Raw genomic sequence first — 98280 nt, 5'->3', positions numbered from 1 at the left:
TGGATTCGAAAAACATCGTGATTTAGTCGGTGCTATGAACATTCGATATGCACCTGTGATTGATGGTAACAGTCAATCAGCCTAAGATGCTATATGCACTGTCTTAGGAGGGGCAATGAGATGCCCTTATCTTGAAGGCTGTTCAAAACAGAAATGGACTGCGAACGCTTAGTCATTCAAGAATCCCACCCGTACACCGCAAGGTGGAAGGCTTGCGGCTTTAGCCGTGGGAGTCTCAATCAACCGATCTTTTTCCAAACAAAATTTGATCGAGTCCAAACTTCGAGCTGCCGCTAATGCTGAGCGCGAGCAGGATGGCGAACAGCGCAAGCTCCAGCTCATAGCCAGCGCCGCTTTCTCCACCCATGAAGCCGGCTGCCAGCTTTGCTTTGGCAACGGCACCAATCATGACGACAGCCAGCGCGGCGGAAAAGACGCGAGTGCCAAGTCCGGCGATCAGGGCGATCCCGCCGACAACCTCCAGGAAAGCAACCAGATAGGCGATAAAAGCAGGCAGTCCCAGCGTGCCAAAGAATCCGGCCACGTTTTCGAGTCCCATCTGAAATTTGGCGACGCCGTGGATGGCAAACGTAAGGCCAACGACGATGCGCAAAACAAGAGCGCTCCATTCAAAACGATTTTCCATGTATGATTACCTCCGAATCAGTTTATATCAGTAACATAGTTACTTTTCGTTAGTAAGTATATATTAATTATTGTATATGTCAATACGTTATGGAAAATTTACAAATGCTGGAAAGTGCGAATTATTAGGCACAAAGTAATCATTCATTTTGATGGATTGAAGAAAGAGCGGTATACTGAAAGGAGAATGAGGTGATACGAATGAAACAGTCTTCCCTCTGTCCGAAGTTTGAAAAAGGCATGCAACTGCTGGGAAAACGATGGACAGGGTTAATCTTGTACCAGTTGCTTTCTGGACCACAGCGTTTCTGTGCGTTGGAAGGGGCCCTGCCGGTAAGCGGAAGGCTACTTTCTGAACGGCTGAAAGACCTCGAAAAAGAAGGGCTTGTGCATCGGCAAGTGTTTACAGACTCGGCGCCTGTACGGGTAGAATATTCTTTGACAGAGATGGGGAAGGCTCTGGAGCCAGTAATCAAGGGGATCGAATCATGGGCCCAGAGCTGGATTGAGCTGGACCAGACGACAGCGCAGAGTAAAGCAGAACATACATGAAAAAAAGGCTTCGCCGGGCTGTTGACGGAGCCTGTGTTGTACGTATTTCATTCCACGCAAAAACCCCTGTGGCCCAGGGGTTTTCTAATGCCTATACCATTTGAACGCGATGACGAAGCGCTTCAGCGTCCGTTTGCCCCTCCACGATCAGGTTGGAGAGAGGTTTTCACGGTTCTCTAGTTGTCTTCTTGCGACCCGTTCTGTCTCGATTTCCATTTTACAAATTCGATATGCCGCTTGATTTCGGTAAGTTCCTCTTCCGTTAACCCGTCTATGTCCAAGAAGGGAATAGGTGTTTCCCGCACAGATGCTTGCCGCCAAAATGGCGTGGGGTTATCTGTTCTTCCATGAAGGTAATCGGTCGATACGTCAAACAGGTCGGCGACTTTGGAGATCAACTGGGAATCTACGCCTTTCTTTTCGCCCGATTCAATTCGCGACAAAACTGTGTTGTGAATGCCAAGCTTTTCAGCTAATTGGATTTGTGACCACTGCTTTTGCTCGCGCAGCCATTTTATCCTTTGACCGACTATGGACATCGTGAAACCACCTTTTTCGTTTTGGCAATATCATTCTAACAATTTTCCATAACGGAAAAAACAAGATTGCTAAAACGACAAATAATGTGTTGACTTTGCTGAAATTGAAACGATATCATGTAACTATAAATATTTGCCATTTCTGCAAAGGAAGAGGGAAACTGAATATGGAACGTCTAAACCTCCCATTTATCGCAAAACGTAGGAGTGAGTGCAAGCTCACGCTGCAGGAAATGGCGGAGTCACTCGGTTTTCGCAATGCTTCCACATACTTGAAGTACGAGAAGGGAGAGTACGATTTCAAGGCAAACCATCTGCCGATTTTAGCAAAGAAGCTGAAATGTAGCCTGAATGAACTTTTTATGAGTTTGTTTTTGTTGTTTTAGCAAAGGTATATCAGATAAGGGGTGGGTGGAATTGGAAGCATGGGAGGCGAATAGGAGACAGCTTGAATTATGGAAAAAAACATTATCCTACGAAATCGAGATGATGGCGCCATACAGCGAATCGGCATGCGCAGGATTTTTGGATCGGCTCATGCGGTTTGAAACCGAGTTGGAGCAAAAGGAGCTGTTCCCGTCAGAACGGGCGCTTGTTGGCTCCAATGCCCGGCATTTTTAGAGAAGCTGCGTCATTTTTTCCGGGTTCATGAGGCAGGCAAAACCAAGCATCTCATTCGAACGAGGGGACTCTATGCCAATACGAAAAATCCCGGTACGGCTGCTGCCAATACCGGGCATATTTATTGGGGAAAAGCAAAGCCTACAGCTTTTTGATTTCGTCCTTCAACAGCTCGGACTGCGTCCCGAAGACGACCTGCACGCTGCCCTGGCCGAGCTTCATGACTCCTGCTGCCCCCAGGTCTTTCAACCCTTTTTCATTGACGATCTTGTCGTTTTTCAGCACGAGGCGCAGGCGGGTAATGCACGCGTCGACGCTGACGATGTTTTCTTTTCCGCCGATGAGGGCGAGCACTTTTAGCGCCTTTTCCTGCGTGGAGTTGCTGCCGGAAGCTGCGCTTTCCACTACTTCATCGTCTTCGCGCCCCGGCGTTTTGATGTTGAACTTGACGATCAGGATACGGAACAGGAAGTAGTAAACGACGGCAAACGCCAGACCGATCGGAATGATCCACCATGCGTTTGTGGAGAGCGGGAAGTTCAGTCCGTAGTCAATCAGACCCGCGGAGAAGCCAAATCCGTGCTTGATGCCCATCGCGGTCACGATATACCCGGAAACCCCGGTCAAAATCGCATGCAGCACATACAGCATCGGAGCGGCGAACATGAACGCGAACTCCAACGGCTCGGTAATCCCGGTCAGGAAGGAAGCGAGCGCGGTACCGATGAACACAGAAGCGATTGCTTGGCGCTTTTCCGGCTTGGCTGAGTGAATGATGGCAAAGGCGGCCGCTGGCAACGCGAACATCATGATCGGGAAGAAGCCTGTCATGAACATGCCTGCTGATTTGTCGCCAGCGAAGAAGCGGTGCAGGTCGCCGTGTACGACTTTCCCGGTCGTGTCGGTAAAATCGCCAATCTGGAACCAGGCAATTGCGTTGAGCACGTGGTGCAGGCCGAATGGAATGAGCAAACGGTTAAAGAAGCCGAACAGACCTGCTCCAAGAGCGCCAAGGCTGACAATCCAGTTCCCCATATTGTTGAGCGCGTCCTGGATCGGACCCCAGATGATCCCGAACAACAGACCGATGATAACCATGCTAAGCGAAGTGATGATCGGTACGAATCGTTTGCCGCCGAAAAATCCGAGCCACTCCGGTAGCTTGATGTTATGGTAGCGGTTGTAGCAGTAGGAAGCGACTCCGCCCGCCAAAATACCGCCAAGCACTCCCATGTTCAGCTTGACGTCGTCCGCGATAAACGGCATGGCAGCGGGAACTTTGGAAAGCACCGAGGTTAACACCATGTAGGCGATCACGGCAGCCAGTGCGGCGACGGCATCCCCGGCAAGCCCGATCGCGACACCGACGGCGAAAATCAGCGGCAGGTTGTCAAAGATGGCCGATCCGCCTGCGAACAAAAAGGGCGCGATGTACTGATTCAAAAAACCGCCAACAGATTCGCCGAGACGAAATTCAGTCACGTAGTTGATGGCGCCAAAGCGGAGCAAAAGCGCCGCTGCTGGCAAGGTGGCGACGGGAAGCATGAGTGCTTTCCCAATCCGTTGCAAAAAGGCAAGCATAAGTAAAACCTCCTTGGAATGAGATGTCTATCAAAAAAGCTGCTCTCCGGATGAGTACAAGAGATGAGGACATAACAAACAGGCCGGAGAGAAACTGTTTTGATCGGAAAAAGAACGGTGAAATCGCTTACAAACAATGAGGGACAAAACCATTTATTCGGTTTTGTCTCGCAAAAACTGCACGACCTCTTCCACGGTCGAAAGCGTCAGAGCGTACTCTGCGAGTCGCTTCGCTTTTTCCATGCTTGTGGCACGAATGCGCTCCTTGACCTTTGGCATTACCGAGGCCGCACCGCTGAACTCGTCGAGGCCCAGGCCAAGCAAAAGCTCGGTCGCGAGCGAATCGCCCGCCATCTCTCCGCATAGCCCGGTCCATATTCCCGCGCGGTGAGAGGCTTCGATGACGTGCGAGATGAGGCGCAGCACCGCAGGGTGGTAGTAGCTGTAGAGGCTGGCTACCTTCGCGTTCATTCGGTCTACGGCGAGCGTGTATTGCACGAGATCGTTGGTCCCGATGCTGAAGAAGTCTACCTCTTTGGCAAAGGCGTCCGCTTGCAGGCAAGCGCCCGGAATCTCCATCATCATGCCGACTGCGATCTGTTCGTCAAAAGCGATCCCTTTTTCCCGCAGCTCCGCTTTTGCCTGTTCGAACAATTGCTTGGCTTGCCGCAACTGCTCCAGGTGGGAAATCATCGGGAACATGATGAGCAGGCGTCCAAAGGCACTGGCGCGCAATAGCGCCCGTAACTGAACGAGGAACAGCTCTGGCCGGGCCAGGGAAATGCGCATCGCCCGAAAGCCGAGGAACGGATTATCTTCCTGCGGCAGTTCGAGAGCCGGCAAATGCTTGTCGCCGCCGACGTCGAGCGTGCGAATGATGACAGGTTTTTCGCCAAAGGCTGTAGCGACCTGCTTGTAGGCCGCAAACTGTTCTTCCTCGTCTGGCAGCGTGCTGCGGTCCATGAACAAAAACTCGGAGCGGAACAAACCGATTCCTTCTACGCCGGAAGCGACTAGCGCTGCTGCCTCTTCGGGAACCGCCATGTTGGCCATTAAATGAACGCGATGGCCGTCGATCGTTTCGGCGGGCAATTCCTTCAATACCGCGTAGGCTGCACGCTCAGCGGCTTCCTTGGCGGCTTTTTCCTCGTAGCGTGCCAATGTTTTCGCGTCTGGCGCTGCGATCAGCTCGCCTGTAGCGCCATCGAGAATCAGCAAGCTGCCAGCAGCTACTTTTTCCAGCAGTTGTTCCCCGGCGCCCATGACAGCCGGAATCCCCAGAGAACGGGCCAAAATCGCTGCGTGCGAGGTCGCGCCGCCTTTTGCCGTGACAATGCCCCGCACAAATGCGAGCGGAAGCTGCAGCGTTTCCGAAGGAGTGACATCCCACGCGGCCAAAATAAACGGTTCTTCCGGGAAGACTGCCTCCTGTCCTGTGCCGGAGAGGTTGCGAATCAGGCGGCGGCTCACATCGCGAATATCGTCCGCCCGTTCTTTCATATAGGCGTCGTCCATGCTTTCAAACAGGACGACAAACTGGTCGGACACTTGATGTACGGCAGCAGCAGCGGCCACCTGCCTGTTTTCGATCAGAGAGGTCATTTCCCCGACAAAAGCAGGGTCCTCCAGAAAAGCGATATGCGCGGAGAGAATCGCTGCTTTTTCTGCGCCTAATTGCTCCTCTGTTTGCTCTCTCAACTTTTCCAACTGTTCGCGCGACTGCTCCACGCTTCTGGCGAGCAGCTCCAGCTCTTTGCTTGTGTCTGCCGGCGCGCCTTGCGCGGTCACAGCCGGAGCAGCCGGAGCATCGTGTGCCAAAATGACGACAGGGGCGATCGCGATGCCAGAAGAAACCGGGATTCCTTTCAACATGCCTGTTTCACCTTCTTTCACCGCTCATTCGCTCTCAAAAGACTGTTCAAAAAATTGCTGGAGCGAGGAAGCTACTTTTTCCTCATCTTCTCCCTCCACCGAGACGATCAGCTTGTCGCCTTGGGTCACGCCCAAGGTCATGATCCCCAAAATGCTGCGGCCGTCCGCTTGCTTGTCACCTTTGCTCAAGGTGATTTTCGCTTGGGATTGCGCCGAGCGATTTACCAAAAGAGCGGCCGGGCGAGCGTGCAGCCCGCCTTCAACCGTGACCGTTACTTCGAATTGAATCATGGTGTACCTCCCCCAACAGGTGCTTCTTCTATTTCAGGACGACAGTCATCAGCGGCTCCTGGCCTGCCGCGACATTGCCTTGTGCTACCACGTTTTTTTCCGCGACGACATCGCCGTTGGTAATGACGATCGGGGTGACGATCGGGCATCCTGCCTCCTGCAAGACGGCGATATCGAACTGAATCAGCTTGTCGCCTGCTTTCACCTTGTCACCTACCGAGACGAACGGGGTAAAGCCTTTGCCCTGCAATTTCACGGTATCAATCCCGATATGCATGAGCAGCTCCACGCCGCTGTCTGTCGACAAGCCAATGGCGTGATGGGTAGGGAACAGATGAGTGACCTTTGCGTCGACAGGAGCGTACAGGACGCCCTCCGCAGGCAGGATCGCAGCGCCGTCGCCTACGACCTTCCCGGCAAAGACGGGATCGGGCACTTCCGACAAAGGAACAACGCTCCCGGTCAAAGGAGCGAGGAAAGTGATTTCTTGTTGTTGTTTTTTACGGGAAAACAGACTGCGTAGCATAAGTTCCTCCTTTTGCGTCTGAACGAAAATAGGCATGAGACGGTCTGATCCATACGACGACATACTTACTATGTCCGTATGATCTCACCGCTCATGCCTAGTCGAACTAGTAACACGCAGGATTATCATCAATTTGAATTTGTGGGATTACGGTTGTTGCTGCAACAAGCGATAAACATGCAAGGCCATGTAGCCGACCTCGTCTTCCGGGACAGTGACCTCCAGCCGGTTGGAAATATAGGCAGCCAGCTCGGACGCCAGCTCGTAGGCTTCCGGAATCGTCGTTTTGACCCGGTCGAGAAGCGGGTTGTGAATGGTCTTTTGCTGGCGGATGCGCTCCACAGCAAAACGCAGATGGGTAATGAGCCGGACGTAGTCGACGGTGCTTCGTTCGATGGTTCTGTCTGTCCGCTGCTCGATCATGCTGACCAATTCGCTGATGACGTTCGTAAACTGTACCGCCTTTTTGACAGGCAAGTAACTGATCGCCGAGTGAATGTGCAAGGCGAGAAAACCGATTTCGCTATCTGGAATATCCAGATCGAATGCCTTTTTAATCATGTCCGCTGCCCGTTTTGCCAGCGTGTACTCTTTTGTGTAGAGCGTCTGGATTTCAAACAGGAACGGATTCACGATCTCCATGCCGTTGCGCAAGCGGTAAATCGCGAACTGGATATGGTCGGGCAGAGCGACGTGGACGTGTTCGTTGAGCTGCGGTGTAATTTCACTGGCGATGAGCGCGATAATTTCTTCCGCGATCCCTACCACAGCAGGATCGACCTGACTGAGTATGGTTTGGTACTGTTTTTGGTGGCTTTCATTTTCCAGCCTGAAGCGCTTCTCCACACGAGGGTCATGGGCGGGGATCGTGTTCCCAGGCTTTGCGCCAAAACCGATTCCTTTTCCGAACAGCACAATTTCCAGCTTGGTGCCGGGTTCTTCCACCAGTACGACGTTATGGTTCAACACACGCGTAATCGCATATGTTTTTTCCTGTTCACGGGACACGTAATTCCACCACCTTTAGACAAAAAAGAGCCGAAAAAACCTTTTTCAAGAAAAAGATCTTCTCGGCTCATGCCTGCATTACCAGTAACACGCCTTGTGAAAACGCTTCAATTAATGCTTATAATAGCTTACATGCCCGAGCGTTGTCAATCACCCTGTTTTATACAGGATGTGTACCAAAAAACAGTCTATGTATCCGATTATGGACCTGGCAGAAGGATTTTCGCCTGCTTGTCCAGAAGTACGTGACCCGATGAGCGAAGAATCCAAACAAAGCGGGCGGATGCGTCCAACAGCAATCCGCCTGCACGCTTTGTTCAAGGAAGAATGGATGCTCTTCATTACTTCGTGAACTTGTCAGCAATCGTAGACGCACAGAAGGAGTTTGGTTTGATTTCCGCCCGGAAGTGGTTGGTTTCTGCTAGGCTCAGAAGCGACTGGATAAACTTACGGGTAGGGCCATTCCTGCCGATGTCAAAGTGCAAGCGGATGGGGGCATCGAGCTGATGATCGCGCAAATATTGCCGAACCTCCGTAGCCAGACCTACCGCGTACATGGCCTCTTGAAAAATCCGCTGCTGCAAGGATGAATAGCGCCGTTCCTGAAACTTGTGATAAAAGAAGGTCCCACCATGTCCGGGGCGAATCACCGTAATGACCAAGGCGAAAAACGTTCCGCGACTTTTCAACTGGGAATCGGCTCCCACAATAATCTCAAACGGTCCATTCATTGAAGAGAGAGTTTGTTCAATGTGGGAAAACACGTCTTCTTTGGCCAGTTGCCCTCTCGTCGGACTGTGAAAACGATCAAACAAAGTGCTTGCAGAGGTTAAGCCCACTCGCATCCCTCCAGATAGAGGCTATCTGTGAATTACAAACATCTTCCGTACATCATTAATGTATGTAATCTCGCAGAGAGTATGTGAGCAGGTATGGACAAAAACTTCGCGATGCCACAATTTGCCCGGATTGCTGCTGATTTATGCGGGGATTGGCTGGTCATGTGAAGCGTTCTTAGCGCTTCAAGTGATCGAATGCCATGCTGCCGGCAAGCGCATACAAGCGCACAATCGACCGGGAAAAGGCAGGCTGTTCTCTGACCGTAATTTGAAAATGTCTATAAAGGAGTTTTAACCATCGTGATGGAAGCAAACAAACACGAAGCATACATGCGAGCCGCCATGGAAGAGGCGCAAAAGGCGGCGGCGCTCGGCGAGGTGCCGATTGGCGCTGTCATCGTCCGCGACGGGGTAATTGTCGGGCGCGGCTACAATTTGCGGGAAACGCAAAAAGACCCTACGCTGCACGCGGAAATGATCGCGATCCGCGAGGCCAGCGAACGGCTGGGCGGCTGGCGGCTGATCGGCTGCACGCTGTACGTCACACTAGAGCCTTGTCCGATGTGCGCCGGGGCGATCGTGCAAAGCCGCATCGAGCAGGTAGTGTACGGAGCGGGCGATCCAAAGGCAGGGTGTGCCGGGACATTGATGAATCTGCTGGCCGAGCCGCGCTTCAATCACCAGGTGCCTGTTTTGGCGGGCGTTTTGGCGGAGGAATGTGCCCAGATGCTCAAAGACTTTTTCCGCGGTTTGCGCAAAAAAAGACAGTCGGAAAAGTGCTGATCCGACTGTCGCGGGCGCCGTCCGGCTCGCTTGCAGGCAGCATGCCGGGCATCTGGCGCCTAATTATTTGTTTACGTTTTGCAGCAGGTGCAGCTCTTCCTCGGTCAGCTCGCGGTATTCACCGGGAGCGAGTGCCGGGTCGAGGTGGAGCGGGCCCATGCGGATGCGTTGGAGGTAGGTGACATGCAGACCGAAGGCGGCAAACATCCGTTTTACCTGGTGGAACTTTCCTTCCATAATCGTCACGCGTACCTCGGAAGTTTCTCCCGAAGACAAAATCTCCAGCTTTGCAGGCAGCGTGGTGAAATCCTCCAGTTCCACCCCTTTGGCGAACTCTTGTACATGCCGCTCTGTGACCGGGCCGTCGATGCGGGCAAAATACTCCTTGTCCACTTTCTTTTTCGGGGACAGCAGGCTGTGTGAAAGCTGGCCGTCGTTGGTCAAAAGCAGCAGCCCTTCTGTGTCGATGTCCAGCCTGCCTACCGGGTGCACCTTGACCGCCCATTCATAAGGAAGCAGGTCGACTACGGTTTGATGCACATTGTCTTCGGTCGCGGAAACTACCCCAGGGGGTTTGTTTAACAGGACGTAAACCCAGCGCTTGAAGTTGAGCGGCTCCCCGTCTACGGTGATATCCTGCTCTTCGGCAATGACGTGCATGCCCGGATCGGTCGCGACCACGCCGTCCACGACGACCAGTCCTTGCTTCACCAGCGCCTTCACTTCCTTGCGTGTGCCGAACGCCATATTTGCCAGCACCTTGTCCAAACGTTCTCGTTTCATGTATGTTCCTCGCTTTTCTTCTGGTCAAAAATCCCCATACTAGGTGTTGTTATTAGTTTGGCCTAATGCGGCGAGCAAATCAAGGGGAAGCACAGAAGTTAGCTCTTGCACTTTTTTCTCGGATTTGCTATAGTTAGTGATGTTTCTGACAAACAAATATGGAGAGATACCCAAGTGGTCATAAGGGGACGCACTCGAAATGCGTTAGGCGTCGTGAGGCGTGCGTGGGTTCGAATCCCACTCTCTCCGCTTACAAAGTGGCTCAACGGATAAATCCGTTGGGTCATTTTTTGTTGCAAAAAAGCCGAAGGAAATGCTGGGATATTTGCGTGAACACCTGACTATATTGAAAATAGAAGGTTGCAGTTATGTTGCAGTTTATCTTGTAGTTGACTTGCAGTTTGGATAGAATAGGAGGTGAGTGAGGTGAGGTATATGGCCATAAGTGAGGCCGAGCGTAAAACATTTGAGCGGGTCATTGCTGAGGTAGGGAGTGATCCGGAAAAGGCCGAAGCGACTTTTAAGGTGTTATTCAATGTCATTAGAAAAACAACTTCCCTGTCAAGCGAGCTTCAGAGTGAAGTGAAGAAAATTCTCGAGCAATATCCTAATCAAGAAATGCATGCCGAATTACAGAAAGAACTGCAAAAGCTTGGTTCGATTTTGATGCATGTTGCACAAGAAGAAGAGTTTGGAAGAACATATTCAACAGGGCAGCTAGCGAAATTTTTCGGAGTGAGCATTACGACGATTAATAACTGGATTTACGCTGGCCGCTTTATTGGAGTAGAGCGCTCCCGGAGAAACAAGCAAGCGCGAATATGTGAAAATACGTTGTGGATCTCACCGACAGAAGAAAGAATCCCGGTTCGTGAAATAGTTGAAATCTATGAACAAAAAGAGAAAATGGGGGAATTGTCTTCTCCTTCTCATGGCGGGAATTTAAGTCGTATCCGCTTCATAGTAGAGACGATAAATTACTTTGAAAAACGCTATGCGAAGCCATATCAAGAGGTCGTAAGCGAAAAAGGAAATCCGGATGACTCCGAGGATTGGATTTGGGCGAGGGAAGGAAAGGAATGGAAATCCCTTCTTAAAGAGATTGGTGATTTATGATCGGCAACCCTGCCACAAATTTGGAGGTTTTGAAAAAGACTTTTGGACATGCGATACAATTTATACATGACACGGACGGCACAGGCATGCGAAGCTCGATATTCGCCCAACGAGCAACCATTGTCTTTTCCGACAACTCCAGATTATATGTAACGGAAAAGCTTAATAAACAGCATCAAACCCGATTCCCTAATTATTATTACAATGACTTGTTCTCCATTGTCGAGGGCATATTTTTGTTTTACTTATTGCCGAACAAATCCAGCATCAAATGAATGTCAAAAGGACAGTGAACGAAAGCTGTCTTTTTTGTTTCCTCACCTCCTGCAAAAATAAGGCCCACACCATCCCGCCTCATGCGTCCGCACATACGTTCACGCAAACTGTTTGTCTACCACGTACACATCCGTTTCCTCCGCAGACAAATCAACAAAATGCCGGAATGGACGGATTCGTGACAGCCGCCAGCAACAGCCCGCCAGCCGTCACCTGTCACCCTTGCACCGGACAACACCCCCTTGCCAAAAACAAAGCGAATCCCTGTTGACAAAGAAAACCTCTGCACATATTATAATACCCATAGGGGTATATGTATAAAACAGACGCTGTAAACCGAAACCTGTCTTTCAACCAAAAACCCCATTCAAAACGCAAGGAGGAAACACAGCATGTCTGCACAAGCACGACCGAATTTTTCTGTCGATAAGGTTTTGGACTGCAAAGGGCTGGCTTGCCCGATGCCTGTCGTCCGCACCAAAAAAGCGATGGAACAAATCGCTCCAGGCCAGGTCATTGAGGTGCAAGCTACTGACAAAGGTTCGCTCGCTGACATGAAGGGCTGGGCAAACAATACCGGGCACCACTATTTAGGCTCGATCCAGGAGGGTGATGTTATGAGGCATTTTCTCAGAAAAGCCAGTCCCCAGGAGACGAAGGCAGAGACGAAATACCCGCACACGATCACGAACGAAGAGCTGCAAGCCAGGCTGCAATCCCCGGAACCGTTTCTGCTGATAGACGTGCGTGAACCTGCCGAATACGCGTTCCAACGGATTCCTGCGGCCAAATCAATACCCCTAGGGGTATTGGAGCAGCATCTCGATGAGCTGCCGACGGACCGCGACATGTTTGTCATCTGCCGTTCTGGCAACCGCAGCGATCTGGCGTGCCAGTTGCTTGCGGGCAAAGGCTTTTCCCGTGTCAAAAACGTCGTTCCGGGCATGGACGGTTGGGGTGGCCCGGTAGAAAACCAGTGAGGGGAAGATTGGCATGAGCAACCTGCAACACCAACAAACCAAAGGGAAAAAAATGACCGCGCACGAATTGACCCGGCTGCTTTTTGCGCAGGAGGAGCTATTCATTCTCGACGTGCGCAACAGAGAGGATTATGAAAACTGGCGCATCGAAGGCCACCGGGTCGAGAGCATCAATGCCCCGTATTTCGAGCTGATGGACGGAGTGGAAGAGATCGTCGGCAAGCTCCCGGTGAATCAAAAAATACTCGTGGTCTGCGCCAAGGAAGGCTCGTCCGTTTTCGTGGCGGAGCAACTGGCGGAAGCGGGACTGGACGACGTGTACTACCTGCAAGGCGGGATGAAGGAGTGGAGCGAGCATCTGGAGCCTGTCAAAGTGGGCGACTTGCGCGATGGCGGGGAGATTTATCAATTTGTCCGCATCGGAAAAGGGTGCCTGTCCTATATGATCGTCTCCGGCCAGGAAGCAGCCATTGTCGATTCGGTGCGCATGACAGACGTCTATAAAGCGTTTGCCAAAGAGCGCAACCTGACCATCACCCATACGATTGACACGCATTTGCACGCCGACCATATATCAGGCGGCAGGAAGCTCGCTACAAGCACAGGCGCAACCTACTGGCTCCCGGAAAAAGACGCGGAAGAAGTCACCTTTTCCTATGAAAAGCTGGAGGAAGGAAAAATCATTCAGGTCGGCACGACCAGCATTTCGATTTTGCCGATCTATTCCCCGGGACATACAATCGGCAGCACGTCCTTGCTTGTAGACGACACGTACTTTCTCACAGGCGACATTTTGTTCGTGGCATCCATCGGGCGGCCCGATTTGGCTGGCAAAGCGCAAGATTGGGTAGGAGACCTGCGCGACACCTTGTATAATCGTTATCAAGAGCTGTCCAAAGAGCTGCTGGTTTTGCCCGCTCATTTTGGCAGCTATGTCGAGCTGGGGCCGGATGGAGTCGTATCAGCGCGCTTGGGCGATTTGTACCGAGACAATCCAGGCTTGAACATTGCGAATGAAGCCGAGTTCCGGCGCGTCGTTACCGAGCAGTTGCCGCCGCAGCCTAACGCCTATCAGGAAATCCGTCAAGTCAACATGGGCAGATTGCAGCCGGACGAAGAAGAGCAGCGCGAGATGGAAACGGGGCCGAATCGTTGCGCCGTTCACGATAAATAAGGGGGAAAACAGACATGGCAGATATCGTTGTAGATACAAAAGGTCTCGCTTGCCCAATGCCGATTGTGAGAGCGAAAAAGGCGCTCGATACGCTGAAGCCGGGGCAAACCATGGAAGTGCTTTCGACGGACAAAGGATCTCTCCAGGACTTTACCGCATGGGTGAAGCAGACCAATAACGAGCTGGTGGCTCATGAAGTAGAGAACGGGGTGTACAAGTTTTTGGTGAAAAAGCTGTAAGCGAAAAGACTAAGCGGGCACGCGCAAGAAGTGTTCGCTTAGTCCTTATTTTCATAGACAATGCGAACGCCGAGGTGAGGGTAGACTTCCTCGCGAAAATGGCCGTTGGGGCAAATTTTTTCGCAAAGCAGGTTGTTGCGCTGGGAGCGCAGCGGTTCTTTGCAAGTGGGGCAGCGATGCTGAAAAATGGTTTTTAAATAACGGACCATTTATATCACCTTAATCACAGTTATTTACTTGGTTTTATTTTACCTGACGAGTGAGCATTTGAAAAGTGGCTAGGGCATTCCCGTGTCATTTTTGCGTGGAATGCGGGGAGGACTTATGGACATCTTGCTGTTTTTACTCATGATTACTCTTGGCTTTGTCGGTTCCTTTTTCTCCGGGATGCTGGGGATTGGCGGAGCGATCATCAACTATCCATTGCTTCTGTTCGTTCCGGCAGGGCTTGGACTCGCTCATTTCTCCGCGCAGGAGGTATCGTCCATCTCGATGTTCCAGGTGTTTTTCGCGTCCCTGTCCGGGGTTATTGCTTTTCGCAAGCGCAACGGCAAAGGCTCGCCTCTGGTGCACAAAGGACTTGTCAGAGACATGGGAATCAGCATTTTGGTCGGAAGCCTCCTGGGCGGCCTGACTTCCAAGTACATGTCAGGCGACAGTATCAACCTGGTGTACGGGATTTTGGCTGTCGTCGCCGTCATTTTGATGCTGAAAAAGAACAAGGGGACGCAGGAACAAGCGGATGAGATCGAATACAATCGCGCCGTAGCGATTCCGGCAGCCTTCGTCGTGGGAATTGTCTCCGGAATTGTGGGAGCGGGCGGCGCCTTCATCCTCATTCCGATCATGCTGACGGTTCTCAAGATTCCTACACGCGTCACCATCGCTTCGTCACTGGCTATCGTATTCATTTCTGCCATCGGTGGTGTCGCAGGCAAGCTGTACGCGGGGCACATCCCGTTGCTTCCGGTGTTGTTCACGGTCATTGGCAGCATCCTCGGAGCGCCGCTTGGCAGTATGGTCAGCGCCAATATGGACGTCAAATATTTGCGCTATGGCTTGATCGTGCTGATTGCTGCGACGGCCATCAAGGTTTGGAGCGATATTTTGTAACGCGAAGAAGAGGTCTTTCTTTTTAAGGAAGCTTCTTTTTGTCCGCTTGAATACCTATAGGAGTAATAGTATAAGGGAGGGTTCTGCAATGATGGAAAACCAAAACCAGAAAGAAAAAACGACGATTGTTCTGTTCAGCGGCGATTTGGACAAAGCGATCGCAGCGTTTATCATCGCAAACGGGGCAGCCGCCTACGACCACGACGTGACGATTTTCTTTACCTTCTGGGGCTTGAACACGATGCGCAAGAACGAGATCGTCAAGGTCAAAAAGGGCTTTTTGGAGAAAATGTTTGGCTGGATGATGCCGAGAGGGGCGAAGAAGCTGGGGCTGTCCAAAATGAATATGCTCGGGATGGGCCCGGAAATGATTAAGCATGTCATGAAAAAGCACAACGCCCTGACGCTGCCCCAGCTCATTGAGCTTGCACAGGAGCAAGGAGTCAAGCTGGTCGCCTGCACGATGACGATGGACCTGTTGGGGTTGAAGCAGGAGGAGCTGATCGACGGGATGGAGTACGCGGGCGTGGCAGCCTACCTGGGCGATGCGACACAGGCAAAAGTCAATCTGTTTATTTGAACGGACAATTCGAAGGGACAAAGCATGCGCGCTCGCTTGACAAAGCCTGCTTTTCGCATAAGATACCTGTATATGTATCCGCGATCCTAAAAACAGGAGGAGGACTTCACATGGATTACAACTACGGTGACGATATCAAAAGACGTTTGCGCAAAATTGAAGGACAAATCCGCGGCGTGTTGAAAATGATGGACGAGCAGAAAAGCTGCAAGGAAGTAGTCGCTCAGTTGTCTGCAGTCCGCAACGCGTCTGACAAGGCCATCGCGCAGATCGTAGCAGAGAATTTGCAGCGCTGTCTGCTGGAGGAGCAGGCGAACGGCGGCGACACGAGCAAGATGGTAAAAGAAGCGGTTGAGCTTTTGGTGAAAAGTCGCTAATTCATTAGGAAGGATGTTCACATGGACTTCACGACGATTTTGCTTATTATCGCGTATGCTTTGACAACCTGGTATTTGATCTCCCGCTTCATGCCCGTCAAGGGGCTGGAAAATTTGCGGGCAGAGCAATTCAAGGAACGGGTAAACCAAAAAAGCAGAGTAATGCTGATTGATGTGCGCGAGCCGCATGAATTTAAAAACGGGCACATCCCTACGGCTGTTAATATTCCCCTCTCCCAGTTGAACAACAGAGTGAAGGAGATTTCTCCGAAAAACGACATTCTCCTCTACTGCCGCAGCGGGCTGCGCAGCAAGCAGGCGGCAAAAATTTTGAAGAAACACGGCTTTACGCAAATGGCGCACCTCCAGGGCGGGCTGATTACCTGGCAGGGGCCGACAAAACAAAAGTGACGCTACGAATCAGGGCATCTGCCGCATCCGGGCAAAAAGTGAGGCTGTAAGCAACATTCAGCAGCCGCATTTCCGGGTAAAGCAGATGCTTTTGCATACAGGCGGGAAAAAACAGTATTGACAGATGATTTTGTTGTAACTAAAATGATTACAACAAGACGAGCAAGTCCAGGCCGCAAATTTTTTTGTGCATGCTGTAACTGTTTTAGTTACAACAAAAAGCGGCCAATCGCTTATATTCGCACGCATGACCACTCATTCTATTTCGATGGAGGGAACAACACGATGAAAATTGCAATTGTAGGCGCAAGCGGTAAAGCTGGTAAGCTGATTATGAAGGAAGCATTGGATCGCGGGCATGAAGTAACGGCGATCGTCCGTGACGCGTCCAAAATCGACGAGCCAAAAGCAGCCGTTGTGGAAAAAGATATTTTCGCGCTGACAGCAGCAGACTTGAAGGACTTTGACGCAGTGGTGAACGCGTTCGGCGCTCCTGCTGGCAAAGAACATCTGCATGTCGAGGCTGGCAACGTTTTGATCGAAGCGATGAAGGGCGCTCCGGCGACTCGCTTGCTCGTAGTTGGCGGCGCAGGCAGCTTGTTCGTCGACGAAGCGAAAACGACGCGCGTGATGGAAGCGCCTGATTTTCCAGAGGCGTACCTGGCGACTGCGCAAAATCAGGGAGAGAACCTTCGCATCCTGCAAGCAACGGAAGGGATTCAATGGACCTTCATCAGTCCTTCCGCCTTCTTCGATCCTGAGGGCGAGCGAACAGGCACGTACCAGCTCGGAAAAGACCACCTGCTGGTCAACAGCAGCGGACAAAGCTATGTGAGCTACGCGGACTACGCGATTGCGGTACTCGATGAAATCGAAAATCCGCAGCATCTGAACCAACGTTTCACAGTCGGTTCCAAATAATAAAAGACAAGCAGGCAGCACAGCAAAAAGACCAGCGACCCTAAAACGGGCGCTGGCATTTTTGCGTTTGACACGGACTAGGCTTACCCCACGATCGAACCGATGACCGGGTAACGGAACGGTCGGCCTTGCAACGAATAGATGATCCCTTTGATCGGGTAGTAAATCGCCATCAAGCCAAACACGATCAAAAACGGAATCCCGATCAGCACGAAGGAGAGAACCCAGGAAATGCTGATGAGAATACTCATGAACAGATGGAACAGCAAGGCTTGGAGAGCCATATTTTTCGCGTCGCGTTCTTGCATGAGCAGCCAGACGACGATGGGCACCAGAAACGGTGCGAAAAATGCGCTGGCGTGAGTGATTGCTTTTACCCCTCTATAATCCATGGAATAGTCCTCCTCGTCTTGTGTGACGAATGATCTTGTTGACCTTATTGTAACGCACATGTCGATCCCATCGTAACCATCAAAAGCGTGATCTGTAACTCCGACCCCAGACGGAGGCGTTTTGATTTCCAAACGTTTACTGTTATAGTATTAAGAAAATCTTTCGTTTTTGGAAAGATAATTCTAAATGTTTTCTGGATATGATGAGAGGTAAGGAAACGACGAAGGGAGCGTCTTACATGATGATCGATTGTCATCATCCGGTTAGCATCAAGGACCGGCTGATGTTTTTCTATAATTTTTTACAGTCACCCGGGCAAGTAGGTAGCATTACACCTAGCTCCCGAGCGTTGGCAAAGCAGATGATGCAGCCGATTGACTGGAGCCAGGCCCATACGATTGTAGAGCTGGGCGCGGGTACAGGGATTTTTACTACCTGGATCGAGCAGATGAAGCGGCCGGAGGCGACACTGGTTTCCTTTGAAAAAGAAAACAAAATGCGCGAAAAGCTAGAGCAGCAATTCCCCAACGTGCTTTTTCATGAAGATGCAGTCGATTTGACCCGCGTGCTGGGTGAAGCGGGTTTGGACAAGGCCGACTGTATTGTGTCGGGGCTACCGTTTGCCAACTTCCCGCAGGAGTTGCGCGATCAAATTATGGATGAAGTATATGCTGCGTTGAAGCCGGGCGGGGTATTTGTCACCTTTCAATATTCGCTCCAGATGAAAAAGCAACTGTCCACCGTGTTTGAAAACATGACCGTGAAGCTCGTTCCGCTCAATCTGCCGCCGGCATTTGTCTACGTCTGCCGCAAAGGGCACGAGTAGCAGCCCGATAGGAGGACAAAGCGATGATTGTGGAGATGCTGACCGAATCGGTTGGTCAGTTTGGCTATTTTGCCCTTTTTTTCATGTTATGGCTAGGGATTGTCGGAATGCCGATTCCGGATGAAGTGATTGTGCTGTCGGCGGGCGTATTGACCTCGCTCGGAATCTTGAATGTGTTTCCGGCTTTTGTAGCGACCTATCTGGGGGTTGTCTCCGGTCTGTCGCTCGGATACGTGCTGGGGAGATGGCTCGGCGCTCCGGCGCTGAACTGGATCGGCAAGAAAAAAGGGATGCACAAGTACGTGGACCGGGCGCAGGTGCTGCTGGACCGTTACGGCAGCTACGCCTTGTGCATCAGCTACTTTTTGCCTGTCGTCCGGCATGTGGTGCCGTATTTGGTGGGCATCGGAAAAATGACGTTCCGCCGTTACGCCCTGTTTTCCTACACGACGGGACTTGTCTGGACGCTGGTTTTGTTTTTCGCCGGCAACCTGATGGGCAACAACGTCGGGCATCTCAACGCATTTGTGGGCATGTTCAATCAAACGATGATCGTGGCAGCGGCAGGTCTGTTTATTTTGGCTGCCATCAGCTATTACGGATATACGCTATGGAAAAGACAAAGGAGCCAGGCTCCAGGTGCGGCCTCGCTGACGGTAAAACGCGAAGGAACCGAATAAAGAAACCCATCCCGCGCAGATTTTTCTGCACAGGATGGGTTTTTTGCGTATTCAGCGGAGGGAGGAACTGCGCTGTTTTTGCCTTTGGCGCTGGCGCAGCCACTCCGGGAGCACGATTCCGAGCAGGATGACGGCGACGCCTGCCACCTGCAGCGCCGATACGGACTCATGCAGGATGATGTACGAAGAAAATACTGCCATAGGCAGCTCGGCCGCACCGAGGATCGCAGCCATCCCCGGTCCGGTATGCGGAATGCCGAAGTTGAAGCAGACTGTCGGAATGAAGATGCCGAAAAGGGCCAGTAAAAATACGTACGGAAACAATCCGTCCAAAAGCGAGCCGTTCCAGAGAAACACAGGCGTGTAGACGAGCGCCGCCAGCAAAAACGACCCGGTAGACATGCTCGCGCTGCGCACCCACGGATTGACGCTGACCGCAGCTTTGCCGCTGAACAGCAAAAACAGCGTGTAGGAGACGCCAGACAGCAGTCCGAGCACCACACCCATGATGTGAAATTGGGCGATTCCGCCTGTTTCCCATACTCCGCCGGCAAGCAATGTTCCGAACAGCAGCAGGACAAGCGAAAACAGCGTGGGCTTATCCGGAATCCGCTTGGTCAAAATCGCCTCGGCCAGCACTCCCATCCAGGTGAACTGAAACAGCAGGACGATCGCAATCGAGGCCGGAATGAAGCGCAAGGCATTGTAGTACAAAATGCCCGTGGAGCCGACAGCCAAGCCGACGCCGACCAGAAGCAGCAGTTGTTTTTTTCCCGGTTTTGTCCGCAGGAAAAAGAGAGCGGGTATCCAGGTGAGGACGAAGCCGAAGAACATCTGGCCGCCGATGACTTCTGCCGGGGAATACCCTTGACCGTAGGCAAGCTTGACGATTGTCGACAAAATGCCGTAGCTGCATGCCCCCAGAAAAACAAGAAAAATATATCGCATGGGATGGATCTCCTTACTATTAGACAGTAATTCTTAGCTAGGATAATATGCATGAGACAGCTTTGTCTATTTGTGTGAAGAAAAGAAGCCAAATCTGGTAAATTAAAGGTTTACGTTTCGTGCTAACGCGGTAATAGGGATAAGGACACAAAATAAGCATACCCAACAGCAGAAGGTATAGCTTTGTGAGCGCGATCAACCAGAAGAAAAAGGGGGAGGCTTGTGTTATTGAAGTTGAAAGACCGATTATTTGCAACCTTTTTATTGCTGAGCCTGTTCCCCATCCTGCTCATCTGTTTTCTCTTCTACAAGGAAGCCCAGAAGGCAGTTTTTGAGCAATACGAAACGAGCATCGGGGGGCATCTCGATTCTGTTGACAGGCGGCTGAACACGATTTTTCAGACGATCCAACACGACACGAATCAGTTGGCAAACGATCCGGTCTTGCGAATGTCAATACCCAAGTCTCAGGAGAATCGACTGGAGGACCCTCTCGCCGCAAGCGATCGGGAAGCTCAACGAAGCAAGGTACGGGATGCCTTCGAAAATTTTACATACTTTCGCAATCTGATCCGCAACGTACATTTTGTGCGCGATGATAAGCAAGTCATTTCCTTGCAGCCGGAGGATGGCTGGGAGGAGAAGCGACAGCCGTCGGAGTTGAAAAAAGAGGCGTGGGGGACCGGAGAGAGCCAGATTTGGCTGCTCAGCCGCACAGATGAACAAGGGAACCCGAAATCGCTGTTTGTTTCGCAGCGCGTGGAAGGCCACAGCGAAGAGGTGTCAGGACTCTTGTTCGTTGAGATCAAGCTAGACGAGCTGGCCAGTTGGGTGAACAACAGCCCGATCGCCAAGTACAACAACCTGATGGTGCTGATGCCTTCCGGGAAAATATTGGTTCACCCGGATATGGAGCTGATCGGGAAAAACGTTTCCGTAGCGCCCGAGTACGGAAGCCTGAGCAAGCACTTGCTCGAATCCGAGGAGAAAAAAGTGTTTGCTGTCCACCTTCGCAACGAGAGTGTGTACGCGTACCATCAGACGTCGCCAACGAGCGGGATCACCTATGTGGAATGGCTGCCCGACCAGGATATCGCCAATCGGCTGGAACGGATGAAATTCATTTTGTGGTTCACGATCTGTCTCGTGGTCATCTTCTCCGGTTATGTGGCCCACCGCATTTCCCGCTGGATTAGCAAGCCGATCTACACGCTGGTTGACGCAACCGATGCTTTGTTAAAGGGCGACTTTTCCATACGCGTACCGATTGAAGGCATGCGCGAGATCACGTTTTTGGAAAAGAAGTTCAACATGATGGCGGCCCAGATACAGTCGCTGATCGAACGGGAGCGGGAATACTCCCAAAAAGGGCTCGATCAGATTGTCCGCAGCTTTTACTTGGCGGTGGAGATGAAGGACCCTTATACAGCCGGGCACACAGAGAGGGTGACCCAGTACGCACTCATTATTTACGATCAAATGCTGGACAAGGAGCAGCTTGGATTTACCCGTGATGATTTGCGCTATGCCGGTCTGATGCACGATATTGGCAAAGTGGCGATTCCCGATCACGTGCTGCTGAAAACGGGCAAGCTCACCTACGAGGAATACGAATTTATGAAGCGGCATCCGTCGATTGGGGCCGATATCGTGGAGCAGATAGAGAGCCTGGCTCATGTCAGTCCGGGCATCAGGCACCATCATGAGCGCTGGGACGGAAAAGGCTATCCGTACCAGTTGAAGGGAGAAAATATTCCCCTGATCGGCCGAATACTGGCAGTCGCCGATACGTTTGATGCCATGACCTCCACCCGTTCCTACCGCAATGCCATGTCGGGAAAAGAGGCGTACGAGGAAATCATGCGCTGCAAAGGAACCCAGTTTGATCCGGAGATCGTCGCCATTTTTCAAAGGGCGTATTTGAGCGGCGCCATTCAGGTGCCACAGCCGACCGAAAACAGTGACAGTATTGTCAAGGAAAAAGCCGCTACCTAGTATTGGATGGCTTTTCACCTTGCTATCGGCTCGTATCTTTGGTATTCTAATCGTACCGTGCTAGACGGGGAGGTTGCGGTGCCCTGTAACCTGCAATCCGCAATAGCAGGGTTGAATTCCTATCCTAGGTTTTCTTATGTGAGGCTGCCTTATGGCGGCGGTGTTGAGGAGCGGGTCCTGTGCAACGCGAACCCATGAACCTGGTCAGGTCCGGAAGGAAGCAGCCATAAGTGGATCATCGCGTGTGCCGCAGGGTAGCCTGCTCTGAGCTGCTACCATGAGTAACGCTTGGATAAGAATTATCGAAGATAGGTGCACGGTACCTATACGAACGTTCAATAGCATGTTTCCTGCGGGAAGCATGCTATTTTTATTTGCCGATCCATATATTTTTTGTTGGAATTTGACGATAACTAGCGAAACATTTCTCTGGAGAGGTTTGCCTTGGAGGGCAGGTGTTGAGCTTTTTTTCACGAAGTTTCATAATAGTTGAGAAATGACGTGGGTTTCTTTGCTCATGAAGTACGTCATAGGCCAGGAGGGACAAGCTGTGAGTGCACCTTTTTCGTTACATCTCGTTGGCTCGTCCGGACGATTGCAGCGGTTCATGCATCAACTGCCTACTGCCGTTTTATTGGTGAATCAATCGGGTAGTATCGTGGAAGTAAACGAACAACTGCTTCGTGTTACCGGATATTCACGCGATCAGCTTATCAAGCAACCCGTAGCGACCATCCTCCCTTATCAGGGCTCCATGGAGCAGATGTACGAGGAGCTTTTGCAAAGAGAAGAGGAGAGGGGAGCGAATGTGGAAGTAGAATGGCGTGACAAACAGGGGAAAAGCAGGAAAACGCCTGTGATGATACTGGTTCAGCAAGCAGAGAATCCCTTGTACTTGGTTCATTTTTACCAATTGGCTAAAGAAACCGATCAGGTCTTGTCTCAGCGGCTCATGACCAAGCTGACCTACGATACGAGCATAGGGCTGTTTATTCTCGATGAGCGTTCGCGCATTGTCGAGGCCAGTCAGACAGCCTGCAAGCTTTTGGGCATGGAGCGGCTCAATGTCATCAACAAGCACGTGGATGAAGTATTCAGCGGGATTCCGGAGCCGCATCGGCTGATTAAAAAAGAGCTTCTGGAAGGCGTGAAGCTGCAAAACGTCGCGACGTCCTGGACGAATGACAATCAGCGCTATGAGCTGATCGTCGACGCCAATACGCTGCAGGACGAGTCGGGCAAAACGGTCGGAGCTTTTATCCTGTTTAAAGACATTACCAACCTGCGTTCTTTTGAGCAAAAAATCGAGCGGAACGAGCGGTTGGCGATGATCGGGCAGATTGCCGCTGGCACGGCCCATGAAATTCGCAATCCGCTGACCTCCATCAAAGGGTTTTTGCAGATGTTTCTCAAGTCTTTTACCGACAGCGGCATGGATCGGGAAAAGACTTATACGGAAATCATGCTGACGGAAATCAATCGGATCAATTCGCTGGTCAGCGAGTTTTTGCTCCTGAGCAAGCCGCGTGATATTCAATATGCCATGGTCGACCTTAATACGGTTTTTGATGAAATCATGCCGATTGTCGAATCGCAGGCACTCCTGTACGGAATCGAAGTTCGGTTCACCTCTCGCGGCAAGCTTCCGATGGTAGTGGGCGATACCGAGCTGCTGAAGCAAGTATTCATCAACATATGCAAAAACGGAATCGAAGCGATGGGCGAGCAGGGAACTTTGCAAATTTCCCATCATCTCGACCAGGACGGAGACAAGATGAGCATCGACATCCACGATACAGGGCCGGGTATTCCGCTCTACATTATCGACAAGATTTTCGATCCGTTTTTTACGACAAAAGAAGAAGGGACAGGGCTTGGCTTGTCTGTCTGTCAAAAAATCATCCACGACATCGGCGGCCAGATTCGCGTGTCGTCCAAAGGGTACGGGACGACCTTCCACATCATGCTGCCGTATCTGTAAAGGTCCAGTCTCGACAAAAGCGTCCCGCACACTTGTGAACGGGGCGTTTTCTTTGTATGAACGGTACCAATCGTGTATAATGAATAGGATATGGAAGAGGACTGTGCAGATGGGGAGTGTCACACGAACATGGCTTATACCGCGCTATACCGCGTATACCGGCCGCAGACGTTTCAGGATGTAGTCGGACAAGAACATGTGACGATAACCTTGCGTAATGCTTTACGCGAAAATAGGCTTTCTCATGCTTATTTGTTCAACGGTCCCCGAGGTACGGGAAAGACAAGTGCGGCCAAAATTATGGCCAAGGCAGTGAACTGCGAGCAGCCGATTGATGGCGAGCCGTGCAATCAATGTGAGACATGCAAAGCGATTTCCAATGGTTCGGTAACTGATGTGCTGGAGATCGACGCCGCCTCCAACCGCGGGGTCGAGGAAATCCGGGACATTCGCGATAAGGTGAAGTTTGCTCCGAGCGACGTCAAGTACAAGGTGTACATCATTGACGAGGTGCATATGCTGACGACAGAGGCATTCAACGCCCTGTTGAAAACGCTGGAGGAGCCGCCTTCCCACGTCATCTTTATTTTGGCCACGACAGAGCCGCACAAGCTGCCGGCAACGATTATCTCCCGTTGCCAGCGCTTCGATTTTCACCGGATTCCGTTAAAGGTGATGGTCAATCTGCTGCAGCGGATTTGTCAGTCGCAAGGAGTGCAGGTCGAAGAACAGGCCTTGCAGCTCGTGGCGAAGATGGCGGAGGGCGGGGCGCGTGACGCGCTGAGCTTGCTGGACCAGGCGATCAGCTACAGCAAGGATCAGGTGCGCGCCAGCGATATCATGCAGATCACGGGTACGGTGGCCCAATCGTATTTTTCCGTCCTCGCGAGATATATTGCCCAAAACGATGTCGCGCAGGTGATGGAACAATTCGATCGGGTAATGGTGCAAGGAAAAGACCCGGAGCAGTTCTTGCACGATTTTCTCTACTATTACCGCGACATGCTGTTGCTGAAAACAGCGCCGCAACTGGAGGAGATTGTGGAGCGAACCATGATCGACGACCAGTTCCAGGAGGTTGCCAAGCTGTATTCTTTGCCAGCCCTGTATGCGACGATCGAGACGTGCAACCAGGCGCTGTCCCAGTTGAAATGGTCGACGTATGCGCGGGTGCTGGTGGAGCTGACACTGGTGAAGCTGTGCCAGCCAAACGCCCAGGTAGCGGCGGCGACAAGCGGAACGGCGCCAGCGGTCGGCAACGAGGAACTGACCGTTATGGCGACACGGCTCAGTACTTTGGAGCAGCGGCTGAATCAGGTGCTGCAAGGCCAAGTCAGCTTGCCCGGCCAGCAAAAGTCCGAGGAGCCGCGCAAAAGCGAGCCGAGACGCGTGGTAGCAGCCGCAGGCGGCGGTTCGCGAACACCGCTCAATCGCGTCAGGGAAGTAGCCAAGGCGCTGGATGAGAATTTGACCAGACAGGTTCGGGGGCAGTGGAGCCAGATTTTAACCGAGCTGAAAAAGATCAAAATCCAGTATCAGGCGTGGCTGGTCAACGGTCAGCCTGTAGCCGCCGGGAACGATGCGGTGATCGTCACTTTTTCCAGCGCGATCCATTGTGATAAAACCATGGAGCCTGAACTGAAGGGCGTCGTGGAGCGAGTCATGTCTACTGTGCTGGGAAGGCCGTTGCAACTGTTGTCCGTCATGGAGGAAGAATGGCAAGGCATCGACCAGCAGGCGGCAGCGCAAAAAGACGGCCCGGCCACAGAGCAGGAAGATCCGTTTCTGGCAGAAGCGATCAAGCTTGTAGGGGAAGGACTCATAGAAGTAAAAGACTAGCCAGTCCAAACAATCGACAATCATAGGGAGGATACCTGAATGAAAAACATGCAGCAAATGCAACAGATGATGAAGCAAGTGAAGAAAATGCAGGAAGAAATGCAAAAAACGCAGGAAGCGCTGAAAGACAAAATCGTCGAAGGCTCTGCGGGCGGCGGCGCGGTAATCGTCAAAGCCGATGGACACAAGCAAGTCAGAGACATCGTCATCAAGCCGGAAGTCGTTGATCCGGAAGATGTGGAAATGCTGCAAGACCTGGTGCTGACAGCCGTGAATGACGCGCTGCGCAAAGCGGATGAAATGATGGGCAAAGAAATGGGCAAATTCACCGGAGGCATGAACATCCCGGGCCTGTTCTAAAATCGGGCAGGAAAAGAGGTTATTCGCGATGTTCTATCCAGAGCCGGTCTCCAAGCTGATCGAAGGCTTTATGAAACTGCCCGGCATCGGTCCCAAAACCGCTGGGCGGCTTGCTTTTTTTGTGCTGAACATGAAAGAAGACGACGTGCTTGATCTGGCAAAGGCGTTGGTCAACGCCAAGCGCCAGCTTCACTATTGCTCGGTCTGCAACAACATTACTGATCTTGATCCGTGCCACATTTGCCGGGACAAACGCAGAGATGGCTCGATCATTTGCGTCGTCCAGGAACCGCGCGATGTCGTGGCGATGGAAAAGACGAAAGAGTTCGAGGGCTACTATCACGTGCTGCACGGCGCGATTTCTCCGATGGACGGCATCGGGCCGGAGGACATCCGCATTCCTGATCTGCTGAAGCGACTCGGCGACGAACAGGTGAAGGAAGTGATCCTCGCCACCAATCCGAACATCGAAGGCGAAGCCACGGCGATGTACATATCGCGGCTCATCAAGCCGTTCGGAATCCGCGTGACGCGAATCGCGCACGGATTGCCAGTGGGTGGAGACCTGGAATACGCGGACGAGGTTACCTTGAGCAAAGCGTTGGAAGGCAGGCGCGATCTATAAGAGTGAAAAAGAAGACGGGGGAACTGCCTGTCTTTTTTTCGTTTAGGCGACAAGGAGGGGCACGATGCCTGTTATTCGCATGGAGTTTACGATTCAGGCGCCGCAGCAGATTTGCTTTGATGCGGCGCGCAGCATTGACTTGCACATGGAGTCTACCGCCAGTACGCGGGAAAAGGCGATCGGCGGGGTCACCAGCGGATTAATCAACCTGGGCGAGACGGTTACGTGGGAAGCGGTCCATTTTGGAATCAAGCAGCATTTGACTGCCAAGATTACGGAAATGGAAGCGCCCCGTTATTTTGTCGATGAAATGGTCTCCGGCGCGTTCAAGCGTTTCCACCACACGCATGAGTTCGTGCCGCTGGGCGAGAACGAAACGAAAATGCTGGACACTTTTGACTATTCCTCTCCTTTTGGCATCTTGGGAAAGCTGTTTGACTGGCTGGTGCTTGAGGCGTACATGACCCGTTTTTTGCGCACGCGAAACGAGTACATCAAGCAGGCAGCCGAAGCAAAGGCCCGGGCTTTGCAGCAGGAAAGCAAGAAATCGTGAGAAGACGGCGGACTTTTTTTCGTGGACGAGACATAGAGTTGAAGTAGGAGCGTGAGGAAATGCTGACAGGACCAGGACCGTCGCTTGCGAGTTGGGCTGGGCGACAAAAGTCCACGCCGTGGGCGATCATGCTGTTTATCGGGTATTGGCTGATGTTTGCGGCCGAGTTTTCCATGATTCGCTTTCGTCTCGGAGAGGACGGCAAGTGGATTGCTTCTACGGCAGACCAACCACAGGCATGGGTAGGGCTGCTTGTTTTTGGGGTCGCGGTGCTTAGCGTCATCGCAGCCGTCGGCTTCATTTACGGCCTCGCGCGTGAAAGCAGGCAGACCTTGTGGCTATGGGGAAATCGCGAGCTGACAGGCAACGACGTGGTGCACATCGTGGCGTGGATGCACGTGTTTCAGACGGCGGTGCTGATCTTGTACGGTTTCGTGCTGGAAGACTCGCTATTTGCTGTCGGAACGGTTGCGGGCACATTGGAGTCGGCTGTCTTTCAATTGTTTCTGCTCATCCTGATTCCGCTGTGGTTTCGCGGACGGCTAGGGGAAATCGGGGTGTGCCGACCCGTTCGGATCAAGCAAATGCTCGTCTTGCTGCTGGTGCTGTTCCTGCTGATTGTGCTTTTGCTGGACGTGCTGGTGACCAATCCGATAGCCGACTGGCTTGGGCTGTCGCTGTCTTCGGAGCGAGAGCAGCAGATTGAAAAGGAGATTGTTTCGGCGAAGGATACCGATTTGCTGGCGGCGCTGGCATCGCTTGCGGTCATAGGGATCATGGTGCCGATCGCAGAGGAAATTTTGTTTCGCGGTGTGATTCAGACTTATCTGGTTCGGCGCGTAGGAGCAGTGGCAGGCATTGTGCTCAGTAGCTTCTGGTTTGCTCTTTTGCACATTGACGTGGCGTTGTTTGCGCCGCTGTTTGTCATCGGGCTTTTGCTGGGCTTTGTCCGGCACCGCTACCAGTCGATCTGGGGAGCTGTGCTGCTGCACGCGGTGAACAACATGACGGGGGTTTTGTATTACTTTAACTAAAGGAGGGTCTGCAGGTTGAGCAGGTGGGGCAAAAAAGAGCGGGTTGTCATTGACTGGGATGCCGAAAGTCTGGATGTAGCCGTGAATCAGGCCCGTGAGGATTGGCAGCATGCCCGCCATCTCGTCGAGGTCAGCGAGCCGGATGGCGGTTTGGAGGATGTCATCTACTATTTGCACGTAACGGAAAAGCGGTATATGTACTTGCTGGCACAGGCAAAACGCGAGCGGCATCGCAAGCACGCGTAGGAGGGGGCAATCATGGCTACGGGGTGGATCATCGCTCTGATTATTGTCGGGATTTTGCTTTTGACAGCGGCAAGCAAGTCTGTGACTACGCCGATCAGGTGGATCGGCTTTGGAGTCATGCAGGTTGTCATTGGCGCCATTTTGTTGTTTTTCACCAATCTGGTTGGCGAGTTGGCCAGCTTCCACATTCCGATCAACCCGGTCACCGCGCTGGTCGCCGGATTTCTCCGCCTGCCAGGACTCGCCGCCCTGATCGTCATCAAGCTGTGGATCATGTCCTGACGATTTTTAACCATCTGTTTTCAAAAAGGCAATGCCGCGGTTCTCGTATTTGACCCGGCTTTCGCTGGGTTGGCGAAAAGAAGCGAGCAGGGCAATCAAGCGAGGCAACGCCACGATCACGACACCGCCGAGCAAAGTAAGCCCGTAGTCGGCCGAAAGCCAGACGTACGCTCCGGCCGCAATGAAGACGCTGCCGAACAGCACCGTGCACTCGCTGGCCCGATAAACGGACAGCGGCACGGGAAGCAGGTACCCGGCCCCCCACCATGGAGAGACGAGCATGTCGGCGGTTGTCCGTGGCTTTTGCGAGCGCAGGCGGGCGTAGAGCCGAAAAATGAACAGGTGGCAGATCGGCACAACGGGCAGGATCGCCAGCGTGACGACGAGCGAGGCGACAGGCACCTGCAACAGCATGGAGCTGCCGATCAGGGACAGGCCGATCAGCACGAGCTGAAGCAAATACCCGATCAGCCCCCAGCGAAAACGGTAGAGCAGCTTGTAGCTGTAAATCGTATGTTGGTGGGCATGTCCCTTCATAAAAAGTCACTTCCTTTGCGGTCTGGTTGTCGAGACTGGCATGTATGTACGACAGCGATCACGCTGTTGCTGTTCTTTTCCCCATTATCGCACAGTCGCAAATCTTGAGAAAGCCAGTACCTGATGCTGACAAGCCGTTGGTCCTTTGCCGGACTGGCGGCTTTTTTGTACAGATAAGTGCAACTAAGGCTGCGCCAAGCCATTGGCGCAGCCAAGTTTTCTAACCGTTTGCGGCCTGGAAAACAGTACGCTTCCGGCAGGCAAACGAAGCCGCTGATGTGATGGGCAAGCGGTTTATGGGTACGCTAAAAAGGAATGAATTGGGATTGGCCGTGATTGGGCACGAAAGATGCGGCGAAACATGCCGCCAAGCCAGAGGAGAGGAGGAGGACATTTGCGCCATCAGCGTATGAAGTTATGGGTCGCTGCTGAGCAAACCTTACACAAGTGGGGCGAGTCGCTAAAAGAATGTGGAATTGATCTGCTCGTCGCGCAAAAAAAGGAACCCGCCGAAGAGGTGGACGGGCTTTTGCTGACGAGGCTGGGCGATTACAGCCGCCTGCAGGAACTTGGCGGAAACAGCTTGCGCCAGGAAAACAGCCCCGTTTTGCTGCTTGTATTTGGAGACGAAGCGCCGTATGGCTGGGCTGATGAGCTGGCGGCAGCGTGCGAGGCCAGCCAAAAGCCGTATGAAGTGGTGCGGATGAGCCTGTGGTCAGGAAAGGAACGGGTGCTGCTCGGGGGCGGTCCGGTCGGACAACAGATGCGCCGCCTCTGTCGGCTGCTCGCTGACCACGGCAAATTGTCCATGGTATGCGGACGGCGGGAGGTAGATGAAGCGATTCGCCAGCTCCCCCGCTATTTGGCGTGGAAGGAACGATTTTATTGGGAGATGGGCGAGGCGTGTGACGACAACGGCGTATCGCTCAAGCAGGTGTCCCGGGCGTTGGGGCTGGACACGCGAGTCGGGCAAGGCTGGTTAGACCCCGTGCACCAGGATCATTCGCTTGTCTGCGCGTGGCTCGTGCGGGAATGCCAACATGTCCTGCAAAAAACGAAAATCGAGCGAATCGCGCTGATTGGCCCGGCAGACTTGTGGAACAAAATGCCCCAAGGCTGGCTTGCCGATAAGGCGGTCGCTGTGTACACGGGGACGGACGAGCCATTTCCGAACGAGGCACGTCCGGGGTGGGTCCGTTGCGATTCCTGGAAGGCCGCTGTGCAGGAAGCCGATTTGCTTGTGATCGGTGACGGGCTGGAGGTGGCCGCCGAGCTGTCCTTGCAAGAGCTGGCCCACACGATGCGACAATCGCTGGTCGTTGATGCAGCCTCCTGTTTTCCTGCCCAAGAAGCCCAGCTCTTTTGCAAAGGTTACCGAGCTGTCGGCGAAAAGACGAACGTTTGGGAATGATGCCGATTATAATGGGGTATAATGGTTGGTAGATTGAGGAAAAGGGCAGGCGTTTTACTATGGAAAAAGTTGCTCAGCGATGTATCGTCTGTGAACAGGAGCAAAATGACGGAATCGCCATTTGCGAGCAGTTTATTTGCCAGAAATGCGAACAGGAAATGGTAAATACCGACGTCCAGGACGAAAAGTATCCGTTTTTTATCCACCAGATGAGACGTATTTGGCTGCGAAAAGATGCGTGACGGAAAAAGGCATCGGCATTCCCGGTGTCTTTTTTCGTTTGCCAAAAAGCTTGGCAAAATTCCGTTATTCCCTTGTCAAATCATGCTAAAATAATGGGTAATTCATTCATGACAAAGGACGTGAGTCGCGCGTGCTTACGAGAGATGCTGAATTTCGGGAGCGGCAAAAGCGTGCGCCCCTGTATGAACATCTGGAACGGCACGCGAGGCATCGCCCGCATCCGTTTCATGTGCCAGGACACAAGATGGGCCACAGCTTTGACAGCCACGCCAAGCAGCGGTTTCAATCCATACTGGAGCTGGATTTGACAGAAATCACCGGAACCGATGACCTGCACCAGCCCCAGGGCGTGATTGCAGAAGCCCAGGCGTTGGCTGCGGAGGCTTTTTCAGCCGAAGAGACGAGATTTTTGATTGGCGGCAGTACAGTCGGAAACATCGCCCTCATCATGACGGTATGCCGGCCTGGAGATAAAATTTTGGTACAACGCAACTGCCATAAATCTGTTTTTCACGGAATCATCCTGGCGCGGGCGACGCCTGTATTTTTGGTGCCGGCCGTAGATTTGGCAACAGGCGTGGCTGCGGGAGTCAGACGCGAGGATGTGGAGCGTGCCCTGCAAGCACACCCGGATGCCAAGGCTGTTTTTTTGACGAATCCAACCTACTACGGGATGGGGATCGACTTGGCAAAAATGGCGGCAATCGTGCATCGGTACGACATTCCGCTGTTGATCGACGAAGCGCATGGAGCGCACTTTGGCTTCCATCCGGCTTTTCCTCTCTCGGCGATGCAGTCGGGGGCGGATGCGGCCGTGCAGTCCACGCATAAAATGGCTTCGGCCATGACGATGTCCTCCATGCTGCATTTGCAGGGCGAACGAATAGACCGGGAACGGCTGTATCGGCAGCTTGCCATGCTACAGTCTTCCAGCCCGTCGTATGTTTTGATGGCTTCGCTCGACCTGGCCAGACGCCATCTGGCGTTGGAGGCTCACGAGGAATGGGAGCGGCTGCTGCCGCTTTTGGACAAGCTGCAGGAGCGAACAGCCCAGATGGAGTGGCTGGAGTGGCCGCAGCCGTGCGCAAGCCGGGTGTACACGACATTTGATCCGTTGAAGCTGTTTTTGCATTTGCGAACCGGACAGATGAGCGGGCTTGCCCTGCAGGAATTGATGGAAAGGCACGGACTTTTTCCCGAGCTGGCCGACGAGTCGCACGTGCTGTTGGCCGCGTCAGCGGGAACCTCTCTGCGGGATCTGGAGGCGCTCCTTCGCTTGCTGGAATCCATCTCGCCGGAGGTAGAGCTGGAAGAGGAGCGGATTTTGCTGCATGGCGTAGTCTCCTCGCATTACTTGCGCAAGCAGGCTGTGCCGATGCACGAGGCTGTCGACCGTCCGCGGGAGACGATTCCGCTGGAGCGGGCGTTGGGACGGGTAGTTGCGGAGATGGTCATCCCTTATCCGCCAGGCATTCCGGTGTTGGTGCCGGGAGAGCGCATGGACGAGGAAGGCTTGGCGATGCTTGCCGAGCTGCGGAGGGGACATACCCGTTTTCACGGGGTACAGGATGATCGGCTGCAAACGATTCAAGTATTGCGTTAATTTATAGCTGGCAAGCATGCGGCCTGTGACAGCAGGTACGGAAGGAGTATGGAAGTGACAACAGGACAAAAAGGCCGATTTTTTACAATCGAAGGCGGCGAAGGAGCGGGGAAATCGACCGTGATCGCCAAGCTGTACGAGGAGCTGAGCGCGCGCGGAGTGGACGTGCTGTTGACGCGCGAGCCGGGCGGTATTGATATTGCGGAGAAAATCAGGGAAATCATCCTCAATCCGGCGCATACACAGATGGACGAGCGGACGGAAGCGCTGCTGTACGCTGCGGCGAGACGCCAACATTTGGCGGAAAAAGTGCTGCCGGCTCTGGCGGCTGGCAAGCTCGTGCTGTGCGACCGTTTCATCGACAGCAGCCTTGCTTACCAAGGCCATGCGCGGGGACTTGGCATTGATGCAGTGTACGAGATCAACCGCTTTGCCGTCGGGGATTGCATGCCGGAGCTGACGCTGTTTTTTGACGTGAAGCCCGAGACGGGGCTTGCGCGGATCAACAAAGCGCGCGGCCGGGAGGTCAATCGCCTCGATCTGGAAGACATCCGCTTTCACCATCTGGTCAGGGAAGGGTACCGACTGGTGATGGAAAGAGAGCCGGAGCGCTTTGTCGTCATTGATGCCGAGCAACCGATGGAGCAGGTGTACGAGTCGGCACTGCGCGCATTGCTTGCCAGATTGTAAGGTTCGCAGTACCGCATGTACAGGTACATACTGTATAATATGTTTAGGCGAAATATCGTACCAAGCCTACGTGTTTTTCATACAATGAAGCAAACCATGCGGGATTGATTCTTGCGGAAAGGGTGATAGCCGATGAAAATGGTAGTTGCGGTCGTCCAGGACAAAGATAGTGGTCGTCTGTCTCAACAACTGGTGAAGAAAGGGTTTCGCGCGACGAAGCTCGCCAGTACCGGAAGCTTTTTGCGAGCTGGCAACACAACGTTTTTGATCGGTACGTCTGACGAAAGCGTGCCGGAAGTAATCGACATCATTGCGCACCACTGCAAATCCCGCAAGCAAATGGTCACTCCCGTTTCCCCTCTCAGCAATGCGGTAGATTCGTTCATGCCGTACCCGTTGGAAGTGCAAGTGGGCGGAGCCGCTGTGTTTGTGCTCGACGTCGGAGAGTTCCACTCGTTTTGACGCAATGCGACCCGGCGCAACTGCAATCTGCAATGAATCCTTCTTCCAATCTACAGGTTCCTGCTCTCTTTTTTCGCCGCTTTCGTTTATACTTGATCTAACGGGGAAAAAATCCTCTACTGATCGGTTCTGTGGGGTGGCGTGATGAAAATCGGCGACGGGCCAAGACCTAAGCTGGACATGATAAAAACCGCGGATTCGCGGAGAAATCCTCAGCTCGAAAAGCTGAATTTTGGCACGATGATGCAAGGAGAAGACGAGCGCATGTCCCAGGAGCTGCTCAACCGGCTGCTCGGCGACATTGACAGGATGGGGCAAATTCTCGCCAGATCCCGCTCGGTTCGCGACTTCTATTCCTATAAAAACCTCGTCAAACAGTTCATGGAGGAAGCCGTCAAGTACGGCGTCGCCCTGGATGACCGGCGAGGAATGAATCGGCGAGGCCGTAGCAGGCTTTACAAAATCGTCAAACAGGTCGATGCCGAGCTGTTGCGTCTGACAGACGAGTTGCTTAGCGATCAGGCACCGACGATTGATTTGTTGGCCCGGATTGGTGAAATCCGCGGCATGCTGATTAATTTGTATTTTTAGTGGGTGTGAAACCATTATGACATGGACCCGTTTTTCCCAGCAGCCACGCGCTTCGGAGCTGCTGTACCATAGCCTGCTCAACAACAGACTGGCGCACGCTTATTTGCTCGCCGGTCCGAAGGGAGCAGGCAAAAAGCAGATGGCCCTGCATCTGGCGAAGTCCCTTTTTTGTCCGGAAAGGGAAGCGGACGCCTGCGGGGCCTGTGTTACATGCAGGCGGATTGAAGGGGGAAACCACCCCGATGTGCTGTTTATTACACCGGACGGGGCCTCAATAAAAATCGACCAGATTCGCGCGCTGCAAAAAGAAATGGCGATGCGTGCGGTAGAGTCCGGGCACAAGGTGTACATCGTTGAACACGTCGACAAAATGACGACCCAGGCCTCCAACAGCCTGCTGAAGTTTTTGGAGGAGCCGCCCGCTGGCGTGCTTGCCTTGCTGTTGACGGAACACAGCCACTCGATCCTCCCGACGATTTTATCCCGATGCCAAATCGTTCAATTCTCGCCACTTTCTGCCGAAGCGATCGCCGAACAACTCCGGGCAGACGGCATTACAGCCGGGATGGCGCAGGTTGCCTCCCACATTACGACAAATGTGGAAGAGGCCAAGGCACTCAGCCAATCAGAATCGTTTGCACAGCTAAGAAATCTAGTGATACAATTGAGCCATGAGTGCAAACAGCGTAATTCGTCTGCGCTCTTCACCATCCATGATATGTTGCAAAAGAGCGACAAAATCAAAGAGGAACTACCCCTCTTTTTAGATTTGCTCATCCTTTGGCTGCGCGATATCCTGTATGTGCAAGTAGGCAGGCATGCCCATCTCATTAACAGCGACCAACAGGATGTGCTGCAAGGACAAGCACTGGTATGGACAAAAGCTGAGCTCTTGCATGGGATAGATTTGGTCATGGATACGAAAAATCGGATAGAGCGAAACGCCAACGCACAGTTGGCTCTTGAGCGGTTGGTTCTTCAATTCCAGGAGGGATAACCCTTGTATGAGGTTGTTGGGGTCCGTTTTAAAAAAGCGGGCAAAATATATTACTTCGACCCTGACCGACTGCCGATAGAGAAAGATTGCACCGTAATCGTCGAAACGGCGAGAGGGGTCGAATATGGCAAGGTCGTCATCGGCAAAAAAGAAGTCGCTGAGTCCGATGTGGTGTTACCGCTCAAAAAGGTCATTCGTATGGCTGACGAAAAAGACGCAAAGCAGGTTGATGAAAACAAGCAAGCTGCCAAGAATGCCTTTGCCGTGTGCCAGACGAAGATCAAGGAGCACAAGCTCGATATGAAGCTGGTCGATGTGGAGTACACATTTGACCGCAACAAGATCATTTTTTATTTTACCGCGGACGGCAGGGTTGATTTCCGCGAGCTGGTAAAAGACCTCGCTTCCGTGTTCCGCACTCGCATTGAGCTGCGTCAGATTGGCGTGCGTGACGAAGCGAAGATGCTGGGCGGCATTGGCCCCTGTGGCAGGCTGCTTTGCTGTTCGACTTTCCTCGGCGATTTCGAGCCTGTTTCGATTAAAATGGCCAAGGATCAAAACCTTTCGTTGAATCCAGCAAAAATCTCCGGTCTGTGCGGTCGGTTGATGTGCTGTTTAAAATACGAGAATGACAACTACGAAAGCACGCGTGATGAAATGCCGGATGTCGGCAAAATGGTCACTACCCCGATGGGAAATGGACGAGTCGTTTCCGTTAACGTACTGGATCAGTCCGTTCAGGTGGAGCTTTCGATCGACAAACGCATCACAGAGTTTGGTTTAGATGAGATTGCGATAGGGCTCCCCACCTATGAATAAAGTGTGGGGGTAGGGGAGAGGTGAGCTAGTGGACAAACGGGAAATCTTCGTCAAGATGGCGAGCATTGAAGAACGAATTGGGGACCTGTACAAAGAGATCGGTGAGTTGAAAGACGTCATCGTCGTTTTGATGGAGGAAAACGCCCAATTACTCGTTGAAAACCAGCATCTTCGCAACCGACTGGAAAAGAAAAAGACTGGCTCTCCGGCAAAACAAAAGGGAGCAAACCCTGTCGCCAAGGAGAAAGCGAAAAAAGCCGTGGTCGGGGAAGGGTACGACAACCTTGCCCGCCTGTATGCAGAAGGGTTTCACATCTGCAACGTGCATTTCGGCAGTCTGCGCAAAGAAGGGGATTGTCTGTTCTGTCTCTCGTTTTTGAGCGGAGGACCTCAAAAATAAAAGGTGACGAGCGATCACCACATGGAGAAAGCGACCTGTGCCACGTGTCAGGTCGCTTTTTCCAAGACAAGGAAAAAAGGAGTAGGGAACAAAGGATGGAACCAGTCATTAACGTGCCGCTCTATGATGCGGAGCGCATTGACGATTTATTGACTCACGAAATGAAAATTATCCAGAGCCACGAGGTGTTCTGTTTTTCGATGGACGCCGTGCTGCTGGCGCGGTTTGCGTCCGTTCCCAAGCGCGGGAGAGTGCTCGACATGTGCACGGGCAACGGAGCGATCCCGCTTATCATGACCACGCGCACACCGGAAGCGCGTTTTGATGGCATCGAAATTCAGCAGCGGCTGTTCGACATGGCGAGCCGCAACGTGACGCTCAACGGACTGACGGAGCGGATCGAGATGCACCACGGAGATGTCAAGGACGCGGTATCGCTTTTCGGGCACGGGAAATTCGATCTGATTACGTGCAATCCGCCTTATATGCCTGCGACGAGCGGGGAGAAAAATGTAAGCGAGCATTTTGCAATCGCCCGTCATGAGATTTTGCTCTCGCTGGAAGACGTCATTCGCGTGGGCAGCCAGTTGTTGAAAAACGGCGGCAAGCTTGCTCTCGTTCACCGCTCGACGCGGTTGATCGACATTATTTCCTTGATGCGCCAGTACGGAATCGAGCCGAAGCGGATGCGTCTGGTTTACCCGCGCAAGGAAGCCGAGCCGAATATGGTGCTGATCGAAGGAATCAGGGGTGGCAAGCCGGAGCTGAGGATTCAGCCGCCGCTGATTGTCTATGAGAATGGTGAGGAATACTGTGAAGAACTGCAAGAAATTTACTTCGGCAGACGAGATTCCCTCGCATAAAAGCCATTTTGTCTACATTCTCGCCTGCGCGGACGGCTCCTTGTACACCGGCTATACGACGGAGTTGCTGCGCCGCCTGGCGATGCACAATGAAGGCAAAGGGGCGAAATACACCAGAGGGCGCGGGCCGCTTGCGCTTGTCTTTTGGGAAGAAGGGCCTGACCGTTCGTGGGGCTTGAAGCGCGAGGAAGGAATCAAACGGCTGAATCGCAAGCAAAAAGAACAGTTGATTGGAGGGACGCCGCGATGAATATACAGCGCAGCTTTGCGCAGGAAGAAACAGGTGTCCTGTATCTGGTCGCTACGCCAATCGGCAATCTCGATGATATGACGGTCCGTTGCCTGGAAACGCTGCGGGCGGTTGATGTGATTGCCTGCGAGGATACGCGTCAAACAAGGAAGCTGTTGAACCATTTTCAAATCGAAAAGCGCACCGTGAGCTATCACGAACATAATAAGGAAGCGAGCGGTCAGGGGCTGCTGCAATGGCTGGCCGAAGGAAAACAGATCGCGCTGGTGAGCGACGCCGGACTTCCGGCGATATCCGATCCGGGCGCTGATCTCGTGCGCGATGCGGTCGCTGCCGGATACCCTGTCGTTCCGGTGCCAGGAGCCAACGCAGGGCTGACGGCGTTGATCGCTTCGGGGCTGCCGACAGACCGCTTTGTCTTTTGCGGCTTTATCGGCCGGGAAAACAAGGAGCGGCGCGAAGAGCTGGAACGACTCAAGCGCTACCCGGAGACGCTGATTTTTTATGAAGCGCCGCACCGCATCGAGAAGACGATTGCGGCCATGCGGGAAGCGTGGGGGAATCGGCGGGCCGTGCTGGCGCGCGAGCTGACCAAGCGCTACGAAGAGTTCGTGCGCGGCACTTTTGATGAGCTGCTGGAATGGCTGGGCAATGGCGAAGTGCGCGGCGAGTTTTGCGTGATTGTCGAAGGCTTTACAGGCACAACCGCTGCTGAAGCAGACGAGGAAAACATCTGGTGGCAGCAGTTGAGCATTGTCCAGCATGTCGAGCATTACTGCGAGCAAGGCTTGAGCAAAAAAGAGGCGATCAAACAGGCGGCAGACGATCGCGGTTTGCCCAAGCGCGACGTCTACAACGAATACCACCGCGACCAGGAAGACGAGTAAGATGAGCAGGAAGCTGACCGAACGGGTCGGCTTTTTCTTTTCGTCCGATCAACCAGCGCAGCAGCGACGCAGGCAGTACAAATAGCCTCCGCGAAGCTTGTCCCTTTGCGAAGGCATATCGTATGTAAATCAAGTACGTATGGAAATGAGTGTTTAGCGTTTAACAACAGGCATCTCGGTCAGGCAATCCTGGCACACGATTTTACCTTTAAAATGAGATACTTTATCAGCGTTTCCACAGAAGATGCAAGCAGGCTCGTATTTTTTCAGGATGATGCGCTCGCCATCTACGTAAATTTCCAAAGCGTCTTTTTCCGCGATGCCCAGTGTGCGGCGCAATTCGATCGGAATAACGACACGACCCAGTTCATCTACTTTACGAACAATCCCTGTTGATTTCATCATAGTAAATTCTCCTCTCAAGTCTTCATATGTCGATGTATTGGTAAACGCTCATCATTAATCGTCAATATTCGACATTATCTGTTGGGATTATCATACCAGCGATTCCCAAAGGTGTCAACATCATTTTGACAAATCTTTGAAAAGCAAAGTTTTTTTTGAAAACAGGAAAGCTGATATATCAGCGTTTCGTAGAAAAGTGGAAACGGTATGGAAAATTTTATGGATAAAATTAACTGGGAGAAATGCGTGTCGAATCGGTCACTTTATGTCGAATAAAGCCGCGCCCATTCGACAAAAAAGCCTTGTCTTCTCTTTTTTGCCTTTTCCTGTCATGTATAAAATAAATCGTAGCCGTTCGGCCCTCCTGGATGTTTACAAAACAAGTCGGTCGTGTACAATAGAGGGTAAATGAGGGAATTGATAGCAAAACGACTATGATGGGAAGAGTAAGCCGATCCTCCTTATCCCAGAGAGCCGGGGTAGCTGAAAACCGGCATAAGCGAGCAGGCTGAACATGGCCCCAGAGTCTTGCAGATGAACAGCCACGGAAATGACCGTGCCCAGTAGTTTGTGACGTCGGCCCACGTTACGGGCAGAGTCTGTTTCAGACTCACCAAGTCCGTTGTCCGCGAGGGGAACGGAGCATTTGGGTGGTACCGCGAGTTAGAGCTCGCCCCAATTTTTGGGGTGGGCTTTTCTATTTTTCTAAACGTTATCAGGAGGGGCTAGGTTGCATGAAACCAACATATTACATCACCACACCGATTTACTATCCAAGCAACAAGCTGCACATCGGCAATGCCTACACGACAATTGCTTGTGATGCTCTGGCGCGCTACAAACGTTTGCGCGGCTATGACGTCTACTACCTGACAGGTACGGACGAGCATGGACAAAAGCTTCAGGAGCGCGCAGCCGAAGACGGCAAACAGCCGCTGGAGTTCATCGATCCGGTTGTTGACTGGATTCGCGACCTGTGGCAAAAACTGGACATCTCCTACGACGATTTCATCCGCACCACGCAGCCGCGTCATAAGGAAGTCGTGCAAAAAGTGTTCCAGCGTCTGCTCGATCAGGGCGACATTTACTTGGGCGAGTATGAGGGATACTACTGTGTGCCGGACGAGGCTTTCTGGACCGAGACACAATGTAAGACCGACAAAGGCTACATTTGCCCGGATTGCGGCCGCGAAGTGAAAAAAGTGAAGGAGAAAAACTACTTCTTCCGCTTGTCCAAATACCAGGACAGATTGCTCGCGCACATCGAGGCGAACCCTGACTTCATCCAACCGGAGAGCCGCCGCAACGAGATGATTAACAACTTCCTCAAGCCGGGCCTCCAGGATTTGTCCGTATCCCGCAGCACGTTTGACTGGGGGATCAAAGTGCCGAGCGATCCTGAGCACGTCATTTACGTCTGGATCGACGCGTTGACCAACTACATTTCCGCGCTCGGCTACTTGTCTGACGACGACAGCAAATACCGCCGTTTCTGGCCTGCGAATGTGCATATGGTGGGAAAAGACATTTTGCGCTTCCATACGATCTACTGGCCGATTTTGCTGATGGCGCTCGATGTGCCGCTGCCAAAACAAGTTTTCGGTCATGGCTGGCTGCTGATGCCGGACGGAAAAATGTCCAAATCCAAAGGCAACGTCATTGATCCGAAGCTGCTGATTGATCGCTATGGCTCCGATGGCGTGCGCTACTTCCTGCTGCGCGAGATCAACTTCGGCCAGGATGGCATTTTCACACCGGAATCGTTTATCCAGCGTCTGAACTACGATCTGGCAAACGACATCGGCAACCTGCTGAGCCGTACCACTACGATGATCGAAAAATATTTCGATGGCATCGTGCCAGCCGCACAAGATGCCGGAGAGCCGGATGACAGCCTGATCGGCCTGGCGATGAAAACAAAGGCGCTGGTCGAGGAGCATATGGAAGAAATGCGTTTCTCCAACGCGCTTGCCCACATCTGGGAGCTGGTAGGACGCACCAACAAATACATCGACGAAACGATGCCGTGGAATCTGGCAAAATCGGAAGAAACCAAGGGACGTCTGGCAACGGTCATGTACAATCTTGCGGAGAGCATCCGCATCACCTCCATTTTGATTCAGCCGTTCATGACCAAAGCTCCGGCGAAAATCTGGGACCAACTCGGAATCCTGGGCAACGAGCAGGCAACAAGCTGGGAATCTGCCGGCGTCTGGGGCGGATTGCCTGCCGGAAGCACTGTCAGCCGCAAAGAGCTGCTGTTCCCGCGCCTGGACGTGCAGGCTGAGCTGGCCTTCATCGACGAATCGACAGCAGAAGCGCGCCGCCAAGCAGAGGAAAACAAGAAAAAGCAAGACGCATTGAAAGGGGAAGCACCTGTGAACGAAACGACTGCCAACCAAGCTGAAGTGACAGAAAAACCAGCGGATGCCAAAGAAGAGATCGGCATTGACGACTTTGGCAAAGTAGAGCTGCGCGTCGCGCAAGTAGTGGAGTGCGCGAAGCATCCGAATGCCGACAAGCTGCTGATTTTGCAGCTCGATCTCGGCTATGAGAAGCGCCAGGTTGTCTCCGGTATCGCCAAATACTACACTCCGGAAGAAATGGTCGGCAAAAAAGTAATCCTCGTCGCCAATCTGAAGCCAGTCAAGCTGCGTGGCGAGCTGTCGCAGGGCATGATCCTGGCAGCATCCGCAGGCGACCAACTGACGCTGGCGACAGTCGATCCGAGCATGCCAAACGGAGCGATTGTGAAGTAACGAGGGCTAGGAAAGGAAGGACCTATTTTGCTATTCGAAACGCACGCGCATCTGAACGCGAAGGAATTCGACGAGGATCGCGAGGAGGTCATTGCCCGCGCGCGGGAAAACGGCGTCAGCACGATCGTGAACATCGGGTTTAACGCGGAAACCATCCCGACCTGCATGGAGCTGGCGAAAACCTATGATTTTATTTACGCAGTCGTAGGATGGCACCCTCAGGACGCAAAAGATATGACAGACGAGCATCTGGAATGGATCGAGGAGCTGAGTCGTGATCCGAAAGTAGTGGGGCTGGGCGAAATGGGCCTCGACTACTACTGGGATACGTCGCCAAAAGACGTGCAGGCCGAAGTGTTCCGCAAGCAGATTCGTCTGGCGCGAAAACTCGACATGCCGATCATCATCCACAACCGGGACGCTCACCAGGATGTTTTGACGATCCTCAAAGAAGAGAAGGCAGCAGAAGTCGGGGGAATCATGCACTGCTTCTCGGGTAGCTGGGAGACAGCGAAGCAGGCGCTGGACATGAATTTTTACATCTCGTTCGGCGGCCCGCTGACTTTCAAAAACGCGAAGCAGCCAAAAGAAGTAGCGGCAAAAGTACCGCTCGACAAGCTGTTGATAGAAACAGACTGCCCGTACCTCACCCCGCACCCGTTCCGCGGCAAGCGAAATGAGAGTGGCTACGTGCGCTACGTTTGCGAGGAAATGGCGAACATTCGCGGTCTGTCTTACGAAGAAATGGCCCAAATCACTACGGAAAACGCAAGGCGTTTGTTCCGCCTTCAGCCGTAAAAAACGGCAAGCAAAAACGGGAAATCACGACATATCACGTGATTTCCCGTTTTTTTGTTCCTCGATCTTGTTGTTCTACTCGTTTTTGGTGGCGCATACCTTGAACAATGTGTCGAACGATTATTGTCCATCCGACACGGCTCCTCGACAGGAATCTGCTACCATTCGCCATCTGTTTTTTGCTAGTCTGTTAGCATTATCGCTTCGGCCAAGGGAGGGTAAATTTGACAAAGCCGGGAAAGTGACATACAATCAAAGCCGACCTTGCTAAGTACTGGCCACTTCCAGAATATTAGTGCAATTACATCGACCCTTACCTGGCTAGACAGGAGAAGCCTCGTGCTTTTCTAGGAAAAGGAGTGTGGGAAATGGAGTTACGCGCGATATGGGAAAGGTATAAGAATCGGGGACTTGTTCTTTTTGGCGTCCTCTCTCTTGTTCTCATTCCCATGATTGGCTATTTCTCTGCCCAGGCTACCCAGCCAAAACAGGTCACTTTTTCGTTGGACGGAGAAAGCCAGACGGTAGCTACCAAAGCGAGTACCGTTGAGCAGTTCTTGACCGAGCGAAACATTACGGTAACGGAAAAGGATTCCCTTCAACCAACACCTGAGACGAAGCTATCAGACGGAGCAATGATTACTTTACATACAGCCTGGTCCATTCCGGTCCAGGTTGACGGGCAGACAAAAACGATACAGACACTTAGCCGCGATGTTGCTGGCGCGTTGAAGGACAGCGGCATTGCGCTAGGTGAAAAGGACCGGGTGGAGCCGGCCTTGAGCGCCTCGCTGACCAAAGACTCGACAATCACGATCAAGCGCGTCGTCGAGCAGATGGTAAAAGTCGAGGAGCGAGTTACTTTCCAGGAAATACGCAAAAACGATCCAGCGTTAGAGAAAGGCAAGTCCCGTGTATTGCAAAACGGGCAAGAGGGTAAGGCTATTGCACACTACAAGCTGGTTATGGAAGACGGGAAGGAGGTCTCCCGTGAACTGGTGACAAGAGACGTGCTTGTGCCGAAGAAAGACCAGATCGTGGCGGTGGGAACGGCAGTTCCTGCGCTGCAAAACAACGATCCGTCGCAACGGGTCTTGGTCGCTTCAGCAACGGGTATGGTCTCGCGTGGTGGAAAAGTATTTAGGCCGAAAAAAGTACTGAACGGGGTTACCTTGACCGCCTATTCTCCTGCGGGGGGAGGCAAACACCCTAGCTCGCCAGGCTACGGCCGCACGGCGACGGGCGTGAAGGCCAAGGCAGGTCATACCATCGCTGTAGATCCAAAAGTGATTCCGTATGGCTGGTGGGTTTACATCGAGGGCGTTGGGTATCGCCGGGCAGAAGACACGGGCGGAGCGATGCGTGGCGGCAAAATTGACGTGTTTGTAAGCACGGAGGCAGAGGCTGTTCAATTTGGCCGCAAGCGCAACAAAACCGTCTATATAATCGGGCCGCAGAAACCGTAAGACAGGGGCGAACAGCTCCTGTCTTTTGTCTTTGGCGTTTTGGGAATAGTCGTGATAAGCTGTTTGATAGTTAGACGGTTCAAAGCGCAGAAACGTTTCGCGAAACAAGGGCTTTTTGCCTGATTTTTTTGGAACACTATGACCAAAAGCGACATCGTACGAAAGTGGGAGTACATGATGAAGATAAAAGAAGTGATTGTGGTGGAGGGGAGAGACGATACCGCTGCGATCAAGCGGGCAGTTAACGCGGACACGATTGAGACAGGCGGCTCTGCCATCCACGCCAGAACGATCGAAAAAATCCGGCTGGCACAGCAAAAGCGCGGCGTCATTATTTTTACCGACCCGGATTACCAGGGGGAGCGCATCCGCAAAATTATCAGCCGATCGGTGCCGGGCTGCAAGCACGCCTTTATCACGCAAGAGGACGGCACGAAAAAGGGCGATATCGGGGTAGAGAACGCTTCTCCTGACGTGATTGTTCGCGCGCTCTCGGAAGTCCGCACAGAGATGGCGGAAACGGTCGGGGAGATTACGGCTGACGATCTTCTGAAAAACGGATTGACGTCAGGCGGCGACGCCAAGGAGCGGAGAATCAAGCTGGGCGAAGCATTGGGCATCGGATACGCCAACGCCAAGCAAATGCTGCAACGGCTCAATGCCTTTCAGATCAGTCGCGCGGAATTTGAGGCGGCGATAGAAGCCATCAACAAAGAGAGGGAGTAAGCGATGACGCAAGCAACAGGCAAGGATATTGCCACACCTACGCGAACGAAGGAAATTTTGGAGAAGTACGGCTTCTCCTTTAAAAAGAGCCTGGGACAAAACTTCTTGGTGGACACCAACATTTTGCATAACATTGTCGCCGAAGCCGATCTGACGAAGGACAAAGGCGCAATCGAAATCGGGCCAGGCATCGGCGCTTTGACCGAGCAATTGGGACGAGCAGCAGGCAAGGTCATGGCGATTGAGATTGACCAGCGGCTTCTGCCTATTTTGCAGGATACGCTGTCGCCCTATGAAAATATCGAAGTCGTGCATGGAGACGTGCTGGAGCTTGATCTGAAAGCGCTGATTGCCGAGAAGCTCTCCGGGGTAGAGAAGCTGAGCGTCGTAGCCAATCTGCCCTATTATGTGACGACGCCGATTTTGATGAAGCTCCTGGAAGAAAGGCTGCCGCTTGAGAACATCGTCGTGATGATCCAAAAGGAAGTGGCTGAGAGAATCGCGGCCAAGCCCGGAACGAAAGACTACGGCTCTCTCTCGGTAGCGGCGCAGTTTTATGCGGAAACAGAAGTCGCGATGATCGTCCCGGCCAGTGTGTTTATTCCTCGTCCGAACGTCGATTCTGCGGTGATCCGGCTCAAGGTCAGAGATCGTCCGCCTGTCGATGTGGACGACCAGGACGTGTTTTTCCGCGTGGTGCGCAGCTCGTTCGCCCAGCGCCGGAAAACGTTGTTGAACAACCTGATGAACGGTCTGTTTCTCAAAACACAAAAGGATGAAGTAATACAGATGCTCGCCGACATCGGCATCGAACCGACCAGACGCGGCGAAACCCTCAGCATCGAAGAGTTCGCCCGCCTAGCCAACGAAGGCTTGCGGCGCGGCCTGATTGGGCAATAAGACAAACTTGGCCTCCGTTTTTGTACTGAAAAAGCCAAAAACGGAGGTTTTTTTGTCGATTTTGGCGTAAAAAAAAGCTTCGCAGCGGGCAAGCTATCACCGGAAAGCGTTGCGGGAGCAAGGTTTTGCAAAAGCCTGCACATACTATGCAGAAGTGGTGACAAATATCTACTTTTTTTATGAAAAAAACCCCGTTGACAAAATATCTACAGGGTTGCTATAATTTTTTATTTCTTTGACAAAATATATGTGAGCTGTTATAATAGATGTAAGCGAGGTGGATGGAACAATGGCAAGAAACGCGTTACTTGACATTAAACGCAGTTTAGACGGGCACATTGGTGAGCGCATCCTTCTGAAAGCCAATGGAGGTCGCCGAAAAACCGTCGAACGAAGTGGCATCCTCGAAGAAACATACCCATCTGTGTTTGTGGTAAAGCTTGATGACGATCAACTCTTTGAGCGGGTCTCTTACAGCTACGCTGACATCTTGACGGAAACAGTAGAGTTGACGGTGTGCCGCGAAAACGAGCACATCCGCATCACATTTGTACAACAGTAGAGCCCTTTTGGGTTCTACTGTTTTATTTTTGCTATCAAAAGGTTGTAAATATTTGGGTGACAAGATGAAAAGTCTGGACTTGGAGCACACTATACCTGTCAACGGGAAGGGAGGATGCTATGGGTCGCAGACGAGGAATGATGTCGGAGCAGTTCAAGATGGAACTCGCCAAGGAGCTTGGCTTTTACGACAAGGTACAAGCAGAAGGTTGGGGAGGCATCACGACGCGTGACGCGGGAAACATGGTGAAGCGGGCTGTACAGCTTGCTGAAGAGGCGCTGGCCGCAAGACGGTCATAGCCCGGTGTTGGACGCAGGCGGACACATCCAATCTCACGGAGAATACCATACAGACTCGTTGACAGGGCCGGGGCTTCCCGGCTTTTTTGCTGCCGAAAACACTGCTGAATTTTCGAAATAACCATAATGATCTCGATCCTGTTCTTTTTGGGGGGTTCAAGTGGCAGGAGAGAGATTGGCTATGCTACAATAAGAGACTAGGAAATTTAGTAAAGTAGGCAGAGGTGAACAACGTGCGTATCTCGGTCAAAGCTCCGGCCAAAATCAACCTGACCCTCGATGTGCTTGCCAAACGGCCGGACGGTTATCACGAAGTAGAAATGGTGATGACTACCGTCGACTTGGCAGATCGTGTAGACCTGACTCTGCGCGAAGATGGTGAGATTACGCTGGACTGCTCTGCCAGCTTCGTACCGGATGATATCCGCAATCATGCTTATAAAGCGGCAGTGCTTTTAAAAGAACGCTATCAAGTGCGCCAAGGCGTACGATTGTATATCGACAAACAGATCCCGGTCGCAGCCGGACTGGCGGGCGGCAGCAGTGATGCGGCAGCGACGCTGCGCGGTTTGAACCAGTTGTGGAATCTCGGCTTGACCGTGGACGAGCTTGCGGAAATCGGCGCAGAAATCGGTTCTGACGTCCCTTTTTGCGTCTATGGAGGAACCGCGCTGGCAAAAGGGCGCGGCGAGCAAATCACGCATCTGGAAACGCCCGCTCCTTGCTGGGTCATCCTGGCGAAGCCGCCAATCGGCGTGTCCACTCCTGATGTATATGGAAACTTGCGTGTCGACAAAATCGACAATCATCCCGATACAAAACAAATGCTCCGGGCTGTTTCCGAGCAAGATTTTTCCCTGATGTGCCAGTCGCTCGGAAACGTGCTGGAAAACGTAACGCTCTCGCTCTATCCGCAAGTGCGGCAAATCAAGGAGCTGATGATCGCTTCCGGAGCCGACGGAGTATTGATGTCCGGCAGCGGACCGACAGTATTTGCCCTTGTGCAAAAGGAAGCGAAAGTGCATCGGATCTACAATGCGCTCAGAGGATTTGTCAAAGATGTGTTTGTTGTCCGAATGTTAGGCTCCCAAGAAGGGGAAATACTTGCATGAACACGTATAAAAATGATACATTAGCAGCATAATATTCGGTTTTGGAGGAAGAGCCATGAAGAAATTGCGCAGAAGTGCACGTCTGGTAGACATGACGCAGCACTTGCTCGCCCATCCCCATACGCTGACTCCTCTCACTCTGTTTGCGGAACAGTACGGCGCGGCGAAATCATCCATCAGTGAAGACCTGTCGATCATCAAGGAAGCGTTTGAGGTTCAGGGTGTCGGCTTGTTGAAAACGGTGGCGGGAGCGGCAGGCGGAGTGAAGTATATTCCCCAGGTAAAAACGGAAGAGGCTCTTCACTTCATGCGCGAACTGATCGAGCAATTGGCCAATCCGGAAAGACTTTTGCCAGGCGGATATTTGTACATGTCCGACATTCTCGGCAATCCAGCGACTATGGCGAAGATCGGCAAGCTGTTTGCCACCGCTTATGCGGACAAAAACGTCGATGTCGTCATGACGGTGGAGACGAAGGGGATTCCGCTCGCTTATGCGACCGCCATGTTTTTGAACGTGCCCGTTGTCATCGTGCGTCGTGACAACAAAGTAACGGAAGGTTCTGTGGTTAGCATCAATTACGTATCAGGTTCGAGCAAGCGGATTCAGACGATGTCTCTTGCTCGCCGCGGATTGGCCGAGCAGTCCCGCGTCCTGATCGTGGACGACTTCATGAAGGCGGGCGGCACGCTGCGCGGCATGATTGATCTGCTCCAGGAGTTCCGGGCGACTGTCGTAGGCTGCGGAGTGCTGGTAGAGACGACCGCAGATGTTTCCGAGCGTTTGATTGATGAATACGTGTCTCTTGCCAAGCTGCAGGATGTCGACTTCAAGGGCAAGCAGATTGAAATTGAGCTAGGCAGTTTTTTTGAAAATAGAGGGGAGTAGATAAGAATGGCAATCTCTTTTGTTTCAACTGACAAAGCTCCGGCAGCAATCGGCCCGTACAGCCAGGCTGCAAAAGTTGGTCCGTTTCTGTTTGCATCCGGTCAAATTCCGCTGCGTGCAGACGGCACTCTGGTAGAAGGCGACATCGTGGAACAAACCCACCAAGTATTTTCCAATATCCAAGCCGTCCTGGCGGAAGCAGGAGGAACCCTCTCCAACGTGGTGAAGGCGACTGTTTTCATCAAGGACATGAACGACTTTGCGCAGTTGAACGAAGTGTACGGCCAATATTTTGGCGACCACAAGCCAGCTCGCTCCACCGTAGAAGTGGCACGCCTGCCGCGCGACGTAAAGGTCGAGATCGAAATCGTCGCTTATATCGAGGCGTAAACATAACCCGGTCCAATCAATGAAGCATGAAACGGCCTGATGCAGTTGCGTCAGGCTGTTTTTGCGTTGGATATACCATTAGTAATACGAAGAAGCATGTGTAAAGCGGTGATGTTATGAACATATTTATATATTTTTTTAAAAATTGCATAACATCAGCAGGAATATTTACCCAGAGGGTGGAAATACTCCTAAACGCGTTTCATAGATAAAGGGAGTGAACTAGATGGAAGTTACAGACGTAAGACTGCGCCGAGTGAATACGGATGGTAGGATGAAAGCGATTGCATCCATTACAATTGACCATGAGTTCGTGGTTCATGATATCCGTGTCATTGACGGAAACAACGGTATGTTTGTTGCAATGCCGAGCAAACGTACACCTGACGGAGAATTCCGCGATATCGCCCATCCGATTTCTTCGACTACCCGTGAAAAGATCCAAGCTGCTGTCTTGACCGAGTATGAACGCGTGGGTCAAGAAGAAGAGAGCACGATCGAAGCGGGTGCGTAAATAGTACCCCCATACAAAAGCACCCTGTCATTACTGGCAGGGTGCTTCGGCGTCTGGTTAGGCGTAACATTTGGATAAATTGTTTTTTATTTCCTCCTGATCCATTCCTTCCCCAATAAACACGGCGACCATTTTCGGCCCGAAGTTCTCAAATGGAAAGAACAGTACCTGATTGTCCGTGTGCTGGAAGGAGATCAGTTCTTTTTTTCCGTGGAAGAGCACGTACCCCTTTGCCCGATACACGTTTTTGGGCAGATCGTAGAGGAAGTCCTCGAATTTTTTCTCGTCTACTGGACCTGTGAAGGTGTAGGAAAAAGTTTCAATACTATTGTACAGGGAAGGCGTGCTTGTTTTCAGGCCGAGCGATTGTTTGAGCCTGTCCATGGTCGACATGCGGCCGATTGTTTTTTGCACAGGAACAGTGGGTACTGCTTCGGCATCGCGCACATGCTCGAATCGCTTGAGCGATTGCAGCCGGTTGAGGTCGATATTCGCCTGAACGGCTGTGTGGATCGGCGCCTGCGGGTTCAGCTCGATGAGCTTCTGTTTGACGCGCTGGAGCTGTTCATCGCTGACCATATCCGTTTTGTTCAGGAGAATGAGGTCGGCGTACTTCACCTGGTTGCGTACCGTTTTGACCAGCGAGCCTGTGGAGGAAAAGCGCGAGTTGAGGTCCAAAAAGCGGGACGCGTCCACGACGCTGATCGTGCCCTTCAGCTCGATGCGATCGTACAGCTCCGGATGGGTCAGCGTGTCGATCACGTCGATCGGGTCTGCGACTCCCGTCGTTTCGATCAGGATGCGATCCGGCTGCAACGAGTTCAAAATTTCGCGCAAGCCTTCTGTCAGCTCCCCTTTGATCGAGCAGCATATGCAGCCGTCGAGCAGCTTTTTGACAGGGAAACCAAAGCCTTGCAACTGTTCGCCGTCGATATCTTCCTCGCCCATCTCATTCATCAGGACGACTACGTTTTCGTTCTGGACGCGTAGATGAGTCAGCCATTTTTGCAAAAGGGTCGTTTTTCCGCTGCCCAAATATCCGGTCAGCAAGTAGACATCTGCTGGCATTCCTTCCTGCCTCCTTTTCAAAACCTCTTTCGCCCATCAATATATCATTTTTTATCAGATTATTAAATGTTGTCTGTTAGATGAACAACTTTCGGGCAATGTCAGGGAAACGGCGATAATCCTGCATCGATTGTCTTGAAATCCACATATGATTAAGATATAGTCATTGTGGAACTTCTACGATGGAGGGTTGACATGTCTAAGATCCATGCCGTGGTTCTGGCCGCTGGTCAGGGTACGCGGATGAAATCGAAGCTGTACAAGGTCCTGCACCCTGTTTGCGGGAAGCCAATGGTCCAGCATGTTGTGGATACGCTTGGCTCCATGCAGGTTGAGGACATCGTTGTCGTCGTAGGTCATGGTGCTGACGCGGTCCGCGCCAAACTAGGCGAGGGCGTCACTTACGCACTGCAAGAAGAACAGTTGGGAACGGCACATGCCGTTTCGCAGGCAGCGCCGTTTTTACAAGATAAAGAAGGCACTACGTTTCTTTTGTACGGAGACGTCCCTCTCTTGTCTGCACAGACGTTGTCCGCCTTGCTGACCTATCACGAAGAGCAGCAAGCGGCTGCGACTGTATTGACCGCCGTGCTCCCCGATCCGACAGGCTACGGGCGCATCGTGCGCAACGAGGCGGGCGAAGTATTGCGAATCGTGGAACATAAGGATGCGACCGAAGCGGAACGGGCGGTCCGCGAAATTAACACAGGCATATACTGTTATGACAATCGCAAATTATGGAAAGCCTTGGCGGAAGTGAAAAATGACAACGCGCAAGGCGAATACTATGTCACAGACGTTGTCGGCATTTTGCGAGAGGCAGGCGAAAAGGTAGTGGCGTACGAAGCCGTTGACCCTGACGAGACGATGGGCGTCAATGATCGTGTGCAGCTATCGGAAGCGGAAGCGTACATGCGGAAGCGGATTGCCACCAGACATATGCGCAATGGAGTCACCATTATTGACCCGGCCTCTACGTATATTGAAGCCGATGTTGTCATCGAGGCAGATACGGTAATCCAACCGGGAACGATTCTGCGCGGGCGGACAACCATTGGTGCCGATTGCGTGATTGGGCCGCAGGCTGACTTGACGGATGTGCAGGTTGGCTCTGGCGTTACCATTTCTTATGCGGTCATGGTAGAGGCAAGTGTGGAAGCGGAATCAACCGTTGGGCCATTTGCCTATATTCGTCCGGGAACACAGATCGGCCGCAAAGCCAAGATCGGAGACTTCGTCGAGTTGAAAAACGCCAAAATCGGCGAAGGCTCAAAAGTACCTCACCTCAGCTATATTGGTGACGCGGAGATTGGCGATGGTGTGAACATCGGCTGTGGAACGATTACCGTCAACTACGACGGGGCCGTCAAGCATAAAACGACCGTCCAGGACGGGGCGTTCATCGGCTGCAACACCAATCTGGTAGCTCCGGTTACCGTTGGACAAAATGCGTATGTAGCAGCAGGCTCGACCATTAATCAGGATGTGCCAGACAATGCGCTTGCGATCGCACGCGAGCGTCAAGTGAATAAACCAGATTACGCTAGCAGAATGCCTCGCAAGGGCAAAAAGCAATCATAACGGGAGGTTCTAAGAGAAGATCATGGCTAATTACCGCGACCCCAAACTGAAGGTATTTACGTGCAACGCAAACCCTGAATTGGCAAAAGAAATCGCTGAACACATCGGCGTGCCGCTCGGTAACGCGCAAGCTGTGCGTTTTAGTGATGGCGAGTGCCAAATTAAATTGAACGAAAGCGTTCGCGGTTGTGACGTATTTGTTATTCAGCCAACGTCTGCTCCCGTTAATGAGCATTTGATGGAGCTTTTGGTAATGGTCGACGCATTGAAACGCGCTTCCGCAAAAAGCATCAACGTTGTCATCCCTTACTACGGCTATGCCCGACAAGATCGCAAGGCGCGCGCACGCGACCCGATCACGGCGAAACTGGTTGCCAACCTGATCGAAACCGCAGGAGCGCAGCGCGTGATTACCATGGATCTGCATGCGACGCAAATTCAGGGATTCTTCGACATCCCTGTCGATCATCTGCTGGGTGTGCCGATTTTGGGCAAACACTTCTCCGAAAAAGGCTTGAAGGATATCGTCGTAGTGTCGCCTGACCACGGCGGGGTTACGCGTGCCCGCAAGCTGGCCGAACGTCTGGAAGCGCCGATTGCCATTATCGACAAGCGCCGTCCTGAACCAAACGTAGCGGAAGTCATGAACATTGTCGGTAACATCGAAGGCAAGACAGCGATCATTATTGACGATATCATTGATACAGCGGGAACGATCACGCTGGCAGCCAATGCGCTCGTGGAAGCAGGTGCGCGTGAAGTTTACGCATGTTGCACGCATCCGGTGCTGTCTGGTCCTGCGATTGAGCGGATTGCCAACTCGAAGATCAAAGAGCTGATCGTCACCAACTCGATTCCGCTCACCAAAGAGCAACTGATTGACAAAATCACCGTTCTGTCCGTGGCGCCGATCATTGGCGAAGCGATCATTCGCGTACACGAAGAGCTGTCTGTCAGCAAGCTGTTCGATTAAGGCAAGCATCCCCTTTTTGGGGGATTGAAATAAACCTCCTTTGGACAAGCTAGAAAGGAAACTTTTACTAGCGGCCCAAGGAGGTTTTTTTGTGGAAGCGATTCAGGCTCAAGTACGAAATCAGACGACAGGCAATTCTGTGAGGATGCTGCGTCGAGAAGGCTGGGTGCCAGGTGTTGTGTACGGAAGTGACGTGACCAGTCAGTCGATTCAAATCAATGGCCGTGAGCTGGATGCCGCCCTGCGTCAGCAGACGACAAACAAGCCGTTCCGACTGGTTGTGGATGGGACCACTCATGATGTGATGGTGAACGAATTGCAGCGTCATCCAGTCATGGGCAATATTTTGCACGCTGATTTCAAGAAGATCAATATGAATGAAAAAATACACACCTCTGTGCCTGTGCTCATGACAGGCGACCCGGAGCTTGGCGTAGCGACGCTCGTGCGCCACAACGTCGACGTCCACTGCTTGCCTGGCAACATCCCGGAGTCTTTTTTGGTGAATGTCGACGGCTTCAACATTGGAGACGTCGTACTGGCAGCGGATCTGGAAGTTCCGGCGGGCGTAGAGCTTTTGGTTGAGCCTACGGAAGTGCTGATTAGCGTCCTGCCAGTGAAAGCCAAGTCCGAAGAGTCCATCGAAGCCGAGCAAGAGGCTGAGGCTGTAGCAGAAAAAGCGGCAGCTACCGAATAAGGCAAAAGTCGAATCACGGCGAAAGGGTCCGGGTATTTTACTGCCGGGTCCTTTTTCTTTTGTTCGCGATACCATTCTAGTACAATGGGGGAGAGAGTAGGAGGGAATGAACGTGAAAGTAATCATCGGATTGGGCAATCCAGGCAAAAAATATGAAGACACAAGACATAATGCGGGCTTTATGGCCATAGATAAGATTAGCGACAAATGGGGCATTCCCGTTGCGCAAAACAAGTTTCGCGCGCTTGTCGGAGAAGGCAGGGTGGAAGGCGAAAAGGTGCTGCTCGTCAAACCGCAGACGTACATGAATCTTTCCGGGGAATCAGTCGCTGAAGTCCTGAAGTTTTACAAGCTGACTCCAGATGAGCTGGTCGTCATTTTCGATGACCTCGACCTGCCAACGGGGCAGTTGCGCTTGCGGGAAAAAGGCAGCGCAGGCGGCCACAACGGCATCAAGTCGATGATTCAGCATTTGGGAACACAGGAATTTAAGCGCATCAAAGTCGGGATCGGGCGTCCGGAGCCGGGGCGAAGCGTGAGTGATTACGTGCTCCAGTCGTTCCCAGCGGCGGAAAGACCGCAGATTCAGGAAGCGGTGGGGCATGCTGCCGATGCGGCGGCCATGTGGACAAGAGAGCCTTTTATCAAGGTCATGAACCATTTCAACAGCTTGCAAAAATAAGCGGGGCGTTGCAGCAGCCAGGATGGCGCGGATGTATTGCGCTAGTATGATTTTCCACCCAACCGACCATACTAAGCGATATGAAAGGTATGGGGGTGGCATATACATGAGCATACGCTACACGTGTCGTTGCTGCGGCATGAAGATCGCGGAATTTGACGAATCGCAGGTGACAGAAGCGCGGCTCGGGTTTGATTTCTTGACCCCGGAGGAACGTGCTCTTATAATATCGAGAGAACAAAGTGGAGATACGGTCGTCAGCATCACGTGCGACTACTGCCGTGAAGCGCTGATTCAGCATCCAGAGCTTTCGCTAGTCGGAAATCCACTTCAATAAACAGGAGTGGATACTCGTTAGGAAGGCTTGCACTGACAAGGCCTTAGCTTGGGGAGCTAAGGCTTCTTTTCGCATGGTCGACCTGCGGCAAAAATCGCACGTCCAGTCAGGCTCTGGCTGCAGATGACAGAAGAATTAGAGAGGGGATTAGTGAATGCAAGTCATCATTAACCCGATGAAACAAGACTCGAACGTCGGGACAATTGTGGCTGGTTTGGAGAAAGGTCTGCACGAGCAGCTCGTCTCCGGTCTGGCAGGTTCGGCCCGGCAGGCACTGATGGCGGCACTGAAGCAAATAACCGGACGCCCGGTCTGTGTCGTCACGCATAACATGTACCAAGCGCAAAAAGTTTACGAGGACCTGATTGAGCTGGTTCCCTCCGATCAAGTGCTGCTCTATCCCGGAAACGAGCTGATCGGCTCCGAGCTTGCCATCGCCAGTCCGGAGATGCTGGCGCAGCGCATTCATGTATTCAACCGTCTGGCCCAAGGCTTTACGGGTTTTTTGGTTGCGCCGTTTGCAGGGTTGCGCCGTCTGGTCGTCCCGCCGGAGGTGTGGAAAGAAGCGCAGATTACGCTGTCAGTCGGTGACGAGCTGGATGTTGAATCGTTTTTGTCCCGTTGTATCGAGCTTGGCTACGAGCGCGTCGATATGGTCGAGCGAAAAGGCGAGCTGAGTGTCCGCGGCGGCATTATCGACTTGTATCCGATCGATTCGGAGTGGCCTGTGCGCATCGAGCTGTTCGATGTAGAAATTGACTCGATCCGCACGTTTGACATGCTTTCCCAGCGCTCGCTGGAATCCGTCCAGACCTATATTTTGGGCCCGGCAAAAGAAATGATCGCGTCTACGCAACTGCTGATGGAATCGGCTGTCCGCTTAGAGCAGAAGCTCGGTGAAACCGTTGCCAAGCTGAAAGATAGCGCAGCCAAGGAAAAAGTAGTGGAGCGCATCGGTACCGATATTGAACGGATGAAGGAAGGGCAACGCTTTTCCCAGTTGTACTCGTACATCTCGGTGATCTATCCGTCGCAGGACACGCTTTTGTCCTACATGCCGTCCGAGACTCTGCTGATTATGGATGAGCCTTCCCGCGTCCTGGATACGGCTGCCCAGTTGCAAAAAGAAGAGGCGGAGTGGCTGACGGGACGAATCATCCAGGGCGAGTACATGGCTAACCTCAGCTTGTCCCGCACGTATGAAGAGATTGTCTCCCACAAAAAACGGCAGATTGTCCACCTGTCTCTGTTCCTCCGGCAGTCGCCGAAAACCCAGCCGCAAAACATCGTCAACCTGACCTGTCGCACCATGCAAAACTTCCACGGACAGATGAACGTGCTGAAGACAGAGCTGGCCCGCTGGAAAAAGTCCCAGGATCAGATTGTGTTCGTCGCCGCCGATCTGGAGCGCGCAAAGCGTCTGGAACGCGTCCTGCACGATTATGAGATGGAGGCGGACGTGTTGACGGAAGCGGTCGAGGTAGTGCCGCCAGGGCGGCCTACGATCATTCTGGGGAACCTCCAGACAGGCTTCGAGCTGCCGTTAAACAAGCTGGTCGTTATTACGGAAGGCGAAGTATTTACTGCGAAGCAGCGCAAGGCGCGCAAAGTGCAGCAGACGATGAACAACGCCGAGCGGATCAAAAATTATTTGGAGCTCAAGCCCGGCGATTTCGTGGTGCACGTGAATCACGGAATTGGAAAATACCTCGGAATTGAAACCAAGGAAATACTCGGAATTCATAAAGATTACCTTCACATTCAATATGCGGCAGGCGACAGCCTGTTTGTCCCGATCGACCAGATCGACCACGTGCAAAAATACGTGGCGAGCGAGGAAGCGCAGCCGAAAATCTACAGCCTGGGCGGTACCGAATGGAAACGGGTCAAAAACAAAGTCCAGTCTTCCGTCAAGGACATTGCCGAAGACTTAATCAAGCTGTACGCCGCGCGCGAAGCAGCCGTTGGCCACGCTTTTTCTCCCGATACGACCGAGCAGCGGGAATTTGAAGCGATGTTCCCGTATCAGGAGACGCCGGACCAGCTTCGGGCAATTGCAGAGGTCAAAGCGGATATGGAACGCAGACGGCCGATGGATCGTCTAGTATGTGGGGACGTAGGCTACGGAAAGACCGAGGTCGCGATTCGCGCAGCGTTCAAGGCTGTCATGGACGGCAAGCAGGTGGCGGTGCTGGTGCCGACGACGATTTTGGCCCAGCAGCATTACGAGACGTTCCGCGAGCGTTTTGCCGAGTATCCGATTCGCGTCGAGGTGCTCAGCCGTTTCCGTTCGCGCAAGGAACAGAACGCGACGCTAAAAGGATTGAAGGAAGGCACGGTCGATGTCGTCATCGGGACGCACCGCCTGCTCTCCAAAGACTTGATGTTCCGCGAACTGGGACTGCTCATCGTCGACGAGGAGCAGCGCTTCGGTGTGAGCCACAAGGAAAAGCTGAAGCAAATCAAGACAAACGTCGACGTCATTACGCTGACAGCGACGCCAATTCCGCGTACGTTGCACATGTCGATGCTCGGCGTGCGCGATCTGTCCGTCATCGAAACGCCGCCGGAAAACCGCTTCCCGGTACAGACCTACGTCATGGAATACAGCCCTGCGCTGGTGCGCGAAGCGATCGAACGCGAGCTGGCGCGCGACGGCCAAGTCTTTTTCCTCTACAACCAGGTACAGGGCATTGAGCAGATGGCGGAGCAAATTTCCATGCTCGTCCCTGATGCGCGCATTGCGGTTGCGCACGGGCAGATGAACGAAAGCGAGCTGGAGGGCGTCATTCTCGACTTCCTCGAAGGCAATTTTGACGTGCTCGTCAGCACGACGATCATCGAGACAGGGGTCGACATCCCGAATGTCAATACGCTCATCATCTACAATGCTGACAAAATGGGCTTGTCCCAGTTGTATCAGCTTCGCGGACGGGTTGGCCGTTCGAACCGGATTGCCTATGCCTATTTCACGTATCAACGGGACAAGGTGCTGACAGAGGTCGCGGAAAAACGTCTGCAAGCTATCAAGGAGTTTACGGAGCTTGGCTCCGGCTTCAAGATCGCGATGCGCGACTTGTCCATTCGCGGTGCGGGGAACCTGTTGGGCGCGGAGCAGCACGGGTTTATCAACACGGTCGGTTTTGACCTGTACAGCCAGATGCTCAAGGAAGCGATTGACGAGCTGAAGGGCGAGGTCAAGCAGGAAGCGGTGACGCCTGTGGAGATCAATCTGCAGCTCGATGCATACATTCCTTCCATGTACATTACCGACAGCCGGCAAAAAATCGAGATGTACAAAAAGTTCGTCGCCGTATCCACGCTGGAAGATGTCGACGATCTGGCTGAGGAATTGCTTGACCGTTTCGGCCCTGTTCCGAAGCCGGTCGACAACCTGCTGACCATTTCCCGTTTGCGGGTCTACGCCCTGCAGCACCACATCACCGAGATCAGCCAAAAAAATCCGGACGAAATCAAGCTCGTTTTGCATCCTAGCCAAAACAACAACATTGACGGCGGCGCTCTGTTCGCGCTTGCCAGTAGTTGGAGTCGCAGGCTGGGGCTCTCGGGTGGACAACAGATCACCATTACTGTTAAAGTAAAGGGGTTAAGAGAAGACGAGGGCGTACAGCTTGTTGAAAAACTGCTGCGCCAATTTCATCAGGTGCGTAAAGACACCGGTACGGAAAGCCCTGTGTCCTAAGGGACAGGGGGGCTTGCCGGGAAGGGAGATTCCTACTATGAAACGTTCTGTAGCGATTTTATCTTCTGCTGTTCTGGTCGTGGCGCTCATGACCGGCTGCGGAAAGGCAGAAGATAATGCGCAGCCGAATCAAAACGCAGCCAGTCAGACAGACGGAAATAAACAAGGAAACGAAGCTGCCGATGCCAACGATCCACTCACACAGTTCCCCAAGCTGACCCTGCCATATACAGGAGATGCGAAGGCTGCTTTTGTCGAGTATCAGGGCGGCACGGTGACAGGCCAGGAGTTCGAAGAGTTCCTGCGCGTCATCAACTTCATGAATCCGCAGCAAGGCACCATGATCGAGGCAGCCGACAACGAAGCGCTGAAAGCTTTTGCGCGCGAGTACACGGCGACCAAAATTTTGGCGAGCCGCTCCGACGATGCCATGAAGAAGGAAGCCAAAGACTTGGCGGATAAAACCTTTGAGAAAATCAAAGGCCAGTACATGGGCTTCTTGGGCAAGGACGAGGCCAAGTTCAACAAGCTGATGGAAGGCCAGGGCGTAACCAAAGAAATGGTGACCAACCAGATGGCGCTCATCAACGAATCCATTACGGTGCTGAAAAAGAACATCAGTGACGATACATTGAAGCAGAAGTATGACCAAATGGACAAAGCGTCCCGCACAATCGCGTCGGTGCGCCACATCCTGATTTCCACCGAGCAGCGCAAGCCTGAAGAAGCGCTGAAGATCGCCAACGACCTCGAAGCTCGTCTGAAAAAGGGCGAGGACTTCGCGAAGCTGGCGAAGGAGTTTACCGATGATCCGGGCAGCAAGGAAACCGGCGGCCTGTACGAAAATGCCGACGTAAGCCAATGGGTGCCTGAGTTCAAGGATGCGGCTCTGACACAAAAAGTCGGGGAAGTGGGTCCTCCGGTAAAAACAAGCTTTGGCTACCACATCATCAAGGTTGAAAACCGCAAGGAAAAAACCTTCGATGAAATGAAGGAAGAGCTCCGTGCAAACGCGCTGGAGGCTGGCTACGATGCTTTTGGCAAAAACGAGCTGGACAAGCTGATCGTGAAGTACAACCTGCCGCAGTCCAAAAACGAGGCAGCGAAAAAGTAAAAACCGTTTGGAGCGAAAACAGGGAATTCATTTCCCTGTTTTTTCGTTTTCTCGCATATTCTTGAAACAAGGGCAAATACTATAATCACTCGCTACCACCCGGGGGAGAGTAACTGAAGCAACTGGTAAAAATTGATGCAAGCACCCATAGTTAAAATTAGAATTTGAGGAAAAAATACAAGTAACCAACCACCATTTATTCACTACCCACTTCTCAGGGAAAGCGAGGCAACATGACATGAAAGCAACTGGTATCGTTCGTCGAATTGACGACCTCGGTCGGGTCGTGATTCCTAAGGAGATTCGTCGTACACTGCGCATTCGTGAAGGCGACCCGCTTGAGATTTTTGTGGATCGTGACGGAGAAGTCATTCTCAAAAAGTATTCACCGATAGGAGAACTGGGTGATTTTGCAAAAGAATACGCTGACTCCTTGTATGAAAGCTTGAATCATACCGTATTGATCTCAGATCGGGATACCGTCATCGCCGTAGCTGGGGCATCGAAAAAAGAGTACCTGGAAAAAGCCATTGGCAGCATTGTGGAAAAATGTTTGGAGGAACGCAAAACCCGACTGGAGAAAAACGCCGGTACTTATGAGATTTGCCGCGATATGAACGAGACATACGGCTCGTTCGTCGTCGCTCCCATCGTGGCCGGGGGTGACCCGATCGGTTCCGTGATTCTCCTGAACAAAAACGAATCGACCAAGATGAGTGATCTGGAGATGAAAATGGCGGAGACCGCAGCCGGTTTTCTGGCGAAGCAAATGGAGCAATAGCAAGCATGCATGAGAACAGCCTCGATTTTGCCGGGGCTGTTTTTTTGCTGCTGACAAGCTTGCCTCGTCTGTTGCGAACGAGCCTTCCCAAATTTTTTCTCGCCGATTTCCTTGTGGTATAATGGACGAAGTTTCAGGTTGGAGAGGAGAAATTTCACGCACATGGCTCAAGAAAAGGCATCTGTTCAATTTGTGAAAGGCGCCGCGATACTCGGGGTTGCCGGTCTTGTCTCCAAGCTGCTTGGCGCAGTATACCGCATTCCATACCAAAACATTGCCGGAGATATCGGCTTGTACGTATATATGCAAGTATACCCGCTATACACCACGTTATTGATTCTGGCGACGGCTGGCTTTCCTATCGCCATCTCCAAAATCGTCTCGGAGCGCATCGCAATCGGCGATGCGCTGGGGGCGCGAAGAGCGTTCCGCGTTGCCAGCTTTTCGCTGGTCGTGCTTGGCTTGTTTTTCTTTTTGCTGTTGTACGGAGGCGCTCCGCTCATTGCCCGGTTCATGGGGGACGAGCATTTGACGACTCCGCTGCGGGCTGTAGCCTGGTCTTTGCCGCTCGTGCCGATGGCAGCGATTTTGCGCGGATATTTTCAGGGGCACCAAAACATGATGCCGACAGGAGTATCGCAAGTCATCGAGCAGTTGGTTCGGGTTATTTTCATCTTGCTCGCGGCTTTCTGGGCGATGAACGTTTACCAGGACGCCTATCTCGCAGGGACCGGAGCGGTATTTGCCGCTTTTCCTGGGGGCGTGGCCGCTATTCTCGTCTTGCTGTGGTATTGGAGAAAAGACAAGCAGGGCGCTCAACTGATCCCCGAGCAAACACAGCGAGCAGGAGTGGGGGCCTGGACCAACCGTCAGGTGCTGCGCAGCCTGTTGATGTACGCTGTTCCGATCTGCATGGGAGCGCTGGTTTTGCCGCTCGTTCCGCTGGTCGACTCCATTACCGTCGTCAACATGCTGCAAGTAAGCGGCACACCGGAAGATTTGGCCAAGCTGTTAAAAGGGGCATTTGACCGCGGCCAGCCGCTCATCCAGTTCGGTACGTTCTTTGCGACGTCGCTGTCTTTGGCGCTTGTGCCTGCGATCAGCGAGGCTGTGGCGCAGAGGCAGCATCACATGATCGCGAACCGTTCCGAAATCGCCATTCGCCTGACCTTTTTGCTGGGACTCCCGGCCTCGTTCGGCCTCGCTTTGCTCGCGGAGCCGATCAACGTCATGCTGTACGGCGACAAAAACGGAACCGAAGCGCTCGCCGTACAATCGTTCACGATTATGTTTGCCACGTTGAGCATCGCCAGCGCAGGCATCCTGCAAGGGCTGGGGCGCGTCATGCGGCCAGCGCGCAACCTGTTTATCGGCGTCATGGTCAAGCTCATTTTAAACCTCGCGCTCGTCCCGCTATGGGGGATTGCCGGTGCGGCCTTGTCTACGGTGTTTGCCTATCTCGTGGCGATGGGGCTGAATGTGCTCGCAGTTAAAAAATATACGGGAGCGCAAATTGGATTGCGCCAAACGGTTCATAAGCCGTTTTTGTCTGTCATTGTCATGTCGGTGGTCGTTCTGCTTGTAGAATGGGGAGCAAGCGCCCTGCTCGGCAAGACAGGAATGTCCGAGCGCTTGTATCAAACGTTGGTCGGGCTGATTTCCGTTGGCGCCGGAGCGGTCGTTTACTTGCTGGCCCTGTTAAAGACAGGCGGCCTGACGCGCAACGATATTCATTTTTTGCCAAAAGGAAAGCGAATTGCAGCGCTGTTGACACGGTTCCAGCTTCTTCCTAAATAAAAGGCATGTCGGAGGCGAAACGATTGGATACGAACAAGAAAACGATTACCGTAGTCGGGCTGGGCGCAGGCGATCTCGACCAGTTGCCATACGGCATTTATCGGACGCTCAAGCAAGCCAACCAGCTTTATTTGCGGACAAAAGAACATCCGGTGGTGGCTCAACTGGCCAGCGAGGGCATCGCGCTGACGTCGTTTGACGAGGTGTACGAGCAGCACGACGGCTTTGCCGAGGTGTACGCCGAGATCGTGCAGCGGCTTTTTGCCAAAGCAGAGGAAGCGGGCAGCATCGTTTACGCTGTTCCGGGACATCCTCTGGTGGCGGAGCGCACCGTTCAGCTTTTGCTTGCCGAAGGGCCGGGGCGCGGGGTGCAGATTGAGATTGGCGGAGGGCAGAGCTTTATTGACCCGCTCTTTGCCCGTCTGCACATCGACCCGATCGAAGGCTTCGCCCTGCTGGACGGAACGGCGCTGGCTGCCCATCAAGTATCGCCGGGCCTGCACACGATTATCGCCCAGGTGTACGACGCTTTTGTCGCCTCTGACGTGAAGCTGACCTTGATGGAAGTGCTGCCGGATGATTATGTGGTGACAGTTGCGACAGCAGTAGGGGTAGCCGGACAAGAGCGCATCGAGAGCGTGCCGCTGTACGAGCTGGATCGAGTCGATCATTTTGGCAACTTGTCTTTGGTGTACGTTCCGCCGACTACGGACGAGACGGTATCGTACCGCCAGTTTTCCTATTTAAAAGAAATCGTCGCGATTTTGCGCAGCCCGGACGGTTGCCCGTGGGATCGCGAGCAGACGCATCAGAGCATTCGCAAAAACTTGATCGAAGAAACGTACGAAGTGCTGGAGACAATCGACGACGAAGACCCGGACGCGATGTGCGAGGAGCTGGGCGATTTGTTGATGCAGATTATGCTGCACTCGCAAATGGCAGCGGAGGAAGGGTATTTTACTGTCGACGATGTGGTTGCGACCTTGAACGAAAAGCTGGTTCGCCGCCATCCGCACGTTTTCGGGGAAAAAAGCGCGAACGACTCGGACGAAGCGCTCGCGAACTGGCAGGAGATCAAAGCCCAGGAAAAAGCGGCAAAAGGCATTGACGTGGCCGCCGTGTCCAAGCTGTCCGGCATTCCGCGCGATCTCCCTGCCCTGATGTACGCCTACAAGCTCCAGAAAAAAGCGGCAGAGGTCGGCTTCGACTGGGACGATATTGCGGACGTCTACAAAAAGGTAGAAGAGGAATACCGCGAGCTGCGGGAAGCTTCCGAAGAAGAACGCGCGGGAGAACTGGGCGATCTGCTCTTCGCTGTCGTCAATCTCGCCCGTTTCCTCAAGCTTGATCCGGAGGAAGCGCTGGCCTTGACGAACAACAAGTTCAAAAAACGCTTTGCCTATATCGAAAGCAAGCTGCAAGAGGCGGGTCGCACGTTTGAGCAGACAGACCTGCAGGAAATGGACAAATGGTGGGAGGAAGCCAAACACCAGACAAAAGGGAGAGGGTAAGGATGAGACTGGATAAATATTTGAAAGTATCCCGCCTGATTAAGCGCCGCACGCTCGCCAAAGAAGTGTGCGACAAAGCCCGGGTAGAAATCAACGACCGTCCGGCCAAAGCGTCCAGCAACGTCAAAATCGGCGACAAGCTGGCGATCCGCTTCGGTCAGAAGATCGTCTCCGTCAAAGTGGAGGACATCAAGGAAAACCCGCGCAAAGAAGAAGCGGCTTCGCTCTACACCGTCATCGGCGAAGTGCCTGTCCCGCGTGACGAGAAGGAAGAAGACGCTTATCTCAAAGGACAATAAAGTGCAAGCGTTGTTGTGCAGACTGCCGTTAGGGGCAGTCTTTTTTTCGACATGATGGCAGGCATAAAAAACCCTAGGACGCTTTTGCCCAAAAGAAGGATATAATGGGAGTACATGAAAGCAAATGAGAAGGGATGTGGTGCAGATGGAACAAAAGACTGTTCAGACGGGATACTTCTTGGCCATTTCACTTTTGCTTTCAGCTTTGTTCTACTTTTTTGCCTCCAACTGGCCTGTGATGGACCGATGGGAGAAAATTGGCGTCAGTGCCGCCGTATTGGCTCTTTTTTATCTGTCTTCGTATGTGGCATCACTTGTATGGAAACGTCATTCGTTTCTCAGCAACTGGCTGCTGGTTGCCGGAGGTCTGGCATTTGGCTTGTGTGTCGCTTTATTGGGGCAAATCTACAATTCTCACGCGGATAGCTACATGCTGTTTGTCGTTTGGCTCATCCCCAATTTGCTTTTCGCCATTTTCACGCGCTACCAGCCGTTTTATGTTATCAGCTACGTTCTTGCGCACCTCGCGCTCGGCTTTTTCCTCGATCCTTCCATCGTGCATGTGAGCCATGAAGAAGAGTGGTGGTACATGATTTATTGGCTGATCGCGCTGGGCAACATCGTGTTGTTTTACTTGACCGCTACACGGAAGCTGCAGTCCCGGCCGATCTACTATTTGTCCTTCCTCGTCTTTTCCGTCAGCCTGTTCTGGTCGGCGTTTGTCGACGTGTACGGAGCGCTGCCGGAAACGCTGTACCTGTTGATGGGGGCACTCCTGTTTTTCGTCTTTCTGAAATGGCGGCCCAATCGCGGCATGCTGATTGTCACGGCTTCCTTGCTGGCGCTGTTTGTACTCGGGAAGTTTTTCTGGTTTATGCTGGAGTATTACTCCGAAGGCTTTTTCCTCATCGCGCTTTTGGCCGCTGCGGGCATCGTCTGGGGAGCGGTCGTCGGCATCAACTGGCTGCGCAAGGAATCCGCCCACCAAACAAGCAAATGGGTGCAGTTTTTTCAAGAGGCTTTTACGGTACTCGTGACGACAGTCGCGGCATCAATCGGAGCGATCTCGTTGACCGGACTGCTCATGCTTATTTTCGAAGATGAATCGGTCGTCTACTTTCTCTTCTTCCTGTCTCTGATCGGATTTGTTGGTCCTGTCCTCTTCATGGAAAAGATGAATTCGACGGTGCGCTACACGTTGCTCACGATGGGCTACATGCTTGGAGTCGCTTCCTCGCTTTATTTGGAACAGTTTTTCTGGATATTGTTCCTCGCCGTTTTGCTTTACGTATGGAAGGCAGTATCAAGCATTCCCGCGCGGCTTTTGACTCAGTTCGCCTTTTTGCTGGTGCTGTTTTTCAAGCTGACGAACTTGCATGTGCCGGAAACGACGGTCTTGCTGATCGTATTTGTGTTTCAAATGGCGATGTACTACGTCAAACGCTTGCCTGCTGTCTTGCAGAACAGCTCTCTCGTCTACGCATTGCTCGCGCTGATTGCGCTGACCAAGATGCATTTTGACGCGTTTGCCACGAATCTGCTGGTCAATATCGGATTTTTCGCCTTCACCACCTACTTGCTGTACCAGACCTTGCGCAAAAAAGGGAAGAGCGCTTTCGGGATCGTCCTCGCCTTCTGGTTTGCCTTCCTGCTGATGAAGTACTACGACCTGCTGTGGAGCTTGCTGCACAAGTCGCTGAGCCTCTTCCTTTTGAGCGTCGTGTTTTTCCTGGTCAGCTACTGGCTGGAACGCCGGATGCAAGGAGAGTGGGCTGCACCGACGCCAGCCGTATTCACGCGCCGGCCGATGATCCTTGTGCCGATTATTTTGCTGCAATTTATATTGGCTGGCTACCAGGTATACAGCAGCGAGTCGATCCTGTCCAAAGGAACGTCTGTCAAGCTGGAGTTGGTTCCGGTTGATCCGCGCTCGCTTTTGCAGGGCGATTACGTCAGGCTCGGCTACACGATCTCGACACTGGCGGACGAAGATTTTTCTTCCGGAGAAAAAATTCGCGTGGTGCTGAGAAAGCAAAGCGATAACGTGTACAACTACGGCGGCTACTACGAAAAAGAAGGAAAATGGAACAAACCGTATGCGGCTGAACCGACAGATGTCATCATCAACGGGAAAACAGTCGGGGCAAGCCAGGTCGAGTACGGGATCGAGAGCTACTTCGTCCCGGAAGGAACCGGCCTGGAGGTAGAGCGAAATGCGAGGTTTGCCACGATTAAAGTCGGGGCCAACGGAGATGCTTTGCTGGAAAGCCTGTCGCCGCAATAAATCGAGAAAAGCAAGAAGCTGCCCGACAGCATTATCGGGCAGCTTCTTTTGCGTGAGCGAGAGGAAAACGAGTGTGTTCCAACTGCGATACGACATGGCGAACGATCAGCAGACCTGCGACCCCAAGCAGGAAAAACAGCAGCGCCATCAAGTAAGACGGCAAAATCGCTCCCAGAGTGATGCCTACGGCTCCCATGATTTTGGCTCCTTGCAGCACAAGCCCGTTTACCGCCATGTAAGAGCTGCGGGCATCGTCGCGGACGATCTGTGCCAGGTAGGTTTGCCGGGTCGGAACGTGAATCAGCTCGCCCAGTGTAGCGATCAACGCAGCCGCCATGATGATGACGAGCGAGTTGCTGTACAAAATCACCGCATAGCCGGATATATACAAAAGCCCGCCAGCGTACATGGACGAAGCTTCTTTTCCATGCTGGATCAGCCGGGTGATGAACAGCGAGAGCAAAACGACGAGGATCGTATTTTCCACTTGAATCAGACTGAACATTTTCACTCCGGTCAGTTCCAATGCGAACCAGTCGAAAAGCCGGATGTGCTGGACAGGGAACTCCTGGGCCAGCCTCACTGCGACGTAATTCGCAGTCTGGAACTCCAGCGAGAAGAGGAACAGTCCTCCGAGCGAAAACAGCAGAAATAACCGATCCGTCAAAACGTGCCTGTAGCTGCGCATCACGTCCAGGATAACTCGTGTACCTGCAAAAGATACCCGGGCGGCACCATCGTTTTGCGGAAAAAACGATTCTTGCATGCGTACCACAATCATGTACAAGGTAAACAGGCTAACCAAAGTCAGGACGAGGAGCAGCTCAAAGCGGTGCGTCGCAAACAGCAGTCCGCCAAGAATCGAGCCGATCGCAATCGACAAATTGCTGGTCCAGTAGTTGATGCTGTACATGAAGGGGCGATTTTCCCTGGTGCTCACATCAATCAGCATCGCATCGGCGGCCGGGCTTATCATCCCGTTGCTCGCGCTTTGCAAAAGCATCATGGCAAACGTGAGCCAGGCCGAATCGAGCCAGGGGGAATTGGCGATGGTCATGACGACGAAAGCGACGCATTGTGCCCCTTGGCCGTAAGCCATCACCTTTTTTCTGCCCCACCGATCAGCCAGATAGCCTCCGTAAAAGCCGAGCAAAATCTGCGCGCAAATGGTCAGGCCGAGCAAAACGCCAGTCAGCGCCTGCCCGAGCCTGGCAGAAAAGTAAATGGCCATGAACGGAAAAATCATCATTCCTACCAGCCGTGTCAGAAAGGAAGTCACAATGCGGATGCGGATATTGGGATGCAGTTGTAAAAAGTTCATAGGCGACCACCTTTCCCTTTCGTTTCTTTCCTAAATTGTAGCTGTCAAAAGGAGAAGAAAAAGGGTAAGATCGGAATAATAATTTCACCTTTTGGGGATGGATGACCATGAAAAGCCATGAACACTTTCTGCAAATGCTGCTCGGTCTTCCCGAGTGGGAGCCAGGGCTTGCGCAGCGGATCGGGATCAAGGAATTGTCCGAGCTGCTTTGCTGCACGCCGCGCAACGTGAAGCTGATTTTGCGCAAATGGGAGAAGGAAGGGCTGCTGAAGTGGCAGCCCGGAGTAGGAAGAGGCCATCATTCGACGCTGACGATTCTTTGCGACGTCGGTCAGTTTTTGAGCGATTCTTTTCAGCAGTTGCTGGCAGAAGGCAGCATCCGGGAAGCGGTGGAGCTTTTGCAGCATAAAAGCTTGCCTGTCAACGTCAAGCTGCGCTTGCAGGAGGTGTGGAACGCTCAGTTCGGTTTTGTGGCTGAAGAGGGCGAGGCCAGGCGCCAGGACGTTTTGCGCATTCCGCGGGAGCGCGCTTTTTCGACCGTTGATCCGGCATTCGTCGCGGTATCGGCCGAGAGCCACTTCATCCAGCAAATTTGCCATACGCTCATCATTTTTGATCCGGCTACCCAAAGCTTTCGGCCGCAGCTCGCCCACGCGTGGGAAAGCGACCGGGAGATGACCTCCTGGACGTTTTATTTGCGAAAAGGCGTCCGTTTTCATCATGGGCGCGTGCTGACCGGAAAAGATGTAGCTTACACGGTGCAGCGACTCATCGACCTCGATTCGCCCTATCGCTGGCAGGTCGAGGATATTGCCAGCATCGAGCATCCCGACGATTATACGATTATCTTTCATTTGCGCGAGCCAAACGGATTTTTTCTGCATTTGGCGGCGTCGATCGCCCTGTCGGTTTTGCCGTACGATGTGCCGTTTTCCGAGCAGGCGATTGTGGGGACGGGACCTTTTCGCATGATGGAATTTACGGAGGACAGACTCGTCCTGGGCGCATTTGACGATTACTACCGGGAGCGGGCTATTCTGGACCGGGTAGAAATATGGCGCGTAACAGCCGCTGAGCAAACCGGGATGCGCTACCAGCTTCCGGAAATGCCGGCATCGTCGTCCGCCACTCGCGAGTGCGGGGACAGCCTGAATATCGAGTTTCAGGAGATCGGCTGCCATTATATGAACTTCAATTTTCGCAAGCCGGGCATTCAGCACGACTTTGCTTTTCGCCAGGCGATCAAGCATTTGCTCGACCCGGTTCAGATGATTGCGGAGCTGAAAAAAGAGCATTACTCCCCGGCAGGCAGCTTTTTGCCGGAAAGAAGCCGGCAAATGACTTTTGCGCCCTCGACGTTGGAAGAAGCGGCTGCGTGGCTGCAAAAAAGCGCCTATCAGGGAGAGGCGGTTGCGCTTTTTTACGGCGAAGGCAAGAAGTGCGAGGAGGAAGCGAAGTGGCTGCAGCAACGTTGTCAGCAGATTGGCATTCGGCTGGAGCTGAGAAGCATGACGAAAGCCGAGTTTTTGTCCGAGCTTCCCGATCGGCACGCCGATATGTGCATGATGGGAGAAGTGCTGCAACGTGATATCGAGCTGGGCTTGATCGAGGTGTACAAAAACAAATGCACGATGGTCCACCGCTTTTTGGACGACGAAAAAAGAGCGAGGATGGATGAACGTCTGTCAGCAGTGCTCAGCCTGGGCAAGCGTGACGAGCGGATGGAAGCGTTGGCCAAAATTGAGGATGAGTTGAAGGACGAGCTGTGGCTTTTGTTCATTTACCACGCCAAACGAATCGATCGCTATCACCCGGCACTGCGAGGAATTACGCTTGATTCCTTTGGCTGGATTGATTTTTCCAAACTGTGGGTAAAGTCGTTCGTTACCAGTCTGTAACCCTTTCTTGCCGAACTTTTCCTATCATAGAAGGAATTGCAGAACACGGTCATCACCATGTGCTGCAGGCCGCTTGCGGTCACATCCATATTTGAAAAACGGCGAGCTGTTCGCCCCCCGAAACGAACCGGGAAAGTTTTTCACAGGAGAAGGAGGCGTTACCGTTGAACAAAAGCGCGAAGAAAGGTATCTCTGTCCTGCTGGCGACTACGGTGCTAACAAGTCCATTTGTGATGGAGCCAAAAGCCGCTCATGCTCTTTCCATTGAGGAGGTTTCGGCAGACGATACAGACGTGGATGAAGAAACCGAATATACGATTGAGTTTGAAATCGCCAAGGAACTGGCGTCGGGAGACCTCATCTACGTCCGTTTCCCTTCCGACTTTACCGTTGACAAAAAGCTGAAAAAATCCGACGTATCGCTGAAGGACGATGGCGACAAGGTCACGATCGACAGCGTATCCGTCAACAAAAACGTGGTGGAAATCGAGGTCGGGGAACGCATCAAAAAAGGCTCCGTAGTCACCGTGACGATCGACAACGTCACCAACCCCGAAGACAAGGGAAGTTATTCGATTGAAGTCAAGACAAGCAGTGAAAGCACGTACAAGAGCAAAAAAGTCACGATCGGAAAGTCGTCATCCAGCAGCAGCAGCAAGGGAGACTTCGAGGCTTCGCACAGCAACAAAAATGCAGAAGAAAGTATTTCTCTGACGCTGGGCAAATTCACGCTGGCGTCAAAAAGCAGCAAGCTGAAAGAGGGCAAGTACATTTACGTTGATTTCCCAACCAAAGACATGCTGCCCAAAAGCATCAGCAAGTCGGATGTGAAAGTGAACGGCTACAAAGCCGAGTACGTCTCGATTCTCGACAGCGATTCGATTCGCATCGAAATTCCGAGCGGCGCGGATGGCGACAACTACATCAAGCTGGAATTCAGCTCATCCGCAGGAATCGTCAACCCGTCCACTCCCGGCAAGTCCTACTACTACACCGTCGAGTATGACAGCAAGGAGTACAAATCCAAGGATGTAGAAATTACGGGTGCAAGCAGCACGCCGTTCTCCGTCTCCTTGTCCGACAATTCGGCAGGAGCGAGATCCAGCTACACGTTTGACATTGACCTGGCTTCCAAGCTGTACAGCAATACAGAAATCCAGGTAGAGTTCCCGAACTGGGAGATGGTGCCGCCTGTAATCACTAACTCTAACGTAACCGTCAACGGCGATCAGGTGACGGGACTTAGCGTGAACGGGAACAAGGTGTTTTTCCGCACGCCCAGCGGCTTTTCCAGCACGAACCGCCTGACGATCAAATTCGCTTACGAAGGCTACCTGACCAATCCGAAGTCGTCGGGAACCTATAACATTACGGCAAAAATTGATAACAAAACGTACAAATCCAAAGATTTTCAAATTACCGGCGTAACCGCACCTGTGCCTGTCGACAATACGCTGGCAACTATCGGCCTGACCCGAGCGACTGCATCGACACCGGCAGGCTTGCAGGTAGGCATCAAAGGAATCGGCGTTCCGATCGTGCGCAACCAGGGCTTCATCGAGATCGTGTTCCCTGTCGGATTCCGCGTGCCGGCTTACGTGCCAGCCAATACGGTAACAGTGAACGGCGTAGCCGCAAACTACGTAGGCGCGCGCGGGCAAAACCTGATTATCGTTCCTTCGACGGACATCCCGGCGCGAGCAGCGGTGCAAGTCAACATCGCGGAAACAGCGGGAATTGTGAACCCGGCCACTCCGGGCGTGTACAGCATCGGCGTCTACACGTCCGAGGAAAAAGGCTTGCTCTTTGCACGTCCGGCCACTGTGGTCGCGCTGAACGGCGTGAGCTTCAAAGCCAATGTCGCTTCGTTTACAAAATCAGGAAAAACGACAGCGCTGGCAGCCGCTCCTTACACAGTCAATGGCCACACGCTCATCCCGACGACGTTCTTCCGCGACGCGCTCGGCTTCTCGGTCAGCTATACGAAAACAACGGCCAAAGTCGTCAGCGGCAACACCGTGATGCAGTTCAAGGTCGGCTCCAACATCATGAACGTCAACGGCCAAAACGTCACCTTGCCGACAGCGGTTCAGTTGAAAAACAACATCCCGGCCTTGCCGCTCAAAGCGATTGCGGATCGCACCGGCTACAAAATCATCTACGTAAACGGAAACTACACGGTGTACAAATAAGCTTGAACAGAAGGAACCCCGCTTCCCCGCGGGGTTTTTTGTTCTAAAAGGACATCCCCCTCCATACGATGGTACAAGAAGGGTACGTAAGGGGGAGTAATCATGAACGAGCACACGAAGCGGCCGCGCCACGAAATCGTGATGATTAATCGACGCAGTTTGGCGATTTCGGGAGTAAAAAACGTCGAAAGCTTTGACAGTGAAGAATTCCTCTTGGAAACGGACGGCGGCTTTTTAACCATACGAGGCCAAAACCTGCATATGAAAAATCTGAGTCTGGAAACCGGAGAAGTAGCGATCGAGGGCCTGGTTCACGAAATGGCCTATCTCGAGCAGGGGCAGGCCGGGGATCGGTCGAGAGGATTCTTCGGCAAGTTGTTCAAGTGAATATCATCCTTCAACTGCAGACGGTTTTGGCCATGTCGACGTGCGGAGCGCTTATGGGGATGGGTTTTGATACGTACCATGTGTTCAAAGGGAAGAGCAGGCTGCCGCTCTGGCTGGTCTTCTTCTTTGATATCCTGTTTTGGGTAGGCAGTATGGGGGCGGTCTTCTGGATTTTAGTGAAGGTAAACGACGGAATTATTCGCTTCCCCATCTTTTTTGGAATGATTTTCGGTGCGTGGCTGTATTTTTTATTAGGCAGTAAGAAGTATATCCTTTTCCTACACCGCATGATAAAATTCTGTCAGTGGTTATACCGAACGGTGCTGCAAATCATTGACACCCTGGTTGTGCGTCCTGTGCTCTTTCTTTACCGAGTGATCCTCATGGTACTGACATTTTTGTACTCCATGTTGCTCATGATCCTCGGCTTTTTGTGGAAAGTGACGCGTTTTGTCACCGCTCCTTTTGCCAGATGGGGTCAACATTTGGGGAAAAAAATGTTCGGAAAAACAACAGGAATCTGGACCAATTGGAAGAATTGGTTTCACTCAAAGAGAAAGCGGGAGTAAACCGAGGTGGCGAGATGATGAAAGAAGCAAAAACCTCTCCAATCAATCGAAAAGGGCAAAGACGGAGAATGCGGCTCTTTTTCTTTTTTATCCTCTGCTTTTTCGTCTGGACTGGCTATACGCTTTATTTGCAAAGCGGAGTGCTGGCCGAGAAGAAAAGCGAGCTGGAAGCTCTCAAGCAGGAAGCGGTTGTCCTGCAGCAAAAGCAAGAGGAGCTGACTTACGAGGCTAGCCGGCTGAACGATCAGGAATACCTGGCGGAACTGGCGCGCAAACGGATTTATTACACGAAGCAGGGCGAGAGCATTTACGTGATTCCGGAATAAGCTCACAGTGTGATCTTCTAGGAGAGGGAGGCTTTCCACGTACATGGGAGTCGAGATCGGGAGCAAACTGGAAGGAAAAGTCACAGGTATCACGAAGTTTGGCGCGTTTGTAGAGCTGCCGGGGAATGTGACCGGACTGGTGCACATCAGCGAGATTGCCGACGTCTATGTCAAAGATATTCATCAGTTTTTGAAAATCGGCGACATCGTAACGGTCAAGGTCCTCAGTGTCAAAGAAGGCAAGATTGGACTGTCGATCAAAAAGGCACAGGAAAAGGAACGGCAGCCTCGTCAGCCGCGGGAGCGAACGGAAGGCTTTGAGGATAAGCTGAACCGCTTCCTCAAAGAAAGCGAAGACCGCCTGTCCTCTCTGAAAAAGAGCGGAGACAAGAAGGGACGCAGTCGGTAGAATATCATCGGAAAATTATGACTTTTATTTTTTTGCCAAAAGCGCATTTTGACAGAAAAAAGAGGAAGGTCATTTGAAAGTAGTGACGAATAAGGTATCGTAAGCCCGTTTCGCAAAGCGCGAATCACCTGTCAGCCGACGTTATCCGCCATAACGTCGGTTTTTTTTGTCCAAACTCGCGGGTTAATTTGTCGCACGATTCTGTGAATACGCGCTGGTTTTTTGACAAATTTTACAATCCCACCTCCGTATAATGGAGAAACACATTGAACAAGAACGGGGTGGAGCTAAAATGATCGCAAACAAGAATGTGTCCCAGGCTGGTCAAGCATGGGCGCGCCAAGTGTCTGACCGAATGGATACTACCGCACGAACATGGGGAGACAAAGTCGCCGACGCCGTACAGAGATGGAATGTGCTTCCACTTTTGATGGGGTTTTTGCTCGGGCGGGCCTTGATCTTGGAAGAGCTGACGCCTTTTGCTATACCGTATTTTATCGTCATGTTCTATCTTCGCAGGGACTGCCTGCTCATCACGGGACTGGCGCTTGTTCTCGGGGCCTTTACCCAATCGGTTCCGATCGGGCTGCAGACGATCCTCAGTATCGTGCTGGCCCTCTTTGCTTGCAAAATGATGGAGCGGCTGCGCAGGAAAGACTTTTCGCGCACGCCACTGCTCGTCGTCATCACAATCTTCGTCAGTCGGCTGCTGTACGCCACGCTGACCAACCAGGTGAACACGTATGAGCTGGTCATGGTCGCTGTCGAAGCTGTACTCGGCTTCGTGCTGACGCTCATCTTCATCCAGTCGCTGTCGATCATTCACTTGGCCAAGCCTTACGAGCCGCTGAAAAATGAGGAAATCGTGTCGCTCGTCATTCTCCTCGCCTCGCTGATGACAGGCACGGTCGACTGGATGGTAGAAGGCATCTCGATGGAACATGTCCTCTCCCGCTATTTGCTGCTCGTCTTCGCCTTCGTCGGGGGCGGGACCGTGGGGGCCGCTGTTGGCGTCGTAACCGGGCTTATCCTCAGTTTGGCAAATGTAAGTGCCCTTCTGCAAATCAATTTGCTGGCGTTTTCCGGTCTTTTGGCAGGATTGCTCAAGGAAGGCGGAAAAGTAGGCGTCTCCGCAGGTCTGCTGATCGGGACGGCCATCCTGGCAATCTACGGCGGTGCGGAAGAGACGCTGTACTACTCCTTGATTGAAACCTCCTTGGCTATTGTTGCCTTCATCCTCACGCCTGCCGTGCTCTGGAAAAAGGTAGCCCGCTTCATTCCAGGCACGCCCGAAAATTTGCAATCCCATCAGGAATACATGCGCAGAGTCCGCGATGTGACGGCGGGCAAAATTCAGCAGTTCTCCGATTTGTTTACCCAGCTCTCCCGCAGCTTTGCGCAAACGGCAGAGCAGGAGGAAATCGAGGAGCAGGCAGATGCGTTCCTCAGCCGCGTCTCGGAGTTCACGTGCCAAAAATGCTGGAAGAAGGAACAATGCTGGGAAAAGGACACGCAAGCCACATATGAAGGCATGCGTTATCTCATGGACAAAGTGTACGAAAACGGCACACTCGCGGGTGTAACCCCGCCGCGCGACTGGGAGCGAAAATGCGTCAAGACGGAAAAGGTGCTGACCGTGATGGAGCAGGAATACGACCGCCAGCAAGCTTTTGACCAGTTGAAAAAGCAAGTGAAGGAAAGCCGCAAGCTGGTGGCCGATCAGCTCTCGGGCGTTTCTCGGGTCATGAGCGACTTTGCCCGCGAAATCCAGCGGGAAGGGATGGAGCTGTCTTTTCAGGAGAAGCAAGTCTCGAAGGCGCTGGAAGGCTTGGGGCTGTCCGTGCGCCGGGTGGAGATTCACAGCCTGGAAGAAGGCAAGGTCGATATCGAAATCAGTCAGCCGACTTGCTACGGGCATGACGAGTGCGGCAAAATCGTCGCGCCGATGCTGACGGAAATTTTGGGCGAGAACATTGTGGTACGCGAGCGGCAATGCGAAGCGCAAAAAGACGGTTCATGCACGATGTGCCTCGCTTCCGCCAAAACATATGAAATCGAAATCGGCGTGGCTGGCGCTGCCAAGGACGGCAAGCTGCTGTCCGGCGACAGCTTCCGCACGATGGATCTCGGCAATGGCAAGATGGCCCTGGCGATCAGTGACGGCATGGGCAATGGCGAGCGGGCCTTTTTGGAGAGCCAGTCCGCCCTCGACATGCTCCAGCAGTTGCTGCGCTCCGGTATGGACGAAAAAATTTCGATCAAGACGGTCAATTCCATTCTGGCGCTGCGCTCCACAGACGAAATGTTCGCGACGGTTGATTTGGCGCTGATCGATTTGCAGACAGCCCACACCCGTTTTATCAAAATCGGCTCCACGCCGAGCTTCGTCAAACGCAAAAGCGATGTCATCACGATTACAGCCAACAACCTGCCCGTCGGCATTCTCGAAGAAATCGAGGTCGACGTCGTGTCGAGAATGCTCAAGCCGGGCGATCTGCTGGTCATGATGTCCGACGGCATCTACGAGGCGCCGCGGCATATCGAAAACAGGCAAGCGTGGATGAAGCGGATCATCGGCGAGCTGGAGACAGACGACCCGCAGGAAGTCGCCGATCTGCTCCTGGAAAAAGTCATTCGCCAGCACTCCGGCAAAATTGTCGACGACATGACCGTCCTCGTGGCGCGGATTGACCGCTTTGTGCCGCAATGGTCCGCCATCCAGGTACACGGGATGGAGAAGCTGGAGCGGCCGCGGATTGTAAGCTAGGGGTATGTTTTCCCATCAGAGCGTCGATACTGTTGCTAAAACAGGCTGAATGGGGAGATTATTTGTGAAAGAAGCGACACTTCGTCAAATTCTGGTAGTAACGGACGGCTGCTCCAATTCGGGGATGAGCCCGGTTGCAGCCGCTGCTCTTGCCCGCGAGCAAGGGATTACGGTAAACGTCATTGGCGTCATTGACAAAAGCGAACTGGGCGAAAAAGGGGAGCGTGAAATCCGCGAAATCGCCGAAGCGGGAGGCGGGCTGTGCGACATCGTCTATCCGCAGCAGCTTGCGCAGACGGTGCAGATGCTGACGCGCAAGGCGATGACGCGAACCATCCATCAAGTGGTCAATAAAGAATTGAAGGAGATTTTGGGCGATTCCGGAATAGAGGAGCTGGCTCCCGACAAGCGCGTGCAGGTGGCAGGCATGGTGGACGAGCTGGGGGAAAAAAGTAGCCTGAACGTCGTGATGTTGGTCGATACATCGGGCAGCATGAAGCCAAAGCTGTCGGCGGTTCAGCAAGCCATTCACGATTTTAGCATCAGCTTGCACTCCCGAAGCGGGAAAAGCAGAATGGCTGTAGGTTCATTTCCTGGGAAACAAAAGTATTTGGATATACGCATCCCGTGGACAGACAAGGTGGAGCAGGCGCATCAGTTGACCAGCGATTTGGCCATGAGCGGAATTACCCCGACTGGGCCTGCGATTGTCGAGGCGATTGCCTTGTTTGAGCAGGATAAACTCCCAAGCTCGCTGCAGGAGCGCTATCGCGACGAAGAAGAAAATGACGACATGAACGGAAGTTTGCGCGACCATGTCTTCTAAGGCAGCGACTCCCGATCTGCCCACACATTTTCAGGGCAAATGGAACCGGAGGTCGTACCACGTTCTGCGGGAGTTGGGGCGTGGTGCGAACGGCACCGTCTACCTCGTTTCCCAGGACGGCGTGCGTCGCGCTGTCAAGGTAGGCGTGGAAGGCATGGATATTTTAATGGAAGTGAACGTGCTGAAAAGCATACAACAGGGGCGGGATTCCAAAGTGGGACCGCTCCTGTGTGATGTGGACGACCTCGTCGTGAACGGCAAGCCGTGTACGTTTTACGCCATGGAGTACCTGGAAGGCGAGCAGTTGGACCGATACATCAAAAAAGAAGGGGCGGAATGGGTGCCCGTCATGATCGTCCAGCTTTTGGCGAGGCTGGACGTCTTGCACAAGCACGGCTACATTTTCGGTGACCTCAAGCCGGAGAACATCATGGTGAGCCAGAAGGACAAAACGGTGCGGCTGATTGATTTTGGCGGCGTGACGAAGCATGGAAATGCCGTCCGCCAGTTTACGGAGGAGTACGATCGGGCTTTTTGGCACGCAGGGGACAGGCGGGCCGAAACGGGCTATGATCTGTTTTCCGCAGCCGTCATGATGGTGCGTCTGACTGTTGGAAACGAGACGTGGAAAAGCAGCCTCAGTGAACCGCGTCACACGGGATTGCTCTGTGATATAATACGGAAAAGTGACAGCCTTTACCCTTATCGAGTGCCTTTGTTGAAGGCTTTTCACGGGAAGTTTGCCACAGCCCAGGAAATGAGATCCGAGCTGTTGGCGGTGCTTCGGGAGCGAACGGTCGCGAAGCCGCAAAAGAAGGCTCCGGCTGCCGCCGGGAAAGCGGGGAAAGTAGGCGGAGGCATTAGCGGTTTGTTCGTCGCCTCGCTCTTGCTGTTGGCTGGCACTTTGTATTATGCATGGTTCATGTGAAGGATGTGACGGTTTGTGTCCTCGGATTTGGTGATGGATACTTGCTTGTTGGCAGGATCAATTATATTGAAAAATGGTGGTGAAACATACCGGACGGAAGAGACGATGACATTGATCGCGGAGGCGGCGGGCATGGATGACGTCAACAGCTCCGCTACGCCAACGAGCATCATTTTGTCTTTCCGGTGCAGCGGGCTCGATCATACCCGTATGGTGCGGACCCCTAAGCGGACTACCAATTTGAATAAAATTACACTCGTAAACGATGTGTCCCGCAGGTTCGTCGGCGGAAAAATCAATTTGGAGCAAGCGTATCGACTGCTGCGCCAAATCGACCAGGAAAAGCCGATTTATCCGAAATGGATGCAGCATATCGCAGCCGCTATCGCCAGCGGCTCCTTCGCCATGCTGGCGGGCGGTACATGGTTTGACCTCATCCCGTCCGCATTGGCGGGGCTGATCGTCAATCTCAGCCTTGAATATTTGGAACAGTTTGTTCGAATGAAGTTTTTTACGGAATTTTCGGCTGCCTTGCTGGGCGGGCTGTTCGCCTTGCTGGCCGTAACCGTCTTTCCACAGTTGCACATTAGCATCATTATTATCGGTGCCATGCTTCCGTTGTTCCCAGGGATCGCGATCACCAACTCGCTGCGGGATTTGCTGGCGGGTGATCTGGTTGCAGGTGTGTCACGGGGAGTCGAGGCCATGTTGACGGCCGTCTCCGTAGCGGTAGCCACAGCGATTATTCTCTGGGTGGGGTGAGAAGTATGTTTTTTCAAGGTTTGGCGCTGAGCTTCGTCTCGTCAATGGCGTGGTGTGTGCTGTTTAACGTCCCGGTCCGCACGATTTTGGCCGGCGGATTGGCAGGTATGGTCGGTTTTTGCGTGTTCTCGCTGTTGCCGGTCTTGGGCGCGGAAGTGTTGCTTTCGACATTTGCTTCCGCGGCGATCGTCTCGTTGCTGAGTCAATTTTTATCCATCTTGCTTCGCGTTCCTTCGACCAACTTTAGCGTTGCGGGCATCATCCCGCTCGTTCCGGGGTCTTTGGCTTACAAGTCGATGCTCGCTTTCGTGAACAACAACTACGTGGAAGGCATTACCCTGGCGACCAAGACGATGATGGTGGCCGGAGCTATCGCATCTGGACTTATTTTTGGTATTTCCGTCGTGACGATCTGGAAAGGAGCCCGCTATGCTGGCAAGCGTACACAACGAGATTGAGGCTTCCGGGCTTTTGCTTCCCGGGGAAACGATTGTGGTAGGGGTTTCCGGCGGCAATGATTCTACAGCTCTTTTGCATATATTGGCTTCTCTCAATAAACAATATCAATACGGCTGGAAGCTGCATGCCGTACACCTGAATCACGGCTTTCGCGGAGAGGAGGCCAGGCTGGACGCACAGTACGCAGAGGCGTTGTGCAGCGAGCTTGGCGCAGTTTTTCACCTGTTTGCGTACGATGTCCCCTCCTATATGAAAAAGACGGGAAAAGGGAGCCAGGAGGCGAGCCGCGAGCTTCGCTACCGCTTTTATCGCGAGGTAGGCAGCGCGCACGGGGCGAGCAAGCTGGCATTGGCGCATCATGCAGACGACCAGGTCGAGACGATTTTGTTTCGCCTCGTTCGCGGCAGCAGGCTGCAGGGACTTACAGGCATGCCGCAGCGTCGCATGCTGGAGGACAGCGAGATGGAACTGGTGCGTCCTCTGTTGCATAAAACGCGTCAGGAACTGGAAGCCTATTGCCAGGAAAATCGTCTTGTCCCGCGTGAGGACAGCAGCAACCGATCGCGCAAGTACAAGCGCAATTTGCTGCGTCTTGACGTGATGCCCTTGCTTGCCGAGGTGAACGAGAGGTACCGCGAGCATATTCTCGATCTCGCCAGGGCGATTTCGCAGGATGAAGCTTTTTTGACACGGCTGGCCCGCGAACGTCTGGATGAGGCCACGATCGAAAAGAAACAGGAAGCATTTATGATTGACAAAGACAAGTTTCAAACTTGTGACGTTGCTTTACAAAGGAGAATGATTACTCTAATATTAAGTTATCTCTCAAAACATACCGAATGGTCTTCGCAGCATGTGGAGACCGTTTTGCACATGCTAGGGGGGAGTCGCCCTTCTGCGGAACTGCATTTGCCCGACAACATGGCGGTAAGCCGGATGTACGGACGAGTACTTTTTAGTCGTAGGAAGCGGCAAGACTGCATACATACCTATAGTTACGAACTCGCAGTTCCAGGGGTGACCCGGATCGACGAGAGCAATGCCACGGTACATATTTCTTACCTTGAAGGTCCCATGGATTGGGGGCGACTCCCGGGCAATGAAGCGGTGTTTGACGCCGATCAGCTTCCAGGAGCGCTGTATTTGCGTAACCGGAAACCAGGAGACCGTCTCACCCTGTTTGGCTCGGCAGATGGAAAGAAGCTGAAAGATCTACTCATTGATGCCAAAATTCCGCGAGCATGGCGGGACAAACTTCCGCTCTTGACGGCGGGCGATGAGGTAATTTGGGTACCAGGCGTGCGCCGTTCCGCCGTGGCGCCGGTAAATGGACAGACCAGGCGCTTTCTACACGTGCGGGTAGAGTTTGGAGAAGATTGGCGGGAGGTTTTTTCATGAATCAAGACATCGAGAAGATTTTGCTATCAGAAGAAGATATTGCAGGAAAGGTAAAGGAATTGGGCAAGACACTGGCTGCCGAATACAAGGACAAAAATCCGTTGGTGATTTGCGTTCTGAAAGGCGCGGTTGTTTTCATGGCTGACCTGATCCGCCACATGGATATTCCGTGCGAAATGGATTTCATGGCGGTTTCCAGCTACGGAAGCGGAACCGAGTCCTCCGGCATGGTGAAAATTCTGAAGGACCTTGATACCTCCGTGCAAAACAGACATGTGCTGGTAGTAGAAGACATCATGGATAGCGGATTGACACTGAGCCGATTGGTAGAGCTGTTGCGCCATCGGGAAGCTGCCTCTGTGAAAGTCGTGACACTCCTCAACAAACCGGAGCGTCGCAAGGTGGATATTTCGCCAGACTACAGCGGTTACGATATTCCGGACGAGTTTGTCGTCGGATACGGTCTGGACTACGCCGAGCGGTATCGTAATTTGCCGTACATCGGGGTATTGAAGCCTGAAGTCTACACCAAGTAGCTTTGTTGTGGAGACTCGGCAAAATATGATAAAATGTGAAAAGTGTCTGTTCGTGAGAGGAGGTAAGGAATGAATCGCTTTTTTCGTAATACCGGGTTCTACCTACTGATTTTTCTTGTCACGGTCGGGATCGTGAATTTCATCCTCTCCGGTACTGATAAGGTTGGGAAACTTACATATCAGGATTTCCGGGTACAGCTTAAAGCTGACAATGTTACAGAGCTATCCATGCGCCCTGAAAATGGTACATACAGGGTAGAGGGTACACTAGCTAAAGCTATTCCGGGACAGGAAAGCAACAAATTTTTTACCAACGTTCCTTTGTACGACTCTGATGTTGTAAAGCTGGTCGAGACGAAAATTGATGAACAAAAACTGAAAAAGGTAGAGTTCAATCCAGCGGAGGGCAACAGCATTTGGCTCACGTTCCTGACCTCGATCATTCCTTTTGTCATCATTTTCATCCTGTTTTTCTTCCTTCTGAACAATGCCCAGGGTGGCGGCAGCCGAGTGATGAACTTCGGAAAAAGCCGCGCGAAGCTGTACAACGAAGAGAAGAAGCGCGTTACGTTTGACGATGTAGCGGGTGCAGATGAAGAAAAAGCGGAGCTGGAGGAAGTCGTTGAGTTCCTGAAAGACCCGCGCAAATTTAACGCCGTTGGTGCCCGTATTCCAAAAGGGGTCCTGCTCGTAGGTCCTCCAGGTACTGGTAAAACCTTGCTCGCCCGCGCTGTTGCTGGTGAGGCAGGCGTTCCGTTCTTCAGCATTTCCGGTTCTGACTTCGTGGAAATGTTCGTCGGGGTGGGTGCATCCCGCGTGCGTGACCTGTTTGAAAACGCGAAGAAAAATGCTCCGTGCATTATCTTCATCGACGAGATCGACGCCGTAGGTCGCCAGCGTGGAGCTGGTCTCGGCGGTGGTCATGACGAGCGCGAGCAAACCCTCAACCAGTTGCTCGTAGAGATGGACGGTTTCGGCGGCAACGAAGGCATCATCATGGTGGCTGCGACCAACCGACCTGACATTCTCGACCCGGCGCTTCTGCGTCCAGGACGTTTTGACCGTCAAATCACAGTGGATCGTCCCGACATCAAAGGCCGTGAAGCGGTGCTCAAGGTTCATGCCCGCAACAAGCCGCTTGGCGACGACGTGAAGCTGGATGTGATTGCCCGTGGTACTTCGGGCTTCACAGGTGCTGATTTGGAGAACTTGCTGAACGAAGCTGCTCTCCTTACTGCCCGCAAAAACAAAAAGCAAATCAGCATGAAGGAAGTGGACGAAGCGATCGACCGCGTCATTGCTGGTCCGGCGAAAAAGTCTCGCGTTGTCAGCGAGGACGAAAGACGCCTGGTTGCTTTCCACGAAGCCGGTCACACCATTATCGGCTATCACCTGAGAAATGCAGAAATGGTACATAAGGTAACGATCATTCCGCGCGGCCAGGCTGGCGGATACACCGTGATGCTGCCAAAAGAAGACCGTTTCTTTGCTACCAAAACAGATTTGCTCGACAAAATCGTCGGCCTCTTGGGTGGACGAGTGGCTGAGGAGCTGGTGCTCGGGGATATCAGTACCGGGGCACACAATGACTTCCAGCGCGCGACCGCGATTGCCCGCAGCATGATTACCGAATACGGGATGAGCAGACTCGGTCCGATGCAGTTCGGCAAGAGCCAGGGACAGGTATTCCTGGGCCGCGATTACGGCAACGAGCGCAACTACTCCGACAAGATCGCCTATGAGATTGATCTGGAAATGCAAAACATCATCAACGAATGCTACGCCAAGTGTAAAGAGTTGCTGACCAAGCACCGCGATCAGCTCGATCTGATTGCGAACACTCTGCTGCGCGTAGAAACACTTGATGCAGATCAGATCAAACAACTGATCGAGACGGGCAGAATGGACAACGATCCAGACAATCCGGATAACGGCGATGTGGTCGTCAACATTCAACCGAAGCAAGACGAAACAAACGAAGAACCGAAACAATAAGGGGCGCCTCAGGTGCCTCTTTTCTTCATAAAAGGACAAGAGGTTTGCTTTTGCAAAATCATAATCAACCGAATTGATCTGGAGGAGGAGAAATGATGCTGCTTACACCGGGAATGGCTGCATTTGATATGGACGGTACGTTGTTGAACGAGGCATCACAAATGACAGAAGGGACGAGAGCGGCACTGTTCAAGCTGCAAGAAAAGGGCTGCAAGCTGGTGCTGTCGACAGGCAGAATGTTCGGCTCCGCCCAAGTCCCGATTGACTCGTTTCCATTTGACGGATACGTATGCAGCAACGGGGCAGCGATTTATGAAAAAGACGGCACGCTGGTTCGCCGCTTTTACTTGTCCAAGGAAATGGTGATTGATGCGATCCATGCGCTGCGACAAGAGCCGATTTACTACGAACTGCATGATACGAACAGCAACCGCTGGATGGTGCAGGAGGATCGTGAGCGTCTGGAGGCGATCATCGAGCAGGATGCATCGGTGGAGGGAGTCTCCATGCGGCAGTTTGCGTTTTACAGGCTCGCCCGCGTCGCGCCGCTTGCGGAAATGCTGCAAAAAATCGAAAGCGGAGAAGCGGAAATCGTCAAGTTTTTCGTCTGGGACAACAATCCGGAACGGCTGAAGCGGGTTGCTGAGCAGTTCAACCCGTGGCAGGAGCAGGTGACGATCACTTCGTCCGGCAAGCAAAATATCGAGGTCATTCCCCACGGCGTTTCCAAATGGGAAGGACTGCTGTATTTTTGCAAGACGTGGGGAATAGCGCCCGAACAGGTGATGGCGTTCGGCGATGCGGAGAACGATCGCGAGGCGTTGACCGGGGCTGGCTATTCGGTGGCGATGGAAAACGCAACGCCTGCGATCAAGGAGATTGCCAAATATATCGCGCCGCATCATAACGACGATGGCGTAGCCCGATTTATTTTGGAACGCGTGATTGGCGAGCCGACGATATAGCCGACAAAGTGGAATCATAGCTGCAAAAGTCTTTAAAAGCGGTAGCAAAACTCTCTCTGCCGAGAAACCGTCCTTAGCCTGGGCGGTTTTTGTTGTTGTTGAGAATGGTTATCAATTATAATGAGCGTAGCTATTCGGAGAGGAGAGAGTACCCCCTATGATGCAAAAAGAGCTTTTTCTTCTGTGGAATCACGCTTCCGTCAAAGTCATGGACGTACGCCACCAGATTGTGCAGCCAGGGGAAAAACAGAGGTTTGATCCGCTCCCTTCGAGTGTGTTTCTGTATTTCATTCGCGGTCGCGCCGAGGTGTTGCTGGATGAGCTGGCGTATTCTGTGCGCAGCTTTCACGTCATTCACGGCGGCAAGGGACTGACGCTCGAAATCACGGCCTGCGAAAACGACGCGGAATACTACATTCTTTTTTATAAAGCGGTTATTTCTTTGCCATGCCGCCAGGAAATCATGCAGCTTTTGGAGCGGCGCAACTGGTTTTTGGCTCCGTATGCCTTTATTCCCCAACAGTCTGTCGCCCTGTTCGATCAGGTGGAAAAGCTGCACGCAGTTTGGCAGGCGAACGACGCCGATCCTGTGCGGCAACTGCGGGCGAGAGGGCTGTTTCAGCTTTTTGTCTCCGAGCTGTTGCGGCAAATGGACGAAGAAGCGCGAGGCTACGGAAAAGCCGACCTTGTTTCCCAGGCGAAGCAGTTCATCCACACGCATTACAGCAAGCCGATTACGCTGGAGACGATGGCGCAAAAGCTTACCTACAGCATTCCGTATTTGTCCAGGCTGTTCAAGCAGCAGACGGGGCACAGCCCGATCGACTACCTCATCAGCGTGCGGCTGGACAGGGCAAAGGCATTGCTCGCGCAAACCGATGCCTCTTTGCAGGAGGTTGCCGAAGGCGTCGGGTACAGCGACCTCTCCTACTTTATCCGCGCGTTCAAAAAACATACGGGTGTCACGCCGGGACAGTTTAAGGAACAGGCGGCCAGCGTGCGTGCAGGCTCAGAATATCCTGTGAAAAGGCTAAGATCATCCCTTGTACGAATCTCCCCGCACAACTACAATCTGTTTAATAATGAAAATCATTATCGAAAAGGTGAGGGAGAGAAAGTGCAGCTATTCAGAAATGGAACCAAAGGCAAAATGCACAAGCTGATGCTGGGGCTCGCGTTGCTTTTGAGTGCATGCTCCAGTCCTGGGAATGGCGGGGCAGTCAACAGCAGTCCTCCGCAGTCGACGCAGCAAACAACAGAAGCTTCGGCCGCAGCGAATGCCCAGCAAGCGAAGCAGCAGCAATGGCCGCGAACCTATGTGGATGCGACAGGAAAAGAAGTGGTGATTGCCAAGCAGCCACAGCGTGTTGCCGTTACTCACTTTGGAATGATGGAGTATTTCTTTGCGCTGGAAACACCTCCGATCGCCTCTACACTGGCAGAGCGCATGCTGGGATCGTTTGAAACGTTGAAGCCTTACGCCAAAACAGCCACAGTCAAAGATATCGGTGAAGTGACTACACCGAATCTGGAGCTGATGACGGAGCTTGAACCGGATTTGATTGTAGCTTTTTCCGGGACGCACAATGACGTCTACGAAGATTTGAGCCATATTTCCATCGTTGCGATGATTAACAATACAGAGGAGCGAACCTGGGCAGAGACGCTCCGCGAATACGCCAAACTGATCGGCAAAGAGCAGTTGGCCGAGGACTATATCACGAAGCTGGAAGCGCTGATGGCGGAAGCCAGAGAAAAATTGGCTACGAAAAAGGATAAAACCGTGACGTTCCTGCGGGCATCGGGTGACGGCAGCACTTTTTACGTGCTCGATGACAATGACGTCTCGTATGCTTTCGATGAAAAATCCGGGCTGGGCCTCAAACCTCCCGGCCAGTACAAGCTGGAGGGCGACGTTGTTTCTTTGGAAGGCATAACAGTGCTCGATCCCGACTACATTTTCCTCGTCGATTATTTGGACAATATGGATACGACGCTTGCCGAGCTGAACAAAAGCAAAGTGTGGCAGTCGCTGAAGGCTGTAAAAGCAAACCATGTGTATCCGCTTGATGTCTCGATCAGTACAAAAGGTCCGTTGGCGGTTGAGTACACGACGAAGGAGCTGCTCCGGGTTCTTGCGGAATAGCCTCCAAAATCAATCGCATGGACGGAGAGGAGAGCGGGCAGATGAGTCAGCCTAGCGTGCTACACGATACGTTTAACGAACGACAGTTATTGATTTACTTGCCTGACGGTTATGCGGACAGCGACCAGCGTTACCCTGTCGTCTATTTGCAGGACAGCGGAGATTTGATTGAGCCAAACGATAGCGACACCTTGCTGAAAGTGCGGGAGCTGACGGCGAAGGGCGAGTTGCCAGGCATGATTTTTGTCGGAGTGGCTTCGTTTGATCGCAACGACGAATACACGCCGTTTGTTTCGCCCAACGTGTTTGAGCCAGGCAAGATGTTTGGCGGCAATGCATCCGTCTACGCCCGTTTTCTGGCGAACGAGCTGAAGCCGTACATCGACAGCAAGCTGCGGACGCTGCCGGACAGAGAGCATACGGGGATTATGGGCTTTTCGTTTGGCGGGCTTATCTCCGTCTACACGGCTTTCGCGTATCCGGATTTTTTTGGGCGAATCGGGAGCTTTTCCGGCTCCTTCTGGTTTCCGGGCATCATCGAATGGCTGGAGCAGTTGCCCATCCGCCAGACAGGCCAGCGCCTCTACATGAACCTGGGACATGCAGAAGGTGCAGGCCGCACGAACGGACAACAGTGGATGGTGCCCAACAGCAAAAAGGTGTATGAACTTTTGCTGCAAAACGGCTTTACCGAAAGCACGGTGCGCCAGGTGATTTACGAGAGCGAGCACCATTCCTTCGATCTGGGGGTGCAGTACGTCCCGGAGGCGCTGCAATGGTTGTTCCGGGCAGAGTAGACGAGAGCGACAGGCTCATATCCTTTTTAAAAGGAAAGGATAGGCAAATCATGTAACAACGCTTACATTGACAAGACCCAGTAATCAGCTTACAATGACCGTAAATTATGACACCACCGTAGGGGGATTTTTTCCATGGACGCTTTAGCGTTAGAAAAAAAAGCCCAGCGCAACGCTGAGTTACGTGAACGACTGATGCAGTTGAAGAAAGAACGTAATGCCATCATTCTTGCTCATTTTTACCAACGTCCTGAGATTCAGGAAGTAGCCGACTTCATTGGAGATTCCTTTGGACTGGCACAAAAAGCAAAGGAAACCGATGCAGATGTGATCTTGTTCTGCGGAGTTCACTTCATGGGAGAAAGTGCAAAAATTCTCAATCCCCAAAAGAAGGTTATCATTCCTGATGAACGCGCAGGCTGTCCAATGGCGGACATGGTGAACGTAGAGGGGCTGCGCAAGCTAAAGGCACAGCATCCGAATGCGAAAGTAGTGGCGTACATCAACACTTCTGCTGACGTCAAGGCAGAAACACACATCTGCTGTACGTCGTCTAACGCAAAGCGAGTGATCGAATCTGTGGACAGCGAGGAGATCATCTGGGTTCCGGACAAAAACCTGGGCCACTACGTCTCCCAGTTTACGGACAAAAAAATGATTATTTGGGAAGGCTACTGCAATACGCATGACCAGTTGTCCGTCGAAGACATCATGACGTTGAAGCAGCAGCATCCAGAGGCAGTGGTCGTCGTGCATCCGGAATGCCGCCCGGAAGTGGTTTCCTTGGCCGACTACGTAGGCTCCACAACCGGAATCCTCAAATACTGCCGCGAATCGTCCCACAAGGAATTTATCATCGGGACCGAGGACGGTACACGCTACATGCTGGAAAAGGACAGCCCGGACAAGACGTTTATTTTCGCGTCCAAATACCTCGTCTGCCCGAACATGAAGGTGAACAACCTGAAAAAATGCGTCGAGGCGTTAGAGACCATGAAGCCGGAAATCTACGTGCCAAAAGAAATCGCAGACGCGGCGCGCGCGTCGCTGGAGCGGATGCTGGAAGTGGCTCCGGCGTAAGCGGATGGCCTGTTGATCGGCAATCATTTTTATGAAAAGAGAGAAGGGAGCAGAGCTTGTTGTAAGCTTTGCTCCCTTTGTTGCTGTCTCGCGTGCGAAGCAGTCTACGACTCCGCCAGAGGCTGAAATCCTTTCTGCTATCCCCAAAAAGCTCCCTCGTGAGGAAGCGACAGCGTGCCAGTCCCTGATGAAAACTGCCCGATGCTCAAGACGGCATAGGAGTCGGTGTCGGTTTTCCGTAGCCTTCTTTGTAGGTGTGGTCGATGTAGTCGCGGATTTCTTTTGTCGATTTTCCAGCCTGCTTCAGCTTGGAAGAAATAACGGCAATCTCCATGCAGACGCCGCAGCGTGTCCCGTGGTCATCCCAGACGATGGAGCCATCCGGCTTTTCCTCTTTGATAAAGCAGTTGCCGTTGTGCAGATGTCCAGCGCTCTCTCCGCAGCCGCAGTAGCAAGGGATGGATTTGAGCAGCTCGCGGTTGGCGCCGGCGATTTTGTACGATTCGATAATGACGGGGTCTTGATTATCTAAAAACTTCGGAAGCTGATCGACGGAAGCTGTCATTTCCTGCAGGTCACCATTCGGAGCGTGCTGTGCGTGATTCGCGTGATCCTGACCAGCTTGATCGTTAGAGCCACAGCCAGCAAGCAGAGCTGCGGTGATGAAACTGATCGCTAACCATGATTGTCGTTTCATTTTGGACATACCTCCTGCCTTTTATCTTATCATAACGGCATGGAGAAATTGTGAAGCTATGATCGACGTTGCAAACAAATGACAATTAAATCGGAATAAATCCTATTTACTTTTTGGGCTTCAGTCCTTATAATGAAAAACGATCATGAAACTAAATCGGAATCATTTTGAATTGGGTAGGAGGAGCACAGAGATGAAAAAGGGCCTGATGGCGATCGTTAGCCTGATTGCAGCGGTCAGCATTGCCGGATGCGGCGCAGCCGATCAGACAGCAAGCACACCTCAAACCGGCGGCGATGCGAGTGCCAAGCCAAAAGTATATACGACTATTTATCCGCTCGAATACGTAGCCAAGCGTATCGGGGGCGACCATGTGGAAGTGACCAACATCATTCCGCCCGGAGTGGAGCCGCACGATTACGAGCCAACTGCAAAAGACATGGTGGCGTTGGCGAACGCAGACATTTTTGCCTACAACGGCAGCGGCCTGGAGCTGTGGGTCGATAAAGCGGTAGGCAACCTCGACAAAAACAAGACTGTGATCGTCAATGCGTCGGAAGGTCTGGACTTACTGAAAGCGACAGAACATGAACACGAGCACGAAGGGGAAGCAGCGACGGAAGAAGGGCACGAGCATGAGGGAGAAGCCGCGACCGAGGAGCACGGCCATGACCACGGCGAATTTGACCCGCACGTCTGGCTGGACCCTACGAAGCTGAAGGCGCAGGCGGAAAAAGTGAAAAATACGCTGGTGCAAAAAGACCAGGCGCATGCTGCCGATTATGAGAAAAACTACGCGCAATTGGCTGCCGACTTGGATCAGTTGGACCAGGAGTTTAAAAACATGGTCTCGCAAGCTGCCAAAAAAGAATTTATGACCTCGCACAGCGCATTCTCCTATTTGGCGAATCGGTACGGACTGGAGCAAGTAGCCATTTCCGGGCTGAATCCGGCTGACGAGCCGTCGCCAGCAGAATTGAAAAGTCTGGTCGAGCATGTGAAGGAGCACAACATCTCCTATGTCATGTTCGAAACGCTCGTCTCGCCAAAAGTAGCGGAAGTGATCGCGAAGGAAGCCGGCGTGAAGACGGCGACGCTCAATCCGCTTGAAGGTTTGACTGAGGAGGATGTAAAAGCTGGACGTGACTACTTGTCCATCATGCGTGACAACCTGGAGACTTTGAAAGTCGCATTGAAATAAGCTTGCAGCAAAAATGTCGCTATCTACAGCGGCATTTTTTTCTTTGCCTGCCCGCGATTTTGTCCTGATAGCCGGGCTTCAGGCGTTTTTGCCAAATAGGAGGGTTGTGGTTCGGGCAAAATCGTAGTAGGATGAAAGGTAACAAATCAGAACAAATCCGATTTAAAGGATGATTATTGCATGGAACCAATGACCCAAGGAGTGCCTGTGGTAAAGCTCACGGACGTCTCCTTTCAATATGAAGACAAACTGGTTCTGGACGGGGTGGAGTTTTCGCTGGAACGGGGAGAGTTTGTCGGGATTGTCGGCCCGAATGGCTCGGGAAAATCAACGCTGATGAAGCTGATCCTTGGGCTGCTCACCCCGAACAAGGGAAAAGTCGAGCTGTTCGGTCAGCCTCTGTCCAAATTCCGCGAATGGAACCGGATCGGGTATGTAGCACAGCAGGTAGCTCACGGAGCTGGCGGCTTTCCCGCGACGGTGCAGGAAGTCGTGGCTTCCGGTCTGGTGGGGAAGGTCGGCCTTTTCCGCAGACTGAACGCCCAACATCATGCGAGCGTGCGGGCTGCCGTCGAGCGTGTCGGCTTGGCGGAAAAGCTGAATCAGCGCATCGGCAGCCTGTCTGGCGGGCAATTGCAGCGCGTATTCATCGCGCGTGCGCTCGTGGCGGAGCCGGAGCTGTTGATTCTCGATGAGCCTACTGTCGGTGTCGACCAGGAGTCGATTGAGCAGTTTTACGGTCTGCTTCGCTCGCTCAAAGAGGAAAACGGCCTGACGATGATGATCGTGAGCCACGACGTCGGCGTCATGTCGCAATGGGTGACAAAAGTAGCTTGCGTGCAGAAGAAGATTCATTTTCATGGAACGGCTCACGAGTTTGAGCACAATCAGGAAAAAATATTGCAGAGCATGTATGGTGATTCTGTCCGGCTTTTGTCTCATCACCATTAAGCCGTTGCAAACGAGATAACAAAGAAGGAGTATGAACATGCTGGCTGATTGGTGGCAGTATGATTTTTTGCGGTACACCCTGTTTTCGGGGATTTTGATTGGCCTGATTTGCCCGTTGCTCGGGACGTTTCTCATCGTCCGGCGCTTGTCGATGATGGCCGACGGTCTTTCTCACGTCACGCTCTCGGGCGTGGCGGCGGGGATGCTGGTCTCGAAAAAAATTGCCTTTTTCTCGGCAGTAAACCCGCTGTTTTTCGGGATGCTTTTTGCGGTAGTCGGCTCTTTGTTCATTGAACGGCTGCGCAAAGTGTACAAAGCGTATCAGGATTTGGCGATCCCGATCATTTTGTCCACAGGTCTGGGGCTGTTTACGGTGTTAATCAGTGTGGCGGACGGATTCAACGCTGACCTGTACTCGTATTTGTTCGGGAAAATTGTCACTGTCTCCATCGAGGACTTGTATGCGCTGATTGGCGTAGCAGTCGTTGTGCTGGGCACCGTCTTTTTGATTTACAAGGAGCTGTTCGCCGTCTCCTTTGACGAAGAGTTCGCCCGGGTGTCCGGTGTCGCGCGTAGATCGATCAACCTGTGGTTCATGGTGCTCGTGGCGCTTACGATTGCCGCTTCCATGCGGATTGTTGGCGTGCTTTTGATTTCCGCGCTGATTACGCTTCCGGTTGCGGCGAGCCTGCAAATTGCCCGAAGCTTTCGCCAAACGATCTTTTTCTCGATTCTGTTCGCAGAAATCTCCGTGTTGAGCGGTTTGTATTTTGCCTATCTCTTCGATTGGGCATCTGGTGGTACAATTGTGTTGATGGCCGTTTTGATTATGCTCGTTGTCTTGGGAGTCAAAAAGCTGCGTGTGATAATGCGATAGAGTCATCAGGTTAAGACAAAAGGAAGGAGTGTTTGTCGATGAAAGTGGAAGAAGCCCTGCAAATTTTGAAGGAGCACGGGTACAAATATACCGGCAAGCGGGAGGAAATGATCCGCATCTGCGCAGCCGAAAAGCGCTACTTGTCTGCCAAGGATATTATGGAACGAATCAAGGAGCAGTATCCGACGCTCAGCTTCGATACGGTTTATCGCAACATCTCCACTTTTGTTGAGCTGGGGATTTTGGAGGAGACGGAGCTGGAGGGAGAAGGCCGTTTTCGTCTCGCTTGCTCCGCCGACGGGCATCACCATCACCACGTCATCTGTACGGAATGCGGGAAGACCTCTTCCCTGCCAGGCTGTCCGATGAACGTCATGGCGGCTGTCCCGGAAGATTTCCAGGTGACCGGGCACAAGTTTGAAGTGTACGGAACCTGCAAGGAATGTGTCGCCCAATCCAACTGAAGCTAGTTTGCCTGCAAAGAGTGTTCGCCTGAGGGCGGGCGCTCTTTTTTTTGCAAGAACAGCCTTTCGCCAAAACGCGATCGCTCATCCTTGAGAAGTCTTTCGATACAGGTTTTCTTACGCCTGAAAAGGAACTCTTTCAATGTAGTTTTCATCCGGTCGGTATTTGCTATAATGGGTGGGAAATCATCAGTTACGGAGAGAAGGGACAGCAGCCATGATTCCCCGTTATATCGCGGATTTTGATTTGCAGTCGTTGCCTCGATTGAAAACAGACGTAGCCGTTGTAGGAGCAGGGATAGCCGGGTTGTATACGGCATTGCAGACGAGTGAGTTTGCGGATGTAGTTCTGATTAGCAAAAAAGGGCTGGATGACAGCAATACCCGCTGGGCACAAGGGGGGATTGCCGCCGTTACTGCCAAGTCGGATTCTCCTGCCTTGCATCGTCAAGATACGCTGATCGCCGGAGCTGGACTTTGCTCGTACGAAGCGGTGGAAGTGCTCGTACACGAAGGCCCTGATCGCTTGAAAGAACTGATTGCATATGGGACGGAGTTCGATCGGGATGAACAAGGCCAGTACGAACTGACGCAGGAAGGGGCGCACAGTAAGCGGCGCATTTTGCACGCAAACGGGGATGCAACCGGAGCAGAAATCGTCCGCGCTCTGTCCAAGCGGGTGATGGAGCAGGGGAACATTCGGGTGCTGGAGCATCATTTTGCCATTGATGTGGTCACACAGGATGGAGAGTGCGTGGGGGTCATCGTGCAAAAGCCGGAAGGGGACATGTTTTTCCTGGAGGCAAAAGCAACCGTGCTGGCGACCGGGGGAGCGGGGCAACTGTACCGCTACACGACCAATCCGGAAATCGCCACCGCTGACGGAATCGGCATCGCCTACCGGGCCGGGGCGCGCATTAAGGATGTGGAGTTCATCCAGTTTCACCCTACGGCGCTGTACTATCCGGGGGCGCCGCGCTTCCTGATCTCCGAGGCCGTACGGGGGGAAGGCGCGATTTTGCGCAACAGCAACGGCGACCGCTTCATGGACAAGTACCACCCGCAAAAAGAGCTGGCGCCGCGCGACATCGTAGCCCGCGCCATCGTCTCGGAGATGGAGCAGACCAAATCGTCGTTTGTGTATTTGGACATCACGCACGAACCGGAGGAGCTTATCAAGCGCCGCTTCCCGACGATCTACAACTTTTGCCTGCAATACGGACTGGACATGGTGACGGACTGGATTCCGGTTGCCCCTGCGTGCCACTACATCATGGGCGGCGTCCAGACCGATCTGAACGGCGAGACGACGACAAAACGGCTGTTTGCCTGCGGGGAGGCGTCCTGCACAGGGGTACATGGAGCCAACAGGCTGGCGAGCAATTCGTTGTCGGAAGCGGTCGTGTTCGGACATCGTATCGCGCAGCGGATCAAACAGTTGCCTGCGCTGCCTGACATTCGTCCGGTCCGGGCTGTATCTGCAGATCGGGATGCGCGCACGTTTAGTACACGTGAACAAAGAGTGAAGCTGCAAAAGCTGATGCTGCGGCATGTCAGCGTCAAACGCGACGAAAAAGGCTTGTTGAAAGCGCTGGCAGAACTGGAGCGAATGGAGCGGTTTTACCAGTACGCGGCGCAGGACCGGGAGGCGTTCGAGTTTTTGAACCTGTTGAACGCAGCGGTGCTGACGACGAGAGCCGCATTGCTTCGCGAAGAAAGCCGCGGCGGGCACTATCGCAATGATTTTCCGAATAAAGACGATTTGTTATGGCGCAAGCATTTGATCCAGACATTTGAAGACGGCGTCCAAGAGGAGTGTGGAAAAAACGATGTGGAATAAACGGGAGCTGGAGCGAAAAATCGAAGAGTGGCTGCAGGAGGATCTGGGCTTTGGCGATGTGACGACGCTGAGCACGATCCCCGAGTCCGAGCAAGGAACGGGAATTTTGTACGCAAAGGAAGCGGGAGTGGTAGCCGGGCTGCCGATTGCCCGGCAAGTGTTCGCGACGGTTGATCCCGCGCTTGTGTTTACGGCAAAAGTAGAAGAAGGACAGCGGGTGGAAGTCGGCCAGGAGCTGGCAGAGGTGCGCGGCTCCGTGCGTTCCATCCTGAGCGGCGAGCGGCTTGCGCTCAATTTAATGCAGCGCCTGTCCGGCATCGCGACGAAGACGAGCGAATACGTGGCAGCGGTAGCGGGAACGAAAGCGCGGGTAGTGGATACGCGCAAAACGACTCCGGGACTGCGTTTTCTCGAAAAGTACGCCGTTCGCGTCGGAGGCGGCCACAATCACCGTTTTGCCTTGTACGATGCGGTGATGATTAAAGACAATCACATCAAAGGAGCGGGCGGCATCGCACAGGCGGTCGCTTCGGCGCGGGCAGCGATTCCGCACACGATGACGGTAGAGGTGGAGGCGGAGTCGCTGGACCAGGTGCGTGAAGCATTGGAAGCGGGCGCGGACATTATCATGCTGGACAACATGTCTTTGGAAACCATGAGAGAAGCGGTGGCGCTTATTGATGGCCGCGCGGTTGTCGAGGCTTCCGGTGGCGTCAACCTGGAGACGATCGGAAATATTGCCAAGACGGGCGTGGATGTCATCTCTGTCGGCGCTCTGACCCACTCGGTCAAGGCGTTTGATATCAGCCTGGATTTGAATACGCGCAAACGGTAAGGAGCGACCTGTATGCTACTGGTGATCGACATAGGCAACTCCAACATCGTCCTCGGTTTGTACGAGGGCGAGGTGCTGCGGCATCATTGGCGGATTGCCGCCGACCGGAACAAGACAGAAGACGAGTACGGCATGCTGGTAAAAAGCTTGTTCAGCAGTGCCGGTCTGACGATGGAGCAGGTCAGGGGAATTATCTTTTCCTCAGTCGTGCCGCCGTTGAACACGGTGATTGAGCGCATGTGCCGCAAATATTTGCGCCAAAAACCGCTGATCGTCGGGCCGGGGGTCAAGACCGGGCTGAACATCAAATACGAGTATCCGCGCGAAGTAGGCTCGGACCGAATCGTCAATGCGGTGGCGGCCATCCACGAATACGGGGCCCCTTTGATTGTTGTTGATTTTGGGACGGCGACGACTTTTTGCTATGTGGACGAGCGCGGGCAGTATTGGGGCGGAGCGATTGCGCCGGGCATCGGAATTTCCACGGAGGCGCTGTTCAGCCGCGCGGCAAAGCTTCCGCGCATCGAAATCACAAAGCCGGCAAGCGTCGTAGGGCGAAATACGATTGCGGCCATGCAGGCGGGCATTTACTACGGTTTCGTGGGCCAGGTCGAGGGGATTGTGCGCCGGATCAAAGCGGAGTACCAGACGGAGCCGACGGTAGTAGCGACAGGAGGGATGGCTTCGCTGGTAGCAGACGAGACATCCTGCATTCAAGTGGTCGATCCTTATTTGACATTAAAAGGGCTGCGCCTGGTTTATGAGCGCAATCAGTGAATTGGTGAAAAACAGCCGTGGCAGGCAAGCGCTGCGGCTGTTTTTGATTGGAGATTTTGCTACACCATTTTGCAATAAAACAATTCCGGATCACCAGGGTCCAGGTGGCTGATGGTTCCGCTGTACTCGTAGCCGAGCTTTTCGCAGAGCTGCTGCATTTTTTTGTTCGATAGGTTAGTGGAAGTGAACAGCTTTGCGGTAGGGCATATTTTTTCCATGTGGAGCATCAGGGCTTTGCCGATCCCTTTTTGCTGATGCGTGGGATGGACGACGACGAGGTGGATAAAGCTTTGCTGAAAAAACGATTGGTTCATGATGGCGAAGCCTGCGACATGCATGTCCAGGGAAGCGACATGACAGTGACCGGCTGCAATAGCGGATTGCAGCTCTTGCTCGCGACTGGCGGAGCCTAGCACGGCGGCATCTATTCGACAGACAGCGTCGATATCGTGAGACGTTGCTGGACGAATCGTTACTATGGCTTTCACGTCCTTCCATCATTTTTTGAGCCGTTTCCTTTCTTGTATGAAGAAGGGCAAGGGTGTTAAACTGAGAGTATAGACTTTGCGTTTTTCGGCATACGAATGAAAAGGAGCCAACGCCGTTGCAGCGGCATTGGACTCCCGGGACAAGAAGCTGTGGCACACCCACGGCGCGCATGATTACAAAACCAGCGAACCCACCGTCGGGCGGTCAACCTTAGGCGGTGGGTTTTCGCTTGTTACGCCGTTTTCTTGCCCATCGGTACAGCTTTCTGCCACTAAACCAGAGGCTGAGCAGCGTTGCCAGTACTTTCAGGCAAAGGTAGAGCGTGCCGAGCGAGACCATCAGCGTCACCTCCTTTGCAGGAAGCTGCGCCGCGGCCTTCCACCGCCAATCTTGTCCTATGGTAAAGTATACCATTGTTTGGTGTGGCAGCCATCCCAAAAAGCTCGTTTGCTCTGTCCTATTTGGTGTAGGCGCGATTGCAGGCGTGCCTGTGAAAGATGGATGGATAGTTCATGGAGTAAAATTCGGTTTCGCGGGCAATTATAAATGCGTAGCTCGCAAAGGGGGCGTGACGTAATCAGAGAAAAAGAAAACGGATTTTGTTATTTTTTCGTTGACAGCGCGTGGCTCACGCGCTACAATGGCTATTGTGCCTAGCAGAAAAGTTATATGACAGTGAACTTTTTAAATGAAATCAAAAAAGTTCTTGCCAAGTCGATGAGCTTGTGATAACATACGAAGTCTGAAAGGCAAACAAGGTGGATCGCTTTGATCCCTTTCATATATACATGGATGGATGTCCGAGCGGCCGAAGGAGCACGATTGGAAATCGTGTAGGCGGGGTTGACCCGTCTCGTGGGTTCAAATCCCACTCCATCCGCCATTAATTCTCATGGCCCGTTGGTGAAGCGGTTTAACACAGCAGCCTTTCACGCTGTCATACAGGGGTTCGAATCCCCTACGGGTCACTTATACACCCAACTAGTTGTTGGGGTCCCCGCAAAGTACTCGGTGTTGCTACAACGCAATCTCTTCACTTTGTGGGGTACTTTGGAGGCTTAGCTCAGCTGGGAGAGCATCTGCCTTACAAGCAGAGGGTCGGCGGTTCGATCCCGTCAGCCTCCACCACTCTTAATAGTACGATCACAAAGCTAAGGCTTGATCGTTCAAATCGTCGCGGGATGGAGCAGCTCGGTAGCTCGTCGGGCTCATAACCCGAAGGTCGCAGGTTCAAATCCTGCTCCCGCAACCAAATTTTCTTTCTCCCTGTTTCCTCGGTTGATGTTTTGAATCATCACTTGGAACGCATTGGGCGGAGCGACATAATATGGAGCTGTGGTGAAGTTGGAGTTCACGCCGGTCTGTCACACCGGAGGTCGCGGGTTCGAGTCCCGTCAGCTCCGCCATTTATAACCTATCTCGGTTATGTTGGCGATTTTAATAGCACGAGCCATTAGCTCAGTTGGTAGAGCATCTGACTTTTAATCAGAGGGTCGAAGGTTCGAGTCCTTCATGGCTCACCAGTATTTTTGACAAGTGGATATGCGGTCGTGGCGGAATTGGCAGACGCGCTAGATTCAGGTTCTAGTGGTGGCAACACCGTGGAGGTTCAAGTCCTCTCGACCGCACCAACCCATCCTGTGTTGGATGAAAATGCGGACGTAGCTCAATTGGTAGAGCGTCGCCTTGCCAAGGCGAAGGTCGCGGGTTCGAGACCCGTCGTCCGCTCCATCAATGTTCTCGGGTCTCTCACCCGTTCCGGGTTTACCCTCGCAGAACATCAAGGAAGAGTGTCACGGGCACTTCCGATCTGGCTTTGCAGGCAGCGTTTTGACGCAGCAGCGCCAGAAAGAAGCGAGACCCGTCGCCCGTTCCATTATCATGTGCCCTTAGCTCAGCCGGATAGAGCGTTTGACTACGAATCAAAAGGTCGGGAGTTCGAATCTCTCAGGGCACGCTTTTCTTTATATAGTCGGGAAGTAGCTCAGCTTGGTAGAGT

101 protein-coding genes, 10 tRNA genes, 1 other RNA gene, 1 pseudogene and 1 other annotated feature are annotated in these 98280 nt (G+C 52.7%); of the genes and pseudogenes, 96 read left to right on the top strand and 17 right to left on the bottom strand.

The window, feature by feature from the left end; genetic code table 11:
• Window positions 1-85: pseudogene (locus AC27IT_RS18655) on the top strand (RNA-guided endonuclease TnpB family protein); the annotation flags it as partial.
• A 150-nt stretch (window positions 86-235) separates the two neighbouring features.
• On the opposite strand, the gene AC27IT_RS18650 reads toward AC27IT_RS18655, so the two are convergent.
• Window positions 236-646, bottom strand: a complete 411-nt coding sequence (locus tag AC27IT_RS18650) for a DoxX family protein (protein ID WP_487092028.1) — start codon at window positions 644-646, stop codon at window positions 236-238.
• 200 nt (window positions 647-846) lie between these two features.
• Here AC27IT_RS18650 and AC27IT_RS18645 point away from each other — a divergent pair, with 200 nt between their 5' ends.
• Complete coding sequence (locus AC27IT_RS18645) at window positions 847-1197, top strand: winged helix-turn-helix transcriptional regulator (protein WP_005830589.1); 351 nt, start codon at window positions 847-849, stop codon at window positions 1195-1197.
• A gap of 176 nt (window positions 1198-1373) precedes the next feature.
• Here the strand turns inward: AC27IT_RS18645 and AC27IT_RS18640 are convergent, their stop codons facing one another.
• Entirely contained in the window at window positions 1374-1736 is a 363-nt protein-coding gene (locus AC27IT_RS18640) for a helix-turn-helix domain-containing protein (RefSeq protein WP_005830587.1), read from the bottom strand.
• Between the two features lie 167 nt (window positions 1737-1903).
• Between AC27IT_RS18640 and AC27IT_RS18635 the strand changes: the two genes are divergently transcribed.
• Together AC27IT_RS18635 and AC27IT_RS18630 are read left to right on the top strand one after the other, a co-directional pair.
• Entirely contained in the window at window positions 1904-2122 is a 219-nt protein-coding gene (locus AC27IT_RS18635; protein ID WP_005830585.1) for a helix-turn-helix domain-containing protein, read from the top strand.
• Window positions 2123-2153: 31 nt separating this feature from the next.
• Complete coding sequence (locus AC27IT_RS18630) at window positions 2154-2357, top strand: hypothetical protein (RefSeq protein ID WP_005830582.1); 204 nt, start codon at window positions 2154-2156, stop codon at window positions 2355-2357.
• A gap of 141 nt (window positions 2358-2498) precedes the next feature.
• Here AC27IT_RS18630 and nagE read toward each other — a convergent pair whose 3' ends face one another.
• From nagE to AC27IT_RS18600, 6 genes are all read right to left on the bottom strand, one after another.
• Window positions 2499-3938, bottom strand: coding sequence for an N-acetylglucosamine-specific PTS transporter subunit IIBC (gene nagE, locus AC27IT_RS18625; RefSeq protein ID WP_007776259.1), 1440 nt, complete (start codon window positions 3936-3938; stop codon window positions 2499-2501).
• A 153-nt stretch (window positions 3939-4091) separates the two neighbouring features.
• Window positions 4092-5810: a phosphoenolpyruvate--protein phosphotransferase gene (ptsP, locus tag AC27IT_RS18620; RefSeq protein WP_487092027.1), complete on the bottom strand. Its 1719-nt coding sequence runs from the start codon at window positions 5808-5810 to the stop codon at window positions 4092-4094.
• 24 nt (window positions 5811-5834) lie between these two features.
• Complete coding sequence (locus tag AC27IT_RS18615; protein ID WP_005830576.1) at window positions 5835-6101, bottom strand: HPr family phosphocarrier protein; 267 nt, start codon at window positions 6099-6101, stop codon at window positions 5835-5837.
• A gap of 28 nt (window positions 6102-6129) precedes the next feature.
• Window positions 6130-6627 (bottom strand): PTS sugar transporter subunit IIA, encoded by a 498-nt coding sequence (locus AC27IT_RS18610; protein WP_122952831.1) that lies wholly within the window; start codon window positions 6625-6627, stop codon window positions 6130-6132.
• A gap of 147 nt (window positions 6628-6774) precedes the next feature.
• Window positions 6775-7635, bottom strand: coding sequence for a glucose PTS transporter transcription antiterminator GlcT (gene glcT, locus AC27IT_RS18605; RefSeq protein WP_005830572.1), 861 nt, complete (start codon window positions 7633-7635; stop codon window positions 6775-6777).
• Window positions 7636-7976: 341 nt separating this feature from the next.
• A complete protein-coding gene (locus AC27IT_RS18600) occupies window positions 7977-8480 on the bottom strand; it encodes a ribonuclease H-like YkuK family protein (RefSeq protein ID WP_206699257.1) in 504 nt (167 codons plus the stop codon).
• A 297-nt stretch (window positions 8481-8777) separates the two neighbouring features.
• Here AC27IT_RS18600 and tadA point away from each other — a divergent pair, with 297 nt between their 5' ends.
• Window positions 8778-9257: a tRNA adenosine(34) deaminase TadA gene (tadA, locus tag AC27IT_RS18595; RefSeq protein WP_005830567.1), complete on the top strand. Its 480-nt coding sequence runs from the start codon at window positions 8778-8780 to the stop codon at window positions 9255-9257.
• A 63-nt stretch (window positions 9258-9320) separates the two neighbouring features.
• Here the strand turns inward: tadA and AC27IT_RS18590 are convergent, their stop codons facing one another.
• Window positions 9321-10040 (bottom strand): pseudouridine synthase, encoded by a 720-nt coding sequence (locus tag AC27IT_RS18590; protein WP_005830564.1) that lies wholly within the window; start codon window positions 10038-10040, stop codon window positions 9321-9323.
• A gap of 160 nt (window positions 10041-10200) precedes the next feature.
• Between AC27IT_RS18590 and AC27IT_RS18585 the strand changes: the two genes are divergently transcribed.
• From AC27IT_RS18585 to AC27IT_RS18540, 10 genes are all read left to right on the top strand, one after another.
• Window positions 10201-10289, top strand: a tRNA-Ser gene (locus AC27IT_RS18585).
• A gap of 177 nt (window positions 10290-10466) precedes the next feature.
• The gene (locus tag AC27IT_RS18580) at window positions 10467-11156 is read left to right on the top strand and encodes a hypothetical protein (protein WP_197187094.1); all 690 of its coding nucleotides are present in this window, start codon (window positions 10467-10469) and stop codon (window positions 11154-11156) included.
• A 668-nt stretch (window positions 11157-11824) separates the two neighbouring features.
• Window positions 11825-12412, top strand: a complete 588-nt coding sequence (locus AC27IT_RS18575) for a sulfurtransferase TusA family protein (RefSeq protein WP_221843005.1) — start codon at window positions 11825-11827, stop codon at window positions 12410-12412.
• A gap of 13 nt (window positions 12413-12425) precedes the next feature.
• The gene (locus AC27IT_RS18570; RefSeq protein WP_487092026.1) at window positions 12426-13586 is read left to right on the top strand and encodes an MBL fold metallo-hydrolase; all 1161 of its coding nucleotides are present in this window, start codon (window positions 12426-12428) and stop codon (window positions 13584-13586) included.
• A gap of 14 nt (window positions 13587-13600) precedes the next feature.
• Window positions 13601-13825 carry a sulfurtransferase TusA family protein gene (locus AC27IT_RS18565; protein ID WP_005830554.1) on the top strand — a complete coding sequence of 75 codons (225 nt, stop codon included), beginning with the start codon at window positions 13601-13603 and terminating at the stop codon, window positions 13823-13825.
• A 324-nt stretch (window positions 13826-14149) separates the two neighbouring features.
• Window positions 14150-14938 (top strand): sulfite exporter TauE/SafE family protein, encoded by a 789-nt coding sequence (locus tag AC27IT_RS18560; protein ID WP_005830550.1) that lies wholly within the window; start codon window positions 14150-14152, stop codon window positions 14936-14938.
• A gap of 88 nt (window positions 14939-15026) precedes the next feature.
• Entirely contained in the window at window positions 15027-15518 is a 492-nt protein-coding gene (locus tag AC27IT_RS18555) for a DsrE/DsrF/DrsH-like family protein (RefSeq protein ID WP_005830548.1), read from the top strand.
• Between the two features lie 110 nt (window positions 15519-15628).
• Window positions 15629-15895, top strand: coding sequence for a metal-sensitive transcriptional regulator (locus AC27IT_RS18550; protein WP_005830547.1), 267 nt, complete (start codon window positions 15629-15631; stop codon window positions 15893-15895).
• Window positions 15896-15916: 21 nt separating this feature from the next.
• The gene (locus AC27IT_RS18545; RefSeq protein ID WP_005830545.1) at window positions 15917-16306 is read left to right on the top strand and encodes a rhodanese-like domain-containing protein; all 390 of its coding nucleotides are present in this window, start codon (window positions 15917-15919) and stop codon (window positions 16304-16306) included.
• Between the two features lie 285 nt (window positions 16307-16591).
• Window positions 16592-17227 carry an NAD(P)-dependent oxidoreductase gene (locus AC27IT_RS18540; protein WP_005830543.1) on the top strand — a complete coding sequence of 212 codons (636 nt, stop codon included), beginning with the start codon at window positions 16592-16594 and terminating at the stop codon, window positions 17225-17227.
• A gap of 83 nt (window positions 17228-17310) precedes the next feature.
• On the opposite strand, the gene AC27IT_RS18535 is transcribed toward AC27IT_RS18540, so the two are convergent.
• A complete protein-coding gene (locus AC27IT_RS18535; protein WP_007776298.1) occupies window positions 17311-17619 on the bottom strand; it encodes a DUF4870 domain-containing protein in 309 nt (102 codons plus the stop codon).
• A gap of 239 nt (window positions 17620-17858) precedes the next feature.
• On the opposite strand from AC27IT_RS18535, the gene AC27IT_RS18530 reads away from it, so the two are divergent.
• The gene (locus AC27IT_RS18530; protein WP_487092025.1) at window positions 17859-18446 is read left to right on the top strand and encodes a class I SAM-dependent methyltransferase; all 588 of its coding nucleotides are present in this window, start codon (window positions 17859-17861) and stop codon (window positions 18444-18446) included.
• 23 nt (window positions 18447-18469) lie between these two features.
• Complete coding sequence (locus AC27IT_RS18525; protein WP_487092024.1) at window positions 18470-19126, top strand: DedA family protein; 657 nt, start codon at window positions 18470-18472, stop codon at window positions 19124-19126.
• A 51-nt stretch (window positions 19127-19177) separates the two neighbouring features.
• On the opposite strand, the gene AC27IT_RS18520 is transcribed toward AC27IT_RS18525, so the two are convergent.
• Window positions 19178-20074: an EamA family transporter gene (locus AC27IT_RS18520; protein ID WP_007776309.1), complete on the bottom strand. Its 897-nt coding sequence runs from the start codon at window positions 20072-20074 to the stop codon at window positions 19178-19180.
• A gap of 222 nt (window positions 20075-20296) precedes the next feature.
• Between AC27IT_RS18520 and AC27IT_RS18515 the strand changes: the two genes are divergently transcribed.
• The 10 genes from AC27IT_RS18515 (at window position 20297) to AC27IT_RS18470 (ending at window position 28989) form a co-directional block, all read left to right on the top strand.
• Window positions 20297-22069, top strand: a complete 1773-nt coding sequence (locus tag AC27IT_RS18515) for an HD domain-containing phosphohydrolase (protein WP_025848821.1) — start codon at window positions 20297-20299, stop codon at window positions 22067-22069.
• A gap of 55 nt (window positions 22070-22124) precedes the next feature.
• An RNA gene (gene ffs / locus AC27IT_RS18510) (signal recognition particle sRNA large type) lies at window positions 22125-22389 on the top strand.
• Window positions 22390-22619: 230 nt separating this feature from the next.
• On the top strand, window positions 22620-24050 hold the full coding sequence (locus AC27IT_RS18505) for a PAS domain-containing sensor histidine kinase (protein ID WP_122952828.1): 1431 nt from the start codon (window positions 22620-22622) through the stop codon (window positions 24048-24050).
• Window positions 24051-24179: 129 nt separating this feature from the next.
• Window positions 24180-25889, top strand: coding sequence for a DNA polymerase III subunit gamma/tau (dnaX, locus tag AC27IT_RS18500; protein ID WP_007776318.1), 1710 nt, complete (start codon window positions 24180-24182; stop codon window positions 25887-25889).
• Window positions 25890-25937: 48 nt separating this feature from the next.
• On the top strand, window positions 25938-26249 hold the full coding sequence (locus AC27IT_RS18495; protein ID WP_005830527.1) for a YbaB/EbfC family nucleoid-associated protein: 312 nt from the start codon (window positions 25938-25940) through the stop codon (window positions 26247-26249).
• A 28-nt stretch (window positions 26250-26277) separates the two neighbouring features.
• The gene (gene recR / locus AC27IT_RS18490; protein ID WP_005830525.1) at window positions 26278-26874 is read left to right on the top strand and encodes a recombination mediator RecR; all 597 of its coding nucleotides are present in this window, start codon (window positions 26278-26280) and stop codon (window positions 26872-26874) included.
• Between the two features lie 64 nt (window positions 26875-26938).
• Entirely contained in the window at window positions 26939-27427 is a 489-nt protein-coding gene (locus tag AC27IT_RS18485; RefSeq protein ID WP_003843412.1) for an SRPBCC family protein, read from the top strand.
• A 59-nt stretch (window positions 27428-27486) separates the two neighbouring features.
• A complete protein-coding gene (locus AC27IT_RS18480; RefSeq protein WP_005830521.1) occupies window positions 27487-28461 on the top strand; it encodes a CPBP family intramembrane glutamic endopeptidase in 975 nt (324 codons plus the stop codon).
• Between the two features lie 15 nt (window positions 28462-28476).
• Window positions 28477-28707, top strand: coding sequence for a DUF2508 family protein (locus AC27IT_RS18475; protein ID WP_005830519.1), 231 nt, complete (start codon window positions 28477-28479; stop codon window positions 28705-28707).
• Window positions 28708-28719: 12 nt separating this feature from the next.
• Window positions 28720-28989 carry a pro-sigmaK processing inhibitor BofA family protein gene (locus AC27IT_RS18470; RefSeq protein WP_005830517.1) on the top strand — a complete coding sequence of 90 codons (270 nt, stop codon included), beginning with the start codon at window positions 28720-28722 and terminating at the stop codon, window positions 28987-28989.
• A 6-nt stretch (window positions 28990-28995) separates the two neighbouring features.
• On the opposite strand, the gene AC27IT_RS18465 is transcribed toward AC27IT_RS18470, so the two are convergent.
• Window positions 28996-29526, bottom strand: coding sequence for a hypothetical protein (locus tag AC27IT_RS18465; RefSeq protein ID WP_005830515.1), 531 nt, complete (start codon window positions 29524-29526; stop codon window positions 28996-28998).
• Between the two features lie 394 nt (window positions 29527-29920).
• Here AC27IT_RS18465 and AC27IT_RS18460 point away from each other — a divergent pair, with 394 nt between their 5' ends.
• The 12 genes from AC27IT_RS18460 to rsmI all read left to right on the top strand — a co-directional run bounded on the left by AC27IT_RS18460 (window position 29921) and on the right by rsmI (window position 38742).
• Window positions 29921-30937: a Rossmann-fold NAD(P)-binding domain-containing protein gene (locus AC27IT_RS18460; protein ID WP_241764869.1), complete on the top strand. Its 1017-nt coding sequence runs from the start codon at window positions 29921-29923 to the stop codon at window positions 30935-30937.
• Window positions 30938-30996: 59 nt separating this feature from the next.
• Window positions 30997-31179: a sigma factor G inhibitor Gin gene (locus tag AC27IT_RS18455; protein ID WP_005830511.1), complete on the top strand. Its 183-nt coding sequence runs from the start codon at window positions 30997-30999 to the stop codon at window positions 31177-31179.
• 131 nt (window positions 31180-31310) lie between these two features.
• Window positions 31311-32783: an aminotransferase class I/II-fold pyridoxal phosphate-dependent enzyme gene (locus tag AC27IT_RS18450; protein WP_221843000.1), complete on the top strand. Its 1473-nt coding sequence runs from the start codon at window positions 31311-31313 to the stop codon at window positions 32781-32783.
• A gap of 48 nt (window positions 32784-32831) precedes the next feature.
• On the top strand, window positions 32832-33473 hold the full coding sequence (tmk, locus tag AC27IT_RS18445; protein ID WP_005830508.1) for a dTMP kinase: 642 nt from the start codon (window positions 32832-32834) through the stop codon (window positions 33471-33473).
• A gap of 132 nt (window positions 33474-33605) precedes the next feature.
• Window positions 33606-33935: a cyclic-di-AMP receptor gene (locus AC27IT_RS18440; protein ID WP_005830506.1), complete on the top strand. Its 330-nt coding sequence runs from the start codon at window positions 33606-33608 to the stop codon at window positions 33933-33935.
• Window positions 33936-34079: 144 nt separating this feature from the next.
• Window positions 34080-34526 carry a YaaR family protein gene (locus tag AC27IT_RS18435; protein ID WP_005830505.1) on the top strand — a complete coding sequence of 149 codons (447 nt, stop codon included), beginning with the start codon at window positions 34080-34082 and terminating at the stop codon, window positions 34524-34526.
• Between the two features lie 16 nt (window positions 34527-34542).
• Window positions 34543-35523 carry a DNA polymerase III subunit delta' gene (holB, locus tag AC27IT_RS18430; protein ID WP_026556972.1) on the top strand — a complete coding sequence of 327 codons (981 nt, stop codon included), beginning with the start codon at window positions 34543-34545 and terminating at the stop codon, window positions 35521-35523.
• A 3-nt stretch (window positions 35524-35526) separates the two neighbouring features.
• Window positions 35527-36342 carry a PSP1 domain-containing protein gene (locus AC27IT_RS18425; RefSeq protein WP_005830502.1) on the top strand — a complete coding sequence of 272 codons (816 nt, stop codon included), beginning with the start codon at window positions 35527-35529 and terminating at the stop codon, window positions 36340-36342.
• A 28-nt stretch (window positions 36343-36370) separates the two neighbouring features.
• On the top strand, window positions 36371-36742 hold the full coding sequence (gene yabA, locus AC27IT_RS18420) for a DNA replication initiation control protein YabA (protein WP_005830500.1): 372 nt from the start codon (window positions 36371-36373) through the stop codon (window positions 36740-36742).
• A 95-nt stretch (window positions 36743-36837) separates the two neighbouring features.
• Complete coding sequence (locus tag AC27IT_RS18415) at window positions 36838-37605, top strand: tRNA1(Val) (adenine(37)-N6)-methyltransferase (protein WP_005830499.1); 768 nt, start codon at window positions 36838-36840, stop codon at window positions 37603-37605.
• Entirely contained in the window at window positions 37556-37855 is a 300-nt protein-coding gene (locus AC27IT_RS18410; RefSeq protein ID WP_005830497.1) for a GIY-YIG nuclease family protein, read from the top strand. The genes AC27IT_RS18415 and AC27IT_RS18410 overlap by 50 nt, the downstream gene beginning before the upstream one ends.
• Window positions 37852-38742, top strand: a complete 891-nt coding sequence (rsmI, locus tag AC27IT_RS18405) for a 16S rRNA (cytidine(1402)-2'-O)-methyltransferase (RefSeq protein ID WP_005830496.1) — start codon at window positions 37852-37854, stop codon at window positions 38740-38742. Before AC27IT_RS18410 ends, rsmI begins: the two co-directional genes overlap by 4 nt.
• 153 nt (window positions 38743-38895) lie before the next feature.
• Here the strand turns inward: rsmI and AC27IT_RS18400 are convergent, their stop codons facing one another.
• Window positions 38896-39147 carry an AbrB/MazE/SpoVT family DNA-binding domain-containing protein gene (locus tag AC27IT_RS18400; protein ID WP_007776347.1) on the bottom strand — a complete coding sequence of 84 codons (252 nt, stop codon included), beginning with the start codon at window positions 39145-39147 and terminating at the stop codon, window positions 38896-38898.
• A gap of 425 nt (window positions 39148-39572) precedes the next feature.
• Window positions 39573-39828: a binding site (T-box leader), on the top strand.
• A 53-nt stretch (window positions 39829-39881) separates the two neighbouring features.
• On the opposite strand from AC27IT_RS18400, the gene metG reads away from it, so the two are divergent.
• From metG to spoVG, 11 genes are all read left to right on the top strand, one after another.
• Complete coding sequence (metG, locus tag AC27IT_RS18395) at window positions 39882-41906, top strand: methionine--tRNA ligase (RefSeq protein ID WP_025848803.1); 2025 nt, start codon at window positions 39882-39884, stop codon at window positions 41904-41906.
• 27 nt (window positions 41907-41933) lie between these two features.
• A complete protein-coding gene (locus AC27IT_RS18390; RefSeq protein WP_005830491.1) occupies window positions 41934-42704 on the top strand; it encodes a TatD family hydrolase in 771 nt (256 codons plus the stop codon).
• Window positions 42705-43072: 368 nt separating this feature from the next.
• Window positions 43073-44170 carry a resuscitation-promoting factor gene (locus tag AC27IT_RS18385; RefSeq protein ID WP_005830489.1) on the top strand — a complete coding sequence of 366 codons (1098 nt, stop codon included), beginning with the start codon at window positions 43073-43075 and terminating at the stop codon, window positions 44168-44170.
• Window positions 44171-44347: 177 nt separating this feature from the next.
• On the top strand, window positions 44348-44896 hold the full coding sequence (gene rnmV, locus AC27IT_RS18380) for a ribonuclease M5 (protein ID WP_025848799.1): 549 nt from the start codon (window positions 44348-44350) through the stop codon (window positions 44894-44896).
• Between the two features lie 3 nt (window positions 44897-44899).
• Window positions 44900-45796 carry a 16S rRNA (adenine(1518)-N(6)/adenine(1519)-N(6))-dimethyltransferase RsmA gene (rsmA, locus tag AC27IT_RS18375; protein ID WP_005830486.1) on the top strand — a complete coding sequence of 299 codons (897 nt, stop codon included), beginning with the start codon at window positions 44900-44902 and terminating at the stop codon, window positions 45794-45796.
• 289 nt (window positions 45797-46085) lie between these two features.
• Window positions 46086-46358: a biofilm formation stimulator Veg gene (veg, locus tag AC27IT_RS18370; protein ID WP_005830485.1), complete on the top strand. Its 273-nt coding sequence runs from the start codon at window positions 46086-46088 to the stop codon at window positions 46356-46358.
• A 119-nt stretch (window positions 46359-46477) separates the two neighbouring features.
• On the top strand, window positions 46478-46657 hold the full coding sequence (locus tag AC27IT_RS18365) for a small, acid-soluble spore protein, alpha/beta type (protein WP_005830483.1): 180 nt from the start codon (window positions 46478-46480) through the stop codon (window positions 46655-46657).
• Between the two features lie 233 nt (window positions 46658-46890).
• Entirely contained in the window at window positions 46891-47769 is an 879-nt protein-coding gene (ispE, locus tag AC27IT_RS18360; RefSeq protein WP_025848795.1) for a 4-(cytidine 5'-diphospho)-2-C-methyl-D-erythritol kinase, read from the top strand.
• 55 nt (window positions 47770-47824) lie between these two features.
• Window positions 47825-48658: a pur operon repressor gene (gene purR, locus AC27IT_RS18355; RefSeq protein ID WP_007776362.1), complete on the top strand. Its 834-nt coding sequence runs from the start codon at window positions 47825-47827 to the stop codon at window positions 48656-48658.
• Between the two features lie 6 nt (window positions 48659-48664).
• On the top strand, window positions 48665-49048 hold the full coding sequence (locus tag AC27IT_RS18350) for a RidA family protein (protein ID WP_005828663.1): 384 nt from the start codon (window positions 48665-48667) through the stop codon (window positions 49046-49048).
• 226 nt (window positions 49049-49274) lie between these two features.
• On the top strand, window positions 49275-49562 hold the full coding sequence (gene spoVG, locus AC27IT_RS18345; protein WP_005828662.1) for a septation regulator SpoVG: 288 nt from the start codon (window positions 49275-49277) through the stop codon (window positions 49560-49562).
• Between the two features lie 57 nt (window positions 49563-49619).
• Here the strand turns inward: spoVG and AC27IT_RS18340 are convergent, their stop codons facing one another.
• Window positions 49620-50630: a CobW family GTP-binding protein gene (locus AC27IT_RS18340; RefSeq protein WP_005828660.1), complete on the bottom strand. Its 1011-nt coding sequence runs from the start codon at window positions 50628-50630 to the stop codon at window positions 49620-49622.
• Window positions 50631-50825: 195 nt separating this feature from the next.
• Between AC27IT_RS18340 and glmU the strand changes: the two genes are divergently transcribed.
• From glmU to AC27IT_RS18280, 12 genes are all read left to right on the top strand, one after another.
• Window positions 50826-52211 (top strand): bifunctional UDP-N-acetylglucosamine diphosphorylase/glucosamine-1-phosphate N-acetyltransferase GlmU, encoded by a 1386-nt coding sequence (gene glmU, locus AC27IT_RS18335; RefSeq protein ID WP_005828658.1) that lies wholly within the window; start codon window positions 50826-50828, stop codon window positions 52209-52211.
• A 22-nt stretch (window positions 52212-52233) separates the two neighbouring features.
• A complete protein-coding gene (locus AC27IT_RS18330) occupies window positions 52234-53184 on the top strand; it encodes a ribose-phosphate diphosphokinase (RefSeq protein ID WP_005828656.1) in 951 nt (316 codons plus the stop codon).
• A 91-nt stretch (window positions 53185-53275) separates the two neighbouring features.
• Window positions 53276-53881, top strand: a complete 606-nt coding sequence (locus AC27IT_RS18325) for a 50S ribosomal protein L25 (RefSeq protein WP_005828654.1) — start codon at window positions 53276-53278, stop codon at window positions 53879-53881.
• Between the two features lie 112 nt (window positions 53882-53993).
• Window positions 53994-54563, top strand: coding sequence for an aminoacyl-tRNA hydrolase (gene pth, locus AC27IT_RS18320; protein WP_005828653.1), 570 nt, complete (start codon window positions 53994-53996; stop codon window positions 54561-54563).
• Between the two features lie 106 nt (window positions 54564-54669).
• Window positions 54670-54900: an anti-sigma-F factor Fin gene (locus tag AC27IT_RS18315; protein ID WP_007776375.1), complete on the top strand. Its 231-nt coding sequence runs from the start codon at window positions 54670-54672 to the stop codon at window positions 54898-54900.
• Window positions 54901-55054: 154 nt separating this feature from the next.
• Window positions 55055-58603: a transcription-repair coupling factor gene (mfd, locus tag AC27IT_RS18310; RefSeq protein WP_005828649.1), complete on the top strand. Its 3549-nt coding sequence runs from the start codon at window positions 55055-55057 to the stop codon at window positions 58601-58603.
• Window positions 58604-58640: 37 nt separating this feature from the next.
• The gene (locus AC27IT_RS18305) at window positions 58641-59717 is read left to right on the top strand and encodes a peptidylprolyl isomerase (protein ID WP_005828647.1); all 1077 of its coding nucleotides are present in this window, start codon (window positions 58641-58643) and stop codon (window positions 59715-59717) included.
• A gap of 238 nt (window positions 59718-59955) precedes the next feature.
• Window positions 59956-60498, top strand: coding sequence for a stage V sporulation protein T (gene spoVT / locus AC27IT_RS18300; protein WP_005828646.1), 543 nt, complete (start codon window positions 59956-59958; stop codon window positions 60496-60498).
• A 162-nt stretch (window positions 60499-60660) separates the two neighbouring features.
• Window positions 60661-62295 (top strand): putative polysaccharide biosynthesis protein, encoded by a 1635-nt coding sequence (locus tag AC27IT_RS18295; protein ID WP_007776380.1) that lies wholly within the window; start codon window positions 60661-60663, stop codon window positions 62293-62295.
• Between the two features lie 23 nt (window positions 62296-62318).
• Window positions 62319-63806, top strand: a complete 1488-nt coding sequence (gene yabN, locus AC27IT_RS18290; RefSeq protein WP_327944275.1) for a bifunctional methyltransferase/pyrophosphohydrolase YabN — start codon at window positions 62319-62321, stop codon at window positions 63804-63806.
• Between the two features lie 2 nt (window positions 63807-63808).
• Complete coding sequence (locus AC27IT_RS18285) at window positions 63809-64105, top strand: RNA-binding S4 domain-containing protein (RefSeq protein ID WP_005828643.1); 297 nt, start codon at window positions 63809-63811, stop codon at window positions 64103-64105.
• 145 nt (window positions 64106-64250) lie between these two features.
• Window positions 64251-66389: a GDYXXLXY domain-containing protein gene (locus AC27IT_RS18280; RefSeq protein ID WP_487092023.1), complete on the top strand. Its 2139-nt coding sequence runs from the start codon at window positions 64251-64253 to the stop codon at window positions 66387-66389.
• A gap of 31 nt (window positions 66390-66420) precedes the next feature.
• Here the strand turns inward: AC27IT_RS18280 and AC27IT_RS18275 are convergent, their stop codons facing one another.
• Window positions 66421-67710 (bottom strand): MFS transporter, encoded by a 1290-nt coding sequence (locus tag AC27IT_RS18275; RefSeq protein WP_197186429.1) that lies wholly within the window; start codon window positions 67708-67710, stop codon window positions 66421-66423.
• Window positions 67711-67817: 107 nt separating this feature from the next.
• Between AC27IT_RS18275 and AC27IT_RS18270 the strand changes: the two genes are divergently transcribed.
• The 18 genes from AC27IT_RS18270 to nadA all read left to right on the top strand — a co-directional run bounded on the left by AC27IT_RS18270 (window position 67818) and on the right by nadA (window position 88150).
• Window positions 67818-69608: an SgrR family transcriptional regulator gene (locus AC27IT_RS18270; RefSeq protein ID WP_005828638.1), complete on the top strand. Its 1791-nt coding sequence runs from the start codon at window positions 67818-67820 to the stop codon at window positions 69606-69608.
• 164 nt (window positions 69609-69772) lie between these two features.
• Window positions 69773-71800: a copper amine oxidase N-terminal domain-containing protein gene (locus AC27IT_RS18265; RefSeq protein ID WP_221842997.1), complete on the top strand. Its 2028-nt coding sequence runs from the start codon at window positions 69773-69775 to the stop codon at window positions 71798-71800.
• 102 nt (window positions 71801-71902) lie between these two features.
• Entirely contained in the window at window positions 71903-72187 is a 285-nt protein-coding gene (gene yabP, locus AC27IT_RS18260; RefSeq protein WP_005828636.1) for a sporulation protein YabP, read from the top strand.
• Complete coding sequence (gene yabQ / locus AC27IT_RS18255; RefSeq protein ID WP_005828634.1) at window positions 72184-72756, top strand: spore cortex biosynthesis protein YabQ; 573 nt, start codon at window positions 72184-72186, stop codon at window positions 72754-72756. Before yabP ends, yabQ begins: the two co-directional genes overlap by 4 nt.
• Before the next feature lie 17 nt (window positions 72757-72773).
• Window positions 72774-73082: an FtsB family cell division protein gene (locus AC27IT_RS18250; protein ID WP_005828633.1), complete on the top strand. Its 309-nt coding sequence runs from the start codon at window positions 72774-72776 to the stop codon at window positions 73080-73082.
• Between the two features lie 43 nt (window positions 73083-73125).
• On the top strand, window positions 73126-73491 hold the full coding sequence (locus AC27IT_RS18245; RefSeq protein ID WP_025848772.1) for a S1 RNA-binding domain-containing protein: 366 nt from the start codon (window positions 73126-73128) through the stop codon (window positions 73489-73491).
• Between the two features lie 292 nt (window positions 73492-73783).
• Window positions 73784-76258, top strand: a complete 2475-nt coding sequence (spoIIE, locus tag AC27IT_RS18240; protein ID WP_005828630.1) for a stage II sporulation protein E — start codon at window positions 73784-73786, stop codon at window positions 76256-76258.
• Between the two features lie 64 nt (window positions 76259-76322).
• Window positions 76323-77084: a vWA domain-containing protein gene (locus tag AC27IT_RS18235; RefSeq protein WP_005828628.1), complete on the top strand. Its 762-nt coding sequence runs from the start codon at window positions 76323-76325 to the stop codon at window positions 77082-77084.
• The gene (locus AC27IT_RS18230; protein ID WP_026556965.1) at window positions 77074-78012 is read left to right on the top strand and encodes a serine/threonine protein kinase; all 939 of its coding nucleotides are present in this window, start codon (window positions 77074-77076) and stop codon (window positions 78010-78012) included. The genes AC27IT_RS18235 and AC27IT_RS18230 overlap by 11 nt, the downstream gene beginning before the upstream one ends.
• A gap of 15 nt (window positions 78013-78027) precedes the next feature.
• The gene (locus AC27IT_RS18225) at window positions 78028-78774 is read left to right on the top strand and encodes a threonine/serine exporter family protein (protein ID WP_005828626.1); all 747 of its coding nucleotides are present in this window, start codon (window positions 78028-78030) and stop codon (window positions 78772-78774) included.
• A gap of 5 nt (window positions 78775-78779) precedes the next feature.
• Window positions 78780-79232 carry a threonine/serine exporter family protein gene (locus tag AC27IT_RS18220; RefSeq protein WP_025848765.1) on the top strand — a complete coding sequence of 151 codons (453 nt, stop codon included), beginning with the start codon at window positions 78780-78782 and terminating at the stop codon, window positions 79230-79232.
• On the top strand, window positions 79204-80631 hold the full coding sequence (tilS, locus tag AC27IT_RS18215) for a tRNA lysidine(34) synthetase TilS (protein ID WP_005828623.1): 1428 nt from the start codon (window positions 79204-79206) through the stop codon (window positions 80629-80631). Before AC27IT_RS18220 ends, tilS begins: the two co-directional genes overlap by 29 nt.
• Window positions 80628-81167 (top strand): hypoxanthine phosphoribosyltransferase, encoded by a 540-nt coding sequence (gene hpt, locus AC27IT_RS18210; RefSeq protein WP_005828622.1) that lies wholly within the window; start codon window positions 80628-80630, stop codon window positions 81165-81167. The genes tilS and hpt overlap by 4 nt, the downstream gene beginning before the upstream one ends.
• 69 nt (window positions 81168-81236) lie before the next feature.
• Window positions 81237-83162: an ATP-dependent zinc metalloprotease FtsH gene (gene ftsH / locus AC27IT_RS18205; RefSeq protein WP_005828620.1), complete on the top strand. Its 1926-nt coding sequence runs from the start codon at window positions 81237-81239 to the stop codon at window positions 83160-83162.
• Between the two features lie 95 nt (window positions 83163-83257).
• Complete coding sequence (locus AC27IT_RS18200) at window positions 83258-84127, top strand: Cof-type HAD-IIB family hydrolase (RefSeq protein WP_025848760.1); 870 nt, start codon at window positions 83258-83260, stop codon at window positions 84125-84127.
• Window positions 84128-84284: 157 nt separating this feature from the next.
• A complete protein-coding gene (locus AC27IT_RS18195) occupies window positions 84285-86273 on the top strand; it encodes an AraC family transcriptional regulator (RefSeq protein ID WP_487092022.1) in 1989 nt (662 codons plus the stop codon).
• Between the two features lie 41 nt (window positions 86274-86314).
• Window positions 86315-87070 carry an alpha/beta hydrolase gene (locus tag AC27IT_RS18190; protein ID WP_487092021.1) on the top strand — a complete coding sequence of 252 codons (756 nt, stop codon included), beginning with the start codon at window positions 86315-86317 and terminating at the stop codon, window positions 87068-87070.
• A 135-nt stretch (window positions 87071-87205) separates the two neighbouring features.
• The gene (gene nadA / locus AC27IT_RS18185) at window positions 87206-88150 is read left to right on the top strand and encodes a quinolinate synthase NadA (RefSeq protein ID WP_007776421.1); all 945 of its coding nucleotides are present in this window, start codon (window positions 87206-87208) and stop codon (window positions 88148-88150) included.
• A gap of 205 nt (window positions 88151-88355) precedes the next feature.
• Here the strand turns inward: nadA and AC27IT_RS18180 are convergent, their stop codons facing one another.
• The gene (locus AC27IT_RS18180; RefSeq protein WP_005828610.1) at window positions 88356-88847 is read right to left on the bottom strand and encodes a PCYCGC domain-containing protein; all 492 of its coding nucleotides are present in this window, start codon (window positions 88845-88847) and stop codon (window positions 88356-88358) included.
• A 193-nt stretch (window positions 88848-89040) separates the two neighbouring features.
• Here AC27IT_RS18180 and AC27IT_RS18175 point away from each other — a divergent pair, with 193 nt between their 5' ends.
• The 7 genes from AC27IT_RS18175 to AC27IT_RS18145 all read left to right on the top strand — a co-directional run bounded on the left by AC27IT_RS18175 (window position 89041) and on the right by AC27IT_RS18145 (window position 95792).
• Window positions 89041-90048, top strand: coding sequence for a metal ABC transporter substrate-binding protein (locus tag AC27IT_RS18175; protein ID WP_487092020.1), 1008 nt, complete (start codon window positions 89041-89043; stop codon window positions 90046-90048).
• A gap of 180 nt (window positions 90049-90228) precedes the next feature.
• Window positions 90229-90999, top strand: a complete 771-nt coding sequence (locus AC27IT_RS18170) for a metal ABC transporter ATP-binding protein (RefSeq protein ID WP_005828605.1) — start codon at window positions 90229-90231, stop codon at window positions 90997-90999.
• Window positions 91000-91036: 37 nt separating this feature from the next.
• A complete protein-coding gene (locus tag AC27IT_RS18165) occupies window positions 91037-91876 on the top strand; it encodes a metal ABC transporter permease (protein WP_005828603.1) in 840 nt (279 codons plus the stop codon).
• Between the two features lie 38 nt (window positions 91877-91914).
• The gene (locus tag AC27IT_RS18160; protein ID WP_005828601.1) at window positions 91915-92340 is read left to right on the top strand and encodes a Fur family transcriptional regulator; all 426 of its coding nucleotides are present in this window, start codon (window positions 91915-91917) and stop codon (window positions 92338-92340) included.
• Window positions 92341-92557: 217 nt separating this feature from the next.
• Window positions 92558-94180, top strand: coding sequence for an L-aspartate oxidase (nadB, locus tag AC27IT_RS18155; RefSeq protein WP_005828599.1), 1623 nt, complete (start codon window positions 92558-92560; stop codon window positions 94178-94180).
• Complete coding sequence (gene nadC / locus AC27IT_RS18150; protein ID WP_005828597.1) at window positions 94170-95015, top strand: carboxylating nicotinate-nucleotide diphosphorylase; 846 nt, start codon at window positions 94170-94172, stop codon at window positions 95013-95015. The genes nadB and nadC overlap by 11 nt, the downstream gene beginning before the upstream one ends.
• 12 nt (window positions 95016-95027) lie before the next feature.
• Entirely contained in the window at window positions 95028-95792 is a 765-nt protein-coding gene (locus AC27IT_RS18145; protein WP_122952815.1) for a type III pantothenate kinase, read from the top strand.
• 59 nt (window positions 95793-95851) lie between these two features.
• Here AC27IT_RS18145 and AC27IT_RS18140 read toward each other — a convergent pair whose 3' ends face one another.
• A complete protein-coding gene (locus AC27IT_RS18140; protein ID WP_007776427.1) occupies window positions 95852-96280 on the bottom strand; it encodes a GNAT family N-acetyltransferase in 429 nt (142 codons plus the stop codon).
• Window positions 96281-97071: 791 nt separating this feature from the next.
• Between AC27IT_RS18140 and AC27IT_RS18135 the strand changes: the two genes are divergently transcribed.
• From AC27IT_RS18135 to AC27IT_RS18095, 9 genes are all read left to right on the top strand, one after another.
• Window positions 97072-97164 (top strand) — tRNA-Ser (locus AC27IT_RS18135).
• An 11-nt stretch (window positions 97165-97175) separates the two neighbouring features.
• A tRNA-Glu gene (locus AC27IT_RS18130) sits at window positions 97176-97249 on the top strand.
• A gap of 84 nt (window positions 97250-97333) precedes the next feature.
• A tRNA-Val gene (locus AC27IT_RS18125) sits at window positions 97334-97409 on the top strand.
• A gap of 47 nt (window positions 97410-97456) precedes the next feature.
• Window positions 97457-97533, top strand: a tRNA-Met gene (locus AC27IT_RS18120).
• A 77-nt stretch (window positions 97534-97610) separates the two neighbouring features.
• Window positions 97611-97687: transfer RNA gene (locus AC27IT_RS18115), tRNA-Asp, on the top strand.
• A gap of 41 nt (window positions 97688-97728) precedes the next feature.
• Window positions 97729-97804 (top strand) — tRNA-Lys (locus AC27IT_RS18110).
• Window positions 97805-97825: 21 nt separating this feature from the next.
• Window positions 97826-97912 (top strand) — tRNA-Leu (locus AC27IT_RS18105).
• A 24-nt stretch (window positions 97913-97936) separates the two neighbouring features.
• Window positions 97937-98012, top strand: a tRNA-Gly gene (locus AC27IT_RS18100).
• Between the two features lie 152 nt (window positions 98013-98164).
• Window positions 98165-98238 (top strand) — tRNA-Arg (locus AC27IT_RS18095).
• Window positions 98239-98280 lie beyond the last annotated feature (42 nt).

The organism is Brevibacillus sp. YAE8, assembly GCF_057543335.1.
This window is presented reverse-complemented; position numbering and strand designations above follow the sequence as displayed.

Coding starts and splice junctions, on each gene's coding strand:
- spoVG (WP_005828662.1), top strand. CDS start 49,275: ATGGAAGTTACAGACGTAAGACTGCGCCGAGTGAATACGGATGGTAGG.
- AC27IT_RS18560 (WP_005830550.1), top strand. CDS start 14,150: ATGGACATCTTGCTGTTTTTACTCATGATTACTCTTGGCTTTGTCGGT.
- AC27IT_RS18330 (WP_005828656.1), top strand. CDS start 52,234: ATGGCTAATTACCGCGACCCCAAACTGAAGGTATTTACGTGCAACGCA.
- ftsH (WP_005828620.1), top strand. CDS start 81,237: ATGAATCGCTTTTTTCGTAATACCGGGTTCTACCTACTGATTTTTCTT.
- AC27IT_RS18295 (WP_007776380.1), top strand. CDS start 60,661: ATGGCTCAAGAAAAGGCATCTGTTCAATTTGTGAAAGGCGCCGCGATA.
- veg (WP_005830485.1), top strand. CDS start 46,086: ATGGCAAGAAACGCGTTACTTGACATTAAACGCAGTTTAGACGGGCAC.
- AC27IT_RS18415 (WP_005830499.1), top strand. CDS start 36,838: ATGGAACCAGTCATTAACGTGCCGCTCTATGATGCGGAGCGCATTGAC.
- dnaX (WP_007776318.1), top strand. CDS start 24,180: ATGGCTTATACCGCGCTATACCGCGTATACCGGCCGCAGACGTTTCAG.
- nadC (WP_005828597.1), top strand. CDS start 94,170: ATGTGGAATAAACGGGAGCTGGAGCGAAAAATCGAAGAGTGGCTGCAG.
- AC27IT_RS18385 (WP_005830489.1), top strand. CDS start 43,073: ATGGAGTTACGCGCGATATGGGAAAGGTATAAGAATCGGGGACTTGTT.
- AC27IT_RS18315 (WP_007776375.1), top strand. CDS start 54,670: ATGAGCATACGCTACACGTGTCGTTGCTGCGGCATGAAGATCGCGGAA.
- AC27IT_RS18495 (WP_005830527.1), top strand. CDS start 25,938: ATGCAGCAAATGCAACAGATGATGAAGCAAGTGAAGAAAATGCAGGAA.
- AC27IT_RS18610 (WP_122952831.1), bottom strand. CDS start 6,627: ATGCTACGCAGTCTGTTTTCCCGTAAAAAACAACAACAAGAAATCACT.
- AC27IT_RS18570 (WP_487092026.1), top strand. CDS start 12,426: ATGAGCAACCTGCAACACCAACAAACCAAAGGGAAAAAAATGACCGCG.
- nadA (WP_007776421.1), top strand. CDS start 87,206: ATGGACGCTTTAGCGTTAGAAAAAAAAGCCCAGCGCAACGCTGAGTTA.
- AC27IT_RS18305 (WP_005828647.1), top strand. CDS start 58,641: ATGAAACGTTCTGTAGCGATTTTATCTTCTGCTGTTCTGGTCGTGGCG.
- AC27IT_RS18190 (WP_487092021.1), top strand. CDS start 86,315: ATGAGTCAGCCTAGCGTGCTACACGATACGTTTAACGAACGACAGTTA.
- AC27IT_RS18440 (WP_005830506.1), top strand. CDS start 33,606: ATGAAAATGGTAGTTGCGGTCGTCCAGGACAAAGATAGTGGTCGTCTG.
- AC27IT_RS18575 (WP_221843005.1), top strand. CDS start 11,825: ATGTCTGCACAAGCACGACCGAATTTTTCTGTCGATAAGGTTTTGGAC.
- AC27IT_RS18455 (WP_005830511.1), top strand. CDS start 30,997: ATGGAAAAAGTTGCTCAGCGATGTATCGTCTGTGAACAGGAGCAAAAT.
- nagE (WP_007776259.1), bottom strand. CDS start 3,938: ATGCTTGCCTTTTTGCAACGGATTGGGAAAGCACTCATGCTTCCCGTC.
- AC27IT_RS18470 (WP_005830517.1), top strand. CDS start 28,720: ATGGCTACGGGGTGGATCATCGCTCTGATTATTGTCGGGATTTTGCTT.
- spoIIE (WP_005828630.1), top strand. CDS start 73,784: ATGATCGCAAACAAGAATGTGTCCCAGGCTGGTCAAGCATGGGCGCGC.
- AC27IT_RS18250 (WP_005828633.1), top strand. CDS start 72,774: ATGAAAGAAGCAAAAACCTCTCCAATCAATCGAAAAGGGCAAAGACGG.
- AC27IT_RS18280 (WP_487092023.1), top strand. CDS start 64,251: ATGGAACAAAAGACTGTTCAGACGGGATACTTCTTGGCCATTTCACTT.
- AC27IT_RS18550 (WP_005830547.1), top strand. CDS start 15,629: ATGGATTACAACTACGGTGACGATATCAAAAGACGTTTGCGCAAAATT.
- AC27IT_RS18465 (WP_005830515.1), bottom strand. CDS start 29,526: ATGAAGGGACATGCCCACCAACATACGATTTACAGCTACAAGCTGCTC.
- AC27IT_RS18285 (WP_005828643.1), top strand. CDS start 63,809: ATGAGACTGGATAAATATTTGAAAGTATCCCGCCTGATTAAGCGCCGC.
- purR (WP_007776362.1), top strand. CDS start 47,825: ATGAAGAAATTGCGCAGAAGTGCACGTCTGGTAGACATGACGCAGCAC.
- AC27IT_RS18615 (WP_005830576.1), bottom strand. CDS start 6,101: ATGATTCAATTCGAAGTAACGGTCACGGTTGAAGGCGGGCTGCACGCT.
- AC27IT_RS18520 (WP_007776309.1), bottom strand. CDS start 20,074: ATGCGATATATTTTTCTTGTTTTTCTGGGGGCATGCAGCTACGGCATT.
- tadA (WP_005830567.1), top strand. CDS start 8,778: ATGGAAGCAAACAAACACGAAGCATACATGCGAGCCGCCATGGAAGAG.
- ptsP (WP_487092027.1), bottom strand. CDS start 5,810: ATGTTGAAAGGAATCCCGGTTTCTTCTGGCATCGCGATCGCCCCTGTC.
- glmU (WP_005828658.1), top strand. CDS start 50,826: ATGTCTAAGATCCATGCCGTGGTTCTGGCCGCTGGTCAGGGTACGCGG.
- AC27IT_RS18165 (WP_005828603.1), top strand. CDS start 91,037: ATGCTGGCTGATTGGTGGCAGTATGATTTTTTGCGGTACACCCTGTTT.
- AC27IT_RS18535 (WP_007776298.1), bottom strand. CDS start 17,619: ATGGATTATAGAGGGGTAAAAGCAATCACTCACGCCAGCGCATTTTTC.
- AC27IT_RS18195 (WP_487092022.1), top strand. CDS start 84,285: ATGATGCAAAAAGAGCTTTTTCTTCTGTGGAATCACGCTTCCGTCAAA.
- AC27IT_RS18545 (WP_005830545.1), top strand. CDS start 15,917: ATGGACTTCACGACGATTTTGCTTATTATCGCGTATGCTTTGACAACC.
- tmk (WP_005830508.1), top strand. CDS start 32,832: ATGGAAGTGACAACAGGACAAAAAGGCCGATTTTTTACAATCGAAGGC.
- AC27IT_RS18145 (WP_122952815.1), top strand. CDS start 95,028: ATGCTACTGGTGATCGACATAGGCAACTCCAACATCGTCCTCGGTTTG.
- mfd (WP_005828649.1), top strand. CDS start 55,055: ATGCAAGTCATCATTAACCCGATGAAACAAGACTCGAACGTCGGGACA.
- rnmV (WP_025848799.1), top strand. CDS start 44,348: ATGAAGATAAAAGAAGTGATTGTGGTGGAGGGGAGAGACGATACCGCT.
- AC27IT_RS18275 (WP_197186429.1), bottom strand. CDS start 67,710: ATGAACTTTTTACAACTGCATCCCAATATCCGCATCCGCATTGTGACT.
- AC27IT_RS18525 (WP_487092024.1), top strand. CDS start 18,470: ATGATTGTGGAGATGCTGACCGAATCGGTTGGTCAGTTTGGCTATTTT.
- AC27IT_RS18600 (WP_206699257.1), bottom strand. CDS start 8,480: ATGCGAGTGGGCTTAACCTCTGCAAGCACTTTGTTTGATCGTTTTCAC.
- tilS (WP_005828623.1), top strand. CDS start 79,204: ATGCTGGCAAGCGTACACAACGAGATTGAGGCTTCCGGGCTTTTGCTT.
- recR (WP_005830525.1), top strand. CDS start 26,278: ATGTTCTATCCAGAGCCGGTCTCCAAGCTGATCGAAGGCTTTATGAAA.
- AC27IT_RS18365 (WP_005830483.1), top strand. CDS start 46,478: ATGGGTCGCAGACGAGGAATGATGTCGGAGCAGTTCAAGATGGAACTC.
- AC27IT_RS18160 (WP_005828601.1), top strand. CDS start 91,915: ATGAAAGTGGAAGAAGCCCTGCAAATTTTGAAGGAGCACGGGTACAAA.
- AC27IT_RS18640 (WP_005830587.1), bottom strand. CDS start 1,736: ATGTCCATAGTCGGTCAAAGGATAAAATGGCTGCGCGAGCAAAAGCAG.
- rsmA (WP_005830486.1), top strand. CDS start 44,900: ATGACGCAAGCAACAGGCAAGGATATTGCCACACCTACGCGAACGAAG.
- AC27IT_RS18485 (WP_003843412.1), top strand. CDS start 26,939: ATGCCTGTTATTCGCATGGAGTTTACGATTCAGGCGCCGCAGCAGATT.
- AC27IT_RS18180 (WP_005828610.1), bottom strand. CDS start 88,847: ATGAAACGACAATCATGGTTAGCGATCAGTTTCATCACCGCAGCTCTG.
- AC27IT_RS18245 (WP_025848772.1), top strand. CDS start 73,126: ATGGGAGTCGAGATCGGGAGCAAACTGGAAGGAAAAGTCACAGGTATC.
- AC27IT_RS18175 (WP_487092020.1), top strand. CDS start 89,041: ATGAAAAAGGGCCTGATGGCGATCGTTAGCCTGATTGCAGCGGTCAGC.
- AC27IT_RS18350 (WP_005828663.1), top strand. CDS start 48,665: ATGGCAATCTCTTTTGTTTCAACTGACAAAGCTCCGGCAGCAATCGGC.
- spoVT (WP_005828646.1), top strand. CDS start 59,956: ATGAAAGCAACTGGTATCGTTCGTCGAATTGACGACCTCGGTCGGGTC.
- AC27IT_RS18565 (WP_005830554.1), top strand. CDS start 13,601: ATGGCAGATATCGTTGTAGATACAAAAGGTCTCGCTTGCCCAATGCCG.
- nadB (WP_005828599.1), top strand. CDS start 92,558: ATGATTCCCCGTTATATCGCGGATTTTGATTTGCAGTCGTTGCCTCGA.
- AC27IT_RS18230 (WP_026556965.1), top strand. CDS start 77,074: ATGTCTTCTAAGGCAGCGACTCCCGATCTGCCCACACATTTTCAGGGC.
- AC27IT_RS18435 (WP_005830505.1), top strand. CDS start 34,080: ATGAAAATCGGCGACGGGCCAAGACCTAAGCTGGACATGATAAAAACC.
- AC27IT_RS18220 (WP_025848765.1), top strand. CDS start 78,780: ATGTTTTTTCAAGGTTTGGCGCTGAGCTTCGTCTCGTCAATGGCGTGG.
- AC27IT_RS18590 (WP_005830564.1), bottom strand. CDS start 10,040: ATGAAACGAGAACGTTTGGACAAGGTGCTGGCAAATATGGCGTTCGGC.
- AC27IT_RS18530 (WP_487092025.1), top strand. CDS start 17,859: ATGATGATCGATTGTCATCATCCGGTTAGCATCAAGGACCGGCTGATG.
- AC27IT_RS18400 (WP_007776347.1), bottom strand. CDS start 39,147: ATGATGAAATCAACAGGGATTGTTCGTAAAGTAGATGAACTGGGTCGT.
- AC27IT_RS18650 (WP_487092028.1), bottom strand. CDS start 646: ATGGAAAATCGTTTTGAATGGAGCGCTCTTGTTTTGCGCATCGTCGTT.
- metG (WP_025848803.1), top strand. CDS start 39,882: ATGAAACCAACATATTACATCACCACACCGATTTACTATCCAAGCAAC.
- AC27IT_RS18340 (WP_005828660.1), bottom strand. CDS start 50,630: ATGCCAGCAGATGTCTACTTGCTGACCGGATATTTGGGCAGCGGAAAA.
- AC27IT_RS18635 (WP_005830585.1), top strand. CDS start 1,904: ATGGAACGTCTAAACCTCCCATTTATCGCAAAACGTAGGAGTGAGTGC.
- AC27IT_RS18555 (WP_005830548.1), top strand. CDS start 15,027: ATGATGGAAAACCAAAACCAGAAAGAAAAAACGACGATTGTTCTGTTC.
- AC27IT_RS18200 (WP_025848760.1), top strand. CDS start 83,258: ATGCTGCTTACACCGGGAATGGCTGCATTTGATATGGACGGTACGTTG.
- yabP (WP_005828636.1), top strand. CDS start 71,903: ATGAACGAGCACACGAAGCGGCCGCGCCACGAAATCGTGATGATTAAT.
- rsmI (WP_005830496.1), top strand. CDS start 37,852: ATGAATATACAGCGCAGCTTTGCGCAGGAAGAAACAGGTGTCCTGTAT.
- AC27IT_RS18480 (WP_005830521.1), top strand. CDS start 27,487: ATGCTGACAGGACCAGGACCGTCGCTTGCGAGTTGGGCTGGGCGACAA.
- AC27IT_RS18170 (WP_005828605.1), top strand. CDS start 90,229: ATGGAACCAATGACCCAAGGAGTGCCTGTGGTAAAGCTCACGGACGTC.
- hpt (WP_005828622.1), top strand. CDS start 80,628: ATGAATCAAGACATCGAGAAGATTTTGCTATCAGAAGAAGATATTGCA.
- AC27IT_RS18645 (WP_005830589.1), top strand. CDS start 847: ATGAAACAGTCTTCCCTCTGTCCGAAGTTTGAAAAAGGCATGCAACTG.
- holB (WP_026556972.1), top strand. CDS start 34,543: ATGACATGGACCCGTTTTTCCCAGCAGCCACGCGCTTCGGAGCTGCTG.
- AC27IT_RS18540 (WP_005830543.1), top strand. CDS start 16,592: ATGAAAATTGCAATTGTAGGCGCAAGCGGTAAAGCTGGTAAGCTGATT.
- AC27IT_RS18270 (WP_005828638.1), top strand. CDS start 67,818: ATGAAAAGCCATGAACACTTTCTGCAAATGCTGCTCGGTCTTCCCGAG.